This window comes from Photobacterium sp. GB-1 (assembly GCF_003026165.1).
Taxonomy (GTDB): Bacteria; Pseudomonadota; Gammaproteobacteria; order Enterobacterales; family Vibrionaceae; genus Photobacterium.
Genome location: NZ_PYOB01000001.1, coordinates 519,043 through 603,389, shown reverse-complemented (window position 1 = coordinate 603,389; position 84,347 = coordinate 519,043). Strand labels below are relative to the sequence as shown.

Genomic DNA, 84,347 nt, shown 5'->3' with positions numbered 1-84,347 from the left:
TTTAAAAGTAGTGGTTTAATATAACCATTATTTACAGTCGGTGAATGACGTAGCTTGGTAAGCATCCTGTTTTTGGAAATAGCGGACCAGAGGGTCGGAGATTCCTTCTCTATATAGACTCAGCTCTTCACCGACCACTATTTAAAAATAGTGGTTTAATAAAGCCATTATTTACAGTCGGTGAATAGCGCAGTTTGGTAGCGCATCTGGTTTGGGACCAGAGGGTCGGGGGTTCGAATCCCTCTTCACCGACCACTTATTAGAAGCCTCGTCGAAAGACGGGGGCTTTTTTGCATCAGATGTCTTTCATATTTTGTTGAATAGCATGTTTGGTAGAGCATCACAGCTCTAGGTAAATGGCGGACCAGAGGGTCGGGGTTTCCTGATCTATTAAAAAACTGCTCTTCACCGACCACTTATAAAAAGCCTCGTTGAAAAACGGGGCTTTTTTGCATCAGATGTCTTTCATATTTTGTTGAATAGCATGTTTGGTAGAGCATCACAGCTCTAGGTAAATGGCGGACCAGAGGGGCGGGAGTTCCTGATCTATTAAAAACCAGCTCTTCACCGACCACTTATAAAAAGCCTCGTTGAAAAACGGGGCTTTTTTACATCTGATGTTTATAAACCCTGTGAGTAAATAATACGATTTAAAGTGTTTTTACACAGCCATGTGTTGGTATTTATGACGTTAGCTTTTCCCATCCATCACACTGTGCCGTAACACCTTTGGTGATCCTTTCAACAGTAAATCCTTCTTTCTCCATCAAAGCGGGAAGTCCTTGCTCTCCGATTAAATGAAATGCGCCGACAACAACCATAAACCGTCCAGATTGATAATCTTCTGATTCACTGAGTATTTTTGTCCATTGACGATTCCGAGAAAAAATTAAGGCATCGTTGGTTTCTGGATCAAATTGGGTATCGTTGAATAGTTCGGTAAATTTTTTACTGTCGCCTTGTTTCCATACATTAACTAAACATTTCAGTGCTTGCTCTGTTTGTTGCCAGTTATTGATGGTCTCTAACAACATGTTAGTGCCATTTTCAGGTAAGTTTTGAAGCAGGTTTAATTGATGCTCAACCGTTTCAAATGCCTTAATTGGTAGATTTTGCTGCTGCGCTCTTTTCAATAACACATAATCGATACCCTGATCGGTCGATAGATTTTGTTGCTTAGCGAGTGCAAGCTGGAGATAAGTTGCTGTCAACCATGGTGGCTGAGCAATAAGGTGTTCATAAGGAAGTTGTAGTGATGTTGTGATTATTTGAAGCGTTTGGAGTTGTTCGGAATTGAGTTTGTCTTGGGTTAATGGTGGCTGGTATTGTTCGATGGTCGATGTTGATTGAGTTAGTATATTGGCTTCAACAATTAATGCATCAGCATTTTTCCATTGCGTTAAAAAAGCCTTTGGTAATGGAAACATGTCTTTCTCACCCGCATGTATTGAACCTAATACATAGAACTGGCGTTGCGTGTCATAAATTTTCCAAACAATGGGCTCTGCGAATGCATGATGAGAAATAAATGGCAGCAGCACCAGAATTTTTGAAAGTAAAGATCTAAACATTCATCGCCTTAAAATAAGAAATTATACGTTTTCTTAGTTATAACAAAATATTCCTGATTAGTAATAAAAAAGGCTACTGAGAGTAGCCTTTGGTATTAGTTTGGTTAACTAAGGCTAGGGTGAAGCCAGAACCACCAAATAATTAATGCAATAGCAGCAATGCCTAATAACAAGCACATACTATTTCTCCTGTGCTGATTTAGCTTGGTAGCTAGGTTTAAATAAGCGAAGTCGATTGGCATTGGTAACTACCGTTATGGATGATAACGCCATGGCAGCCCCCGCAATGACTGGGCTGAGTAATGCACCCGTGAGTGGGTACAATACACCTGCAGCAATAGGAATACCTAAGCTATTGTAAATAAAGGCACCAAATAGGTTTTCTTTCATATTTCGCAAGGTTGCTTTAGACAACTCTAAGGCATCAACCACCCCATGAAGAGAGTGACGCATTAATGTAAATTGCGCACTTTCTATCGCAACATCAGTGCCACTTCCCATCGCAATCCCGACTTCTGCCAATGCAAGAGCTGGAGCATCGTTGATGCCATCACCGACCATTGCGACTCGATTACCTTGCTGTTGAAGCTGTTTTATTTGCGCCGCTTTACCATCGGGTAGCACATCAGCAACTACATCCGTAATGCCTAATTTAGTCGCGATAACTTGCGCTGTTTTATAACTGTCACCCGTTAGCATCACAACAGTCAGACCCATTTTTTGCATTCGTTTAACCGCACTTAGTGAGTCACTACGTAGAGGATCGCTAATGCCAATAATTCCGATAAGTTGGTTATTTTTCGCTAAGTAAACAGGTGTTGCGCCTTGAGAGGCGATATTATCAAAGTCAGTTTGGGCTTGATTGATATCAACATTGTATTGGGTCATTAATTTTTTATTTCCCAGTATCACGCTGCTTGTATCAATAGTGCCTGACACACCCATACCTGCAATGGCTTTAAATTCTGTTACTCGACTGAGAGTCAGATCTTTTTGTTTCGCTGATTCAATAATAGCGTTCGCTAAAGGATGCTCCGAACCTTGTTCTAAGGTAGCGGTTAATTGTAATAGCTGATCTTCAGTAAGAGTGGTATAGCTCTGAATACTTACCACTTGTGGCTTTCCTTCAGTGAGCGTACCTGTTTTATCTAACACAACAGTATTGATGTTGGCTGCTTGCTGCATAGCTTCAGCATCACGAATTAAAATTCCTAGCTCTGCTGCGCGTCCAACTCCTACAGTCACTGACATTGGTGTAGCGAGCCCTAATGCACAAGGACAAGCAATGATAAGTACGGTTGTCGCTGCGACTAACATATAAACCGATGACGGTGCTGGACCGAAGTAGTACCACACCATGGCAGTAATGATGGCGATGATCATGACACTTGGCACAAAGATACTTGAAATAGTATCAGCTAAGCGTGCAAGTGCAGGTTTACTGCTTTGAGCTTGACGAACGAGTTGGATAATTCGAGCTAGCATTGTATCGCTGCCAATATGCTCAGCTTTAAAGAGTAATGCTCCTTGCTGGTTGATAGTCCCTGCTCTGATTTTGTCACCATTCTGTTTGTGAACAGCAAGAGGCTCACCCGTTAGCATGGATTCATCTATATAGGTATTACCTTCAATAACGACACCGTCAACAGCGACTTTTGCACCAGGGCGAAGACGTAACGTCATCCCACTTTTTATTTCATTAAGTGGACGCTCACTTTCCACGCCGTTTTCAACTACGATAGCCGTTTGTGGTTGTAGATCGATTAAACGCTCTAATGCTTTCGATGTTTGACTACGGGCGCGAGCTTCAAGGGCATGGCCTAATGTAATTAAACCTATAATCATGGCTGTTGCTTCGAAATACACATGGCGAGCAGCAGCTGGAAACATATCAGGTTTAAGCACAACTAACATTGAAAATAGCCAAGCAGCACCGGTCCCCAGCGCAACTAATGTATCCATAGTAGCGCGATGATGTTTAAATGCTTTCCAACTATTGAGATAGAAATCTTTACCAACAGTTACGATCAATAATAGGGTGATTAAGCCAACAAATCCCCATGCCAATTGGCTGGTGGTTGAGTCGATCATCATACTACCGCCAAAGATCCCCCAAGCCATCATAGGAACCCCTAAGCCAAGTGCAATAAATGCATTTCTTAAGTGTGTTTTGAATGTTTGAGTATTTTGTTGTTGTTGACGATGACGTCGAGTTTGTTCATCTTCACTGATTTCAGCGCCATAACCGGCTGCAGTAATAGCGGTAATAACGGCTTTTATATCAGGATTACCTGAGATAAGTGCTGTACGCTCCGCAAGGTTTACACTGACGGTATCAACACCTGTAACTTGCTTAATCGCTTTTTCAACAGAGGCGACACAACTGGCACATGTCATACCTGATAACAGTAACTGTTGAACCTGAGAACTTTCAGATGAGAGAAGAGCATTTAGCGCTTTATCATCCTTGTTCTCTTGCTCATTGGTGTTTACTGGTTGAGCTAATTTGTCATCTATAGTTGTTTGTGTTGCTTGGTAGCCAGCCTCTGTAATAATGGAAATGACATCTTCTGCAGTAAGTATTGTTCTAATTTCTGCATGCGTTTTATCTAAAGCAAGGATTTTGATCTGATCATTGGCTTTTAGTTTCTCTGTCAATTTGGCAACGCACTTTCCGCATGAAAGCCCTGATAGAGTAAACATCAGTGTGTCTTTTTCTAATTCCGACGAAGCAGGTATTACTTGATAACCCAGTGATGTAATAATATCGGTAAGTGTTTGCTCACTTAGAGAGCCCGTTATATCAGCTGTTTCTTTCGTTATACTAGCGCTGAAAATATCATTCCGGCTTGCTAGTGCGGCTTCAACTTTAGCCACGCATCGACCACATGATAAACCAGCTAGTGCAAGTTGATAGTGGAAACCGACGTGATAGCCTAATGCATTGATCTTTTCAGACATTGTTTTTAGTGGGCTTTCACTATTTACAGTAATTTGCTTTGTATCTATATCGATAATTTGGCAGTCGGGCAATGTTGCTAAAGCTGAACGTATTTTATTTACGCAGCTCATGCAATGGACGTTCGCGAGTGGGAGAGTAATAGCATTCATTTTGAGCCCTTACGCCTTACTATATTTAAAGGATGAAGTAAGAATAAACCTTCCAGTTACTGTAAGGTCAAGGTATGTTTGGTGTATTTTAAAGAATAGATAAAACGTGGAAGGATAAAGATGATTAATATAAGTGAAGTCGCTGAAAAAACAGGGCTAACAGCAAAAACTATTCGGTTTTATGAAGCGAAAGGTGTGATAAGCCCAGCTCCTAGAGGTGCTAATGGATATCGTTATTATAATCAAAACCATATTTCAGAGTTACTGTTGATCAAACGTTCTCGAATGATTGGATTTTCTCTTGATGAATGCCGTGATTTATTAACGTTATCAATGAACTCAAGTCGTCAGAGTCGTGATGTAAAACAAAAGGCGGAAGAAAAGTTAAAAGAGATAGATATTAAGATTAATGAATTACTACAGATGAAGAAAACACTAGAAGCATTAACGAAGCAATGTCCTGGAGATAAAAATTCAACCTGTCCGATATTGGAAGGGTTAGTACAACAAGAATAAACAGGCGCTAGAAAATTAGCACCTGTTATTAATTCTGATTATGAATTACTGTCAGTCATTGCAAGTGTGCCGTCGTAAGGGATCACTTGTAGCTTGGGTTTTGGATGCTTTGTGAAAATCACAAGTTCATCTTTATTCAGTCTTTGTAACGAAAGCTGGTACCAAAAACGTTTATTTGCAAAGTTTAAGCTCTCTATCGAAGAATCAGTAATTTTCTTGGTGTGATCTTCATTACTGGTGATTAATATTGCCGCATTGCCAAAAGCGTAAAAATACAGTCCTTTTAATACGGTATAGCCATTATCTTGTTTTGGGTCGGGATAGTCTATTAAGGTGTATTGACCAAATTTACAACTGCCGAACTGTTCATGGCCGGGAGTGGTTAATTTATAGTTAAAGTCGCAACCCATACCGTTAATAATTGGAAATAACATCAGAGCAACTAAGGCCATGATGATGTATTTAATTTTTTTCATACAGTTTACCTGCTGAATCTATATATATAGTGCCTTTCGATGGCAGGTTTTTAGGCAATTCATTTAAGTTAAGAAGCTCTATATTACCACAGATCTGCTGATTATTAACGGATACACAGGGTGGTGTTTGCCAACTACTGGTCCAAAGTCCTATCCATGCTAATAATGCAATCATGGATATACCACAACCAATTTTTGCTATCTTTGATAACGGTTGTTTTGCTGTGGTGTCATTTTTCTGCTCACCGTTATTATCCAATAATGCAGTTACATTCTCTTCTTTATTTAAAGATGCGGTTGCACTTTGGCTAGTCGTTATATGGTCACTGTCTGATACGATCTCTGGTTGGATTTTATGCTGTATAAAAGTGTTTTTAGCAATCGTAAATCCAGCCCCTTTTATCGTAATGATAATTTCATTTTTTGTTTTAAAAGCTTTGCGTAAATTAGCGATAGCAACATTTAATGAGTTAGGTACAACGACTTTATCAGGCCAACCGATCTCCAGTAATTTATCGCGGCTAATAATCTCACCATTATTATCAATTAAGTATTGTAGTATTTTTGTCTCACTAGCACTGAGTTTGGTTGTAGTATCAGGTGTAGAATAAGCGCTTTTTTGGGGTTCAAAGCTATCTTTACCCTGCTTATATATAATCATTGATTTACCTATTCACTATCTACAAAAGACCATAGTCGCCTTTTAACGTATTTATCATTGTTATTATTTATAGTGCTAAATGTATCTTGGCGCAGCGGGATAAACTACGCAATTTTTAGCAGTTACTCTGTCTAAATTGAAGACTTAAGTAACATGTATTGGATGAAAGAAAAACAAAAAATAATCCAGTATCTTTTTTGTCAGCATTGATGCTAACAAAAAAATTTATTTATGGAAGAGATAATAAAAGTAGCAGATACCACATTGTGCAGATAAATTAATCTTTGAACGTTTTTTGATAATTCAATACACCTATATAAAGTAATGTTTTTAGATGGCTGGAATCATAAAAAAGAACTATTTAATTATTTGTTTTTTATTGCTTTATGTTTTTTTACATGGTTTTTTTATCTTTTTTTAGAACTGTTTTTTCTAGATGAATTGTTTTGTATTTTCCTTTATCTCCTTTTTTTTCTGAAAAAACTATTTTTCAGAAGTCCGATTTTTTTTGTGGTGAAAAACACAAAATAATTGTGAACATCATTTTTTATTACTTGCCATAACATCGTATTCGTCACAAAATACACCCCGTTCCTGACAATAACTGCTTTGCGATACACATTAAAAAAATAGTACGCACTACATAAAGCAGACTTAAAAAGTTTAAGCATTACTCAATGGAGTTAAACATGAAATTGAAATCTCTATCTCTATCTGTACTAGCAGCTTTATCTCTAGGTGTTGCTACATCTGCTACGGCAGCTGATGCAACTACTAGCACTACAGCTACAGCGCCTGCACAAACTGCTCCTTCTTACGATCAATCTGGTTTCTGGGTTGGTGGCGCACTAGGTATGGGTTACGTATCTAACAGCGATATTTCTAAGTTCCCTGGTTCTGCAAACGGTGAAGCACCAAGTGTTAAACTAGATGCTGGTTACGACTTCAACCAATACTTCGGTATCTACGGTAGCTACGATTACATGCATGATCTAGGTAATGCTGACATGCACCTAGGTACTTTGGGTGTGAAAGGTAACCTACCTCTAACTCAAAAACTATCTGCGTTCGGTAAGTTAGGTGCTACATACATCTACGCTGATAACAAGAACTTTGCAAACAACGCGCTACACATGAAGTCTGACAGCTTCTCACCAACAGTTGGTCTAGGTCTGTCTTACCAAATCACTCATGCACTATCTACTCAAATCGGTGCTGATTACTACCAAGACCTACGTACTTCACACGGTCACGCTGATCTAACTCAAGCGTACTGGGGTATGACTTACAAGTTCGGTCAACCAGCAACTCCAATGGTTGTTACTAACAACGTTGAAGTAGTTAAAGAAGTAGCTGTTGAGTCTCAAGTACCAACTCGTTCTTCTTACGTTCTACCATACCAAAATGGTCAAACTAAGCTAAATGACTACGGCCGTTACAACCTAGGTGAAGTTATTGCAACTATGCAAGCTAACCCAGAAGTTAACGCTCAAATCATTGGTCGTGCAGACAAAGTTGGCTCTGCTGCAGTTAACGAAAAAGTTTCTGCAGAGCGTGCAGCAAACGTTGCTAAATACCTAGAAGCTAACGGTATCGACGCATCTCGTCTAACTGTTTCTTCTGTAGGTTACAACAACCCACTTAAAACTGACTCTGCGACTAATACTAACTACGTTCAGCGTTCAGTACAGATCATCCTTAAGTAATTAAGACTGATCCACATCTATCTAGTATTTTATTACTAAGATAAATTAATGCCGGTGATATTTTCACCGGCATTATTTTTTTAATCACATTCTCATTAAATCACTTTTAATTCGTCGCGCTTAATGCGGAGGACTGTGTACGTCAAGCGTAAGCGATTTAATTAGAATGAATTAAGATATGTTGTAAGGACTAATAATGAAAAAAACAACGTTATGTTTATTAGCATTAATGACCATTTCATTAACTGGGTGCTTTTCCAACCAGCAATTTGAAAAATCAGCACAAATGGTTGGTGATTGGAAACTAAAAGGTGGAGTTGAGATTCCCGGTATTACAAAGCATCGACCATCATTAAATATTGAATCAAACATGAAGGTAACAGGTTTTACCGGTTGTAATGTTTTTAAAGGTAAGGTTGAGCCAGTCGGTGATTTTTCGCTTCCATTTGTCACGCGCAAAATGTGTTTACCTGAGTTAGTTAAACAAGAAAATAATATGCTAAATGTGTTACGCAGTGCGACAAGTATTGAAGTGATTAACAATAGCCTCATTGTTGATGCTGGCGATAAGTTTTTGGTATTTGAAAAAACTAATGCAAGTTGATTGTCTTATGTGATTTAATTTTATGTAGAGCCCAGCCATTGTGCTGGGCTTTTTTATAAGTAGAACTAAGGATAGAAGATGCCTGTTATCGCGCCAACGCAAGTCGTATTTACTCAACAACAATGGTTGCTTGATAGTACTGTACTAATGATAAGTCATTCAGGTGACGAAAATTATGTTGTTACCCAGTCGACCCCTTTTCATCCTGTTAGCCATATTTGGCCTGATCATCCTGCTGATCAAGGGATGATTATTCATGCTGATAAACAGTATCAGGTTAACAATTGTGTCGTTGGTGCTATTGAGCTAGCAACAAACAATCTTTTTATTGCCCAAGACATTCCGGTTAAACGGGATACGGAAGGATGGGTGTTTGTTGTTGTTCATATTATTACAGGAACAATAGACTTTGATATTGGCGATACAGTGACATTGTCTGTTGATAGGGAATATCAGCAAAGTTTGAGTCGTGGACATAGTGCGGGGCATTTATCTTCTTTAGCGTTAAATAAAGTTCTTCATAATGACTTCTGGCGAAAAGAGCCGACTCGTAGAGATGAGCTTGGTTTCTATGATTTTCATAGCTATGCCCAAGAAAAAAGTGAAGTGACGCCCGATCTCAGTACTGACACGTATCGTTTAGGTAAAACATTACGTAAGCGTGGGCTAAACAGCGCAGATCTACTAGCAGAACTTAATGTTGTAGCTGAGCGTATTAATCTGCAACTCAGTGATTGGGTAGCATTAAAAACTGCTGTGGTAATGAGGCGAGAAGGTGATCATCTGACAGATTCGCGTTATTGGCAATGTAATTTAGGCTCTGAGGGCGTTATTGAGATCCCTTGTGGTGGAACTCATATTTTATCTTTATCTGAATATCAATCAGTTACCGTTAATTTTAAAGTGAATTCAGATCAAGAGATTGTGATGTATACCAAGAGTGTGAAAGCGTAATATTAAACGTTTATTTAGATTTTATTCTCTGAGTTATGCTTATAAAGATAAAGATCCTAATTTATATAATTCATGATCATTGTGTTTTAATATTATTTATTGGATTTATATCCTGTTTAAAATCCAAATACAGAATATGTAACTTATGCTTTCGGGAAGTGTATTGATAAATGTTCTTTTGATACCTGTTAGCTGATCAGGTTTGTTTTAAAAGAAGATCACCACTAAGCATGTTGATCATCGTGTTGATCTAAATTGATTGTTTTATGATTGTCGAATAATGGAAAAAACTTATTTATGATAATTCTTTGTGATGAAGATGAAGTTCTACGCGCAAGATAATTGTATTTCTGATTACCGCACTTAATAATCATTCGAAGATGTAAATTTTGTACAGAGGTCGAAGAGCATGGCTGATAACGTTGAAAATATTTGTCCGCAATGTAGCAGCTTATTAAGTTGGAAAGATCACGGCTATTTTTGCGATTTTTGCCAACAACAAGTTGAGAAACATGTATTTTGTCCTGATTGCAATGAGCAGTTAGAAAGATTACAAGCGTGTGGTTCTGCAAGTTATTTTTGTAATCATTGCAATGAGTTAAAGTCTAAATCTCGGGTTAAGGTACAATTTGAAATGCGTGCTGAGACACGCTAAATAGAATGTATAAAAAATGGCGCTAAATAGCGCCATTTTTGTTAACAGATACTATGGTTATTTGATAACACAGGAATGGATATCACCATCCGTTACTGTGGTGATAAGTTTATCCCCCTGCTGAACTTGTGATGTATTTCTGATTAGATCACCTTGCTCATTTCGAGTAATAGAATAACCACGGGCCAAAGTTGCTAGTGGGCTTACTGTTTCTAGTTTTTCTGCCGCCACCGCTAATTTATGTTTTGCATTTAGCAGCTTACGGTCTAAAGCATCATAGAATCTTCGTTCACTCCGCTCTAAATTTCGTTGTGCATTGCTTACTAACGTAGCGGGGGAGTAAAGTGATATTTTATAGTTATTACTATCGATATGTTGTTGATGCTTTTGTAATTTTTTCTGCATTGCTTGAACTAAGCGTTGACTAATTTCATCAAGATGTTGCTGCTGCTGATTTAAACGAAGCTGTGGATGCTGACGCTCTAAACGGTGTTGTAGTTGAGTTGCTTGGCGCAAAGAGTGTGATAAATACGACCTGACGGCATGGCGCAATTGTTGTTTTTTACGATCGAGTAATTGTGTTTGGTGAGTCATATCGCGACTGATCAACTCAGCGGCAGCAGAAGGTGTTGGTGCACGGACATCGGCAACAAAATCAGCGATAGTGACGTCGACCTCATGGCCAACCGCACTGACAATGGGGATCTGGCTAGCGGCAATGGTTCGCGCGACAATTTCTTCATTAAATGCCCAAAGATCTTCCAGTGAACCGCCACCTCGACCGACAATTAATACATCACATTCCTGTCTAGCATTGGCTCGACCAATCGCTTGTGCAATAGAAATTGCAGAGCCTTCGCCTTGTACCATGGTTGGATAAATCACAATGGGTAAACTCGGATCGCGACGTTGCAAAACGTGTAAAATGTCGTGCAGAGCCGCGCCTGTTTTTGAGGTAATAATACCTACTCGTTTAGGTTGTTCTGGCAGCGTTTTTTTGAGTGATTGCGCAAATAAACCTTCCGCTGCTAACGACATTTTTAATTGTTCAAATTGCTGTTGTAAGCGACCATCGCCTTCTGGCTGCATACTTTCAATGATCAGCTGATAATCACCACGTGGTTCATATAATGACAAACGCGCCTTAACTAATACTTGATTACCATTGGCAGGTTTAAAGGTCACATGTCGATTACTGCCTTTAAACATGGCACATTTAACTTGGGCACGTGAATCTTTCAGGGTGAAATACCAATGACCAGAAACGGGCATCGAAAAATTAGATAACTCACCAATAAGCCACACTACACCCATTTCATTTTCAAGTACGAGACGTACTTGTGCATTTAAGCTAGAAACCGTGTAAATACGACTATTCGTTTGGCTTTGAGGGGAAAAAGTGGTCACTAGGAATGGTACCTGCTATCGAATGAAGTAGTAGGCAGGCGGTCAAAATAAAACCGAATAAGACATAAAGTATACAGGCAGATCAATGGACAGATCTTGGCCGTATTTCCTTGACCGCATCACCGGATAGTTAACCGAAATATATTACTTATCAATTAAAATGTGTCAAGAAAAAAAATTAAAAAAAATCTAGCCAAACGTTTGCTTCATACGTATAATTCGACCGCAATATTTTATCCTTCTTTAAACCCCTATTCGGTGTGAGATATTGCAATGTTACGAATTAAACAAGAAGCTTTAACCTTCGATGATGTTTTGCTGGTTCCTGCCCATTCAACCGTTCTACCTAACACTGCCGATCTGCGCACTCAACTGACAAAAGATATTTCTCTTAATATCCCAATGGTGTCAGCGTCAATGGATACTGTGACTGAAGGTCGCTTAGCTATCGGTCTTGCTCAAGAAGGTGGTATCGGTTTCATTCACAAAAATATGTCTATCGAACAGCAGGCGGATCAAGTTCGCATGGTGAAAAAGTTCGAAGCAGGTGTTGTTTCTGAACCTGTGACTGTTAAACCTACCGCAACGATTGCTGATGTTAAGCGATTAACAGAGCAGAACGGTTTTGCTGGTTACCCTGTAGTAACAGATAGCAATGAGTTAGTTGGTATTATTACAGGTCGTGATGTTCGATTTGTTACTGATCTTTCAAAGACAGTTGAAGAAGTGATGACATCTAAAGCAGATTTAGCATCGGCTAAAGAAGGCGCATCTCGTGAAGAAGTTGAAGCTATCATGCAACAACACCGTGTTGAAAAGGTGTTACTTGTTGATGATGAATTCCGCCTTAAAGGCATGATTACTGCAAAAGACTTCCAAAAAGCAGAACGTAAACCTAATGCTTGTAAAGACGAGCGCGGCCGCTTACGTGTAGGTGCTGCGGTTGGTGCTGGTGCTGGTAATGAAGAGCGTGTAGCTGCTTTGGTTGAAGCTGGCGTAGACGTACTGCTTATCGATTCTTCACACGGTCACTCTGAAGGCGTTCTACAACGTATTCGTGAAACGCGTGCGGCATTCCCTAATCTTCCAATTGTTGGCGGTAATGTCGCTACGGCTGAAGGTGCGCGTGCTCTTATTGAAGCAGGTGTGAGTGCAGTAAAAGTTGGTATCGGCCCTGGTTCAATCTGTACAACTCGTATTGTTACAGGTGTTGGTGTTCCACAAATTACCGCAATTTCAGAAGCGGCATCTGTTGCTGATCAATACGGTATTCCTGTTATTGCTGATGGCGGTATTCGTTACTCTGGTGATATGTGTAAAGCGATTGCCGCTGGTGCATCATGTGTAATGGTAGGTTCTATGTTTGCTGGTACTGAAGAAGCACCGGGTGAAGTTGAACTATACCAAGGTCGTTCATACAAATCATACCGTGGCATGGGTTCACTAGGCGCAATGTCAAAAGGTTCTTCTGACCGTTATTTCCAAACTGATAATGCGGCTGACAAATTGGTACCAGAAGGTATTGAAGGCCGTGTTGCTTATAAAGGTTACCTAAAAGAAATCGTTCACCAACAAATGGGTGGCTTACGCTCAAGCATGGGCCTAACGGGCTCAGCAACGATTGAAGAGCTTCGTACTAAAGCTGAATTTGTACGTATTTCAGGGGCTGGCATGAAAGAGTCACACGTTCATGATGTGACTATTACTAAAGAAGCACCTAATTACCGTATGGGTTAATTGTTACCCACTCATCTTTGGGTTTAACTATTACGTCAGTAAGAAATAACATCGGGAGCAGAGCCTTTGCTCCCAATATATAAAATTATTCGAGAACATTCACTAATGACCATGACCACAAATATTCATGAACAACGTATCCTTATTTTGGACTTTGGCTCTCAATATACACAGCTAATCGCCCGTCGTATTCGCGAAATTGGTGTGTACTGTGAACTTTGGAGCTGGGATGTTGATGAAGCCGATATCCGTGAATTTGCGCCAAACGGTATTATTCTTTCTGGTGGTCCTGAAAGTGTAACGGAAGCCGGTTCTCCACGTGCACCACAATATGTATTTGAAGCAGGTGTACCTGTATTTGGTGTGTGCTACGGCATGCAAACCATGGCTGAGCAGTTAGGCGGTAAAGTTGCAGGTTCATCTGAGCGTGAATTTGGTTACGCACAAGTTAAAATTGTTGAACCAACACATTTCCTTGAAGGTATTCAAGACGCAACAGCCGAAGACGGCACACCATTAATGGATGTGTGGATGAGCCATGGCGATAAAGTGGTAGAAATCCCGTCAGATTTTATCAAAATTGCAGAAACAGAAACGTGCCCATTTGCAGCAATGGCGAATGAAGAGAAGCGTTTTTACGGTGTTCAGTTTCACCCTGAAGTGACGCATACACGTCAAGGTATGAAGTTAATTGAGAACTTCGTAATGAATATCTGTGGCTGTGAAAAGCTATGGACATCAGCAAATATCATTGAAGATGCTATTGCTCGTATTAAAGAGCAAGTGGGTGACGATGAAGTGATTCTTGGCCTTTCTGGCGGCGTAGACTCATCAGTTGTTGCTATGCTTATTCACCGTGCGATTGGCGACAAGCTAACGTGTGTATTTGTTGATAACGGCCTGCTTCGTTTAAATGAAGGTCAACAAGTGATGGACATGTTTGGCGATAAATTTGGTTTAAATATTGTTCATGTTCAAGCTGAGGATCGTTTCTTATCAGCACTTGCAGGTATTGATGAGCCAGAAGCGAAACGTAAGAAGATTGGGCATGTATTCGTTGACGTATTTGATGAAGAATCTAAGAAACTAAAAAATGCGAAGTGGTTAGCACAAGGGACGATTTACCCTGATGTGATTGAATCTGCAGCATCGAAAACAGGCAAAGCACACGTGATTAAATCTCACCATAACGTAGGTGGTCTACCAGACGATATGGAAATGGGTCTAGTTGAGCCATTAAAAGAGCTATTTAAAGATGAAGTGCGTAAGATCGGTCTTGAGTTAGGCCTACCTTACAACATGCTTTACCGCCACCCATTCCCTGGGCCTGGTTTAGGTGTACGCGTTCTAGGTGAAGTGAAGAAAGAGTATTGTGATTTACTTCGTCGTGCAGATGCTATCTTCATTGAAGAGCTTCACAAAGCCGATCTTTACAACAAAGTATCACAAGCATTTACCGTGTTCCTACCCGTTCGCTCTGTTGGCGTAATGGGTGACGGTCGTAAATATGATTGGGTTGTATCGTTACGTGCAGTAGAAACAATCGACTTTATGACAGCACACTGGGCACACCTGCCTTACGACTTCCTTGGCAAAGTATCGAACCGTATTATCAACGAAGTCGATGGTATTTCTCGTGTGGTTTACGATATTTCAGGTAAGCCGCCAGCAACGATTGAGTGGGAATAATCTCTCTTACTGAAAAATACTGAGCAAACATCAAACCCTAGTAAGGTGACTTACTAGGGTTTTTTATTGCTCATATTTTATAGATATCCATTCAAATGAAGATGAAAATGAGGAAAGACATGCTTCACGTAAGGTTACTTGTTGGAGGGGATTTTCTAGAGGTATAACTAAGCGATTGAGACTTGTTTTGTATTTGTTGGTGCTTATGTTTTTAATTGTTTACTGAGTTGTTGCTTTATTGTTTATGGTTAATGCTTGGTTACAATCTTCCGTAATAAGGTTTAGTTATTCGTTAGGTGATATGGCTTTTTTTTTATTGTATTTCGCTACAATCACCCGACCTAAATTCAGCCGTAGTAGCTGAAAGGCAAAACAATGAGACTTACTAAAGTAAGTCCACTTTGCAGACGTAACCAATATGGGGGCACGGAGTTGCCATGAACGAAAAAACATTAAATCAAGCACCGAAGCCATCAAGTGCTATGGATAAGTTTTTAAATGGTATTGAGCGAGCAGGTAATAAGATCCCAGATCCTGCTTTATTATTCTTTTGGGGATTAATCGCAGTTTGGGTACTTTCCGCGATTATGTCTCAGTTTGACTTTGGTTTAGTTCACCCTGTTACACAACAAGTTGTACAAGTAAACAATCTTTTAACAGGTGATGCGTTGGCGAGTTTCCTTGCCAATATGGTGAAGAATTTCACTGGCTTTGCCCCATTAGGTATTGTACTGGTGGCAATGTTAGGTGTTGGTGTTGCTGAAGCTTCTGGCTTTATCAATACCGGCCTAAAGAAGATGCTGAATGTGACCCCTGCTAAACTATTAACGCCAATGTTAATTTTAGTTGCGATTGTTTCACATACTGCAGCTGATGCGGGTTATGTTCTGGTTATTCCACTAGGTGGTATTATTTTCCATGCGGCAGGTCGTCACCCATTAGCGGGTATTGCGGCTGCATTCGCTGGCGTATCAGGTGGTTTCTCAGCAAACTTTATTCCGTCTGGTATTGACCCATTACTAGCAGGCTTTACCCAAGAAGCTGCACGTATTATGGATCCTAGCTACATTGTGAACCCACTAGCGAACTTAATGTTCACTGGTTTATCATCTATCGTGATCATTGGTATCGGTTGGTACATTACAGATAAAGTGATTGAGCCTCGTTTAAGTAAAACAGCTATCGATGAAGATGCGGAAGAAGCACCTGATATGGGCTCTTTCACTGAACTTGAAAGCAAAGCATTTTCTTACGCGGGTTGGGCAATGGTTGCTGGTATCGTACTATTAGTTGCAGCGGTATGGCCAGAATCATCACCACTGCGTTCCCCAACGGGTGAAATAGCAGCGTTTAATGCACCGGTAATGCAATCAATCGTACCGCTAATCTTTATCCTGTTCGTGATCCCTGGGATCATTTACGGTCGCGTTGCTGGTACCTTTAAGCAAAGCAGCGATGTAATTAAAGCGATGTCTACTACAATGGCTGGTATGGCAGGCTTTATGGTCATGGTCTTTTTCATCGCTCAGTTCCTAGTAGCCTTTACCCAATCTAACCTGGGAACGCTATTAGCACTATCTGGCGCGCAGTTACTGCAAGAAATGAATTTGCCAGGCCAGATAACGATTGTGGGTATGATTTTATTAACGGCGAGTGTTAACTTGTTAGTGGGTTCTGCATCGGCAAAATGGGCACTGATTGGTCCTATCATGGTTCCAATGCTAATGGCGGTAGGAATTTCTCCAGAATTAACGCAAGCGGCATACCGTGTTGGTGACTCTGTATCTAACATCATTTCACCAATGATGGTGTTCTTCCCATTGGTTGTTGTTTACATGCAACGTTATGTGAAGAGTTCTGGTATCGGTACATTAGCGTCAATGATGATGCCATACTCAATTGCAATGTTAGTTGGTTGGACAATTTTCTTACTTGCTTACTGGGCGTTAGGCATTCCTCTAGGTGTACAAGCGCCATACACATACAGCTTATAATTTAAGTGACTGAACATTTAAATTTGAGCAGATAAAAGAAAAGCCTCGCTAAGAATAGTGAGGCTTTTTTCTATTTAGCATCTGAAGATATTATGTGAATACTTCAGTATGACACGCATACTCATTACTTGTTGAAGTGCTCTACGTGGAAACGTAAGTGATCTTCAATAAATGTTGCCATAAAGTAGTAGCTATGGTCGTAACCATCTTGCATGCGAATTTCTACCGGGTAGTTATTTGCTTTTGCAGCGGCAGCTAGACTTTCGGTACGAAGTTGACCTTCAATGTAGAAGTTGTCATGAGTACCTTGATCAACCAGCATTGGCAGTTTTTTCTCAGCTTTACGAATTAACTCGCTTGAATCGTATTGCTTCCACGTTTCAGTGTTGCTACCTAAGTAACCAGTGAAGGCTTTTTGACCCCAAGGACAATTCATTGGATTAGCAATTGGGCTAAATGCAGATACTGAAGAAAAACGCTCAGGATTACGCATCGCAATCATCAATGCGCCATGTCCACCCATTGAGTGGCCACTGATTGCACGCTGATCTGATACAGGGAAGTGCGCTTCAACTAATGCTGGTAGCTCATTAACAATGTAATCGTACATGTTGTAATGACGATTCCAAGGTGCTTCTGTTGCGTTCACGTAGAACCCAGCACCTAAACCAAAATCATAGCTACCTGCAGGATCATCTTCTACACCTTCACCGCGTGGGCTAGTATCGGGTGCAACAATGGCAACACCTAATTCTGCTGCGATACGTTGAGCGCCCGCTTTTTGCATGAAGTTTTCATCAGTACACGTTAAGCCTGATAACCAGTAAAGTACTGGTACTTTTTGTCCTGCAGCCGTTTGTGGTGGTAGGAAAATAGCAAAACGCATATCGCAATTAAGTACTTCTGAGCGGTGTGTATATTGTTTATGCCAACCGCCAGCAGTTTTATTACAGCTAATGTTTTCTAAAGGCATGGGATGCTCTCTCAGTCAGATTAGGCGCAGAGATAGGGTACAGAAGATGATCTCTGCGCATTAATTATTATGTAATTATATTCTTATTTATCGAAGTGGATAATAGTACGGATACTTTTACCTTCGTGTAGTAGGTCGAATGCTTCGTTGATTTTGTCTAAGCCCATATTAAATGAGATAAAGTCATCAAGTTGGAATTCACCTGCCATGTAACGATCAACGATACCTGGAAGCTCTGAACGGCCTTTAACACCACCGAATGCAGAACCACGCCATACACGACCTGTTACTAGTTGGAATGGACGAGTAGAGATCTCTTGACCTGCGCCAGCCACACCGATAATTACTGATTCGCCCCAACCTTTATGACAACACTCAAGTGCAGAACGCATTACGTTTACGTTACCAATACACTCGAAAGAGTAATCAACACCGCCGTCAGTCATTTCAACGATCACTTCTTGAATCGGCTTGTCGAACTTCATTGGGTTGATGCAGTCAGTTGCACCTAACTTACGTGCTAATTCGAATTTTTCTTCGTTGATATCAACAGCGATGATGCGGCTTGCTTTCGCCATAGTTGCACCAATAATCGCTGCTAGACCGATACCACCAAGACCGAATACAGCAACAGTGCTACCTTCTTCAACTTTCGCTGTATTAAGTACCGCACCCATACCTGTTGTTACACCACAGCCTAGTAGACAAACTTCTTCTAGTGGTGCTTCTTTGTTGATTTTCGCTAGTGAAATCTCAGGAAGAACAGTGTACTCAGAGAATGTTGAACAACCCATGTAATGGAAGATAGGTTGACCATCTTTGTAGAAACGTGTTGTACCGTCTGGCATTAAGCCTTTACCTTGAGTTTCACGTACTGCCTGACAAAGGTTTGTTTTGCCAGATAGACAGTACTTACACTTACCACATTCTGCTGTGTAAAGTGGAATAACGTGGTCGCCTACTTGAAGATCGGTAACGCCTTCACCAATCATTTCAACAATACCGCCGCCTTCGTGACCAAGAATTGCAGGGAAGATACCTTCTGGATCATCACCTGATAGTGTGAATGCGTCAGTATGACATACGCCAGTTGCAACGATGCGAACGAGAACTTCACCTGCACGAGGAAGCATTACATCAACTTCTTCAACAGAAAGTGGTTGGTTTGGACCCCATGCAATCGCAGCTTTTGATTTGATAAATTTATCAGTCATTATAATTCTCTTCTATTTGTTCTACGTTGTTATTGATATTCGTAGAGAGTAATTAAGTTTAATCGAAATTTCTCTGTCTCGATTCGATGAAGACTATTGTATTTATTTCTGAATAAATGATAATTAGGTTAAAGTGCAAATAACTTTTACCTAACAGTAATAATGACTGTTATTGGTATCAAAATATAGGTAAGTAAGATGTTCCTATGGGAAGGCGTAACAGAATTTGTAGCTGTAGCTGAAACTGAAAGTTTTACAGCGGCATCTAAACGATTAAGTATTTCAACTGCGCAAGTGAGCCGACAAGTCAGTGCCTTAGAGAATCGACTTAATACGAAATTATTCTATCGTACTACGCGTAAGGTGTCATTGACCGAAGAAGGCAATGTGTATTACCAGCACTGTCGTCAAGTGATGGACGGTTTGGAAGAAGCTGAACGCGCATTAAGTAACTTACGTGGAACACCTCAAGGCTTAATTAAATTAACGGCTCCTGTCACCTACGGTGAAAAATATATCATGCCGTTAGTGAATGATTTCATGCTGCAATACCCAGAACTTGAAGTGGTTATTGATATGACCAATAGACAGGTTGATTTAGTTGAAGGTAGCTTTGACTTAGCGATTCGTCTTGGTCGTTTGACAAGCTCTTCAATGATGGCAAAACGTTTAACTTCTCGTACGATGTATGTTTGTGCGTCTCCTGATTATCTTGCAAGATTTGGTGTACCACATTCACTTTCTGAATTACGTCACCATAACTGCTTGATCGGAAACTATGATCATTGGCGTTTTCAAGAATCAGGCAAAGAGAAAAGTGTTAGAGTCTCTGGGAATTTAAACTGCAATAGTGGTTACGGTTTACGTGATGCGGTATTAAAAGGGATCGGTATAGCGCAGTTACCTGATTACTATATTGATAAAGATTTAGATTCGGGTGCCATTGTTCCTATTTTGACTAACTACCAAGAGCCAGATGAAGGGATTTGGGCGCTGTATCCACATAACCGTCACCTATCACCTAAAATAAGAATGCTGGTGGACTTTTTGGCCGAGAAATTACCGCGAATTAGCCATTACGACGTATAAGCTAAAATGTATTTTTGACTGAATATGTAAATGATGACGATACAAGTAGAACCAAACGACGAACACTTTATGCGCCGTGCGATAGAGCTCGCAGCCAAAGCAGAAGAAGAAGGTGAAGTACCTGTTGGGGCCGTTGTTGTTTATAACGGTCAAGTGGTGGGTGAGGGCTGGAACCGATCTATTGGTCAACATGATGCCACAGCGCATGCAGAAATAATGGCGTTGCGACAAGCGGGTAAAGTGCTAGAAAATTACCGTTTAATTGATACTACATTGTATGTCACTTTAGAGCCTTGCCCAATGTGTGCAGGAGCTATGGTGCATTGTCGTGTGGGAAAGGTCGTTTACGGTGCTGATGATCTAAAAACAGGGGCGGCTGGAAGTACCATGAATTTACTTAGCTATGATGGCGTCAATCATCATGTAGAGCAAACATCAGGCGTATTAGTCGAGGAATGTCGTGCTCAGCTACAAGCTTTTTTTAAACGTCGACGAGCAGAGAAAAAAGCGGCAAAGCTATTAGCTAAACAACAGATGGCGAATGATCAGTCGCTTTAACCTATCGCCTAACAACGGAAAAGAAAAAGCTCAGGGATAACCTGAGCTTTTTTGTTTTTAAATTTTATATTGTGGGCGATTTATTTTGAGGTCGAGACCGAAATCGCAGCTGAGGTTGCTGTCGCCTGAGAAGGGCTAGTTAGGGTGTTTCTTGCCGCTGATGAAGTTTGTATTAGTTTATTCGGTAATGTGATGGTCTGTAATCCATTAATAATCGTGACATCATCACCATCATAATTGTCGCTATGCGTCTGCTCAAAACCAATAATACTTTGGTAATAACGGCGGATCCCTTCAACATAGTTAACCGCTTCTGTACCGCGCGCATACCCATAGCGAGTTTGCGTGTAATACTTTCGCTGTTGTAATAGTGGCAAACGTTGCTTTACATCAGCCCATGTATTGGGATTACCATGTTGTGCTTTCGTTAGACGACGAGCATCCATCATATGACCGAATCCAATATTGTATGAGGCAAGAGCAAACCAAACTTTCTCGTGCTCATCAATACTGTCAGGCACACGGGCAACCATTTTTCTCAAATACTCGGTACCTCCACGAATACTTTGCTCTGGATTGAGGCGATCAGTAACACCAACAGATTTCGCAGTTGGATTGGTCAGCATCATCATGCCACGAACGCCTGTTGGAGAAACCGCTTGTGGATCCCAATGCGACTCTTGATAAGCAAGAGCGGCAATTAAACGCCAATCAAACTCGTTAGCATACTTTTTAAATAGCCCTTGCCACTTAGGCAATTTATTATCGAGTGCGCGTAAAAATGCACGAGTGTCAACGTAATCAAATTGTTCGACATGGCCGAAGTATTTCTCTTCTAGCTGTGCTAATTCACCGCTTTGTTTTATATGACCAAAAAATTCAATTAAGAGGGCATATAAGCTGTCATTGTTACTGTCTTTGACAAACCAGCTAATAGGTTCATCTTCAGTTAGTTCAAGTGCGATTGCTAATTCAGGATGAGTTCGTTGTAGTAGGGCAACATCAACAGAATCGGCAACGGTATAATCTAACTCGCCATTAGCGACTTTACGTAATAGGTCATCGATATCGGTTTCTTTGATCGATTGCCATGTTAGGTTGGGATATTTTTTCTTGAGCTCTTCTAATTTACGTTCATGACTAGAGCTAGCTACAACAGCTAACGAACGGTCAGTATTGGCTAATTCTTCAATATCGCGAGGGCGGCGTTTCCCTTTCTTATAAACAACCACTTGGCTGGCATAATAATAAGCAGGAGCAGGGTGAAAACCTTGCAAACGTTGAGGCGTTACCGTTAATCCTGCTGCAACAATATCAATATCGTCATTTTTTAAAGCAGGGAATAAGCCCGAGAGGGTAAACATGGTTTGCATTTCCAGCTTTACGCCTAGCTCTTTAGCAAAACGTTGAGCTAATTCATAATCTAGGCCTGTTGGTCCATCAGCCCCTATATAATAAGACAGCTGATTATTTAACGTACCTACACGTAATACACCGCTTTCACGAATGCGCTCTAAAGGATCAAGCGGTTTTTCTTGCCATTGGCAACCACTTAATAATAAAGCAAGCATTAATGATATGAGTACACGGTATATATTGGTAAGAGATTGAAGGTATATCAACAAAGCTAACCTAACTTAAAAATGAGCTGTCATTTATATCAAAGTGAACGGTAGTGGAAAAGCTGAACCCTGTCGTTGGATGTGTTAATTCACGGATTGAAACAAAAAAATAGTCTCCTTTTGTTTTATCGGTTAGTTTTTGCTCAAAAAATCGGGCTAATGTCAAAATTACTGATAAATTCAGGATGTTTGAAAAAAAAACACGCAAACGGTTGCGTCAGGTGTTACGTCACAAAAAAAAATCGCTTATACTGCGCGGGTGCGAAATCGATTATTCATCTATTTAGTCAATAATCAGGGATAAATCAGAGGTGACATTGACGTAATTACCCCATTTTTTGGGAGTTAGGCCAATATTACTTTTCTTTAACCGCTAATCGAGAGACGTTTGCACATGGAAATTTTGCGTGGTTCACCCGCACTGTCTGAGTTTCGCGTTAATAAGCTACTTGAGCGTTGCCGCGAATTCGATCTGCCTGTGTCAGGTATTTATGCTGAGTTTATGCACTTTGCTGATGTATCTGCTGCCCTTACTGCTGATGAGCATAGCAAACTAGCGAGTCTTTTAACTTACGGTCCAACGATTGCAGAGCACGAGCCTTGTGGCACCTTGCTACTTGTTACCCCTCGTCCGGGGACAATTTCTCCTTGGTCATCAAAATCGACCGATATTGCCCGTAATTGTGGCTTAAAATCAATTAAGCGTCTTGAACGTGGTACCGCATATTACATTGAATCAACTTGCGAGCTATCAGCATCACAATTAGCGCAAGTCAAAGCGTTAATCCACGATCGCATGATGGAAGTGATTGTTGGCGATTTTGAAGCTGCGGCTGCTTTATTCAAACAAGCAGAGCCAGCACCGGTGAAAAGCGTTGATATCCTTGCTGGTGGTCGCCAGGCATTAGAGCAAGCCAACCTTACGTTAGGACTTGCCTTAGCTGAAGATGAAATTGACTACTTAGTTGAGAACTTCACCAAACTAGGTCGAAATCCAAATGACATTGAGTTGATGATGTTTGCTCAGGCGAACTCAGAGCACTGTCGACATAAAATCTTTAATGCAGATTGGACTATTGATGGTGTTGATCAAGACAAGTCATTGTTCAAGATGATCAAAAATACCTATGAGCAAAACCATGAGCACGTATTGTCGGCGTATAAAGACAATGCAGCAGTAATGGAAGGCTCAAAAGTAGGGCGTTTCTTCCCCGATCCAGAATCTCGTCAATATAACTACCACCATGAAGATACTCATATCTTAATGAAGGTAGAAACGCATAACCACCCAACCGCTATTTCCCCATGGCCGGGCGCATCAACAGGTTCGGGCGGTGAAATTCGTGATGAAGGTGCAACGGGTATTGGCGGTAAACCTAAAGCAGGTTTAGTGGGCTTTACTGTCTCTAACCTTAAAGTTCCGGGGTTTGAACAACCTTGGGAAACTGATTTTGGTAAACCAGACCGCATTGTTACAGCGCTTGATATTATGCTTGAAGGCCCACTTGGCGGCGCGGCATTTAATAATGAATTTGGACGTCCAAACCTATTGGGTTACTTCCGTACTTACGAAGAAAAAGTGACGTCGCATGCCGGTGAAGAAGTACGTGGTTACCATAAGCCAATTATGATCGCGGGTGGTATGGGTAATATCCGTGCTGATCACGTACAGAAAAAAGAAATTCCAGTTGGCGCGAAGTTAATTGTTCTTGGCGGCCCTGCAATGAATATCGGTCTTGGCGGTGGTGCTGCTTCATCAATGGCATCAGGTCAATCGGCAGAAGATCTGGATTTTGCTTCTGTACAACGTGAAAACCCAGAAATGGAACGTCGCTGTCAGGAAGTGATTGATCGCTGTTGGCAGCTGGGTGACGCTAACCCAATTGCCTTTATTCACGATGTGGGCGCGGGTGGTATTTCAAACGCTTTACCTGAGTTGGTTGATGATGGCGAGCGTGGTGGTAAATTCCAACTTCGTGATGTTCCTAACGATGAACCAGGTATGAGCCCGCTAGAGATTTGGTGTAACGAATCTCAAGAGCGTTATGTTATGGCCGTTGCACCAGAACATATGGCGGTTTTCGATGCGATTTGTCAGCGTGAACGTGCGCCGTATGCCGTTGTGGGTGAAGCGACAGAAGAGCGTCATTTAACCTTAGAAGATAGCCATTTCGACGATACGCCAATTGATATGCCAATGGATATTCTATTGGGCAAAGCGCCGAAAATGCACCGTGATGTAAAATCACAAAAAGTAGAAGGCCAAGCGATTGACCGCAGTGGTATTGACTTAGTTGAAGCGACGCAGCGTATTCTCCGTCTGCCAGCTGTGGCTGAAAAAACCTTCCTTATTACAATTGGCGATCGCACAGTTACCGGCTTGGTTGCACGCGATCAAATGGTAGGTCCATGGCAAGTACCTGTTGCTAACTGTGCAGTTACTGCTGCTAGTTACGATACCTACCATGGTGAAGCGATGTCTATGGGTGAGCGTACACCTGTTGCATTACTCGATTTTGGCGCATCTGCACGCTTAGCTGTCGGTGAAGCGGTTACTAATATTGCGTGTAGCGATATTGGTGATATGAAGCGTATCAATCTTTCGGCTAACTGGATGTCACCAGCAGGTCACCCTGGCGAAGATGCTGGCTTATATGAAGCCGTGAAAGCGGTCGGTGAGGAGTTATGTCCAGCACTTGGTTTGACGATTCCTGTTGGTAAAGACTCAATGTCAATGAAAACCAAGTGGCAACAAGACGGTGAAGAGAAAGAAGTGACGTCTCCATTGTCGCTGATTATCACTGCATTTGGTCGTGTTGAAGATGTGCGTAAAACCGTGACACCTCAGCTGCGTACAGATAAAGGTGATACAAGCCTATTATTAGTCGATTTAGGTTGTGGTAAAAACCGCCTAGGTGCAACAGCACTGGCGCAGGTTTACAAGCAATTGGGTGATAAGCCTGCTGATGTAGATAGTCCTGAATTACTGAAAGGCTTCTTCTATGCAATGCAATCGTTAGTACGTGATGAAAAACTACTCGCTTACCACGACCGTGGTGATGGTGGTTTATACGTCACGCTAGCTGAAATGGCATTTGCAGGCCACACGGGTATTGAAGTTGATATTAATACTGGCAGTGAAGATGCAGTTGATGATGTATTAGCCTCGCTATTTAACGAAGAGTTAGGTGCCGTTATTCAAGTACGTACTGATGATCTTGATTTTGTTCAGTCGGTACTTGCAGCAAACGGTCTTGAAGCATGCAGCCATATTTTAGGTACTGTGGTTGAAGAAGATGTTGTTCGTATTTGGAATGGCAATGATTTAGTGCTAGAGCAAAACCGTACCGAACTTCGTGCTGTATGGGCTGAAACTACTTACCAAATGCAAGCGATGCGTGATAACCCAGCTGGCGCATTGCAAGAATTTGAAGCCAAGAAAGATACCCAAGATCCTGGTTTAAATGTCAAGCTGACGTTTGATATTAATGATGATGTAGCGGCTCCATTTATTGCCCCTGCGATTAATCTTGGCGCTAAACCGCAAATGGCGATTTTACGTGAGCAAGGGGTTAACTCTCACGTTGAAATGGCGGCAGCCTTTGATCGTGCAGGCTTTGATGCGAAAGATGTTCATATGAGTGACATTTTAGCGGGTAACGTGAAACTTGATGGTTTCAACGGCTTAGTTGCTTGTGGTGGTTTCTCTTACGGTGATGTATTAGGTGCGGGTGAAGGTTGGGCGAAGTCAGTATTGTTTAACAATATTGCGCGTGATCAATTTGAAGCTTTCTTTAACCGTAATGATACGTTGGCATTAGGTGTTTGTAACGGTTGTCAGATGATGTCTAACCTTCGTGACTTAATTCCAGGTGCTGATTTATGGCCGCGTTTTGTACGCAATGAATCTGAGCGTTTTGAAGCTCGTTTTAGCTTGGTTGAAGTACAACAAAGCCCATCATTATTCTTTAACGAAATGGCAGGCTCTCACATGCCAATTGCGGTATCTCATGGTGAAGGTCGTGTTGAAGTGCGTAATGCTGATCATCTTGCTGCATTAGAGCAAACCGATATTGTTGCACTACGATATATTGATAACTACGGTAAGCTAACAGAACAGTACCCTGCGAACCCTAATGGTTCACCAAACGGTATTACCAGTGTGACGACAACAGATGGCCGTGTAACCATCATGATGCCGCACCCTGAGCGTGTGTTTAGAACCGTTGCAAACTCATGGCACCCAGATGACTGGAGTGAAAATAGCCCATGGATGCGTATGTTTAGAAATGCGCGTGTTAATTTAGGTTAATAAAGAACAGCGTTGAAGAATCAAAAAACCGCCAGAAATGGCGGTTTTTTATTCTTCTTGTATAAAAATCACTTTTTCAACCCTTTAATTGATAATAATCACATTAAAAATTGAAAATAGACGGTTATAATTGGGGAATAAGATGTAATGGAATTTTTATTGCGATAAAGGATTATATATGGGAGAAGGTATTCCCAGAGTTTTACGTTTATGTATTGCATCCCAAATACTGGCAGTGCTGGTTGCGCTGAGCATTTTTCGTCAATTCGACCGATTTGACCAATTTTTTACTACCTCTCAAATAGTTATAGTGCCAAATATTATCGTTTTACTGGTCTTATTTTCTGGCGTGTTGGCAATTATTGGTTTACTAAAAGGCCAAAAATGGGGATTTCTTCCTCTGTATTTCTACATACCTGCTGCAACGATGTTTCTTAATATCAGTATTATTCCGATACTCCCCGAACTTGTCCCTAGTATTTATCGCAATCAGGTGATCTTAGGGCTAAATAGTGTAGTTTTAGTGTATTCAGTTTTTTTATTATTGCGTAGGATGGATCGAAACTTACTGCATGAAGTTTAAATAAATTTAAATTTGTCTGTAGGATCTGCGATAATGAGAGCAATTAAATCAATTGCTTGTAAGTAAAAATATTACTTCTGCTCAGTAAAGGATGATGAGAATGAAAAAAATTGAAGCGATAATTAAGCCATTTAAGCTTGATGACGTTCGTGAGGCATTAGCGGAAGTAGGTATTACTGGCATGACTGTGTCTGAAGTGAAAGGGTTTGGACGTCAGAAAGGCCATACCGAATTATACCGTGGCGCAGAATACATGGTCGATTTTTTACCTAAAGTGAAAATTGAAATTGTTGTCACTGATGAAGTAGCAGAGCAATGCATTGATACGATTGTTGAAACGGCACAAACAGGTAAGATTGGTGATGGTAAAATCTTCATGTTTGATATTGAACGTGTAGTGCGTATTCGTACCGGAGAAGAAGACGAAGACGCGATTTAAGTTGTATAAGAATACAAAAAAGGGGCATTACATTGACTGTAATGCTCCTTTTTTATTGCTAATTCACATCAGGGACCACAGGGTTATATCGGCCTGGTTTGTAGTTCATTGCAAGGACAATATTTAGGGTAATTGCACCAAGAATTGAAAGCAATAAAGTGGTTGGGGTAACAAAGAAAAAGGATGCAACCAAGATACAGATATCTATCGACATTTGGATTTTTCCTGCTGAAATACCAAATTTATCTTGAAGGAATAAAACCAGAACATTAAATCCACCAAGACTGGTGTGATGACGGAATAATATCAGCATACCAAGCCCCATCAATAAGCCACCAATCACTGCGCAGTAAATTGGATTAAGCCAACTGATAGCTAATACATGGTGAAGGTTATCCACCATAATAGAGACCAATGCACCAGATAAGACGCTGCTAATAGCAAAAGATTTGCCCATTCTAAACCATGCCATTAAATAAAACGGACAGTTCATTAAAAAATACAGCTTACCAAAAGAGATATCGACAAAATGGGTGAGTAGTAACGCGAGTCCTGTCGTGCCTCCCGTTAATAACTGGCTTTGCTGTAGAAAAAATATGCCCTGAGCAACAATAAATGTCCCCGTTAAAATAGCGATCATATTTTCATGAACAGGATGTTTAATACGACTCAATGGAACAACTCCTTGTAAATAATAAAGCCATAGTAAGAGGGAATAAGAATTTATAAAAGTTTACGTGTGAAAAGCACTTTTTAGCGTTGTAATTTATTTTTTACACTGTTGTAAATAATTTTATTGTTAAAATACTTGCCATCTATATTTGATTTAAAATCGAGCCATGAATCGTATATCAAGATGAAAATTATTCATGCTCTATTGAAAATAAACCGAGTTAATCATTAAGAAAAAGAACAATTAGGACTACCTGATTTAGATCAATTTATGTAAGATAGACGATAATTAACAAGCAAGACGAAAACGTTTGCGTCCACGTGGCGCCTAGCATTGCGATTTTTCAGTTTTTGCTCAAAATGGTATTTAACTTAGCTGAGTTAGGAGATACAGATGCTAAAGCGCGATATGAATATTGCTGATTATGATGCGGAACTATTTGCAGCCATTCAGGAAGAAACAGCTCGTCAGGAAGAACACATCGAGTTGATTGCTTCTGAAAACTACACAAGCCCACGTGTAATGGAAGCGCAAGGCTCTCAGCTAACAAACAAATATGCTGAAGGTTACCCAGGCAAGCGCTATTACGGTGGTTGTGAGTTTGTTGATAAAGCCGAGCAACTGGCTATCGACCGTGCTTGTCAGCTATTTGGTGCAGAATACGCGAACGTTCAGCCTCACTCAGGCTCACAAGCGAACAATGCTGTTTACATGGCACTTCTGAATGCTGGCGATACCGTACTAGGTATGAGTCTTGCTCACGGCGGTCACTTAACTCACGGTTCACCAGTAAACTTCTCTGGTAAGCTTTACAACGTGATCCCATACGGTATCGATGAAAGCGGTCAAATTGATTACGCTGAAGTTGAAGCGTTAGCGCTTGAGCATAAACCAAAGATGATCATCGGTGGTTTTTCAGCTTACTCTCAAATTGTTGATTGGAAACGCATGCGTGAAATCGCAGACAAAGTTGGCGCGTACTTCTTTGTGGATATGGCGCACGTAGCGGGTCTGATTGCAGCGGGTGTTTATCCTAACCCAGTTCCACATGCACATGTTGTTACAACAACAACGCACAAAACACTAGCAGGTCCTCGTGGTGGTCTTATCCTATCTAATGAAGGTGAAGATCTTTATAAGAAGCTGAACTCTGCAGTATTCCCTGGTGGTCAAGGTGGCCCTCTAATGCATGTTATTGCGGCAAAAGCAGTCGCATTTAAAGAAGCAATGGAGCCAGAATTTAAAGACTACCAAGCACGTGTTGTTGAAAACGCAAAAGTAATGGTAGGTGAATTCCTAGAGCGCGGTTACAAGATTGTTTCTGGTAGCACTGAAAACCACTTATTCCTTGTTGATTTGATCGATAAAGGTATCACTGGTAAAGAAGCCGATGCAGCACTAGGTGCCGCTAACATCACAGTTAACAAAAACAGTGTACCAAATGACCCACGTAGCCCATTTGTAACATCAGGGATCCGTGTTGGCACACCGTCTATTACTCGTCGTGGCTTTACTGCTGATGATGCGCGTCAACTTGCAGGTTGGATGTGTGATGTTTTAGATAATGTTGATAACGAAGAAGTTATTGCAGAAACAAAAGCAAAAGTTTTAGATATTTGTAAGCGTCTACCTGTTTACGCTTAATCTACTTAGATGCATTAAGTAACATAACTGTCGAGTTATGATGATAAAGGCTTACCACTAGGTAAGCCTTTTTTATATTTTGCGCTTTTTCGGAGTGAACAATAAACCGACTATTCGTGGCTTTTTAATCAAAATGAGTAGAAAAACAGGGTGAATATTCTCATTAACGGTTTTAAATGAGTTACACTGAAGCGATTAAATGTAGGAGGCTAAATGCATTGTCCTTTTTGCGGTGCGAATGACACCAAAGTAATCGATTCACGATTGGTTGCGGATGGCCACCAAGTGCGCCGACGCCGCCAATGTTTAGCTTGTAATGAACGTTATACGACCTTTGAAACGGCCGAATTGGTAATGCCTCGTGTGGTGAAAACCAATGGCAATCGTGATCCGTTTAATGAAGAAAAACTTCGAGGTGGTATTCAACGCGCATTAGAAAAACGTCCTGTGAGTACGGATGACATCGAGCGTGCGATTAATAATATAAAAACTCGTTTACGCGCAACTGGAGAGCGAGAAGTGCCTTCAGAGATGATCGGCAACTTAGTGATGGAAGCATTAAAAGAGCTCGATAAAGTCGCCTATATTCGCTTTGCATCGGTTTACCGTAGTTTTGAAGATATTCGTGAGTTTGGTGAAGAAATAGCCAAACTAGAACGTTAAGCTGAGTGTAATGTTTACTAACCTTGATACACGATTAATGCTACGCGCTATTCAGTTAGCTAAACGTGGTTGTTTTACAACAGCGCCAAACCCGAAGGTGGGTTGTGTTATTGCTAATGGCGATGAAATCCTTGGTGAAGGTTTTCATTTTCGCGCGGGAGAATCCCATGCGGAGGTGTTTGCATTAAAACAAGCAGGTGCGCGCGCGAAAGGTGCAACAGCCTATGTCACTTTAGAGCCCTGCTCTCATTACGGACGCACACCACCTTGCGCTGAAGCATTAATTAAATCAGGCGTAAGTAGAGTTATTTGTGCCATGGTTGATCCTAACCCGTTAGTGGCTGGACGTGGCGTTGAAATGTTGCAAAAAGCGGGGGTAGATGTGCAAGTAGGGCTTCTTAAAGAAGAGGCTCAAGCCATTAATAAAGCGTTCATTAAACAAATGACAACCAAGATGCCGTATGTTGAATTAAAACTGGCATCAAGTCTTGACGGTAAAACAGCGTTAGCGAACGGTGAAAGTAAATGGATCACTGGGCCTTATGCTCGTGCTGATGTTCAACGTCATCGTGCGCAAGCTGGTGCAATATTATCAACCAGTGCCACTGTTATCGCTGATGATCCATCACTGAATGTGCGTTGGAGTGAGTTGGGTACACAGATTCAAGATGAATATCCACAAGCAGATGTTCGTCAACCTATTCGCGTTATTATTGACAGCCAAAACCGATTAACCCCGGCATATCAGTTATTTCACCTTCCGGGAGAAACGATTTTGGCACGCGCAGAAATAGGTAATGAAGATTGGCCTGACTCCGTGTCTCAGTGGATAATTCCTACCCGAGAAAATAGCCAACAACTCGATCTCACATTACTCATGCGCAAGTTAGCAGAAAATGGCATAAACCATATTTGGGTTGAAGCTGGCGCTGGGCTTGCGGGTGGATTACTTGAAGCACAATTAGTTGATTGTTTGATTTTATATCAGGCCCCAAAATTAATGGGGGCTGATAGTCGTAGTTTAATGAATTTATCGCCATTAACCGCGATGGATCAAGTTATCGATCTGAATATTACAGATCTACGTATGGTTGATTGTGATGTAAAAATTACAGCCACCGTTAAACGCTGTTAATCAATAGAATAAAGAAGCAAGGACTCTCCATGTTCACCGGTATCATTGAAGCAATTGGAACCATTACCGCTTTAACACCTAAAGGCGCTGATATTTCTGTCACTGTCGACTCAGGCAATCTTGATCTGTCCGATGTTAAATTGGGTGACAGTATTGCGACAAATGGGGTGTGCTTAACTGTGGTTAAATTGACAGGTAAAGGCTATGTTGCTGATCTGTCATTAGAAACCTTAAAACGTACTGCTTTTGCTCATTATCAAGCTGGCCAGGTCGTCAACTTAGAAAAAGCGATGTTACCAACAACGCGTTTTGGTGGTCATATGGTGTCAGGTCATGTTGATGCTGTTGCTGAGATCATTGAACGTCACCATACGGGACGCGCTATTGAGTTTTGGGTAAAAGTACCCGCACATTTAGCGAAATATATCTCAGAAAAAGGCTCTGTTGCGGTTGATGGTATTAGCTTAACGGTGAATGAAATTAATGGTGATGAATTTAAGTTAACCATTGTTCCGCATACAGCATTAGAAACAACAATGGATGCATTCAAACCAGGCCGAATGATAAATCTTGAAGTGGATGTGATTGCCCGCTATTTAGAGCGTTTAATGTTGGGTGATAAAGCTGCAGATAAAAAACCGCAAGTCACAATGGATTTATTAGCGAGAACGGGTTTTCTTGGCTAAATATGATGATTAGCTAGTCAGCTAAGGTACATAAGAATTAAGGGTAGTGTTATGGCTTTAAGCAGCGCAAAAGAAATTATTGATGATATTCGTCAGGGCAAAATGGTTATTCTGATGGATGATGAAGATCGTGAAAATGAAGGCGATCTGATTATTGCATCTGAAAAAATTACACCTGAAGCTATTAATTTTATGGCGACCTATGGTCGTGGTCTAATTTGTCTGACACTGAGCAAAGCCCGTTGTCAAAAATTGAACTTGCCTTTAATGGTTCAAGAAAATACCGAACAGTTTGGCACACCTTTCACTGTTTCTATTGAAGCAGCTGAAGGGGTAACTACGGGTATTTCAGCCGCTGATCGTTCTCGCACAGTACAAGCAGCCGTTGCAGCAAATGCGACTGCAGCTGATATTGTTATGCCGGGCCATATCTTCCCATTAATGGCACAAGAAGGTGGCGTATTAACCCGCGCAGGTCACACTGAAGCAGGTTGTGATGTTGCGCGTTTAGCTGGCCTTGAGCCATCAAGTGTGATTGTTGAAATCCTAAATGAAGATGGCACGATGGCACGTCGCCCACAGCTTGAAGTGTTTGCGGAAAAACACGACCTTAAATTAGGTACAATTGCTGATCTGATTGAATACCGTAATAATCACGAAACCACGATTGAGCGTGTTGCTGAATGTCGATTACCAACAGAGTTCGGTGAGTTTGAGATGATCACTTACCGTGACAAGATTGATAACGAAGTGCACTATGCGCTGCGTAAAGGCGATATTAAAGAGGGTGAAGAAACACTTGTACGTGTTCACTTGCAAGATACATTTAAAGATATTCTGCAATCAGGTGCAACGCAATGGACGTTACCTGCAGCAATGAAGCGCATTAGCGAAGAAAATGGTGTATTGGTTATTTTAAGTAAACAAGAACCAACTGATGCCATTATTCATAAAGTGAAAAATATTGCGGCGGAAGAAGCAGGTCAACCTAAAGTGAAAGTGACACAGAAAGATCCGTCTCGCCAAGTTGGTGTTGGCTCACAAATTCTTTCTGATTTAGGCGTAAGCAAAATGCGTTTATTGTCATCAAGTACGCAACGTTATCATTCACTATCAGGCTTTGGTTTAGAAGTTGTTGAGTATATTTGTGATTAAATTCACCAAATGTTAGATGCTAGTGATAAAATAACTGATATCAGCGGTAGCTAAAGACAATTATTATTTTTAACTACCGTTTTCAATGCTGTTTATTGGTCGTATCAAGGACAGATAAGCAATAAATATTAACAAATCTGTTGAAACCGACGGTTGTCCATAGCAGAGATATTGCAAAGTGTGATAGACTCCCGCGGTTTCTCAAACCGGAAAGACATAGTCACAGGAAGGCCCATGAAGGTAATTGAAGGCGCCATCGCGGCACCAAACGCAAAAGTTGCTATCGTAATTGCACGCTTCAACAGCTTTATTAACGAAAGCTTACTTTCAGGTGCATTAGATGCGCTGAAACGTCAAGGACAGGTTAGCGAAGACAACATTACTGTTGTTCGTTGTCCAGGTGCTTACGAGCTACCACTTGTTGCTCAACAGGTTGCTAAAAGCGACCGTTATGATGCAATCGTTGCTTTAGGCTCAGTTATTCGTGGCGGTACACCGCACTTCGATTATGTTGCCGGTGAGTGTAATAAAGGTCTAGCACAAATCGCACTTGAGTATAATACTCCAGTTGCTTTTGGTGTTTTGACTGTAGATTCTATTGAACAAGCCATTGAGCGTGCCGGTACCAAGGCTGGTAATAAAGGGGCAGAGGCTGCACTAAGCGCGCTCGAAATGGTTAATGTCCTGTCCCAAATCGAATCCTAATAATGGGGGTTACTGTGAAACCAGCCGCACGTCGTAATGCACGTCAGTTTGCTGTACAAGCTATTTACTCTTGGCAACTTACGAAAGGTAATGTTGCTGATATTGAGCAACATTTTCTTTCTGGCGATAAGTTTGAAGAAGAAGAACATCAAGCTGATGCGCCAGTTCTTGCTGCACCACATACTGATGTTAGCTACTTCCGTGATCTGTTCACAGGCGTAGTACTAAGCCACCAAGAACTTGATAGCAAGATGCGTCCATACTTATCTCGTCCGCTACAGGATCTTGATCAGATGGAACTTGCGCTACTTCGTCTTGCAATGTACGAAATGGTTAAGCGTGAAGACGTACCATTTAAAGTTGTTATTAACGAAGCAATCGAATTAGCTAAGCTATTCGGTGCGGAAGATAGCCACAAGTTCGTTAATGGTGTACTTGATAAAGCTGCACCAACACTTCGTAAAGAAAAGTAATTTTCGAAGTAACGAAACTAGATAAAAGAAGTCAGCTTAGCTGGCTTTTTTTTTATCTATTGTGTTGATATGAAGCAATCGTAAAGATAAGGGCATTATAATGGTGGCTGATAATGGATGAGTTGAACGATTATGGCGCAAGGTGAATTTGATTTAATTGGGCGGTACTTTGCACACCAGAATGTTAAGCGAGAAGATGTTGATCTTGCGATTGGTGATGATTGCGCATTAGTTCGTGTTCCAGAAGGGTGTCAATTAGCGATCAGTACCGATTCGTTAGTTGCCGGCACGCATTTTCTGGAAGATGCTGATCCTAAATTAGTCGCACATAAAGCATTAGCCTCAAATTTAAGTGATCTAGCCGCCATGGGCGCAACGCCTGCTTGGGTTTCTTTGGCGTTAACACTACCGACGTTTGATGAGCATTGGCTAAATCAGTTTTGTGAGGGGTTCTTCCAATTAGCTGAGCAGTATAATGTTCAACTTATTGGTGGGGATACCACCAAAGGTCCTCTCAGTATTACTCTAACGGTTCAAGGGTTTGTTCCTAACGGGCAAGCATTGACACGTAGTGGTGCTAAGGTAGGTGATTCAATATATGTGACCGGTCAATTGGGTGATAGCGCAGCAGGTTTAGCGTTATTATTAACGGACAAACCATATCATGATCTTGCTCTGTCTTATGCCTTAAAAGAACGTCATTTTATGATGACACCGCAGGTAGAAGCAGGAATTGCATTGCGTGGTATTGCATCTGCTGCGTTAGATATTTCCGATGGTTTAATTGCAGATTTAGATCATATAGTTAAACGTTCAGGTGTCGGAGCTGAAATTTATATCGAGCAGCTTCCTTTATCTTCTGAGCTAATCGCCTATTGTTCGACACCAGAGCAAGCGCAGCAATTGGCATTAAGCAGCGGTGAAGAATACCAATTGTGTTTTACTGTACCGAAGCATCAATGTCTTGAAGTTGAATCTTTAATGATGGCAAAAGGTATTCAAGTGTCTCGTATTGGTCAGTTAACTCAATCTAGTGGTATTGTTTTATTACAACAAGGTGAGCCTATTGATTGGCAAGTGTCAGGGTGGGATCATTTTATGAGTTCAAATAAGTAAGGTATCAGCGTGTCTACAAATCCTAAAGATTTATTGAAAATGAGTAACCCTTGGCATTTATTAGCAACAGGGTTTGGTAGTGGTTTAGCGAAGTACGTGCCTGGCACGATGGGTACATTAGCTGCTGTTCCACTCTATTTACTGTTAGCACAGTTACCTTTTAGCTGGTACTTAGTTGTCGTGTTTATTGCTGCGTTGATTGGTATAAAAATTTGTACCATCACCTCTAACGATATGCAGGTACATGATCATGGCAGTATTGTGTGGGATGAATTTGTTGGTTTTTGGATCACAATGGCAATCGCCCCAGAAGCCACATGGCAGTGGGTATTAACGGGCTTTATTTTATTCCGTTTCTTCGACATGGTAAAACCATGGCCAATTAGCTGGCTAGATAAACATGTTAAAGGTGGCTTTGGCATTATGGTTGACGATATTCTTGCCGGTTTCATGGCAATGATTGCGTTATGGGTGGTTGGCTACTGGCTTGGTTTTTAGTTAAACCTAACGATCACATTATAAAATTGATTTAGAAGCTGCATTCGTGCAGCTTTTTTGTTTTTATCTCCTCAATTTTTACAAAATATAATGTGTCGCATTCCTAATAAAATCATTTATTTTTCATCATAAATCTGACGGTTTAACTAGTCTCAAATTATGTAGATAGAGAGAAGGGATTGCTCTATGAGTACCTATCTGAAAATAATCAGTGTTGGTTTATTAACCGTTGCTTCGATGGCTGATGGACAAGTTTATCCATCAACGGAAACGGCTTGGGTGTTAACGGGAAACTGGCAACAGCCAACCGCAATATCGGAATTAAATACGATTAAAGAAGTTAGGCGCTGGGAAGCGGATCATGCTGATGTTGTATTTGGTAGCTTACAAGATGTCGATTTAAATAAAAAGACCATTGCGATGGGTTATATCTACGTACACAAACTTGATTGTCGCCCAGATGAACAGCAAGGGTGGCTTCACCGCCATGCTTACCTGAATGGGCACGATCCTGAAAAGGGCTACATGCATTATAAAAATGATACCCAACTTACAGTTCCTGATCAAAGCCAAGGGTTAGATTACCTATTAAATGGCGAATCGATGTTAAGTATTCTTATTCGAAATAATGACTTCTTGACTGCGCGTTTTCCTTTAACCGTTAATGATAATGAACAAATTATTTTTCATGCTGCTTACCCGTTTGAAAATATCATCATTGATAGTAATCAGCATCCTGAATTACGGATCACGAGAGTAAATGATGATGGTGATATTGGTGGTTTAGAAAAAGCAGATGTACATTGGATTCAACGAGAAGGTAAATGGTTTGGTCATATTAACCAGCGCTGGTTACCGACAAACGCTAGGTTCCAAGGACGTGAGCTGAATACTGGAAATAAGGCATTAAAGGCGGGGTATCGTAGTTGGGTAGTCGTTTTAAACTGGAAGAGCAAGGCGGAAGTGAAAGGCGTTAATATTGAGCCTTGGTTATCCGTTGTGAATACATCTGGTCAGCAATCCACAGCGACGATGTTGTTTCCTGGTTGGGATCCTAAAAACGATCCTAATAGTGATGGTTATGTTGATGATGATGAGTTTTTAGTAAGAGCTAATCAAGCGGCAAGTGCGAGGTTTAAACATCAAGCTAGAGTGATCCCTACTGGAAAAATGTGGGCGGGTAGTTGTTGGTATCGGACTAATTTTAATGATGATTCTTTTAATCAAAATCATGCGAATTGGTATAAATATGATTGGAAACGTCAAGGTTTAACCGGCGCTTACAATGATGATATGGCCAAATTGTTCAGTACCAACCAATTTAATGTTCAATTTGGCGGACAAATATTAGAAGCGCCGATTCGAGCTGGCACCTCAAAAGCGGCGGGATATTATGCAGCGAAAATGTCTGATTTTCTTGATTTAGTTAAATCGACTACGGGCAGTCAGTGGCTATCTGCTAATATTTCTGAGCTTAATTTGTGGGAATACCCTGATTGGCCAAAGCAATTAAGGGGGGTGGTGGATGTTTGGTTACGAGAGCATTATTTAAGCCCTGCAATTGGCTTAGAGCGATTACAATCCTATTGGGACAGCTATGCGTTAGCAGCACTCGGCGATAAAAGCTTAATAATGACCACAACTCGCGGTGGCAAAAGCCAACAAACACCATTAATTCAGCAAGCATGGGAAGACGATATCTATACCGGATTAGCCCTGTACTATCTGTTTAATATTCCCAATAAAACCTACTACCACAGCTGGAATCAAACCTTTATTTATGGCAGTAATAACACCCATGCCGATCCGAAACAGCTAAATAAAACCATTTGGTATCGTACTGGAGAGCCTAAGAATTGGGCGTATCAGCCCCAAAAGTTATTATCGGTTGATATAGGTAAACCAACGGCCATACCTAACGGCTTTGAAGCGGTTAAATGGCTATCTAAAACAGGAAAAGTAGCAACGGATGAGACAAAGTTTGGGGATATTGCATTAGAGCCTGCGAATTGGTTTTGGTTATATCGAACAGGGTGGTTTGACGATGTTCCTAAAGATGGGGTTATCGCGCGGCAATATACGCAAGGGTTAGTGCTATATCGCGGTTCTAAATACCGTAATCACGCTGAATTTTATCAAGTTGATTCGATACGTGTACCATTATCTGGCCTGTATCAAAAAGTAAATTACGATGGTTCACTCGGTGAGCCGACACAGTATGTTGAAGTCAATGGCTATGAGGGTGTGATTTTAAAGAAAGTTGAGAAGGGCTGAGATGAACAATAAACGTAAGGCTAATAAAGAAAAAGGTTTTCCTGCTTAATAACAGAGAAAACCTTTTTCATAGTGCTTATTTGAACGGTGAAATTACTTAGCTAAATAAGTGCGAATTTGCTTTTCGATACCCGCACCATCAATTTCTAACATTTCATGCAGTTCAGCTTGTGTTCCTTGTTCAATGAATCGATCAGGCAAACCAATATTCAGTACTGGTTTCAGTGTCTTCTCTTTCATTAAAAATTCAATAACGCCGCTACCCGCACCGCCAGCAATCGCATTTTCTTCAACAGTTACAAGAACATCATGAGTTTTTGCTAATTCAAGTACTAAGGCTTCATCAAGCGGTTTCACAAAGCGCATGTCAGCAACAGTCGCATTTAAATTTTCTGCTGCTTCTAATGCATAGCCGAGCATGCTGCCAAAGTTTAAAATTGCGATTTTTTCACCTTCACGGCGAATGATACCTTTACCGATTTCAAGCTCTGTCATTGTAGGATCGACATCGACCTCCATACCGCAACCACGAGGGTAACGGACCGCACTTGGTCCTTGGTATTGGTGACCAGTATAGAGCATTTGACGACATTCATTTTCGTCACTCGGTGCCATAATCACCATGTTAGGAATACAGCGCATAAAGCTAATATCAAATGCACCTTGGTGGGTTTGACCATCAGCACCGACTAAGCCTGCACGATCAATGGCAAACATCACAGGAAGATCCATGATAGCAACATCATGAATTAATTGATCATATCCACGTTGAAGGAAAGTTGAGTAGATAGCGACAATAGGATGATAACCACCAATTGCCATGCCCGTTGCCAGTGTCACCGCGTGTTGTTCTGCAATCGCCACATCAAAGTATTGATCTGGGAACTCTTTAGAAAAGCGCACCATACCTGAGCCTTCACGCATAGCCGGTGTGATAGCCATCAATTTGTCATCAATAGCTGCCATATCACATAGCCAATCACCGAAAATCTTAGAAAACGTCGGACTTGCATCCTTCGCTTTGGGTAATGGTTTCTGGCTTAAATCAAATTTAGGAACGGCATGGTAATTAATTGGATCCGCTTCAGCTGGCGCATAACCTTTGCCTTTTTTCGTCATAATATGAAGAAATTGTGGGCCTTTTAGGTTACGCATGTTTTTCAGTGTCTTAACAAGCTCATGCACATCGTGGCCATCAACAGGGCCAATGTAATTAAAGCCTAACTCCTCAAACATAGTGCTTGGCACAACCATGCCTTTGATATGCTCTTCTGCACGTTTTACCATTTCTTTGATAGGAGGCGCATTGGATAGGACTTTCTTACCACCTTCGCGAATAGAGGTATAGAAATTACCCGATAGTAAATGGGCTAAATGATTATTTAACGCGCCGACATTTTCAGAAATCGACATTTCATTGTCATTTAAGATAACTAGCATATCGCTGTGAACATCACCAGCATGGTTCATCGCTTCAAACGCCATGCCTGCGGTGATAGCGCCATCGCCAATAATGCTAACAACTTTGCGATTTAGGCCTTCTTTTTCTGCTGCAATCGCGAGACCTAGACCTGCACTAATGGAAGTTGATGAGTGGCCAACCGAAAGTGTGTCGTACTCACTTTCACCGCGCCATGGGAATGGGTGCAAACCGCCTTTTTGGCGAATGGTTGCCATATCATCACGACGTCCTGTTAAAATTTTATGTGGGTAGGCTTGATGGCCAACATCCCATATAACTTTATCAAAAGGCGTATTGTAGACGTAGTGAAGCGCAACGGTAAGCTCGACTGTACCGAGTCCGGAGGCAAAGTGGCCGCTGGTCTGACTCACAGATTTCAACAAATAGGTACGAAGTTCATCGCATACTTGTGGAAGGCTTTCAGCTGGCAATAATCGTAATTCATCAGGCGTGTTTGCGAGGGCCAGATGAGGGTATTTTGAGATATCCAAAGTCATAACAGTGTCGGCGCTTATACTGATTTAGCTTTTGCGTTCGATAATATATCGGGCAAAAACTTCTAATTGGGATGTATTGTAGGGTATAGCCGCTAATGCTTGTAGTGCTTCTTGATAAAGTAGTTGTGCTTTTTCTTGTGCACCATCTAAGCCAAGCAAGGCAGGATAAGTACTTTTATCCAAGGCAAGATCAGAACCTTGTGGTTTACCTAAGGTTTCGGTATCACTGATCACATCTAAAATGTCATCTTGCACTTGGAATGCAAGGCCAATAGCTTCTGCATATTTATCAAGTTGCGGCAAAATTGCTACGCCTTTATCACCAGCAGCTAATGCTCCTAAGCGGACGGCACAGCGAATCAAAGCCCCTGTTTTGTGTCGGTGGATTAATTCTAGTTGTTCTAATCCAACATGTTTACCTTCAGCATCAAGATCTAAGGCTTGCCCTAGACACATTCCGGCAGCGCCTGATGCTTTTGCAAGCTCACTTACCATAGCAATACGTTGGGTGTTGCCATCTTGGCTCAATTGTCCATTCGCCAAAATATCAAAAGCCAGTGTTTGTAGTGCGTCACCCGCAAGAATGGCAATGGCTTCATCAAACGCAATATGACAAGTGGGTTGACCACGACGTAATGCGTCATCATCCATCGCAGGTAAATCATCATGGATTAATGAGTACGCATGAATACACTCAACCGCAGCGGCTGGCGTGTCAAGATAGTCCTGAGTTACCCCTAACATTTCACCGGTTACATAGGTTAGAAAAGGACGCGCACGTTTGCCACCCAGCAGTGTTCCGTATTGCATGGCTTTAAGTAGGGCTTTATCTGCAAATGGTTGAGTTGATAACCAGTTTGCCAATACGTCATTACTACGTTGTTGATAGCACTTAAGGGATAGCGATAAAGAAGAACTATTGGTCATGGCTTGGTTCAAAATCAGTCAGTGGAGCTTCATCATCTGCCTGAAGCAAAATTTCTACACGTTGCTCAGCTTGTGTCAGCTTTTGTTGGCTGCTGCGAGCAAGAGAAATACCTCGTTCGAATTTTTTTAGCGCATCTTCCAGTGGGATATCGCCAGATTCTAGTTCATTGACAATGGCATCTAGCTCATCAAGGGCGGCTTCGAATGCCATATTTTCTGGTTTTTTTGCTGCCATATCATTTTCACTCTTATCTAAGTGCACGAAAAATAACGTAGAGAATTACTGGGGTCAAATTATGTCACAGGAATCTGTGTCGCTGACAGTAATTTTAATAAATAGTCTTCATTAATTGGTTAATAAAAAGCTAAATGAAAAGCTGAATTGGTCGATAAAGAGTTACTTTGCTGATGACATTCATCATTTAATGCTAAGAAATGCCTTGGCGAAATAGTGAATATGGCGGTGGCTTTAAAGTTTTGGCTGTCTTTAGAGCGTATTATCTCAGTGATAGATTCAGATGTGTTGATTGATGTTCAATAAACGCAAGCCATTATTTTTACCTAGCAAAAGAGGATCATGCTTTGGATTTGGCGACGCTTATAGGATTGCTTGGTGCATTCGCATTCATTGTTATGGCTATGCTGCTCGGCGGCGATCTGGTTATGTTTTACGATACATCATCGATTTTGATTGTATTAGGCGGCAGTACTTTTGTTGTGTTAATGAAATACAACATTGGGCAATTTTTTGGTGCTGCAAAAATCGCCATTAAAGCCTTTATGTTTAAGACTGATAATCCAGAAGAGTTAATTGCCAAAATTGTAGAAATGGCTGATGCGGCGCGTAAAGGTGGATTTTTAGCATTAGAAGAGATGGAAATTACGAATCCTTTTATGCGTAAAGGCATTGATATGCTGGTGGATGGCCATGATGCTGATGTGGTTCGCGTCACGCTACAAAAAGATATTTCATTAACCAATGAACGTCATGAACAAGGGGTAGGGATCTTCTCCTCCTTTGGTGATGTTGCGCCTGCTATGGGAATGATAGGTACGCTTATTGGCTTGGTTGCCATGCTTTCTAACATGGATGATCCGAAAGCTATTGGTCCTGCAATGGCCGTTGCCTTATTAACGACGCTATATGGCTCGATGTTGGCAAACATGGTAGCGATACCTATCGCGGATAAATTAACCTTGCGTAAAGAGCAAGAGCGTTTAAATAAGCGTTTAATCTTAGATGGCGTGCTGGCAATTCAGGATGGGCAGAATCCACGAGTGATTGATGGTTATTTGAAAAACTACCTTCATGAGAAGAAACGTAGTGTGATCCTTGACGAGTAAGAGACAGTTTTATGGAAGAGCAATCTTGTAAATGTAAAAAAGGTGCGCCTCCATGGATGGCGACCTTTGCTGATCTTGCCACACTATTAATGTGTTTCTTTGTGTTACTACTTTCTTTTTCTGAAATGGATGTACTGAAATTTAAGCAAATTGCAGGTTCAATGAAATACGCTTTCGGGGTGCAAAATATGCTTGAAGTTAATGATATCCCTAAAGGTACGAGTGTTATTGCGCAAGAGTTTAGGCCAGGCCGGCCTGAGCCAACGCCAATCGAAGTGATTATGCAACAAACGATTGATATGACGCAGCGTTCATTAGATTTTCACGAAGGCGAGTCTGATCGAGCTGGGGGCACACAACGTGATGCGGGTAAACTAACAGGTGGACAAAGTAAAAAAACGGCGACACAAAATAATGAAAATGACGAATCTGAAGCCGATCAAATACAAGAGAAACTAAAAGAGATACTGACTAAAGCATTAGAACGTGAGATCAGTGACAAAATTATAGAAATTGAGAATCTTGGCCAGCAGTTGGTAATTCGTATTCGTGAAAAAGGTTCGTTCCCAGAAGGTTCGGCGTTTTTACAACCTAAATTTAAGCCATTAGTACGCCAAGTTGCGATGCTCGTTAAAGATGTGCCGGGCATTATTCGAGTTACGGGACATACCGCGAGTGATAAATTGGATTCAGAGTTATACCGTTCTAATTGGGATTTATCAGCGCAGCGGGCAGTGTCAGTAGCGCAAGAAATGGAAAAAGTAGAAGGGTTTGATCATACAAAAATGCGGGTGGTTGGATTGGCAGATACTCAGCCAATTGCTGATAACAAAACTCGAGAAGGGCAAGCTAAAAACCGTCGAGTGGAAATATCTATCATGCAAGGTAAACCGCATTTTAGTGATGAGATCAGCAGTAACTTTAGTGCTCAATAGATTGTAGTACTTAAGGTTATTACCATAATGGCAGCGCTAGCGCTGCCATTTTTATTGGGGCAAATAGAGTGGCTGTTTATCAAGAGCTTAAGATATTTACGCTGAATTTCGTCGATGAGAGTTGCTGGCAGAGATGATCATGACTAAGGTAAATATAATTGAAAGCCAATAACATGCGGTAAGTCTAATCGAAGATAACGTCGTGAGTTTTCATATCTTTGTTTCAGTGGTCGGTAGCTTGCTGTATAATTCGCGCCTTTAATTCCGTTTGGTACTCTCTGTCAATTTTCACGATATGATCTGTTAAAAATCATCCGTTAATGAATTGATTCTGTACTGTAAGCCCTGTGAAGCGAAGCGTGTTATGAAATTTATTGTTAAGCCACACCCAGAGATTTTTGTTAAAAGTGATTCAGTGCGTAAGCGTTTTATCAAAATTCTTGAGTCTAATTTACGCATCATCTTAAAGCGCCAGTCAGAGTCTGTTAGCGTTTATAACCGCCGTTTTTCATTGGAAATTAATGAATCTGATGAATCAAAGCGCGATATGATTTTAGCGATTCTGACGCAGACACCTGGTATTCACCATACCCTTGAAGTACAGCAAACGGAATTTACTGATCTTCATAATGTTTTTGAGCAAACATTAGCGCTTGTTGGCCCTGAGCTGGAAGGTAAAACATTCTGTGTTCGTGCTAAGCGTGTTGGTAAGCATGATTTTACTTCGATTGAAGCTGAGCGTTATGTCGGTGGTGGTCTTAATCAAGCTATCGAGTCTGCAAAAGTAAGACTGAAAAAGCCTGATGTGACAGTTAACATTGAAATTGAACATAACCTATTGAACCTTGTATTATTCCGTCATAAAGGTTTAGGCGGTTTCCCGCTAGGTACACAAGAAGATGTATTAAGTTTAATTTCTGGTGGTTTTGATTCTGGTGTTTCAAGCTACTTGCATATCAAACGTGGTAGTAAAGTCCATTACTGTTTCTTTAATTTAGGTGGTCCTGCACACGAGATCGGTGTTAAGCAGGTTGCGCATTATATTTGGAACAAGTTTGGTTCTTCAGCAAAAGTTAAATTTATCGCGATTGATTTTGAACCTGTTGTTGGTGAGATTTTAGAGAAAGTCGACGATGGTCAAATGGGCGTTATCCTTAAGCGTATGTTTATGCGTGCTGCGGGTAAAGTTGCTGATAAATTCGGTATCGAAGCATTAGTAACGGGTGAAGCGCTAGGTCAGGTTTCAAGCCAAACATTAACTAACCTTCGTCATATTGACGGCGTAACAGATAGCCTAATTCTTCGTCCACTGATTAACTGGGATAAAGAAGATATCATCAATGTTGCACGTGAAATCGGCACTGAAGACTTTGCGAAAACCATGCCTGAGTTCTGTGGCGTGATTTCTAAGAGCCCAACAGTAAAAGCGGTCAAAGCGAAGCTTGAAATTGAAGAAGACAAATTTGATTTCTCTATTCTTGATCGTGTTGTTGATGAGGCGCGTGTGATGGATATTCGTGACATCGAAAAGCAAAGCCAAGAACAAGCTCCTGAAGTTGAATTAGTTGAGCAGGTCGCTGGTGATGCCATTGTACTTGATATTCGTAGCCCAGATGAAGAAGATGAAAGCCCATTAGAGCTTGAAGGTATCGAAGTTAAGCATTTACCTTTCTATAAGCTAGCAACGCAGTTCGGTGACTTACCGCAAGATAAGACGTACCTTCTGTACTGTGATCGTGGTGTGATGAGCCGCCTTCAGGCGCTGTACCTAAAAGAGAATGGTTTCGAGAACGTAAAAGTTTACCGTCCTTTATAATCGCCACTGCTTTGTATAAATAAAAGAAGCCTCGTAATTGCGAGGCTTTTTGTTATCGGGCGAGTTTCTATTACTTAGTCTCAACAGATTAAGTACGTGGTAATACGTCGTAATGCATATTCGGCCATACAACCATAGGCTCTGCAACTTCAGCCGCTTTGGCTTTATTTTCCAGTTGCGTCACTATCTCTAGCGCAAACTCTTGTGCAGTTCCGGGGCCTTGACTGGTTAATAGACGTGTATTTTTATCATACACCACACGTTTAACGCGTAATTGATGTGTTGGTATATGATGTTGAAAAGCAGGATGACATGTCATGATTGAATGTGTGAACACTTGATGTGGAATAAACATCACCGCAGGCGTTGCACAGATCGCGGCGATCAGTTTACCGTCGTAATGATGCTGCTTTACAAATTCAACTACCAGTGGGCTATCACGAAAATGTTCCGCGCCTTTTAAACCGCCGGGTAACACCACGCAATCAAATGGCTCATCGGCAACATTGATCAAAGGCACGTCTGCTACGAGCTTGATCCCGCGAGATCCTTCTAAAATTAGTGCGCCATCTTCTGCAGTACTTGCAATCGTTACTTCAAATCCAGCCCGCTTTAAAATCGCAATTGTATTAATTGCTTCCATTTCTTCACTGCCAGGAGCAAGACAAACAGCAACGCGAGGAGCAGTCGTTATTGGTTCAAGCATGATATGAGGACTCCATAGATGTAATGGTTTGCCATAACTGGGTATTCACAGGCACAGCAATATCGAATATTTTCGCTTGGTGAATAAGATAGCCAGTAATATAGTCGATTTCTGTTGGGCGCTGATAAAAAACATCTCTATTCATTGAAGAATAATTATCAGCGGTCGCTTTTATTACCGTGAGTGCCTGTTGATAAAGCTCACCATTTTTTATCCTGTAGCCTTCTGCTCGCATAACGAGCGTGACTTCATTACAAATTTGGATTAATTGGGCTTGATAGCCTTCATTAGCAAGCTCACCATTAGTACATTGATTAATGGCTGTTAATGGATTAATTGCACAATTAATGGCGAGTTTCTTCCATAATGGCTCCATGATGTCATCTTGCCAATAGCACGGTGATAATGCTTGATTGAACATGTCAGCGATGGAGTTATCAGTGGAGATGACAGAGGACAATGGGCCAATAAACGTTTGTCCAAGCCCTGTATGGCGTAGCGTACTTTCAGCTGTTTTTAAAGCAGCATGGGATGTGGTGGCATAATAAATAGTATGTTTAGGAAAGAGTTGCTTAACAGCGTCATGGCTTCCAATCCCATTGTGCATGATCACTATCTTGCATCGCGCTGAAAGATCGTTAATAAGGGGATGTAAGGCGGTGATGACTTGGAACGATTTTACTGTCACAAGGAGTAAATCACTTTGTTGTAAATGATCTATGTGATTAGCATCGAAACAGTAAGTTCTTACTTTACCACTCAAAGATTGAAACGTGAGTGGATAGCGGGTTATGGATGAACGGGTCCAAACTTGAACATCATGTTGCGGTTGCAAAGCGATAGCCCATAATGAGCCGATTGCGCCTGCACCCAATATTGTGATTTTCACACTGCAATCCATTGTTAACTATATTGATGTAGATAGTAACATTGTTCAAATAGTGCAGGATCAAAAAAGGCGCTGATATAGCGCCTTTTCTCATTAATTACTCAATAACTTATTGATTAGAAGTTATATTTAACTGAGTAAATTACAGCATTTTGGTTGCCTTTAGTACCTAGCTTGTTGTAAGCGTAACGGTACTGAATGCCTGTTGTTACGTGATCCGTTGCGTTCCACCATAGTGCTAGTGCACCGTTTGCGCTTACATCATCGCCTTCACCAGCAACGATCATGTAGTTGTCATTACGACCAAACTCAGACTCGTGCCAGTTACTGATCATGAATTTTTCGCCGAATGCATTAAAGTTGTAGCCTGCAACCCAACCAAACATACCGCCATTCATACCAGAAAAAGATGAAGGATTTTTCCAATCAGCAGATGTCATTGTGTGGTGGAAACCGATAAACGGGTTGAAGAACCAGCCATCACCGTTGAATGCGTAAGATAGACCTAGCACGTTATTTTGTGCAGTGAAGCCATCGCTGTTCGTGTTGTAAACTTGTCCGTATAGACGAAGCTCTGCAATACCAGTTTTGTAAGCGATTGTACCTTTAACCGATGTACGTGCTTTATCAGAACCTTGATCTGCATTTTCTAAGTCAGCGAAACCGTATAATTCACCCCAGCTAAAACCAGCACCACCTTCAAGTTCTAAGTACCAGAAGTCTTTTTGGTGACCAGCACGCTCTTCTGTACCGTTAGACCAATCTAAGTAGTTAACGCTCATATCACCAAAACCATACAAGTACTCTGCTTGTGCTGGGAATGTTGATGCTGCTGTTAAAACGCCTAAAGCTACTAGTGACTTGCGCATGTTTTTATCTCACTCAATATGGTCTAAATATAGGGATTTTTGGCCGCCCCGTTTTTCTGGCGCTGATTCTAGTGTTTTATATCTCGTTTGGGAATGTAACGTTTGCGCAAACCTTTGCTTTTTGTGATCGTGATCGGCTGAAATCGATTACATTTACATTAAAAATGTGATGAATCTGAATTTATATTGCGATTTAAATGAACTTTTTTTGACTTTAATACTCTGTGCTAATTTTTTTGGTAGCAAAAATTCGCAATTTACATGAGAAAGGTAAGTTAAGGCTTCCGTTTTCAACAGAAACCTTACTTATCATAGGTGAGGTTATTTTTCTTCCAACGTATCAGTTGTTTCAGGAAGGGTTAAAGCATCATTCTTAGCAACGAGTTTGATTAAAAATAATACAGGAATACCTATCAATGCGGTGGTGAGGAAAAAGATGTTATAGCCGAAATGGTCGACATAAACGCCAGAGAATCCCGCAATAAATTTCGGGAAAAGTAGCATAATAGAGCTAAATAATGCGTACTGGGTTGCAGAGAAAGCCACATTGGTTAGGCTAGACATAAAGGTGATGAAAGCAGCGGTTGCAATACCTGCACCTAAATTATCTGCTGAAATAACTAAAGTTAACATCTCGAGGTTATTACCAACATAGGTAAATACCATAAACAACAGATTGGTCATTGCGGATAATAAAGCGCCTAAGGCAAGAATACGTAAGGTGCCAAATTTACTGACAAGAATACCGCCTAAACCAGCGCCGACTAAGGTCATGATCACCCCAAAGACTTTTGAAATAGACGCCACTTCATTTTTAGTAAAGCCCATGTCAACATAAAACGCATTAGACATTACGCCCATCACCACATCAGAAATGCGATAACAACTAATGAGCAATAAGATCAGTAGTGCGTTTTTACCATAGCGCTGAAAGAAGTCTTGGAAAGGCATGACGACAGCGGTATAAAACCACGCAGCGAGTCTTGCTTGTTTTTTACCTATCCCTTTTTGCTGTAATTTTTGTTGGTAGTTATGTTCGATTTTTTGAATTGATGAGCTGTCGATCTTTGGCTCTTTAACAAAGAGGGTGGTGATCACGCCAATTGACATCATACCCGCCATGATAAAGTAAGCGGCTTTCCAGCCTGCAGGATCATAACCACTATCAGAGCCGAACCATGCAGCAAAAGCCAGTGCGCCAGCTCCTGCCATGATCATCGCTAATCGATAGCCTGCCATATAGGTTGCAGATAATGCTGCTTGTAAGCGTACGGTAGCAAGTTCAATACGAAATGCATCAATGACGATATCTTGTGTCGCAGAAGCAAAGGCGACAACAATCGCAAATAATGCAAATTGAAGAAGATCAGTTTGTGGGTTGCTGGTCGCCATACCACATAGCGATAAAATAATGATCAGCTGCGAAAATAACATCCAGCCACGACGTCGACCAAATAATCGAGAAAAAATGGGCAAAGGAAAACGGTCCACAAGTGGTGACCATGCCCATTTAAAGCCATAAGCAAGGGCTACCCAACTGAAAAAACCGATACTGGTTCGGCTAACATCAGCTTCTCGTAACCAAAATGAAAGGGTGCCAAAGACTAATAAAATAGGTAAGCCGGAAGAGAACCCTAGCGCGAACATGATCAATGCTTTGGGGTTTAAATACACACGCCAACCGGTGGTATTATTTTGTTGTATGGCTTTGTCCATATTTTCCTCGTAACACAAGTATCGACCATTGATACTTAGCAAAGTATAAAACTGTTATTTTTCTTTATAAATCAGATCTTAGCAGCAATAAGCCTAGTGTGCATTGCTTCATTATCAGTTCGACAACAACTTGTGCTTTTAATTCATAAACCGTAAAAGTAGGTTGATATTTAAGGGTAAATATTTAAGGACGCTGGATCTGTGTTAGTTCAGGGCAAGGGGCAAGATTGAGTAAGTAATAAGCGTGATTGGTGATTTTTTGTTGAATATAAATGTTGCCTAGCAATTGGTAATCTTCGAGCTTTATAACGTATTGAAGTAATAGCCAAAAAGTAGCTTCATAATCATCGATTGGATCTTTATCAGCGATATTCATGTCCCACCACTGAGCAAGACATTCATGGGCATCATTTTTTAGATGATAAAAAGGAACGTCGCCCTCAATAGTTGCAATAGTAGACAGCGCAAAAGAAGGGGCTTGCTCAAAAATAAACTGCTGAATTCGTTTATTTTGACGATGAAAAACAGACGGTTGGTAGAGAGGTGTGATCATATACGTCACCTGTACTTGATTGCGCACAGGTGACGTAATCAATTTATTTAATAACTTTCATTGATTCAATGATTATAGGCTGCTGTGGTACATCTTGCATACCTGTTGCACGATTAGAACCCGTTGGGATTTTAGCCATATCTTGTACAACAGAAAAACCTTTAACCACTTTACCGAATACCGCATAACCTGGATTATTACCTGCAGCATTTAAAAATGCATTGTCTTTATAGTTAATAAAGAATTGGTTAGTCGCAGAGTTTGGATTTTGCGTACGTGCCATAGCAACAGTTGCGGTGTCGTTTTTCAATCCATTACTTGCTTCATTTTTGATCGGAGCATGCGTTGGACGTTTAACCATGTCTTTATCAAAACCACCGCCTTGAGCCATAAAGCCAGGGATAACACGATGGAAAATCGTCCCGTTGTAATTACCTTCTTCAACATAGCGTAAGAAGTTTTTACTACTAATCGGGGCTTTTTCTTCATTTAGTTGGATCGTAAAATCCCCTAAATTTGTTGTTACTAAGACCTGTGTTGCAGCACTGACAGGTAAAGCGATAAGTAAACATAGCGCAAGTAAAAAACGTGACATTAAACATTCTCCGTTAAGTATTGATGCAATTCGCCATCTTTGGCGATCTCTTTAAGCACTGAATTCATCATTTTCTCTAAACTTTGTGCGATTTCTTCGCGTGTCACTTTAAAAGGTTCTTGCTTGGTAGAGCGAGCAGAATATTTTTTACTAAAAGTACCTTTTGGTGTAGTTACAACAAGTTCAATTTGAAGTTGGCTATCAATATCATGTTTAACTAAGCCTTGGGTTACCTTGACTAAGGCTTGCTGAATATTGATAGCAATATTTGACGTTGAAGCAGTGTTTACAGTAATTCCTTCGCTGGCAAATTGTTTTTTTAATGCAGCTTGAAAGGTTGATGCAATATTACTTTCCGGTTGAAACTCTTCAACATTGGTCGCACCACTATCAACAATGGCGATATAGTTATGATTACGATCATCTTTGCTTGATAGTTGTACTGCAAGCTGTGATGTGGCTTGCTGTGCTAAAACTGGCGTTAATGTTAAAGCGAGTGGTGGTTGCGCAGGACGGCTTGCACATGCGCTTAGTAATAATGCTGCGGCAATCACAATATATTTTTTCATGCTCTCCATTTCCTTGTATTCGTTGTTTAAATATAAACGAAAAATCAATGTCGTATTAAATATCACAAGCAATAAATTAACGTCATAAACACGTTAGATTATTTTGACGATTGTAAAACCACAAATTTATTACTTTGGCCGATAAGTTTTACATTACCAAAGACACGTTTTAACTTTTCATGGTAACCCAATTGCCTATTCCCGATCACGATCAGATCGCCACCTTGACGTAATACTCGTTGTGCATCGCAGAACATTTGCCAAGCAATATGATCAGTAACGGTATTTTGCTGGTGGAAAGGAGGATTACATAAGACTAAGTCAGCGCTATCAAGTGGGAAGTTATCTAAGCAGTTAGCTGTTACTACTTGTAATTGGTTAGGATTGTCTAAGTTTAAATCTGCATTTTCACGGCATGATGCAGTTGCCATAAAACTTTCATCGACACAAACAACGTTAGCTTGTGGGTTTAATTGTGCAGCTTTAATACCGATCACCCCATTACCACAACCAAGATCGATAATATCTTTATACTTTGCATCTTGTGGAATGAAATCTAGCAGTAAACGACCACCAATATCTAAGCTATCACTAGAAAATACGTTGGCATGGTTAGTGATTGTTAACTTATGCTCAGGCACCTCCCATTGCGTAGGGCGGGGTAGGGGCTTTGCTAAGTTAGGATTGGTTTTACAAAATATTAATCGCGCTTTTTTAACGGCTAGTGATGTTTTGGTCTCACCTAAAAACTTTTCAAATAGCTTTAAGGTTGAAGAGTGAATCTCTTTTACTTTACCTGCCGCAATAATAGTGCAATCAGCAGGAAGTAAGTGACATAATTGTTGTAATTGCCAGCTTAATAACCGATTGTTTTTAGGCTGCTTTAACAAAACTAACTGAGGGTTGTTAGGCAATTTTGAAAGACAATCAACAATATTAATCATTGGTAATTGGTTGTTTTCTAAGTTAGCAATAAATGCCTGTTTAGAGACAAAAGAATCCGTCACACTTGTGACAGGTGCTTGATTTGAAAACCAGCAACTTAATGCGCCAAAGCTATCGTTCATGATAAGAATTGGACGTTCAGGGTCGAGTTCCAGATCGTTGCAATAATTGATCAGGTACTCATCGCCAGCATCCCATGCTTGCAGAGTTTCATTTTTCCTTACTGGAAAACGAGTTAGCGATAGAGTGCGTTGGTGTAAGGTTAGCTCTGGTTTCATTGCGGATAACTTTCAGGTATGTTTACAAAATAGTCGGCTATTTTCGCAGAACACCACGCGAGTGCAAAGGAAATACGACATCAGAACAAGAATAAAGTAGAGAAAGATTTGGCAATAGTGCGATATTGCGAGCGGAGGTAAAGTAAATATGATCCAACAACGTATCGAGCATAAACTTCATGATGCGTTTGCACCTAAGCATTTAGAAGTGCTTAATGAAAGTTACATGCATAATGTTCCCCCTGGCTCTGAGAGTCATTTTAAAGTTGTCGTTGTGAGTGCTCAATTTAATGGCCAGCGTTTAATCGCAAGGCATCGTGCTATTAATAGTGTGTTGGCCGATGAATTGGCAAATGATATTCATGCTCTAGCTATTCACACTTACACTGAAGCGGAGTGGTCTGAGTTAATGGCAGCACCTGCATCACCATCTTGTCGTGGTGGTTCACAAATTGGATAATTAGTGAAATATATTAAATAAAAGGTCGTTGTTATAACGGCCTTTTTTATTATTTGTCGGTAATATAAAACTGAGTGCGAATCTATAACTAGCATCTAAATTTGTTAAAAATTATCATCGCGGTCAATATTTAATCTAATTTTAGGTGATGATTCAAATAACACTCACTTGTTAACGGTATGTATTAATTTGATTATCTCAATAAAAGTGATGATGACATTTATGTTAAAAACAGACCTGAAAATAAATGCAAGGTCGAATGGCGTTATTTTTAATAAATGTGCGCTTCATCAAACTTATTGAGTTATTAAACTATTGCGCTTCAATTGTTGCTTGGTTTTCAGTCGGAATCGCGCGTATTGGCATAGAAAAAACAACGCGGTTAGTGGTAGAATCGCCGCCTTGAAAAACTACTTGCCGCTAATGGATGTGGTGAGGTAGTTAACTAGATGTTGCGGTATTGGTACTTGGCAAGTGAAATTCACTTGTAGACCGATTTCGAACTGTGAAAAGTCGTGTCTTAATTGCGCAATAGAAAATTCTTTTTTCCCTTTAATGTAGTGCAAGTGCGTATGATTACAATAAAAAAGGGTTTGGATATCCCAATTTCAGGGACTCCTACCCAGGCGATACATGATGGTAATGCCATCTCTAAAGTCGCCTTGCTTGGCGAAGAATATGTTGGTATGCGTCCTACAATGCATGCTCGCGTAGGGGATGTAGTGAAAAAAGGTCAGGTTCTTTTTGAAGATAAAAAGAATCCTGGCGTTAAGTTCACTGCTCCAGCTAGTGGCAAGGTAGCGGAAATTAACCGTGGTGCTAAGCGCGTTCTTCAATCTGTAGTAATTGATGTCGAAGGCGATGAGCAAATCACATTTAACAAGTATGAGTCAGCTCAACTTGCTCAACTAGATCGTGCTGTTGTTGTCGATCAATTGGTTGAGTCAGGTATGTGGACTGCGCTTCGTACGCGTCCATTTAGCAAGGTTCCAGCTGTTGGATCTGAGTCTCAAGCTATTTTTGTGACGGCTATGGATACCAATCCATTGGCTGCGAATCCAGAAGTTATCATCAATGAACAAAGTGATGCTTTCATTGCAGGTTTGACGGTTCTTTCTCGTCTAACTAGCGGTAAAGTTTACGTTTGTAAGTCTGGTGCTAGTCTTCCGCGTTCATCAGAAGCAAATGTTGAAGAACACGTATTTAACGGTCCGCACCCAGCGGGTCTTGTTGGTACGCACATTCACATGCTCTATGGTGCAGATGCAAATCACATTGCTTGGGGTATTAATTACCAAGACGTTATTGCGTTCGGTAAGTTATTCCTAACAGGTGAGCTATATACAGATCGCGTTGTTTCTCTTGCAGGCCCTGTTGTTAATAAGCCGCGTCTAGTGCGTACTCGCATTGGTGCTTCTCTTGAGCAACTGACTGATTCAGAAATGATGCCTGGTCAACTGCGTGTTCTTTCTGGCTCTGTGCTTAACGGTGTAAAAGCTGAAGGTCCACATGCATATCTAGGTCGCTATCACTTACAAGTGTCGGCGTTGCGTGAAGGCTATGAAAAAGAATTCATGGGCTGGATTGTACCTGGTAAAAACAAATTTTCTGTAACTCGCACATTCTTAAGCCAGTTCTTCCCTGGTCAGTTGTTTAATATGACAACAACAACGAATGGTTCTGAGCGTTCAATGGTACCTATCGGTAATTACGAAAAAGTAATGCCACTAGATATCGAGCCGACATTACTGCTTCGTGATCTATGTGCTGGTGATTCAGACAGCGCGCAACAACTTGGTGCATTAGAACTAGATGAAGAAGATCTAGCACTATGTACATTTGTTTGCCCTGGTAAGTATGAGTTTGGTCCATTGCTACGTGAGTGCTTGGACAAAATTGAGAAGGAAGGGTAATTCATGGGTCTCAAGAATTTCCTCGAAGATATTGAACATCACTTTGAACCTGGTGGTAAGCATGAACGTTGGTTTGCGCTATATGAAGCGTTTGCAACGATCATGTACACACCAGGTCAAGTAACGCGTACTTCTGCGCACGTTCGTGACAGCATCGACCTTAAGCGTCTGATGATCATGGTTTGGCTTGCGGTCTTCCCAGCAATGTTCTGGGGGATGTACAACGTGGGTGATCAAGCTATTGCTGGTCTTAACCACCTATACACAGCTGACAAGCTAACAGCCATTATTGCTGCAGATTGGCATTACTGGTTTACTCAAATGCTAGGCGGAACATTATCCGTTGACGCAGGTTGGGGCAGTAAGATGTTGCTTGGTGCAACATATTTCCTACCTATCTACGCAGTAGTATTTGCTGTGGGTGGTTTCTGGGAAGTGTTGTTCTGTATAGTGCGTAAGCATGAAGTTAACGAAGGTTTCTTTGTAACTTCTATTCTTTTCGCCTTGATCGTTCCACCTACATTACCGCTTTGGCAAGCAGCACTAGGTATTACCTTTGGTGTTGTCGTCGCAAAAGAAATTTTTGGTGGTACTGGTCGTAACTTCCTTAACCCTGCACTTGCAGGTCGTGCGTTCCTATTCTTCGCATACCCAGCTCAGATCTCTGGTGATCTAGTTTGGACTGCGGCGGATGGTTTCTCTGGCGCGACTCCGCTAAGTCAGTGGGCTCAAGGTGGTGAAGCAGGTGTTGTAAACACTATCACGGGTCAAACAATTACTTGGATGGACGCGTTCATCGGTCATATCCCAGGTTCTATTGGTGAAGTATCAACATTAGCTATCCTGATCGGTGGTGCATTCATCGTTGTTATGGGTATTGCTTCATGGCGTATTATTGCCGGTACGATGATCGGTATGATTGCAGCAGCAACGCTATTTAATATCATTGGTTCTGATACGAACCCAATGTTCAGCATGCCTTGGCAGTGGCACCTTGTATTAGGTGGTTTTGCATTCGGTATGATGTTCATGGCAACGGATCCTGTTTCTGCAGCGTTTACCAACAAAGCAAAATGGTGGTATGGCGCATTGATCGGTGCAATGGCTGTAATGATTCGTGTAGTTAACCCTGCATACCCAGAAGGCATGATGCTAGCGATTCTATTCGCTAACTTATTTGCACCTCTATTTGACAACCTAGTTGTTCAAGGCAATATCAAACGGAGACTGGCTCGCCATGGCAAGTAATAAAGATAGCATGAAAAGAACGCTGCTTTTTGTTGTTGTATTGAGCCTAGTGTGTTCAATCATCGTATCAGTAGCAGCTGTTTCATTACGCCCTAAGCAAGAAGAAAATGCGGTACTTGACGTACAGCGTAATATTCTTTCTGTTGCAGGTTTGCTAACACCAACAACGAACGTTAAAGAAACATACGGTAAGTTCATCGAGCCTAAGCTTGTTAACATTAAAACCGGTGAATACGTTTCTGAGGTTGATGGTCAAACTGCGGCACAATATGATCAGCGTGCAGCAGCGAAAGATCCAGCTGAATCTACTAAGCTTCCAGCGAACGAAGATTTAGCGAAGATCATTCGTCGTGCTAACGTTGCGACTGTATATCTTGTTAAAGATGCTGCAGGTCAAACAACCAAAGTTATCTTACCTATCCACGGTAACGGTCTATGGTCAATGATGTACGCATTTGTTGCTGTTGGTATGGACGGTAACACTGTTGATGGTATTACTTACTACGATCAAGCTGAAACTCCGGGACTGGGTGGTGAAGTTGAAAACCCAACTTGGCGTGAGCAGTTCGTTGGCAAGAAGTTGTACGATATGAACTTCAAGCCTGCAATTAAGATTGTTAAAGGTGGCGCACCAGCAGGTAGCGAACACGATGTTGATGGTCTTTCTGGTGCAACATTAACAAGTAATGGTGTACAGCACACCTTCGACTTCTGGTTTGGTGCTCAAGGCTTCGGTCCTTACCTTGCTAAGCTACGTGCAGGAGATCTGAATAATGGCTGATGCTAAAGAAATGAAAAAGATCCTATTTGGACCTTTTATTAGTAATAACCCAATCGCCCTTCAAATCCTTGGTGTATGTTCGGCGCTAGCGGTAACCACTAAGCTAGAAACAGCATTTGTTATGACAATCGCAGTAACAGTAGTAACTGCATTCTCTAACTTATTTGTTTCACTTGTACGTAATCAAATCCCGAACAGCGTGCGTATCATTGCTCAGATGGCAATTATCGCATCACTAGTAATCGTGGTAGATCAGGTACTAAAAGCGTACCTATACGATATCTCTAAGCAGCTATCTGTATTCGTTGGTCTTATCATTACTAACTGTATCGTAATGGGTCGTGCAGAAGCATACGCAATGAAATCACCACCGCTTCCGTCTTTCTTAGATGGTATTGGTAACGGTTTAGGCTATGGTTTTGTTCTGATTACAGTTGCTTTCTTCCGTGAACTACTAGGTTCTGGCAAGCTATTCGGTATGCAAGTATTACCACTAACGTCTGATGGTGGTTGGTACCAGCCTAACGGTCTAATGCTGTTAGCTCCGTCTGCTTTCTTCCTAATTGGTTTCATGATCTGGGTGATTCGTACTTTCCGTCCAGAACAAGTAGAAGCGAAGGAGTAAGGGGAACATGGAACATTATCTTAGCCTATTAGTTCGTTCGATTTTTATCGAGAACATGGCATTATCTTTCTTCTTAGGTATGTGTACATTCCTTGCGGTATCTAAGAAAGTTAAGACCTCGTTTGGTCTGGGTGTTGCCGTAATCGTAGTACTTACGATTGCAGTACCTGTAAACAACCTTGTTTACACTTACTTATTGAAAGATGGTGCATTAGTTCAAGGTGTTGACCTTAGCTTCCTGAACTTTATTACTTTCATCGGTGTTATCGCAGCGTTAGTACAGATCCTAGAAATGATTCTAGATCGCTTCTTCCCGCCGCTATATAACGCACTAGGTATTTTCCTTCCGTTGATCACAGTTAACTGTGCAATCTTCGGTGGTGTATCGTTCATGGTACAGCGTGATTACAACTTTGTAGAATCTATCGTATACGGCTTCGGCTCAGGTACGGGTTGGATGCTTGCAATTGTTGCACTTGCGGGTATTCGTGAAAAGATGAAATATTCAGATGTACCGGCAGGTCTTCGTGGTTTAGGTATTACCTTTATCACCGTAGGTTTGATGGCGTTAGGCTTCATGTCTTTCTCTGGCGTACAGCTGTAATCAGGATAAGTAAGGAATATCAATGGATATTATTCTTCTTGGCGTAGTCATGTTCACCTTGATTATCCTGGCTCTAGTTTTAGTAATTCTATTTGCTAAATCTAAGCTAGTACCAACAGGTGACATCACTATTTCAGTAAACGGCGATCCAGAAAAAGCGATCACCACAGGTGCAGGTGGCAAGCTACTAAGTGCTCTAGCGGGTAACGGTATCTTCGTATCATCAGCATGTGGTGGCGGTGGTTCTTGTGGTCAGTGTCGTGTAAAAATTAAATCTGGCGGCGGTGATATTCTGCCAACAGAATTAGATCACATCACCAAAGGTGAAGCACGTGAAGGCGAGCGTCTTGCGTGTCAGGTTAACGTGAAGTCTGATATGGACATCGAATTACCTGAAGAAATTTTTGGTGTGAAGAAGTGGGAATGTTCTGTTATCTCTAACGATAACAAAGCGACCTTCATCAAAGAGCTTAAGCTACAAATTCCAGATGGCGAATCAGTACCTTTCCGTGCTGGTGGTTACATCCAGATTGAAGCACCTGCTCACCATATTAAGTACTCTGACTTTGATGTTCCAGAAGAGTACCGTGAAGACTGGGATAAGTTTAACCTATTCCGTTACGAGTCTAAGGTTGATGAAGATATCATCCGTGCTTACTCAATGGCGAACTACCCTGAAGAGTTCGGTATTATTATGCTAAACGTGCGTATTGCTACGCCGCCGCCTAATAATCCAGACGTACCACCAGGTCAAATGTCATCATTCATTTGGTCACTTAAAGAAGGTGACAAGTGTACGATTTCAGGTCCATTTGGTGAGTTCTTCGCAAAAGATACTGACAATGAGATGGTATTTGTGGGTGGTGGTGCTGGTATGGCACCAATGCGTTCTCACATCTTTGACCAACTTAAGCGTCTGCACTCTAAGCGTAAGATGTCTTACTGGTACGGTGCGCGTTCTAAGCGTGAAATGTTCTACGTTGAAGATTTCGATATGCTTGCTGCTGAAAACGATAACTTCGTATGGCACTGTGCACTGTCTGATCCACAACCAGAAGATAACTGGGATGGTTACACTGGCTTCATTCATAACGTGCTTTACGAAAACTACTTACGTGATCATGAAGCACCTGAAGACTGTGAATACTACATGTGTGGTCCACCAATGATGAACGCGGCTGTTATCAGCATGCTTAAAGATCTTGGTGTAGAAGATGAAAACATCCTACTTGATGATTTCGGTGGCTAATACATAGCCCTTCGCTCACAATTAAATTGGCTGACCAGTGAATGGTCAGCCTTTTTTCTTACTAACTCTTTTAAACCTGTTTTTTATTGTGGTTATTTATCAATAGTGAGAAGTGATCAGACTAAAAAACAACATGAACGATGGAGTATGAAGTGAAGCGTTTCCTGCTGTGTAGTACGTTGGTGTTATCAACGTTAATGTTGTTGACAGGCTGTGGTGATAGTCGTCAACAGATTGATATTAATGGGCAAACAATGGGGACTTACTATTCAGTAAAACTCATCAAGCAAGAGGGATTACCAAGCCCAGAAGTTATCCAAAAAGAAATTGATAAGCGTTTAGAGCTTGTTAATGATCAAATGTCGACTTATCGTCCTGATTCTGAATTAAGCCAATTTAACCAGCAACAATCTTCTCAACCTTTTGAGGTTTCTGCGGCAACGGCAAAAGTAATTTCTGAAGCATTACGTATTTCTAAGCTAAGTAATGGGGCTTATGATGTGACGGTGGGTCCATTGGTAAACTTGTGGAGTTTTGGTCCTGAAGCTCGCCCAGAATCTACCCCTACAGATAAAGAGATTGCGACTCGAAAAACCGAAATTGGTTATCAACATTTAGCGGTATTATCGGGTAATAAATTAGTGAAAGATCTGCCTAACCTGTATGTTGACCTTTCATCTATCGCAAAAGGGTATGGCGTTGATGTCGTTGCTGATTATTTAAAAGATGATCTGCATGTTAAAGATTTCATGGTTGATGTCGGCGGTGAAGTTCGCTTACAAGGAAAGAACCGTTCTGATGTGCCATGGCGTATTGCGATTGAAAAACCTGTTGCAAGTGAGAGGGCGGTACAAGATATAATTCAAGCTGGCGATATGGCAATAGCGACATCGGGTGATTATCGTAATTACTTTGAAGAAGATGGAGTGCGTTATTCTCACTTGATCAATCCTCAAACCGGTAAGCCAATTGCTAACCATGTTGTGTCGGTTACAGTTATTGCGCCATCTTGTATGACGGCAGATGCATACGCGACGACTTTTTCTGTTATGGGGGAAGAAGAGTCTATAGCATTAGCCAATAAAGAGAAGTTACCTGTAATGTTGATTGTAAAGACCAAAGATGGCTTCGTTGAATATAAGTCAGATACGTTTGAGCAATACGTTGTTAAAAAATAAATGAGGTAGTCATGGTTATTTACTTAGTCACATTTTCTGTTTTCTTATTAGTGATTGTCGCAATGGCAGTTGGCTATATTTTCCAACGTAAAACCGTAAGTGGCAGCTGTGGGGGATTAGACGGTATTGGTATTGCAAAAGAATGTGATTGCCCTGAGCCGTGTGATGCGCGTAAAAAGCGTGAAGCCCGCGCTGCTCGTGCAGCTGAATGGAAAAAGAATCAAATTATCTAACTGTCTTTGAGCAATAAAGATAAAAGAAAAGCCTGAGCTAACTCAGGCTTTTTTATGCCATTTAATTGCTCACTAACTGATTTCTACCGTTTTTCTTGGCGGTGTAAAGGTTATCGTCAGCTTGTTTAATTAGGCTATCCAGTGTTTTTAAATTTGTTGCTGCACCAATACTTATAGTGATTTTTATCTGTTGATCAAGGTAGGGAATAGTAATTGATTCAATGCGTTGTCGAACAAGTTCTAAGGTTGATAAAAAGCTAGGGAAGTGACCACAATGCTGAATGCAGAACTCTTCTCCGCCAAAGCGGGCAACAATCGATTCTGGAAAGTGGGCATCAATGATTTTACTGATGCTGATGAGTACGGCATCACCACCATCATGGCCATACGTATCGTTAACTTTTTTAAAAAAGTCGATATCAATCATCGCTATATTCAACGACTCATTTTCAGTTTGACAACAGCTATGAGTGAAGAAGTAACGACGATTCCAAAGCCCTGTTAAAGCATCTTGGTTTGCCATCCGATACAGCTTATCAGAGGTATCTTTCATATTTAGAATATGATGAATACGACAGTTAAACTCTTCTTGATTAAAGGGCTTATAGAGAAAATCGTTGGCACCTGCTTTTAGAAACTGCGCCGTCATCGTGCTGTCGTCACTACCAGATAGACCCAATACCGCCATTTTATTTCGACTGTACTCACGTCTGATTTCACGGGTCATAGTAATGCCGTCTTTTTCTGGCATATCGTTATCAGTAATAACTAAGCTTATATCTGGATTATCATCAATGATTTGTAGCGCTTCATTACCGTCAGAGGCTTCATATACCGTGAGGTTCTGTTTTTCTAATAAATGACTGACATGATTTCGTACCATGTCAGAATCATCAACAACGAGTGCTTTATGCTCTAAGTTAGCTTCTAGACGAAGTAATAGTGGTACAAGGTAGGCAACGGAAGCTGCACTATCTTTAAGTAAATAATCTAAAACGCCTTTGGCAAGAACTTTTTCGCGGATAGTTTCATTAAATTGGGCAGTTAAAACGATCGATTTGACCTTGTGGTCTAATACGAGATCGATGATTTCACCATCTTGACCATCCGGAAGGCAATAATCGAGTACAGCACAAAGATAACGTTCTGGGTCGGCTAATAATTTTTTAGCTTGTGATAGGTTTTCGGCAAAAATAGCCTTGAAGCCAGCTTGTTTCAATTGGTCATCAAGATAGTGACGAAATGCGCGGCTATCTTCGACAACAAGTACTTGATGTTGCAAAGTTAACTCCTTTTAGCAATACGCATAATAAATTCGGTGTATATTGATATTTATAACATTAGATGTAATGGGTTGATTATCAAATATTTTATTAGGTTTTATTTTTGTGATCTTGTTGGTGAAATATCAAACTTAATTTGTATTCCTTTTTAGATGAATATTTTTAGTTTTCCAACTATCGTAATTCATAGTTATAATGGCTGTATGTATAAACAGTAACTACGAGTGGCTTTGGTGGCGAATATAACGAAACAAATAGCAGGCCAAAGGAAAATTATTCATGTCGATATGGATTGTTTCTATGCTGCCGTTGAAGCTCGTGATAATCCAGCTTTACGTGATATTCCGATAGCAATTAGTGGCCGCTCGACGCGAGGCGTCGTCAGTACTTGTAATTACTTAGCCCGTAAATATGGTATTCATTCAGCAATGCCAACGGCTCATGCTTTAAAATTATGCCCACACTTAACCTTAGTGCCAGGCAGAATGCAGGTTTATCGTGAAATATCCCAACAGATACGGGCTATTTTCTTAAGGTACACGGATAAAATCGAGCCATTATCCTTAGATGAAGCATATTTAGATGTATCTGATTGCGAAATGCTTCATGGCTCTGCGACCTTAATTGCTCAGGATATTCGCCGTGCAATTGAAGAGGAGTTACAGCTCACCGCTTCTGCGGGTGTGGCTCCGGTGAAGTTTATTGCCAAAGTTGCTTCAGATCTGAATAAGCCTAATGGTCAATATGTGGTTACACCTGAAGATGTGGATAGTTTTGTTGCTGAACTAAAACTAGAAAAAATACCTGGGGTAGGAAAGGTAACTATTCAAAAACTCCATGAGAAAGGCTTGTATATTGGTCGTGATGTACAAAATTATGATCGTCATTTACTGCTACAGCAATTTGGAAAATTTGGGCAATCATTATGGTCTCGAGCACACGGTATTGACGAGCGTGAAGTGATTGTTGAACGACAACGAAAGTCGGTTGGGGTAGAGCGTACCTTTAGTCAAAATATTTCAAGTTTTGATCAGTGTTGGCAAGTGGTTGAGCAGTTATATCCTGAGCTTGAGCAACGGTTACGTAAAGTACGGCCTGAGTTAGATATTGCCAAGCAAGGTATAAAGTTAAAATTTGCAGACTTTCAACAAACTACGGTTGAGCATATTTATCCTAAATTAGATAAAGCGCAATTTATCGATTTATTAAAAGAAGCGATGACCCGACAAAATTCTCGTGAGATACGCTTAATAGGCTTAAGTGTTGGGTTAGAGGTTGGTTTAAAAGCGCAACAGCTTTCTTTTGGTTTTTGATTAGATGAAAACAGAACCTTCTCTGTTGACACATATATTACAGTGCATATAAAAACGGGCTTAACATGAGATCACGTTAAGCCCGTTTTTGTTATTCCGTAAGTTTATTTTTTAACAGGAATATTTTTAAGTACTGCAATCATTTGATCCCAGAACATTTGAACGGTATCAATTTTCACTTTCTCATCAGGTGAGTGTGGGAACTTGATGGTAGGACCAAATGATAACATGTCCATTTCAGGGTACGGTTCTTTAAATAAGCCACACTCAAGACCTGCGTGGATCACCATGATGTTGGGTTTATTACCATACATCTCTTGGTACATGTCACGGAATACGTGCATGATTTCAGAATCGGCGTCTGGCTTCCAACCTGGATATGTACCAGAAAACTCACATTGTGCGCCTGCTAAGGTTGCTAATGATTGCAACATGCTTTCTACATAGCTACGACCAGAGTCAGTTAAAGAACGGACTAAGCAAAGTACGATCACTTTATCGCTTTCTGTCGTGATAACACCCATATTTAGCGATGTTTCAACAACGCCCTCAATGTCATCGCTCATACGGATAACACCGTTAGGGCAGACGTTTAATACATTGATTAGACGTGTTTGATCTGCCATTACCATTACATCTGTTGGTAGTTCAGCAGATTCAGTAAATAGGTTGATATTTGTTTCTACATGACCAAGCTCAGCACTTAGTAGCGTTTGGTAATGAGCGAATAATGTATTTAGTTGATCAACATGTTTAGCTGGTAGGGTAACAATCGCCGACGCTTCACGAGGAATTGCGTTACGTAGGCTACCGCCTGTGAAGTTGTTAATACGTAAGCCAAGATCGTCTGCATGAGAGACTAAAAAGCGAGCCAGTAATTTGTTTGCGTTGCCACGGCCAGTATGAATATCACAACCAGAGTGACCGCCTTTTAAGCCCTTTAGGACTAATTTAATTGCTTGGTGATCTGCTGGTGTTGCTTCACGCTTTATATCAAGTGTGATTGCGCCGTCTACACCGCCAGCACAACCCATGTAGACTTCGCCTTCTTGCTCAGAGTCAGTGTTTAGTAGAATGTCACCTTCTAACCAACCTTCTTTAAGACCAAAAGCACCGGTCATGCCAGCTTCTTCATCAATAGTAAGTAGTACTTCTAATGGGCCATGTTCGATATCTTTAGCAGCCAGTACCGCAAGACAGCTTGCCATACCCATACCGTTATCAGCACCTAATGTTGTACCTTTTGCCGTTACCCATTCACCGTCAATGAAAGGTTGGATAGGATCTGTTGTGAAGTCGTGAACGGTTTCTTCATTTTTCTGTGGAACCATGTCGATGTGCGCTTGAAGTACCACACCTTTACGGTTTTCCATGCCTGCTGTTGCTGGCTTTTTAATAATGACGTTACCTGTTTCATCACGGCGAACATCTAAGCCTTCTTTTTTAGCAAACTCAATGATGAATTGTGCTAATTGTTCTTCATATTTAGAAGGATGAGGGATCGAACAAATTTGATCGAAAAATTGCCATACAGCTTGAGGAGATAGTTGACTGATTTCAGACACGGAAGCCTACCTTTATAGAATTTTGGTCCAGTGACACTTGTCAGGCTATTAGCCGTCAAATGACATATATAAGTAGCGATTTACTCCATCGCATTTTTTTTAGCATATCATTCAGACTTCGGTGGAGGTAGAGAAAAAAGTAAAATCTTAAACCACGAATACGATAATGAATAAGTATTAACGGCGCTTGACTTGTATACATTGAGCTGATGATTACGTAATTATTTCTTATATTTATTTTCTTGATCATAAAGCAAGATTTAACCGATCAAAATTGAAAAAAAATTACATCAAAATTGGTTTAACAATGTTTTTTTGTAAAAAGTGTGACGAGGTTAAAGGAAACGCTTGAAAGTAAATTACGTAATGGTTATGATTTAGACAGTCTCATAAAGGTATGAGAAAACACTGTACACGTTCAGGATGAACCCGAGATATCGCCTCCATGGAACCGAGATAAGTGCGACCACGATGGTCTTTCCCCTCCAAGGATTAAGCGCATAAATATTTATGTGGTTAATTTGGATTACTTATTTATAAGGTGATTTAAAATGAAAATTTTTGATTCAATTACACACTTTTGGAATAACCGCTCTGTATATACAGGTAACTTTACTTACCCTAATTACTTTGGTTACTAAGAATTTTGTTATCTAGTTGCTGACTAGTTAGCCGAACAGCTTGTTCACCCCCTAACTTGAGAATACTAAATAATCGTGAGCGATTATTTGCAACATTCGCCGCCGCTTCGCTTTGAAGCGGCGTTTTTTTACCTTTAAATCGTCATAACAAGTTAGTCACACATCGCGATGTGATCCTTAGTACGTTTTATTGCTGTAGATCTCATAAATATAAAATAGATGAAATATATTAATTTGGCATATTTTAGCTAATGCATTGATTTTATATTGCTAATTATCTGTTCTTAAAAGCCAAAAAAACAAAATTAAATTTATTAGTCTTAGTTTTGTGCATTTACTCGATATTTTCTGGAAATTGATAGATCTGATGTTTATAATCGCGCTCGAATTGAGAACGCAAACGTTTTCTTTTGCTTAATACTAACGTGTCAATCTCCAAGGAACAGAGAAACATGCTTGAGAAGTTATTTAAACTAAAGGAACACGGCACAACTGTGCGAACGGAGTTGCTTGCTGGCTTAACAACATTCCTGACCATGGCTTACATCATTTTTGTAAACCCTACTATGCTATCCAGTACGGGAATGGATAAAGGTGCAGTATTTGTTGCAACCTGTTTAGCAGCGATGATCGGTTGTTTTGTGATGGGATTTTTTGCTAACTATCCTGTCGCACAAGCACCAGGCATGGGTTTAAATGCCTTCTTTACTTATACCGTTGTGCTAGGCATGGGGTATACATGGCAAGTTGCGTTAGCCGCTGTTTTCTTATCTGGTTTGTGTTTTATTGCGTTAAGTTTATTAAAAGTACGGGAATGGATCATTAACTCCATACCAATGGCGCTGCGAACCGGAATTTCTGCAGGTATAGGTTTATTCCTTGCCTTCATTGCATTACAGAGTTCAGGCATTGTCGTAGATAACCCTGCGACGTTAGTACAAGTAGGCGATCTAACCAGTTTTCCTGTTGTGATGGCAGCACTTGGTTTCTTTCTAACCATAGCGCTTGTTCATCGTGGCTTTAAAGCTGCAGTCTTGATTGCAATCTTAATTGTTACTGGGTTGAGTATTGCATTTGGTGAAGTGACTTATGGCGGCATTATGTCAATGCCACCAAGCATTGCACCAACCTTTATGCAATTAGATTTTTCGGGGGCAATGGAAGTTGGCCTGATTTCAATTGTGTTTGCTTTCTTGTTTGTCGATTTATTTGATACCGCAGGTACGCTTGTCGGTGTTGCGACAAAAGCAAACTTAATCGGTGAAGATGGCAAGTTGCCACGCTTAAATCGCGCGTTACTTGCAGATAGTACAGCAACCTCTGTTGGTGCCTTATTGGGTACATCGAATACCACTTCTTTTGTCGAGAGTGTGTCCGGTGTCGCAGTCGGAGGTCGTACCGGTCTTACTGCGGTAACGGTTGGTGTATTATTCTTACTCGCTCTATTTTTTGCTCCATTAGCTGGCATGGTACCTGCCTACGCAACGGCTGGTGCATTATTCTACGTCGCGATTTTGATGATGTCGGGGTTAGTGGCAATTGATTGGCGTGATCTAACAGAAGCTGCACCGGTTGTTGTGGTTTGTTTGTTGATGCCTTTAACTTATTCTATCGCTGAAGGTATTGGCCTTGGTTTTATCACTTATGCTGCGGTTAAAGCAATGAGTGGTAAGGGGCGTGATGTAAATATCAGTGTTTGGGTTATTTCAGCATTGTTCCTTGCAAAAATAATTTTTCTTTAAGTTTTAGATTTCATAAAGCTTTATCTATTTAGGGCGATTTAACATCGTTGATCCAGAGGTTCTTTATCTATGAGTAATAAATTCATCATCACTTGGGATAACATGCAAACTTACACTCGTCAGCTAGCTGAAAAGTTGCTACCTGCTGAGCAGTGGACAGGTATTATTGCTGTTAGCCGTGGCGGTCTTGTTCCTGCTGCTATTTTGGCGCGTGAACTGGGTATCCGTCATGTAGATACCGTATGTATCTCAAGCTACGATCATGATCACCAACGTGATATGCGTGTGATCAAGAAAGCAGAAGGTGATGGTGAAGGCTTTATTATTGTTGATGATTTAGTCGACACGGGCGGTACTGCTGAAAAAATTCGTGAACTGTACCCACGTGGTAAATTTGTAACAGTATGCGCAAAACCTGCAGGTCAACATTTAGTTGATGATTACGTTGTTGATATCCCACAAGAAACGTGGATTGAACAACCGTGGGATATGGCAGTAACGTTTGTCGATCCAATCGCTAAGCGATAAGCATTCTCCCTTTATCAAGGTTTATAGCTTTGCTGCTGTAAACTAAGATTGATTAATAAGACGCCGATAAGGCGTCTTTTTTTGTTTTAAATCGACATACGTAAGTGATTTTGGGTATATCATCACTACACATCATCAAGACCACGTGGAGAGTGCCGTGTCTGAGCCATCCCCTGAGAATTTATCAGAAAAGTTATTTGCCCCAAGACCAACCTCTAAAGAGACATCGAATTTGGTTAAAATTGCTCATGTGCGTAGTGGGCGAGTCAACAATGCGCTGGATGGTGAGAGTAAGGCTAGCTGGTACCGTGTTTTACGTCGCCCACAATGGATTTGGCAGGGCGTCGATCCGATAGAGCTTGAAGCGGTACTTGCTCGTATTGCGGGTGCTAAATCTCCACGTACGAGTGAACATTTACTGGATACGGTGATTGGCTATAAGCCAGGTAACTGGACATATGAATGGGCGCAATTGGGCGCAAGCTATCAAAAGCAAGCACGTCTTCTATTAAATGAAGGTGAGAAACTTAAAGCTTCTGAGTTGTTATTAAAAGCCAGCACGCATTACAGTATTGCCGCGTATCCGTATATCAAAGGCGATCAATTGGCTGATCAAGCAGAATTGCAAGCCAATCAAAGTTATCGTGAAGCGATAGAATTACGCCCGCATGATATGCGAACGATTAGTGTCAAGTATGAAGGTAAAACCTTTGAAGCCTTCATTCATTTGCCTCGTACCGATAAACTATTACCGACAGTGATCGTTAGCGGTGGATTAGATACATTGCAATGCGATTTATGGCGCTTATATGAAGATTATTTAGGGCCGGCAGGTTATGCGATGGTCACACTGGATATGCCATCTGTCGGTCACTGTGATCGTTGGAACTTAACGGAAGATACCAGTCGACTTCATCAAGCGTTATTACAGCAGATACGTGATGTCCCTTGGGTCGATCACCATAAAGTTGCAATGCTAGGGTTACGAATGGGCGGTAATGCAGCTATTCGTTTAGGTTTTATGGAGCCAACACGTTTAAAAACCTGTATTAGCTTGGGCGGCGCGATTCATAGCGTGTTGACCCAACCTAAGATGATTGAGCAGATCCCTCGGATGTATCTTGATGTGTTAGCATCTCGAATGGGTAAAAATGGTCAATCAGAAACGAGCATCATTTCTCATCTTCCGGCATGGTCGTTAAAGCACCAAGGGATTTTGGGGCGCCGACGTATTGATATGCCAATGCTGGGAATAAGTTTAAAAAATGATCCTGTATGCCCTGAAAGTGATAATCAGTTAATTGCGCTGTCCAGTTATGGTGGTAAAGCGATAACGTTACCAGAAAAGCCTATTCATGATGGCTACCACCGTTCATTAACGACTGTCGTTGAATGGTTAAATGAGCAGTTAAGGTAATAAAGTAGACAATTATTTGGCTCTAATGGTTAAGGTGGAGACAAAGCCTTGACGGTATGCAGTGAGGATATCGAACTTTATTTTATACCACTATGATATTGTTAATAAAATTTCGTATCTTCACTGGCATTTTATCCATATTCAACCATAATATATAAATACTGATAGCTATCATGTTGCACATAAACAACGTGATTAAAAAACGTTAGTAAACGTATATTATTTTGAGTATTAGCATACTCATCACTGCAGTTGACTATGGATGGATTTGCAATGACTTCGACAACTCTTTTTCCGCCTCATGGGCGTTTAATAACAAAATTAACTGCGCTGGGTCCTTACTTACGTGAGAAAAAATCAAAAGAAGGTCAGTTCTTTTTTGATTGTTTATCCAGTTGTGTTAATGCTGATAAAGAGCCCGAACAACGTGAATTTTGGGGCTGGTGGTTAATTTTAACAGTAACCGATAATGGTTATGAATATTGCTATGATTTTGGCCGTTTTGATTTAAATGGTGAGTGGAGTAATGGAAAGTTACCCGCAAAGCATAAAGATGCGGTGATGAAAACATTATTAGATTTTCACCGTAAGTTGACGCCATTTATTGTTGATGAATGCCAATTAACCTTATCTCCATCTTCAGAACTCACACAAACACCGCTTACTGAGCTAGCATAAATAATTTGCTCTCAATTTATAAAACCCATCCAATGAAGTGATGGGTTTTTTTGTATCTTTTTTTTACATCTTGTTGCCTAAGATAACCGAATTTAGCGGCTTAAATATAATTTTGTGTGATTTGTAAGCGTTTCAGTTGTTTAACTAAATATTTGCGCACTTATATGTATTTAGTCATTGTTTTTCTCTTGTGCTTTATTAGCAGTATTGATAAAACAAAGTACATATTATTTCTTTCTATTTTGTTTGATCCCCATGGCAGATACCAAAAATACTAATGCTCGAGAGCAAGACCTTGCAGCATCTGCTGCATCACAAACAATTGTTGTTAAGTTGGGCACCAGTGTTCTTACTGGCGGTACGCTGAAGTTAGATCGCGCCCATATGGTTGAGCTTGTCCGTCAATGTGCGATGCTTCGTCGTCAAGGACATAAAATTATTATTGTCACATCTGGTGCAATTGCAGCAGGACGTGAGCATTTAGGTTACCCCGAACTGCCCAAAACAATGGCAAGTAAGCAATTACTGGCAGCGGTTGGTCAAGGTCGCTTAATTCAAGAGTGGGAAATCTTATTTGGTATCTATGGGATCAATATCGGTCAAATGCTATTAACGCGTGCAGATTTAAACGATCGGGAACGTTATTTAAATGCGCGTGATATGTTAGTTGCCTTGCTGGATAACGGTATTGTTCCTGTTGTGAATGAAAATGATGCGGTAGCGACAACAGAAATTAAAGTGGGTGATAACGATAACTTATCCGCACTTGTCGGTATTTTAGGTGGCGCAGATAAACTGTTATTAATGACAGATCAACCAGGTCTATTTACCGCCGATCCTCGTAGTAATCCTGATGCAGAGCTTATCCGTGAAGTACATACTATTGATGAAACACTGCGTAAATTAGCGGGTGGCACTGTGGGTGGTTTAGGTACAGGCGGCATGGCAACAAAACTACAGGCAGCAGATGTGGCTCGTCGAGCTGGTATTGAAGTGATCATCGCTGCTGGTCGTCGTCCTGATGTCATTATTGATTTAGCGGAAGGTAAATCTGTTGGTACGCGTTTCTTACCGCTGGAATCCCCATTAGAAAGCCGTAAGCGTTGGATTTTAGCTGGGCCTCCTCCAGCCGGTGACATTGTTATTGATGATGGCGCTGTCATTGCTGTGCAACAACGTGGGAGTAGTTTACTTGCGAAAGGGATCACCATGGTAAAAGGTGATTTTGAACGCGGTGAAGTGGTGCGTATCTTTGATAAACAAAATAACCTATTAGCACGTGGTATTTGCCGCTACTCTAGTGTAGATATGGCAAAAATTGCAGGAAAGCATAGCCAAGAAATCCACCTTGTGTTGGGTTACGAACATGGTCACGTGGCTATCCATCGTGATGATATGGTAGTTATTTAAAAACGACATGTATGTATAAATACAGAGAAGTATTGGCATCACGACAAGGATTAATAGAGGAATTATTGTGAATCTTGAATTAATGGGACAAGCGGCACAACAGGCTGCTTTCGAGTTAGCAACAACGGCAACTGCAGTTAAAAATAATGCTTTAGCGATTATTGCTGATGAATTAGAAAGTAATAAAGACATTATCTTAGCAGCGAACAAACAAGATATTGATGCCGCACTTGAATCAGGTATGTCTGATGCATTAGTCGATCGCTTATTACTAAATGAATCACGATTAGCGGGTATTGCAAATGATGTGCGTAATGTGATTAATCTTAATGATCCTGTTGGTGCAGAGCTTGATAGCCGCGTACTTGAAAATGGTATGCGTTTAAGCCGTCGTCGCGTTCCATTAGGGGTTGTTGGTGTGATCTATGAAGCGCGTCCGAATGTTACGATTGATATTGCGGCATTATGCCTAAAAACAGGTAACGCTAGCATCCTTCGTGGTGGTCGCGAGACATTCCACTCCAATATGGCACTGGTAAAAGTGATTCAAGTGGCATTGGAAAAAGCAGGACTACCAGCCGCTTCTGTACAGTACATAGAGCAACCCGATCGCGAACTTGTTTCACAACTGCTTAAGCTTGATCAATACGTAGATATGATCATTCCTCGTGGTGGTGCGGGTTTACATAAAATGTGTAAAGAAAACAGCACTATTCCTGTGATTATCGGCGGTTTTGGTATTAGCCATATTTATGTTGATGAAAGTGCCGATCTTACTCGTTCTTTAGATGTGGTTGAAAATGCCAAAGTACAGCGTCCATCGGCCTGTAATGCGTTAGATACCTTACTTGTAAATGAGAAAGTAGCAGAAGCCTTCTTATCACGTTTAGTTGAGCGTATGAACAAAGCCAAGGTAGCACTGGTTGCTGATGAAGCAGCCTATAATCTACTTGAAGGTAAAGCGTCTTCTCTGCGCAAGATAGCAGAAGGTGACTTTGATACTGAATGGTTAAGCTACACCTTAGGTATTAAGGTGGTAAACGATGTGGATGAAGCCATTTTCCATATGCGTAAGCACAATGCGAGCCATTCCGATTCAATCTTAACTAATAACCTGCAGTCGGCAGAACGTTTTGTTAATGCGGCAGGCTCGGCGGCTGTTTATGTGAATGCGTCTACACGTTTTACTGACGGTGCGCAATTTGGTTTAGGTGCGGAAGTTGCGGTATCAACCCAGAAACTGCATGCTCGTGGCCCAATGGGTTTAGAAGAGCTGACGAGTTATAAGTGGGTGGGTGTTGCTGATTACTTAAGCCGTGCCTAATCGTTAAATAAAATGTAAAAAGCTGCCTGCTAGTAAGCACTAATTGGCAGCTTTTTTTATGCCAGTAATTTTTGATTTTTTCTTATTCTTTGTCGTCTTTTTTATCTTGAGATACAGGATTTTCTTGCTTACTGAGAGGGTGTTTGTCGTCAAACAGTTTGTGTTTTTTCTGCATCTCAATCTTCATATAAGCGGTATATTTTAGCGCTGCAATGTTGCTAGCGATGACGGCAACAATAATAAAAGAGATCACCCAAGGGTTAAAAAGCCATTCCATATTAGCCTCACTAATTTAGTGATAGAGTATTTTCAGGATAACACTTTTATCGATCATTTAGCTTATATATTAGTCATTAATGGCAATAAAAAAGCAGCCACATATTTCACTTCTTACGTGCAATACGTTAGCTGCTTTGAGTATTGAATGCGTTTGTTATTACAGTGCTTTTTCTAATACTTTTTGGTACATGTCGGTTAGCTTTTCAAGATCTGCGACTTTTACACACTCATTCACTTTGTGAATAGTGGCATTTACAGGGCCTAACTCAACCACTTGCGCACCGGTACGAGCGATAAATCGACCATCCGATGTACCACCGGTAGTAAGAAGTTCAGGTTGCTGGTGGTTTACTTCTTCAATCGCTGCAACAACTGCTTCGACTAGCGTACCTTTATCGGTAAGGAATGGATGACCGCTTAATGTCCATTTTAAGTCGTAATCTAAACCATGGGCATCTAATACTGAATGTACACGACGCTTTATTTCTTCATCCGTTAATTCAGTACTAAAGCGGAAGTTAAATTGCACTTCAAATTCTCCAGGGATCACATTCGATGCGCCCGTGCCTGCGGCAACATTTGGGATCTGGAAACTGGTCGGTGGGAAATATGCATTGCCGTTATCCCATGTGGTGGCAGCAAGCTCAGCGAGGGCTGGTAATGCTTTGTGAATGGGATTATTGGCAAGGTGTGGATAGGCAACGTGCCCCTGAATACCTTTTACGGTTAAATCACCGGTAATTGAGCCACGACGTCCGTTTTTAACAACGTCTCCAACGTGGTGAGTACTTGAAGGCTCACCGACAATACACATATCGATTTTTTCATTACGGGCTTCAAGGGTATCAACTACACGGGTTGTACCATTGATAAACGGCCCTTCTTCATCAGAGGTGATGAGCAGGGCAATTGAGCCTTTGTGATCTGGGTTTTCTGCGATGAAACGCTCAATGGCAACAATCATACATGCTAGAGAGCCTTTCATATCAGCGGCGCCACGGCCGTGAAGGTAGCCATCGATAATCGTTGGTTCAAACGGTGGCGTGTGCCATTGCTCTACTGGACCTGACGGTACCACATCGGTGTGACCAGCGAAAACAAACAGTGGAGCTTGGGTACCACGGCGAGCCCAAAGGTTGGTGGTATCTTCAAATACCATGGTTTCGATAATAAAGCCTAATTGCTCAAGACGAGCGATCATTACATCTTGGCAGCCTGCATCTTCAGGAGTAACAGATGGGCGACTCATTAAATCTTTAGCAAGCGCAATAACTGGGCTATCAGACATCCTTGTATCCTTGTTATTGTTGATGGAAAATTTCTTGGTATTGAGCAGGTTTAAAACCTAAGTAGTACGCATCATTGTGTACTAATAGCGGACGTTTGATCATTGCTGGTTGCTCTAACATTAGGGCTAAGGCATTGTCGCGGTTTAAGCTATTTTTTTGCTCATCAGTCAGTTGACGGTAAGTCGTTCCACGCTTATTAAGCATGGCTTCCCAACCAAGTGCTGTTTCAAACGTTTCGAGTTGAGCGCGATCTAAGCCATCAACACGGTAATCATGGAAAGTGTATTCGATATTTTCTGCTTCTAACCACTTTTTCATTTTCTTGATAGTGTCGCAGTTTTTGATGCCGTAGGCTGTAGTACTCATAAAAGATCTGACTTGATTATATTTTAATGGATAGTCTTTTATAACGAGATTACACAATGACCGCAAGTGTTGTTGTTTGTGAGCTGATTGTAAGAGATTGAGAACGGTATTGTTAACAAAAACAATAATGCTTTTTTATTTTTCTATTTAATAGAAGTAAAGATAAAGCGGGCTTGATCAAACTCAACATAAATATTTTCCACTGCTTAATAATATGTGGAATATTTTATGGAGGCCTCAATGGAACTGAATCCGGTTTTTGCCCGTCGACTTTATTTAGCATTGTTAGTAGAAAATACAGAGAGACCTAATGTCCCTCGTTTGGTTGAGCAAACAGGCTGGCCGCGTCGCACTATTCAAGATGTATTAAAAGCGCTACCTAGCATCGGTATTGAGCTTGCTTTCATTCAAGATGGTCGCCGTCATAATGATGGTTACTATACGCTGAGTGATTGGGGACCATTTGATTTGGAATGGATCAAAGAAAAAGAACCCTACTTATTAGCGGCGTTATCCTAAAAATTAAAACGCATAAGACGTCACGTGTTATGCGTTTTTAATAGGATATTACTGGCCTTGGGCTTCAAGGTATAAAATAGTGGCGGCTGTACGGGATTTTACTTGTAGCTTTTTGAGTAAACTTTTCATATGAACTTTAACCGTCGCTTCTGAGATAAAAAGCTGTTCGGCTATTTGGCGATTACGTTGACCTTTTGCCACTTCTTGTAATATTTGCGTCTCACGGTCTGTTAATTGAGACAAAATATTCGTAGGGGTATGTGGTGAATCAAGGCACTCTTTTACGATATCACTATAGGCTTTACCACCACATAACGCTGATTTTAGTTGTTCGATTAATTCATCAGGCTCAGTATCTTTGAGTAAATAACCGTCAGCGCCAGCATTGAGTACTGTTTTAATATCGCTTCGACTATCAGAGACAGTTAATATAACAATACAGGCAAGTATTCCTTCATCACGCATCGCTATTAGCGTATCAAGACCGGACAATCCCTTCATATTTAAATCGAGTAAGATCAAATCTGGTGATTTTTCATGGGCGAGTGCGATAGCATCATTACCATTGCTGGCTTCACCTACTAATTGGAAGTCTGATTCAATACTTAATAGTTGGCTTATCCCTCGACGCATGAGAGGGTGATCATCGACAATCATAACTTTCCAGCATGTCATCGTGTTATCCTTTTTGTAATGGAAATAGAAGGCAGATAGTGCAGCCTTGATTGATTCCCGATTGTATTTTTAATTCACCTTGTAGCCGTGATGCGCGCTCTTGCATAATACTTAAACCGTAATGATCACGTTTTCTCTCGTTAAGGTCGAATCCTCTACCGTCATCGATGATCGTGACATCAATATGTTGATCGGTTTGTTGGCAGTTTACGATAATCTCATCGGCGTCTGCATGTTTAATCGCATTTAATACTGCTTCTCGAATAATTTGTAACAGGTGAACCTGGTTATGGGCATCTAACGCCATTGATGATATTTGATTATCTATAATTAAGAGTGCATCGGTTTGCTCTTCTAATGGTTCTAACATTTGATTTAAGGCTTCACCAAAATTGGCATCTTTAATCATCAACCGAAATGTACTGAGTAATTCGCGCAGTTGGGTATAAGCGTTACTTAACTCTTCTTCAATATCATGGACAGTTTGATGGGTACTTTCATTTTGATCGCTTTGATTGAGTTTTCTTTTTAATAAGGCTAATTGAATTTTCAAATAGGAGAGCGATTGTGCCAATGAATCATGGAGTTCACGGGCAATGGTCGCGCGCTCTTCCATTATCAATAAATATTCCGCTTGTTTTTGAGCGCGGTTGTAATAGATAGCGCGAGCAAGGATCTGAGAGATATTATTAATTAATGCCTTATCAGGACAAGGTAAAGTGTACTGCCACCAAAGTTGTCCCATTAATTCACCATCGATATACAATTCGTTATATTGCCAATGTTGACCTGCTTGTTGACCCACTTGAATTTCTGATGTGCTGCCATTTGGCTCTGCAATGATCAGTTTTGTACCAATTAAGCCATCTATAGCAATCATGGTTTCAAGCATGTTGGTAAATTGTTCTCGGGTTAAATGGCTAACAGAAAGTTGTTGTGAGCAATTATAAAGCACTTGGAGTGATTCGTTTGCATGACGTAAGCGGTGGGTTTTTTCATTGACACTGCGCTCTAAGCCTTGATAAAGCTGTTCAAGATCTGATGACATTCTACTAAAGGTATGGGCAAGAATACCTAGTTCATTATTGCTATTATTTAATAAATCCAATCGAAAATCTTTACGCTTTACTTGCTTACAAGCATCAACAAGATCATTTAAAGGTGCGACAACTTGTTGGCGTGTATAACGAATAGTGTAGAAGATGATAAGAGAAATCAGACTAAGGCCTATGGCGCCAATAATAGCGAGTCGTTGGATTTTAAGTTCTGATGATTTTTGCAGTTCAGAAACAAAAGTATTAATACGATGGACGAATGGGGCGACATGTTGAATAAATACCGTGTTGTTATTTTTTTCAAGGATCGGGTGCAGCTCTGCCCAGCGCAGAACGATGTGATCGTAGTGTTGTTGGATCTCTGAAGGGGTAAACCAGTAAGAGAGTTCTTTCATTGGCGCTGAATAAAGCGAGTGTTCAAATTGTTCAATATGTGTAGATAAAAGAGGCGACTCTGTTTCAACATCAAAAGCTAATCGATAGCTTTGCATGCGTAAAGAACCTGCAATATTTATAGCTTCAGCATCATTTTGACTCGAAACCAATGTCATTAATGCAAGTGCAGTAGTTATTATCGAAATGATCAAAATTAACACTAAAGAACGCGCTATCGTCGTTGTTACAGAATGTGTCATTTTTTGCCTATTCACAGCAATCCTTACTGTTACTTACCCTGAAATTATTAATAGCTTAATTTTTGATGCAGAAAATTAAGCTATTAATGTGAGCTTTATCAGCTAGATTTATTGATCTAGAGCAAAAACTCCTACCAATTACCCCTTAGGGGGTATTTAAGCAATTATTTCATTATTTAGAATTAATGTATAAAAAGATGAATAGCTTATTAATGCATGCTATTTGAGTTATTTGCTGAGTATTTTATCAGCCATGTAACACAAATAGTACAACGATAGAGGTAATGATGGTTGATCGTTTAAGACGTTCATTATTCACACGCAAAACACCATCAAACATTCCACGCTTACCTTGGCTAAATCATGCAGATACTTTTACCGATCTTTGTTCGCGTTGTGAACGTTGTATCGAACATTGTGAGACAAACATCATAGTGAAAGGTGATGGCGGCTTTCCTCAAGTGGATTTCAGCCAAGGTGAAGGTGAATGCACTTTTTGTTATCAGTGCGCAGAGGCGTGTCCTGAACCGTTGTTCCTTCCGCAATTAGAATCGCCATGGGACATCATTGCAACGATTAATGAAAGTTGTATGGCATCTAAAAATATTGAATGCAGAAGCTGTGGTGATATGTGTGAACCTCAAGCGATCAAATTTCAATTACAGGTTGGAAAAGTCGCGATGCCAACGATTACAGAGAAAGACTGTACTGGATGTGGTGCCTGTTTATCTGGGTGTCCTGTATCAGCAATAACAATCGATTGTGTAGAGAACAACGCACAATAGTACATATCAAAGAGGGTCTGTATGTCTTTACAAGAAGTACATATATCAAGTCTCGTGGTTCATGTAAAACCTGAGCACTTGCAAGAAATAAAAGAGCAGATCTTAGCAATGCCAAATACCGAAATACCGGGCGACAGTGAAGAAGGGAAAATCATTGTAGTACTTGAGACAGAAAACCAAGGCTACGTGACCGATACCATAGATAAAATCAATAATTTAGAAAATGTGTTAATTACTTTTTTGGTGTATCACCAAATAGAGCACTTTGAGACGCAACCAGAGGGCAACTCATGAAAATGACAAGACGCGCATTTGTTAAAGCAAATGCTGCCGCTTCAGCTGCGGCTGTTGCAGGTATTACCTTACCCGCGTCAGCAACTAATTTAATTGTTAGTTCTGATGAAACAAAAATTAAATGGGATAAAGCGCCGTGTCGTTTTTGTGGTACAGGTTGTTCTGTTTTGGTGGGTACCCAAAATGGTCGAGTTGTTGCTACTCAAGGTGATCCTAAAGCACCAGTAAATAAAGGTCTTAACTGTATTAAAGGTTATTTCCTTTCAAAGATCATGTACGGCAAAGATCGTCTACAAACGCCAATGCTTCGTATGAAAGATGGAAAATATGATAAAGAAGGCGAATTCACTCCAATCTCTTGGGATCAAGCTTTCGATATCATGGCTGAAAAGTGGAAATTAGCCTTAAAGAAACATGGTCCATCAGGCATAGGTATGTTTGGTTCAGGTCAATGGACGGTGATGGAAGGTTATGCGGCATCAAAAATGATGAAAGCCGGTTTCCGTTCTAACAATATCGATCCGAATGCACGCCACTGTATGGCATCTGCTGTTGGTGCGTTTATGCGTACCTTTGGTATTGATGAGCCGATGGGTTGTTACGATGATTTTGAACATGCTGATGCATTCGTCTTATGGGGCTCAAATATGGCAGAAATGCACCCTATTCTATGGACTCGCATTACTGATCGTCGTTTAAGTAACCCTCATGTTAAAGTCAATGTACTGTCTACATATTATCACCGTTCTTTTGAACTCGCTGATAACGGTATGATTTTTAAGCCTCAAACCGATTTAGCCATCGCCAACTTTATAGCTAATTACATCATTGAAAACGATGCGGTTAATTGGGACTTTGTTAACAAACATACCCACTTTAAACGTGCTGAAACAGATATTGGTTATGGTCTGCGTGACGATAACCCACTACAACAGCAAGCTGCTCACCCGAATTCAGGTGATATTTTCCCAATGAGTTTTGAGGAATACAAAGCTTCTGTTGCTGAGTATACGCTTGAAAAAACATCAGAAATGTCAGGAGTTAAACCTGAAAAGTTAATAGAGCTTGCGAAGTTTTATGCTGATCCTACAACCAAGGTGATGTCACTATGGACCATGGGAATGAACCAACATACCCGTGGTGTGTGGATGAACAGTTTGGTTTATAACCTGCACTTATTAACCGGTAAAATTTCAACCCCAGGAAACAGTCCATTTTCATTAACGGGTCAGCCATCTGCTTGTGGTACAGCACGTGAAGTGGGGACGTTCTCTCACCGTTTGCCTGCTGATATGGTGGTTGCGAATCCTAAACACCGAGCCATTGCTGAAAAAATCTGGAAGTTACCGGAAGGCACTATTCCACCGAAACCTGGTTATCATGCTGTTGTTCAAGATCGCATGTTAAAAGACGGTAAGTTAAATGCGTATTGGGTGATGTGTAATAACAACATGCAAGCTGGCCCTAATATTAATGAAGAGCGATTACCGGGTTACCGTAACCCAGAAAACTTCATTGTTTGCTCCGACCCATACCCAACTGTTACCGCACAAGCATCCGATCTTATTTTACCAACCGCAATGTGGGTAGAAAAAGAAGGGGCATATGGTAATGCAGAGCGCCGTACACAAGCTTGGTATCAACAAGTTGAAGCACCAGGTGAAGCTAAGTCTGACTTATGGCAGATCATGGAATTCTCGAAGCGCTTTACTATTGAAGAAGTGTGGGGAAATGAGTTGGTTAATAAAATGCCAGCGTACCGTGGTAAAACCATGTATGACATTTTATTCCGCAATGGACAGGTTGATAAATTCCCATTAACGGAAACCCAACCGTTAAATGATGATGCAAAAGCGCAAGGCTTCTATGTTCAAAAAGGCTTGTTTGAAGAATATGCGGCATTTGGTCGTGATCATGGTCATGATTTAGCACCGTATGATACTTACCACCAAGTGCGCGGTTTACGTTGGCCTGTTGTTGATGGCAAGGAAACGCAATGGCGCTTTAAAGAAGGCTCAGATCCTTATGCAAAAAAAGGTTCTGGTTGGGACTTTTATGGTAAGCCTGATGGTAAAGCATGGATTATTTCAGCGCCTTTTGAAGCGCCACCTGAAGTACCTGATGCTGAATTTGATATGTGGCTTTGTACAGGTCGAGTATTAGAACATTGGCATACAGGTACCATGACTCGACGTGTTCCTGAATTATATAAAGCAGTGCCAGATGCGCTGTGTTATATCCACCCAGAAGATGCTAAAACACGTGGCTTACGTCGTGGTGATGAAGTTGAAATCTCTAATCGCCGAGGTGAAGTACGCTGTCGAGTAGAAACACGAGGCCGTAATCGCCCGCCACAAGGTTTGGTTTTTGTGCCATTTTTTGATGCTCGAATTTTGGTGAACAAGTTGATCCTTGATGCCACCGATCCACTATCGAAGCAAACAGACTTCAAAAAATGTCCAGTTAAAATCAGCAAGGTATAAGCCTGCCTATGGCGAGTGAATCAATCACTCGCCTCATTTCAGAATTAGCCTGTTGGCGGAGAACATCATGAAAAGAATCTTATTGGTTGTATTAGCGGTGAGTGCATTAATGGCTGGGGTTGTGCAAAGCGAAGAATCAACACCAGCTAAACCGGTATCAGAAGCCGTAGCGAAAACAGAAATATTAAATCCGGGCGGTATTGGTGGCCTTGAATCATTACGTGGCTCTGCTGAATTAGAAGATACACGCCCTGCTGATCCAATGAAGCATTATCCGAAAGATCAAGGTGTAATTGATAACGATTATGTGTATCAGCCACCGTTGATCCCACACACGATCCGTCATTACGAAGTGTCTCTAAACGCAAACAAATGCCTTGCTTGTCATAGCTGGAAAAATGCTAAAGAGATGGGCGCAACTAAAATCAGTGTAACGCACTATGTGTCACCGCAAGAAGGACAGGTGCTATCTGATGTATCACCAAGTCGTTACTTCTGCCAGCAGTGTCACGTACCACAAGCGGATGCTAAGCCATTAGTAGAGAATGACTTCAAACGTGTTAGTGCATTGCAGTAACCAAAGTAAGGGATGATATATGAAGTTATTAAAAACGTTTTGGTTACGCTTAAAAACACCCAGCAAAGTAGCAGTAGGTCTCGTTCTCTTTATGGGGTTTATTGGCGGCTTATTATTCTGGGGGGCATTTAATACCGCGATGGAAAAGACTAACACTGAAGAGTTCTGTGCTGGTTGTCACGCACCAATCGTTGAAGAAATTCAAGAAACGATCCACTTTTCTAATCGTTCTGGTGTCCGTGCTATTTGTTCGGATTGTCACGTTCCTCACAATTGGACAGATAAGATCGTGCGTAAAGTACAGGCATCAAAAGAAATTGTGGCCCACTTAATGGGAACTATTGATACTCCTGAAAAGTTTTCTGATCGCCGTGGGCATTTAGCAGAACGGGAATGGAAGCGAATGAAGGACAATAACTCACAAGAGTGCCGTAATTGTCATGAATTCAATTATATGGATTTCTCAGAGCAAGCGCCTCGTAGTGCAAAACTGCATTCGACGGCATTAGCATCAGGAGATAAAACGTGCGTTGATTGCCACAAGGGTATTGCACATAAACTGCCTGATATGAAAAACATTGAAGGTTGGCAATAAACCTAAGGAGATAAGATGAGCACATTAGAGTCAGTGATTTGGCATATACTCGGTTACGCAGCCATGCCGGTGATTGTTCTATCTGGGTTTGCTGTAGTCGCAGCTATTTGTATTTGGCTACTTTCGCTAGGTAAAGATAAAAAAATTAGCGAATAAGCCAATATTCGAGATAAAGAAGTAATAAGCCGTCCTTTTAATGCGCTAGTGCGTTATAGAAGGGCGGCTTTTGTTGTTTTTTCGCGGGGGGATTACGCAGCCACTGGCGATACCCAATCGCAAACAACATCCCCAAGCAAGGTAAAGTGGCAGCCATTCAAACATAAAATAAGCGATAGAGAATGACTGACTTTCGTTTGTACTGACTTCAACAAAATGTAAACCAAGAATAACGCTTAGTCCTAATAGCGTGAAGAGCTTAAACGTTGTCTTATCCATGATAATTAATCCTGTTTCGAATAATATTATAAATATACATGTAAATGAGAATTATTATCAAATTGTTTTTTATTGTTTAATCAGTTCGTGCTTTATTAATTGGCTACGGAATGTTTCAACTCGCTTCCTATTCACACCAAAATCAGAATAACCAACTCGTGATGCAGAGCGTACTTGTAACTGCTGTGCTTTTTTTTCGACTTCAAAGTCATCAATGAACCGAAAAATCTTGCTGGTGGCTTCAATATGAAGATAGTGATCTGATTGCTCTGCTATTTTTGCACCTGGTAACTGAAGCGCTACCCGTTTTATTTCTTCCCAGCTATGCTCACCTTTCGCCGTTAAAAGAAAAGGCTTAACGCTAAACTGTTCACGCTTTTCAATCGTTGAGACACAATTGGGCTTATTTTCACAAGGCTGATTTATTGAACGCGTCCATGAGGCTGTCTTTGTATCGCTACAGCCAGTGAGGAAGAGTAACAGCAATAGCGTAAAGCGAAGTAACACGATGTAAATCCTTTTTATAATCGCGGAAGAAGTAGGTAAGTGATAAACCCTAACCATGAGGCAATTAAAAGCCCCCAAGCGAGTTTACTCTGATGGTGGATAACAGTTGTATTAGTTATGACTTCTGAGGCGTTGTTAGCATCATTAGAGGCCTTATTACGTGAAACTTTTTTTTTCAGTTTGTCTTGCTCACGAGCTTTAGCTTTTTGCTGCTTTTTATATTGCTCTATACCTTTTTGAATGCCTTGTGCAATCAGTCGAGTTTGCTCTTTTGTTTGCCCTACCTTCTGTGTGGCCTTTGCTATACGTATAGCTTCAGCTTGTGTTTCTGGTGAAGAGGCCGGTTGTTTTCTACTCGCCATGGTATAGATCCCTGAAAATAACATTTAAGCGTTGATTATATCCCATAAATAACAGAGTTGATGTCATAGCAATAAAATAGACGGAAAAGGTAATGGACTATCTTACTGATTGTGTAGGAAATTTTCAGAAATAGGTAAAGGGTTTGTTAACGGTGTTTTTAATGTGTAATTTTATGTTTTTTAGGTATTTGTATATACCTTTTACTGTCTGTGATCTATGTTTAAAAAACAGTGTTTTTGTTTTTTTTAGATCAAAAAGTGTGACGATAACGGCAATATAAAAAATGGAAAAGTGCGGTTCAGCA

General features: G+C 40.9%; 79 protein-coding genes and 1 tRNA gene. 50 read left to right on the top strand and 30 right to left on the bottom strand.

All coding sequences use genetic code 11. The annotated features are described in order from the left end of the window. Nucleotides 1-178: 178 nt before the first annotated feature. A tRNA-Pro gene (locus tag C9J45_RS02660) sits at nucleotides 179-255 on the top strand. A gap of 428 nt (nucleotides 256-683) precedes the next feature. On the opposite strand, the gene C9J45_RS02655 is transcribed toward C9J45_RS02660, so the two are convergent. Next, nucleotides 684-1,571: a TraB/GumN family protein gene (locus C9J45_RS02655; RefSeq protein WP_107292113.1), complete on the bottom strand. Its 888-nt coding sequence runs from the start codon at nucleotides 1,569-1,571 to the stop codon at nucleotides 684-686. A 180-nt stretch (nucleotides 1,572-1,751) separates the two neighbouring features. Beyond that, a complete protein-coding gene (locus C9J45_RS02650; protein WP_107292112.1) occupies nucleotides 1,752-4,682 on the bottom strand; it encodes a copper-translocating P-type ATPase in 2,931 nt (976 codons plus the stop codon). Nucleotides 4,683-4,802: 120 nt separating this feature from the next. On the opposite strand from C9J45_RS02650, the gene cueR reads away from it, so the two are divergent. Beyond that, nucleotides 4,803-5,198: a Cu(I)-responsive transcriptional regulator gene (gene cueR, locus C9J45_RS02645; protein WP_107205396.1), complete on the top strand. Its 396-nt coding sequence runs from the start codon at nucleotides 4,803-4,805 to the stop codon at nucleotides 5,196-5,198. Nucleotides 5,199-5,236: 38 nt separating this feature from the next. Here the strand turns inward: cueR and C9J45_RS02640 are convergent, their stop codons facing one another. Both C9J45_RS02640 and C9J45_RS02635 read right to left on the bottom strand, forming a co-directional pair. Next, the gene (locus C9J45_RS02640) at nucleotides 5,237-5,674 is read right to left on the bottom strand and encodes a hypothetical protein (protein ID WP_107205397.1); all 438 of its coding nucleotides are present in this window, start codon (nucleotides 5,672-5,674) and stop codon (nucleotides 5,237-5,239) included. Beyond that, nucleotides 5,661-6,335 (bottom strand): winged helix-turn-helix domain-containing protein, encoded by a 675-nt coding sequence (locus C9J45_RS02635; protein WP_107245689.1) that lies wholly within the window; start codon nucleotides 6,333-6,335, stop codon nucleotides 5,661-5,663. Before C9J45_RS02635 ends, C9J45_RS02640 begins: the two co-directional genes overlap by 14 nt. 689 nt (nucleotides 6,336-7,024) lie before the next feature. Here C9J45_RS02635 and C9J45_RS02630 point away from each other — a divergent pair. The 4 genes from C9J45_RS02630 to C9J45_RS02615 all read left to right on the top strand — a co-directional run bounded on the left by C9J45_RS02630 (nucleotide 7,025) and on the right by C9J45_RS02615 (nucleotide 10,254). Beyond that, nucleotides 7,025-8,041: an OmpA family protein gene (locus C9J45_RS02630; protein WP_107205399.1), complete on the top strand. Its 1,017-nt coding sequence runs from the start codon at nucleotides 7,025-7,027 to the stop codon at nucleotides 8,039-8,041. A 196-nt stretch (nucleotides 8,042-8,237) separates the two neighbouring features. Continuing rightward, nucleotides 8,238-8,645, top strand: a complete 408-nt coding sequence (locus C9J45_RS02625) for an META domain-containing protein (RefSeq protein WP_107205400.1) — start codon at nucleotides 8,238-8,240, stop codon at nucleotides 8,643-8,645. A gap of 78 nt (nucleotides 8,646-8,723) precedes the next feature. Next, nucleotides 8,724-9,599 carry a metal-dependent hydrolase gene (locus C9J45_RS02620; RefSeq protein WP_107205401.1) on the top strand — a complete coding sequence of 292 codons (876 nt, stop codon included), beginning with the start codon at nucleotides 8,724-8,726 and terminating at the stop codon, nucleotides 9,597-9,599. Between the two features lie 409 nt (nucleotides 9,600-10,008). Next, nucleotides 10,009-10,254: a zinc ribbon domain-containing protein gene (locus C9J45_RS02615; protein WP_045150963.1), complete on the top strand. Its 246-nt coding sequence runs from the start codon at nucleotides 10,009-10,011 to the stop codon at nucleotides 10,252-10,254. Between the two features lie 57 nt (nucleotides 10,255-10,311). Here the strand turns inward: C9J45_RS02615 and xseA are convergent, their stop codons facing one another. Next, nucleotides 10,312-11,661: an exodeoxyribonuclease VII large subunit gene (gene xseA, locus C9J45_RS02610; protein ID WP_107292111.1), complete on the bottom strand. Its 1,350-nt coding sequence runs from the start codon at nucleotides 11,659-11,661 to the stop codon at nucleotides 10,312-10,314. A gap of 273 nt (nucleotides 11,662-11,934) precedes the next feature. Between xseA and guaB the strand changes: the two genes are divergently transcribed. The 3 genes from guaB (at nucleotide 11,935) to C9J45_RS02595 (ending at nucleotide 17,081) form a co-directional block, all read left to right on the top strand. Further along, nucleotides 11,935-13,398, top strand: a complete 1,464-nt coding sequence (gene guaB, locus C9J45_RS02605; protein WP_107245683.1) for an IMP dehydrogenase — start codon at nucleotides 11,935-11,937, stop codon at nucleotides 13,396-13,398. A 111-nt stretch (nucleotides 13,399-13,509) separates the two neighbouring features. Beyond that, nucleotides 13,510-15,087 carry a glutamine-hydrolyzing GMP synthase gene (guaA, locus tag C9J45_RS02600; protein ID WP_107259502.1) on the top strand — a complete coding sequence of 526 codons (1,578 nt, stop codon included), beginning with the start codon at nucleotides 13,510-13,512 and terminating at the stop codon, nucleotides 15,085-15,087. A 437-nt stretch (nucleotides 15,088-15,524) separates the two neighbouring features. Then, nucleotides 15,525-17,081 (top strand): AbgT family transporter, encoded by a 1,557-nt coding sequence (locus tag C9J45_RS02595; protein WP_107205404.1) that lies wholly within the window; start codon nucleotides 15,525-15,527, stop codon nucleotides 17,079-17,081. Between the two features lie 124 nt (nucleotides 17,082-17,205). On the opposite strand, the gene fghA is transcribed toward C9J45_RS02595, so the two are convergent. Together fghA and C9J45_RS02585 are read right to left on the bottom strand one after the other, a co-directional pair. Beyond that, nucleotides 17,206-18,054: an S-formylglutathione hydrolase gene (fghA, locus tag C9J45_RS02590; RefSeq protein ID WP_045129331.1), complete on the bottom strand. Its 849-nt coding sequence runs from the start codon at nucleotides 18,052-18,054 to the stop codon at nucleotides 17,206-17,208. 83 nt (nucleotides 18,055-18,137) lie between these two features. Then, nucleotides 18,138-19,268, bottom strand: coding sequence for an S-(hydroxymethyl)glutathione dehydrogenase/class III alcohol dehydrogenase (locus C9J45_RS02585; protein ID WP_005370059.1), 1,131 nt, complete (start codon nucleotides 19,266-19,268; stop codon nucleotides 18,138-18,140). A 198-nt stretch (nucleotides 19,269-19,466) separates the two neighbouring features. Between C9J45_RS02585 and C9J45_RS02580 the strand changes: the two genes are divergently transcribed. Next, nucleotides 19,467-20,357, top strand: coding sequence for a LysR substrate-binding domain-containing protein (locus C9J45_RS02580; RefSeq protein ID WP_107205406.1), 891 nt, complete (start codon nucleotides 19,467-19,469; stop codon nucleotides 20,355-20,357). Nucleotides 20,358-20,387: 30 nt separating this feature from the next. Further along, nucleotides 20,388-20,915, top strand: coding sequence for a tRNA adenosine(34) deaminase TadA (gene tadA, locus C9J45_RS02575; protein WP_107205407.1), 528 nt, complete (start codon nucleotides 20,388-20,390; stop codon nucleotides 20,913-20,915). An 80-nt stretch (nucleotides 20,916-20,995) separates the two neighbouring features. Here tadA and mltF read toward each other — a convergent pair whose 3' ends face one another. Further along, the gene (gene mltF, locus C9J45_RS02570) at nucleotides 20,996-22,486 is read right to left on the bottom strand and encodes a membrane-bound lytic murein transglycosylase MltF (RefSeq protein ID WP_107245682.1); all 1,491 of its coding nucleotides are present in this window, start codon (nucleotides 22,484-22,486) and stop codon (nucleotides 20,996-20,998) included. Nucleotides 22,487-22,931: 445 nt separating this feature from the next. Between mltF and purL the strand changes: the two genes are divergently transcribed. The 3 genes from purL to glnB all read left to right on the top strand — a co-directional run bounded on the left by purL (nucleotide 22,932) and on the right by glnB (nucleotide 27,871). Beyond that, entirely contained in the window at nucleotides 22,932-26,849 is a 3,918-nt protein-coding gene (gene purL / locus C9J45_RS02565) for a phosphoribosylformylglycinamidine synthase (RefSeq protein WP_107287228.1), read from the top strand. Nucleotides 26,850-27,027: 178 nt separating this feature from the next. Next, nucleotides 27,028-27,432: a hypothetical protein gene (locus tag C9J45_RS02560; RefSeq protein ID WP_107205410.1), complete on the top strand. Its 405-nt coding sequence runs from the start codon at nucleotides 27,028-27,030 to the stop codon at nucleotides 27,430-27,432. 100 nt (nucleotides 27,433-27,532) lie between these two features. Then, on the top strand, nucleotides 27,533-27,871 hold the full coding sequence (glnB, locus tag C9J45_RS02555; RefSeq protein ID WP_006646656.1) for a nitrogen regulatory protein P-II: 339 nt from the start codon (nucleotides 27,533-27,535) through the stop codon (nucleotides 27,869-27,871). A gap of 58 nt (nucleotides 27,872-27,929) precedes the next feature. Here the strand turns inward: glnB and C9J45_RS02550 are convergent, their stop codons facing one another. Next, nucleotides 27,930-28,544 carry a YitT family protein gene (locus C9J45_RS02550; protein WP_107205411.1) on the bottom strand — a complete coding sequence of 205 codons (615 nt, stop codon included), beginning with the start codon at nucleotides 28,542-28,544 and terminating at the stop codon, nucleotides 27,930-27,932. 393 nt (nucleotides 28,545-28,937) lie between these two features. Between C9J45_RS02550 and glyA the strand changes: the two genes are divergently transcribed. From glyA to C9J45_RS02500, 10 genes are all read left to right on the top strand, one after another. Beyond that, nucleotides 28,938-30,188, top strand: a complete 1,251-nt coding sequence (gene glyA / locus C9J45_RS02545; protein WP_107205412.1) for a serine hydroxymethyltransferase — start codon at nucleotides 28,938-28,940, stop codon at nucleotides 30,186-30,188. Nucleotides 30,189-30,401: 213 nt separating this feature from the next. After that, nucleotides 30,402-30,851, top strand: a complete 450-nt coding sequence (gene nrdR, locus C9J45_RS02540; RefSeq protein WP_107205413.1) for a transcriptional regulator NrdR — start codon at nucleotides 30,402-30,404, stop codon at nucleotides 30,849-30,851. Between the two features lie 10 nt (nucleotides 30,852-30,861). Next, on the top strand, nucleotides 30,862-31,986 hold the full coding sequence (ribD, locus tag C9J45_RS02535) for a bifunctional diaminohydroxyphosphoribosylaminopyrimidine deaminase/5-amino-6-(5-phosphoribosylamino)uracil reductase RibD (protein WP_107290603.1): 1,125 nt from the start codon (nucleotides 30,862-30,864) through the stop codon (nucleotides 31,984-31,986). A 29-nt stretch (nucleotides 31,987-32,015) separates the two neighbouring features. Next, a complete protein-coding gene (locus C9J45_RS02530; protein ID WP_105060781.1) occupies nucleotides 32,016-32,672 on the top strand; it encodes a riboflavin synthase in 657 nt (218 codons plus the stop codon). 51 nt (nucleotides 32,673-32,723) lie between these two features. Further along, a complete protein-coding gene (gene ribBA, locus C9J45_RS02525) occupies nucleotides 32,724-33,827 on the top strand; it encodes a bifunctional 3,4-dihydroxy-2-butanone-4-phosphate synthase/GTP cyclohydrolase II (RefSeq protein WP_107292110.1) in 1,104 nt (367 codons plus the stop codon). Nucleotides 33,828-34,061: 234 nt separating this feature from the next. After that, nucleotides 34,062-34,532: a 6,7-dimethyl-8-ribityllumazine synthase gene (ribE, locus tag C9J45_RS02520; RefSeq protein ID WP_006646664.1), complete on the top strand. Its 471-nt coding sequence runs from the start codon at nucleotides 34,062-34,064 to the stop codon at nucleotides 34,530-34,532. 2 nt (nucleotides 34,533-34,534) lie between these two features. Then, nucleotides 34,535-35,005, top strand: coding sequence for a transcription antitermination factor NusB (nusB, locus tag C9J45_RS02515; RefSeq protein ID WP_005370080.1), 471 nt, complete (start codon nucleotides 34,535-34,537; stop codon nucleotides 35,003-35,005). 132 nt (nucleotides 35,006-35,137) lie between these two features. Beyond that, nucleotides 35,138-36,121 (top strand): thiamine-phosphate kinase, encoded by a 984-nt coding sequence (thiL, locus tag C9J45_RS02510; protein WP_107292109.1) that lies wholly within the window; start codon nucleotides 35,138-35,140, stop codon nucleotides 36,119-36,121. A 9-nt stretch (nucleotides 36,122-36,130) separates the two neighbouring features. Continuing rightward, the gene (pgpA, locus tag C9J45_RS02505) at nucleotides 36,131-36,619 is read left to right on the top strand and encodes a phosphatidylglycerophosphatase A (RefSeq protein ID WP_107205417.1); all 489 of its coding nucleotides are present in this window, start codon (nucleotides 36,131-36,133) and stop codon (nucleotides 36,617-36,619) included. Between the two features lie 186 nt (nucleotides 36,620-36,805). Beyond that, the gene (locus C9J45_RS02500; RefSeq protein WP_107292108.1) at nucleotides 36,806-38,893 is read left to right on the top strand and encodes a hypothetical protein; all 2,088 of its coding nucleotides are present in this window, start codon (nucleotides 36,806-36,808) and stop codon (nucleotides 38,891-38,893) included. A gap of 93 nt (nucleotides 38,894-38,986) precedes the next feature. On the opposite strand, the gene dxs is transcribed toward C9J45_RS02500, so the two are convergent. The 3 genes from dxs to xseB are packed head-to-tail and all read right to left on the bottom strand — an operon-like array spanning nucleotide 38,987 to nucleotide 42,014. After that, nucleotides 38,987-40,852: a 1-deoxy-D-xylulose-5-phosphate synthase gene (gene dxs, locus C9J45_RS02495; protein ID WP_107205419.1), complete on the bottom strand. Its 1,866-nt coding sequence runs from the start codon at nucleotides 40,850-40,852 to the stop codon at nucleotides 38,987-38,989. A 24-nt stretch (nucleotides 40,853-40,876) separates the two neighbouring features. Further along, nucleotides 40,877-41,779 (bottom strand): (2E,6E)-farnesyl diphosphate synthase, encoded by a 903-nt coding sequence (gene ispA, locus C9J45_RS02490; protein ID WP_107205420.1) that lies wholly within the window; start codon nucleotides 41,777-41,779, stop codon nucleotides 40,877-40,879. Then, a complete protein-coding gene (gene xseB / locus C9J45_RS02485) occupies nucleotides 41,769-42,014 on the bottom strand; it encodes an exodeoxyribonuclease VII small subunit (RefSeq protein WP_005370105.1) in 246 nt (81 codons plus the stop codon). Before xseB ends, ispA begins: the two co-directional genes overlap by 11 nt. A 347-nt stretch (nucleotides 42,015-42,361) precedes the next feature. On the opposite strand from xseB, the gene pomA reads away from it, so the two are divergent. The 3 genes from pomA (at nucleotide 42,362) to thiI (ending at nucleotide 45,874) form a co-directional block, all read left to right on the top strand. Beyond that, nucleotides 42,362-43,123 (top strand): flagellar motor protein PomA, encoded by a 762-nt coding sequence (pomA, locus tag C9J45_RS02480; protein WP_107205421.1) that lies wholly within the window; start codon nucleotides 42,362-42,364, stop codon nucleotides 43,121-43,123. Between the two features lie 11 nt (nucleotides 43,124-43,134). Then, nucleotides 43,135-44,058, top strand: coding sequence for a flagellar motor protein MotB (locus tag C9J45_RS02475; RefSeq protein ID WP_107205422.1), 924 nt, complete (start codon nucleotides 43,135-43,137; stop codon nucleotides 44,056-44,058). Between the two features lie 364 nt (nucleotides 44,059-44,422). After that, entirely contained in the window at nucleotides 44,423-45,874 is a 1,452-nt protein-coding gene (gene thiI / locus C9J45_RS02470) for a tRNA uracil 4-sulfurtransferase ThiI (RefSeq protein ID WP_107205423.1), read from the top strand. A gap of 88 nt (nucleotides 45,875-45,962) precedes the next feature. Here thiI and C9J45_RS02465 read toward each other — a convergent pair whose 3' ends face one another. The 8 genes from C9J45_RS02465 to C9J45_RS02430 all read right to left on the bottom strand — a co-directional run bounded on the left by C9J45_RS02465 (nucleotide 45,963) and on the right by C9J45_RS02430 (nucleotide 52,994). Beyond that, nucleotides 45,963-46,580, bottom strand: coding sequence for a DJ-1 family glyoxalase III (locus tag C9J45_RS02465; RefSeq protein WP_107205424.1), 618 nt, complete (start codon nucleotides 46,578-46,580; stop codon nucleotides 45,963-45,965). Further along, nucleotides 46,573-47,469: a 2-dehydropantoate 2-reductase gene (gene panE, locus C9J45_RS02460; protein ID WP_233217611.1), complete on the bottom strand. Its 897-nt coding sequence runs from the start codon at nucleotides 47,467-47,469 to the stop codon at nucleotides 46,573-46,575. The genes C9J45_RS02465 and panE overlap by 8 nt, the downstream gene beginning before the upstream one ends. A gap of 116 nt (nucleotides 47,470-47,585) precedes the next feature. Then, entirely contained in the window at nucleotides 47,586-48,338 is a 753-nt protein-coding gene (locus tag C9J45_RS02455; RefSeq protein ID WP_107205426.1) for an outer membrane protein OmpK, read from the bottom strand. 321 nt (nucleotides 48,339-48,659) lie between these two features. After that, complete coding sequence (locus C9J45_RS02450) at nucleotides 48,660-50,054, bottom strand: MFS transporter (protein WP_107245668.1); 1,395 nt, start codon at nucleotides 50,052-50,054, stop codon at nucleotides 48,660-48,662. Nucleotides 50,055-50,238: 184 nt separating this feature from the next. Then, complete coding sequence (locus tag C9J45_RS02445; RefSeq protein ID WP_107205428.1) at nucleotides 50,239-50,607, bottom strand: hypothetical protein; 369 nt, start codon at nucleotides 50,605-50,607, stop codon at nucleotides 50,239-50,241. Nucleotides 50,608-50,650: 43 nt separating this feature from the next. Continuing rightward, nucleotides 50,651-51,202 (bottom strand): peptidylprolyl isomerase, encoded by a 552-nt coding sequence (locus C9J45_RS02440; protein WP_107205429.1) that lies wholly within the window; start codon nucleotides 51,200-51,202, stop codon nucleotides 50,651-50,653. Further along, nucleotides 51,202-51,771, bottom strand: a complete 570-nt coding sequence (locus C9J45_RS02435; protein ID WP_107245666.1) for a YajG family lipoprotein — start codon at nucleotides 51,769-51,771, stop codon at nucleotides 51,202-51,204. Before C9J45_RS02435 ends, C9J45_RS02440 begins: the two co-directional genes overlap by 1 nt. A gap of 98 nt (nucleotides 51,772-51,869) precedes the next feature. Further along, nucleotides 51,870-52,994, bottom strand: coding sequence for a methyltransferase (locus C9J45_RS02430; protein ID WP_107292106.1), 1,125 nt, complete (start codon nucleotides 52,992-52,994; stop codon nucleotides 51,870-51,872). A 148-nt stretch (nucleotides 52,995-53,142) separates the two neighbouring features. Between C9J45_RS02430 and bolA the strand changes: the two genes are divergently transcribed. The 9 genes from bolA (at nucleotide 53,143) to nqrM (ending at nucleotide 61,285) form a co-directional block, all read left to right on the top strand. After that, a complete protein-coding gene (gene bolA, locus C9J45_RS02425; RefSeq protein ID WP_107205432.1) occupies nucleotides 53,143-53,454 on the top strand; it encodes a transcriptional regulator BolA in 312 nt (103 codons plus the stop codon). 572 nt (nucleotides 53,455-54,026) lie between these two features. Further along, nucleotides 54,027-55,367 (top strand): Na(+)-translocating NADH-quinone reductase subunit A, encoded by a 1,341-nt coding sequence (locus C9J45_RS21610; protein WP_107205919.1) that lies wholly within the window; start codon nucleotides 54,027-54,029, stop codon nucleotides 55,365-55,367. A gap of 3 nt (nucleotides 55,368-55,370) precedes the next feature. Then, a complete protein-coding gene (locus C9J45_RS21605; protein ID WP_107205433.1) occupies nucleotides 55,371-56,615 on the top strand; it encodes an NADH:ubiquinone reductase (Na(+)-transporting) subunit B in 1,245 nt (414 codons plus the stop codon). Continuing rightward, entirely contained in the window at nucleotides 56,605-57,396 is a 792-nt protein-coding gene (locus tag C9J45_RS02415) for a Na(+)-translocating NADH-quinone reductase subunit C (protein WP_107245664.1), read from the top strand. The genes C9J45_RS21605 and C9J45_RS02415 overlap by 11 nt, the downstream gene beginning before the upstream one ends. Beyond that, on the top strand, nucleotides 57,389-58,021 hold the full coding sequence (locus tag C9J45_RS02410) for an NADH:ubiquinone reductase (Na(+)-transporting) subunit D (protein ID WP_107205435.1): 633 nt from the start codon (nucleotides 57,389-57,391) through the stop codon (nucleotides 58,019-58,021). The genes C9J45_RS02415 and C9J45_RS02410 overlap by 8 nt, the downstream gene beginning before the upstream one ends. 7 nt (nucleotides 58,022-58,028) lie before the next feature. Next, entirely contained in the window at nucleotides 58,029-58,625 is a 597-nt protein-coding gene (gene nqrE, locus C9J45_RS02405; RefSeq protein ID WP_005370126.1) for an NADH:ubiquinone reductase (Na(+)-transporting) subunit E, read from the top strand. A gap of 22 nt (nucleotides 58,626-58,647) precedes the next feature. Beyond that, on the top strand, nucleotides 58,648-59,874 hold the full coding sequence (nqrF, locus tag C9J45_RS02400) for an NADH:ubiquinone reductase (Na(+)-transporting) subunit F (RefSeq protein WP_107205436.1): 1,227 nt from the start codon (nucleotides 58,648-58,650) through the stop codon (nucleotides 59,872-59,874). Nucleotides 59,875-60,026: 152 nt separating this feature from the next. Beyond that, nucleotides 60,027-61,052: an FAD:protein FMN transferase gene (locus C9J45_RS02395; protein ID WP_199187029.1), complete on the top strand. Its 1,026-nt coding sequence runs from the start codon at nucleotides 60,027-60,029 to the stop codon at nucleotides 61,050-61,052. Nucleotides 61,053-61,063: 11 nt separating this feature from the next. Next, a complete protein-coding gene (nqrM, locus tag C9J45_RS02390; protein ID WP_105060759.1) occupies nucleotides 61,064-61,285 on the top strand; it encodes a (Na+)-NQR maturation NqrM in 222 nt (73 codons plus the stop codon). Nucleotides 61,286-61,346: 61 nt separating this feature from the next. Here the strand turns inward: nqrM and C9J45_RS02385 are convergent, their stop codons facing one another. Beyond that, nucleotides 61,347-62,567 (bottom strand): response regulator, encoded by a 1,221-nt coding sequence (locus tag C9J45_RS02385; RefSeq protein ID WP_107205438.1) that lies wholly within the window; start codon nucleotides 62,565-62,567, stop codon nucleotides 61,347-61,349. Between the two features lie 234 nt (nucleotides 62,568-62,801). Between C9J45_RS02385 and dinB the strand changes: the two genes are divergently transcribed. Next, entirely contained in the window at nucleotides 62,802-63,881 is a 1,080-nt protein-coding gene (dinB, locus tag C9J45_RS02380) for a DNA polymerase IV (protein WP_255418438.1), read from the top strand. Between the two features lie 104 nt (nucleotides 63,882-63,985). On the opposite strand, the gene C9J45_RS02375 is transcribed toward dinB, so the two are convergent. Next, nucleotides 63,986-65,446: an aminoacyl-histidine dipeptidase gene (locus C9J45_RS02375; RefSeq protein WP_107292104.1), complete on the bottom strand. Its 1,461-nt coding sequence runs from the start codon at nucleotides 65,444-65,446 to the stop codon at nucleotides 63,986-63,988. 1,093 nt (nucleotides 65,447-66,539) lie between these two features. On the opposite strand from C9J45_RS02375, the gene C9J45_RS02370 reads away from it, so the two are divergent. The 6 genes from C9J45_RS02370 (at nucleotide 66,540) to C9J45_RS02345 (ending at nucleotide 73,186) form a co-directional block, all read left to right on the top strand. After that, complete coding sequence (locus C9J45_RS02370; protein WP_107205441.1) at nucleotides 66,540-67,829, top strand: NCS2 family permease; 1,290 nt, start codon at nucleotides 66,540-66,542, stop codon at nucleotides 67,827-67,829. 69 nt (nucleotides 67,830-67,898) lie between these two features. Further along, a complete protein-coding gene (gpt, locus tag C9J45_RS02365; protein WP_107205442.1) occupies nucleotides 67,899-68,357 on the top strand; it encodes a xanthine phosphoribosyltransferase in 459 nt (152 codons plus the stop codon). 157 nt (nucleotides 68,358-68,514) lie between these two features. Further along, entirely contained in the window at nucleotides 68,515-69,774 is a 1,260-nt protein-coding gene (frsA, locus tag C9J45_RS02360) for an esterase FrsA (RefSeq protein WP_107205443.1), read from the top strand. A gap of 273 nt (nucleotides 69,775-70,047) precedes the next feature. After that, nucleotides 70,048-70,452 carry a sigma factor-binding protein Crl gene (crl, locus tag C9J45_RS02355; protein ID WP_107259293.1) on the top strand — a complete coding sequence of 135 codons (405 nt, stop codon included), beginning with the start codon at nucleotides 70,048-70,050 and terminating at the stop codon, nucleotides 70,450-70,452. 255 nt (nucleotides 70,453-70,707) lie between these two features. After that, nucleotides 70,708-71,862: a glutamate 5-kinase gene (gene proB, locus C9J45_RS02350; protein WP_107205445.1), complete on the top strand. Its 1,155-nt coding sequence runs from the start codon at nucleotides 70,708-70,710 to the stop codon at nucleotides 71,860-71,862. Between the two features lie 82 nt (nucleotides 71,863-71,944). Then, complete coding sequence (locus C9J45_RS02345) at nucleotides 71,945-73,186, top strand: glutamate-5-semialdehyde dehydrogenase (protein WP_107205446.1); 1,242 nt, start codon at nucleotides 71,945-71,947, stop codon at nucleotides 73,184-73,186. 82 nt (nucleotides 73,187-73,268) lie between these two features. Here C9J45_RS02345 and C9J45_RS02340 read toward each other — a convergent pair whose 3' ends face one another. From C9J45_RS02340 to C9J45_RS02330, 3 genes are all read right to left on the bottom strand, one after another. Beyond that, entirely contained in the window at nucleotides 73,269-73,463 is a 195-nt protein-coding gene (locus C9J45_RS02340; protein ID WP_107205447.1) for a DUF2897 family protein, read from the bottom strand. A gap of 159 nt (nucleotides 73,464-73,622) precedes the next feature. Continuing rightward, complete coding sequence (gene dapE, locus C9J45_RS02335; protein ID WP_107205448.1) at nucleotides 73,623-74,753, bottom strand: succinyl-diaminopimelate desuccinylase; 1,131 nt, start codon at nucleotides 74,751-74,753, stop codon at nucleotides 73,623-73,625. A gap of 13 nt (nucleotides 74,754-74,766) precedes the next feature. Continuing rightward, entirely contained in the window at nucleotides 74,767-75,120 is a 354-nt protein-coding gene (locus tag C9J45_RS02330) for an ArsC family reductase (RefSeq protein WP_005370164.1), read from the bottom strand. Between the two features lie 240 nt (nucleotides 75,121-75,360). On the opposite strand from C9J45_RS02330, the gene C9J45_RS02325 reads away from it, so the two are divergent. Beyond that, on the top strand, nucleotides 75,361-75,639 hold the full coding sequence (locus tag C9J45_RS02325; RefSeq protein WP_107205449.1) for a helix-turn-helix domain-containing protein: 279 nt from the start codon (nucleotides 75,361-75,363) through the stop codon (nucleotides 75,637-75,639). A 48-nt stretch (nucleotides 75,640-75,687) separates the two neighbouring features. Here the strand turns inward: C9J45_RS02325 and C9J45_RS02320 are convergent, their stop codons facing one another. Beyond that, a complete protein-coding gene (locus C9J45_RS02320; RefSeq protein ID WP_107205450.1) occupies nucleotides 75,688-76,314 on the bottom strand; it encodes a response regulator in 627 nt (208 codons plus the stop codon). A 4-nt stretch (nucleotides 76,315-76,318) separates the two neighbouring features. Beyond that, a complete protein-coding gene (gene narQ, locus C9J45_RS02315) occupies nucleotides 76,319-78,004 on the bottom strand; it encodes a nitrate/nitrite two-component system sensor histidine kinase NarQ (protein WP_107292103.1) in 1,686 nt (561 codons plus the stop codon). A gap of 287 nt (nucleotides 78,005-78,291) precedes the next feature. On the opposite strand from narQ, the gene napF reads away from it, so the two are divergent. The 6 genes from napF (at nucleotide 78,292) to C9J45_RS02285 (ending at nucleotide 82,894) form a co-directional block, all read left to right on the top strand. After that, nucleotides 78,292-78,789, top strand: coding sequence for a ferredoxin-type protein NapF (napF, locus tag C9J45_RS02310; RefSeq protein WP_199187032.1), 498 nt, complete (start codon nucleotides 78,292-78,294; stop codon nucleotides 78,787-78,789). Nucleotides 78,790-78,810: 21 nt separating this feature from the next. Further along, nucleotides 78,811-79,083 (top strand): chaperone NapD, encoded by a 273-nt coding sequence (locus tag C9J45_RS02305; protein WP_005370174.1) that lies wholly within the window; start codon nucleotides 78,811-78,813, stop codon nucleotides 79,081-79,083. Next, nucleotides 79,080-81,566 carry a periplasmic nitrate reductase subunit alpha gene (gene napA, locus C9J45_RS02300; RefSeq protein WP_107292102.1) on the top strand — a complete coding sequence of 829 codons (2,487 nt, stop codon included), beginning with the start codon at nucleotides 79,080-79,082 and terminating at the stop codon, nucleotides 81,564-81,566. Before C9J45_RS02305 ends, napA begins: the two co-directional genes overlap by 4 nt. A 67-nt stretch (nucleotides 81,567-81,633) precedes the next feature. After that, on the top strand, nucleotides 81,634-82,143 hold the full coding sequence (locus C9J45_RS02295) for a nitrate reductase cytochrome c-type subunit (protein ID WP_107259310.1): 510 nt from the start codon (nucleotides 81,634-81,636) through the stop codon (nucleotides 82,141-82,143). Nucleotides 82,144-82,162: 19 nt separating this feature from the next. Then, entirely contained in the window at nucleotides 82,163-82,738 is a 576-nt protein-coding gene (locus tag C9J45_RS02290) for a NapC/NirT family cytochrome c (RefSeq protein WP_107292101.1), read from the top strand. 15 nt (nucleotides 82,739-82,753) lie between these two features. Next, on the top strand, nucleotides 82,754-82,894 hold the full coding sequence (locus tag C9J45_RS02285; RefSeq protein WP_107205456.1) for a TIGR02808 family protein: 141 nt from the start codon (nucleotides 82,754-82,756) through the stop codon (nucleotides 82,892-82,894). A gap of 45 nt (nucleotides 82,895-82,939) precedes the next feature. Here the strand turns inward: C9J45_RS02285 and C9J45_RS02280 are convergent, their stop codons facing one another. From C9J45_RS02280 to C9J45_RS02270, 3 genes are all read right to left on the bottom strand, one after another. Beyond that, nucleotides 82,940-83,173: a hypothetical protein gene (locus tag C9J45_RS02280; protein WP_107292100.1), complete on the bottom strand. Its 234-nt coding sequence runs from the start codon at nucleotides 83,171-83,173 to the stop codon at nucleotides 82,940-82,942. Nucleotides 83,174-83,242: 69 nt separating this feature from the next. Then, nucleotides 83,243-83,680, bottom strand: a complete 438-nt coding sequence (locus C9J45_RS02275; RefSeq protein WP_107292099.1) for a DUF1499 domain-containing protein — start codon at nucleotides 83,678-83,680, stop codon at nucleotides 83,243-83,245. A 14-nt stretch (nucleotides 83,681-83,694) separates the two neighbouring features. Beyond that, entirely contained in the window at nucleotides 83,695-84,042 is a 348-nt protein-coding gene (locus C9J45_RS02270; protein WP_107205459.1) for a DUF2956 domain-containing protein, read from the bottom strand. Between the last annotated feature and the right edge of the window lie 305 nt (nucleotides 84,043-84,347).

Coding starts and splice junctions, on each gene's coding strand:
- C9J45_RS02655 (WP_107292113.1), bottom strand. CDS start 1,571: ATGTTTAGATCTTTACTTTCAAAAATTCTGGTGCTGCTGCCATTTATT.
- C9J45_RS02650 (WP_107292112.1), bottom strand. CDS start 4,682: ATGAATGCTATTACTCTCCCACTCGCGAACGTCCATTGCATGAGCTGC.
- cueR (WP_107205396.1), top strand. CDS start 4,803: ATGATTAATATAAGTGAAGTCGCTGAAAAAACAGGGCTAACAGCAAAA.
- C9J45_RS02640 (WP_107205397.1), bottom strand. CDS start 5,674: ATGAAAAAAATTAAATACATCATCATGGCCTTAGTTGCTCTGATGTTA.
- C9J45_RS02635 (WP_107245689.1), bottom strand. CDS start 6,335: ATGATTATATATAAGCAGGGTAAAGATAGCTTTGAACCCCAAAAAAGC.
- C9J45_RS02630 (WP_107205399.1), top strand. CDS start 7,025: ATGAAATTGAAATCTCTATCTCTATCTGTACTAGCAGCTTTATCTCTA.
- C9J45_RS02625 (WP_107205400.1), top strand. CDS start 8,238: ATGAAAAAAACAACGTTATGTTTATTAGCATTAATGACCATTTCATTA.
- C9J45_RS02620 (WP_107205401.1), top strand. CDS start 8,724: ATGCCTGTTATCGCGCCAACGCAAGTCGTATTTACTCAACAACAATGG.
- C9J45_RS02615 (WP_045150963.1), top strand. CDS start 10,009: ATGGCTGATAACGTTGAAAATATTTGTCCGCAATGTAGCAGCTTATTA.
- guaB (WP_107245683.1), top strand. CDS start 11,935: ATGTTACGAATTAAACAAGAAGCTTTAACCTTCGATGATGTTTTGCTG.
- guaA (WP_107259502.1), top strand. CDS start 13,510: ATGACCACAAATATTCATGAACAACGTATCCTTATTTTGGACTTTGGC.
- C9J45_RS02595 (WP_107205404.1), top strand. CDS start 15,525: ATGAACGAAAAAACATTAAATCAAGCACCGAAGCCATCAAGTGCTATG.
- fghA (WP_045129331.1), bottom strand. CDS start 18,054: ATGCCTTTAGAAAACATTAGCTGTAATAAAACTGCTGGCGGTTGGCAT.
- C9J45_RS02585 (WP_005370059.1), bottom strand. CDS start 19,268: ATGACTGATAAATTTATCAAATCAAAAGCTGCGATTGCATGGGGTCCA.
- C9J45_RS02580 (WP_107205406.1), top strand. CDS start 19,467: ATGTTCCTATGGGAAGGCGTAACAGAATTTGTAGCTGTAGCTGAAACT.
- tadA (WP_107205407.1), top strand. CDS start 20,388: ATGATGACGATACAAGTAGAACCAAACGACGAACACTTTATGCGCCGT.
- mltF (WP_107245682.1), bottom strand. CDS start 22,486: ATGCTTGCTTTATTATTAAGTGGTTGCCAATGGCAAGAAAAACCGCTT.
- purL (WP_107287228.1), top strand. CDS start 22,932: ATGGAAATTTTGCGTGGTTCACCCGCACTGTCTGAGTTTCGCGTTAAT.
- C9J45_RS02560 (WP_107205410.1), top strand. CDS start 27,028: ATGGGAGAAGGTATTCCCAGAGTTTTACGTTTATGTATTGCATCCCAA.
- glnB (WP_006646656.1), top strand. CDS start 27,533: ATGAAAAAAATTGAAGCGATAATTAAGCCATTTAAGCTTGATGACGTT.
- glyA (WP_107205412.1), top strand. CDS start 28,938: ATGCTAAAGCGCGATATGAATATTGCTGATTATGATGCGGAACTATTT.
- nrdR (WP_107205413.1), top strand. CDS start 30,402: ATGCATTGTCCTTTTTGCGGTGCGAATGACACCAAAGTAATCGATTCA.
- ribD (WP_107290603.1), top strand. CDS start 30,862: ATGTTTACTAACCTTGATACACGATTAATGCTACGCGCTATTCAGTTA.
- C9J45_RS02530 (WP_105060781.1), top strand. CDS start 32,016: ATGTTCACCGGTATCATTGAAGCAATTGGAACCATTACCGCTTTAACA.
- ribBA (WP_107292110.1), top strand. CDS start 32,724: ATGGCTTTAAGCAGCGCAAAAGAAATTATTGATGATATTCGTCAGGGC.
- ribE (WP_006646664.1), top strand. CDS start 34,062: ATGAAGGTAATTGAAGGCGCCATCGCGGCACCAAACGCAAAAGTTGCT.
- nusB (WP_005370080.1), top strand. CDS start 34,535: ATGGGGGTTACTGTGAAACCAGCCGCACGTCGTAATGCACGTCAGTTT.
- thiL (WP_107292109.1), top strand. CDS start 35,138: ATGGCGCAAGGTGAATTTGATTTAATTGGGCGGTACTTTGCACACCAG.
- C9J45_RS02500 (WP_107292108.1), top strand. CDS start 36,806: ATGAGTACCTATCTGAAAATAATCAGTGTTGGTTTATTAACCGTTGCT.
- dxs (WP_107205419.1), bottom strand. CDS start 40,852: ATGACTTTGGATATCTCAAAATACCCTCATCTGGCCCTCGCAAACACG.
- ispA (WP_107205420.1), bottom strand. CDS start 41,779: ATGACCAATAGTTCTTCTTTATCGCTATCCCTTAAGTGCTATCAACAA.
- xseB (WP_005370105.1), bottom strand. CDS start 42,014: ATGGCAGCAAAAAAACCAGAAAATATGGCATTCGAAGCCGCCCTTGAT.
- C9J45_RS02475 (WP_107205422.1), top strand. CDS start 43,135: ATGGAAGAGCAATCTTGTAAATGTAAAAAAGGTGCGCCTCCATGGATG.
- thiI (WP_107205423.1), top strand. CDS start 44,423: ATGAAATTTATTGTTAAGCCACACCCAGAGATTTTTGTTAAAAGTGAT.
- C9J45_RS02465 (WP_107205424.1), bottom strand. CDS start 46,580: ATGCTTGAACCAATAACGACTGCTCCTCGCGTTGCTGTTTGTCTTGCT.
- C9J45_RS02455 (WP_107205426.1), bottom strand. CDS start 48,338: ATGCGCAAGTCACTAGTAGCTTTAGGCGTTTTAACAGCAGCATCAACA.
- C9J45_RS02450 (WP_107245668.1), bottom strand. CDS start 50,054: ATGGACAAAGCCATACAACAAAATAATACCACCGGTTGGCGTGTGTAT.
- C9J45_RS02445 (WP_107205428.1), bottom strand. CDS start 50,607: ATGATCACACCTCTCTACCAACCGTCTGTTTTTCATCGTCAAAATAAA.
- C9J45_RS02440 (WP_107205429.1), bottom strand. CDS start 51,202: ATGTCACGTTTTTTACTTGCGCTATGTTTACTTATCGCTTTACCTGTC.
- C9J45_RS02435 (WP_107245666.1), bottom strand. CDS start 51,771: ATGAAAAAATATATTGTGATTGCCGCAGCATTATTACTAAGCGCATGT.
- C9J45_RS02430 (WP_107292106.1), bottom strand. CDS start 52,994: ATGAAACCAGAGCTAACCTTACACCAACGCACTCTATCGCTAACTCGT.
- bolA (WP_107205432.1), top strand. CDS start 53,143: ATGATCCAACAACGTATCGAGCATAAACTTCATGATGCGTTTGCACCT.
- C9J45_RS21610 (WP_107205919.1), top strand. CDS start 54,027: ATGATTACAATAAAAAAGGGTTTGGATATCCCAATTTCAGGGACTCCT.
- C9J45_RS21605 (WP_107205433.1), top strand. CDS start 55,371: ATGGGTCTCAAGAATTTCCTCGAAGATATTGAACATCACTTTGAACCT.
- C9J45_RS02415 (WP_107245664.1), top strand. CDS start 56,605: ATGGCAAGTAATAAAGATAGCATGAAAAGAACGCTGCTTTTTGTTGTT.
- C9J45_RS02410 (WP_107205435.1), top strand. CDS start 57,389: ATGGCTGATGCTAAAGAAATGAAAAAGATCCTATTTGGACCTTTTATT.
- nqrE (WP_005370126.1), top strand. CDS start 58,029: ATGGAACATTATCTTAGCCTATTAGTTCGTTCGATTTTTATCGAGAAC.
- nqrF (WP_107205436.1), top strand. CDS start 58,648: ATGGATATTATTCTTCTTGGCGTAGTCATGTTCACCTTGATTATCCTG.
- nqrM (WP_105060759.1), top strand. CDS start 61,064: ATGGTTATTTACTTAGTCACATTTTCTGTTTTCTTATTAGTGATTGTC.
- C9J45_RS02370 (WP_107205441.1), top strand. CDS start 66,540: ATGCTTGAGAAGTTATTTAAACTAAAGGAACACGGCACAACTGTGCGA.
- gpt (WP_107205442.1), top strand. CDS start 67,899: ATGAGTAATAAATTCATCATCACTTGGGATAACATGCAAACTTACACT.
- crl (WP_107259293.1), top strand. CDS start 70,048: ATGACTTCGACAACTCTTTTTCCGCCTCATGGGCGTTTAATAACAAAA.
- proB (WP_107205445.1), top strand. CDS start 70,708: ATGGCAGATACCAAAAATACTAATGCTCGAGAGCAAGACCTTGCAGCA.
- C9J45_RS02345 (WP_107205446.1), top strand. CDS start 71,945: ATGGGACAAGCGGCACAACAGGCTGCTTTCGAGTTAGCAACAACGGCA.
- C9J45_RS02340 (WP_107205447.1), bottom strand. CDS start 73,463: ATGGAATGGCTTTTTAACCCTTGGGTGATCTCTTTTATTATTGTTGCC.
- dapE (WP_107205448.1), bottom strand. CDS start 74,753: ATGTCTGATAGCCCAGTTATTGCGCTTGCTAAAGATTTAATGAGTCGC.
- C9J45_RS02330 (WP_005370164.1), bottom strand. CDS start 75,120: ATGAGTACTACAGCCTACGGCATCAAAAACTGCGACACTATCAAGAAA.
- C9J45_RS02325 (WP_107205449.1), top strand. CDS start 75,361: ATGGAACTGAATCCGGTTTTTGCCCGTCGACTTTATTTAGCATTGTTA.
- C9J45_RS02320 (WP_107205450.1), bottom strand. CDS start 76,314: ATGACATGCTGGAAAGTTATGATTGTCGATGATCACCCTCTCATGCGT.
- narQ (WP_107292103.1), bottom strand. CDS start 78,004: ATGACACATTCTGTAACAACGACGATAGCGCGTTCTTTAGTGTTAATT.
- napF (WP_199187032.1), top strand. CDS start 78,292: ATGGTTGATCGTTTAAGACGTTCATTATTCACACGCAAAACACCATCA.
- C9J45_RS02305 (WP_005370174.1), top strand. CDS start 78,811: ATGTCTTTACAAGAAGTACATATATCAAGTCTCGTGGTTCATGTAAAA.
- napA (WP_107292102.1), top strand. CDS start 79,080: ATGAAAATGACAAGACGCGCATTTGTTAAAGCAAATGCTGCCGCTTCA.
- C9J45_RS02295 (WP_107259310.1), top strand. CDS start 81,634: ATGAAAAGAATCTTATTGGTTGTATTAGCGGTGAGTGCATTAATGGCT.
- C9J45_RS02290 (WP_107292101.1), top strand. CDS start 82,163: ATGAAGTTATTAAAAACGTTTTGGTTACGCTTAAAAACACCCAGCAAA.
- C9J45_RS02285 (WP_107205456.1), top strand. CDS start 82,754: ATGAGCACATTAGAGTCAGTGATTTGGCATATACTCGGTTACGCAGCC.
- C9J45_RS02280 (WP_107292100.1), bottom strand. CDS start 83,173: ATGGATAAGACAACGTTTAAGCTCTTCACGCTATTAGGACTAAGCGTT.
- C9J45_RS02270 (WP_107205459.1), bottom strand. CDS start 84,042: ATGGCGAGTAGAAAACAACCGGCCTCTTCACCAGAAACACAAGCTGAA.